This is a genomic window from Enterobacter sp. JBIWA003 (assembly GCF_019968825.1).
Taxonomy (GTDB): domain Bacteria; phylum Pseudomonadota; class Gammaproteobacteria; order Enterobacterales; family Enterobacteriaceae; genus Enterobacter; species Enterobacter quasiroggenkampii.
Genome location: NZ_CP074170.1, coordinates 4,806,708 through 4,922,050, shown reverse-complemented (window position 1 = coordinate 4,922,050; position 115,343 = coordinate 4,806,708). Strand labels below are relative to the sequence as shown.

96 protein-coding genes, 8 tRNA genes, 3 rRNA genes, 1 pseudogene and 1 riboswitch (1 of these 109 only partly in view) are annotated in these 115,343 nt (G+C 56.3%); of the genes and pseudogenes, 70 read left to right on the top strand and 38 right to left on the bottom strand.

Annotated elements, in window-relative coordinates; translation table 11 throughout:
- Window positions 1–25: 25 nt before the first annotated feature.
- The 4 genes from pfkA (at window position 26) to KGP25_RS23850 (ending at window position 4,415) form a co-directional block, all read left to right on the top strand.
- Complete coding sequence (gene pfkA, locus KGP25_RS23865; RefSeq protein WP_008501816.1) at window positions 26–988, top strand: 6-phosphofructokinase; 963 nt, start codon at window positions 26–28, stop codon at window positions 986–988.
- A 208-nt stretch (window positions 989–1,196) separates the two neighbouring features.
- Window positions 1,197–2,186, top strand: a complete 990-nt coding sequence (locus KGP25_RS23860; RefSeq protein WP_024909198.1) for a sulfate ABC transporter substrate-binding protein — start codon at window positions 1,197–1,199, stop codon at window positions 2,184–2,186.
- A 107-nt stretch (window positions 2,187–2,293) separates the two neighbouring features.
- Window positions 2,294–3,037: a CDP-diacylglycerol diphosphatase gene (locus KGP25_RS23855; protein ID WP_223539701.1), complete on the top strand. Its 744-nt coding sequence runs from the start codon at window positions 2,294–2,296 to the stop codon at window positions 3,035–3,037.
- Window positions 3,038–3,110: 73 nt separating this feature from the next.
- Window positions 3,111–4,415, top strand: a complete 1,305-nt coding sequence (locus tag KGP25_RS23850; protein WP_126535055.1) for an SLC13 family permease — start codon at window positions 3,111–3,113, stop codon at window positions 4,413–4,415.
- Between the two features lie 82 nt (window positions 4,416–4,497).
- On the opposite strand, the gene tpiA is transcribed toward KGP25_RS23850, so the two are convergent.
- Both tpiA and KGP25_RS23840 read right to left on the bottom strand, forming a co-directional pair.
- Complete coding sequence (gene tpiA / locus KGP25_RS23845; RefSeq protein WP_003862019.1) at window positions 4,498–5,265, bottom strand: triose-phosphate isomerase; 768 nt, start codon at window positions 5,263–5,265, stop codon at window positions 4,498–4,500.
- A gap of 111 nt (window positions 5,266–5,376) precedes the next feature.
- Window positions 5,377–5,973 (bottom strand): DUF1454 family protein, encoded by a 597-nt coding sequence (locus tag KGP25_RS23840; protein WP_223539700.1) that lies wholly within the window; start codon window positions 5,971–5,973, stop codon window positions 5,377–5,379.
- Between the two features lie 112 nt (window positions 5,974–6,085).
- Here KGP25_RS23840 and KGP25_RS23835 point away from each other — a divergent pair, with 112 nt between their 5' ends.
- The gene (locus tag KGP25_RS23835; protein ID WP_223539699.1) at window positions 6,086–6,505 is read left to right on the top strand and encodes a DUF805 domain-containing protein; all 420 of its coding nucleotides are present in this window, start codon (window positions 6,086–6,088) and stop codon (window positions 6,503–6,505) included.
- Here KGP25_RS23835 and fpr read toward each other — a convergent pair whose 3' ends face one another.
- From fpr to KGP25_RS23815, 4 genes are all read right to left on the bottom strand, one after another.
- Entirely contained in the window at window positions 6,506–7,252 is a 747-nt protein-coding gene (gene fpr / locus KGP25_RS23830) for a ferredoxin--NADP(+) reductase (protein WP_045909118.1), read from the bottom strand.
- 96 nt (window positions 7,253–7,348) lie between these two features.
- Complete coding sequence (gene glpX / locus KGP25_RS23825; RefSeq protein ID WP_023293599.1) at window positions 7,349–8,359, bottom strand: class II fructose-bisphosphatase; 1,011 nt, start codon at window positions 8,357–8,359, stop codon at window positions 7,349–7,351.
- 102 nt (window positions 8,360–8,461) lie between these two features.
- The gene (glpK, locus tag KGP25_RS23820; protein ID WP_014885706.1) at window positions 8,462–9,970 is read right to left on the bottom strand and encodes a glycerol kinase GlpK; all 1,509 of its coding nucleotides are present in this window, start codon (window positions 9,968–9,970) and stop codon (window positions 8,462–8,464) included.
- A gap of 21 nt (window positions 9,971–9,991) precedes the next feature.
- Window positions 9,992–10,837 (bottom strand): MIP/aquaporin family protein, encoded by an 846-nt coding sequence (locus KGP25_RS23815; protein WP_014885705.1) that lies wholly within the window; start codon window positions 10,835–10,837, stop codon window positions 9,992–9,994.
- A 410-nt stretch (window positions 10,838–11,247) separates the two neighbouring features.
- On the opposite strand from KGP25_RS23815, the gene zapB reads away from it, so the two are divergent.
- Window positions 11,248–11,487 (top strand): septal ring assembly protein ZapB, encoded by a 240-nt coding sequence (zapB, locus tag KGP25_RS23810; RefSeq protein WP_010436935.1) that lies wholly within the window; start codon window positions 11,248–11,250, stop codon window positions 11,485–11,487.
- A gap of 555 nt (window positions 11,488–12,042) precedes the next feature.
- Here zapB and rraA read toward each other — a convergent pair.
- The 7 genes from rraA to priA all read right to left on the bottom strand — a co-directional run bounded on the left by rraA (window position 12,043) and on the right by priA (window position 20,002).
- A complete protein-coding gene (gene rraA, locus KGP25_RS23805; RefSeq protein ID WP_023309687.1) occupies window positions 12,043–12,528 on the bottom strand; it encodes a ribonuclease E activity regulator RraA in 486 nt (161 codons plus the stop codon).
- 92 nt (window positions 12,529–12,620) lie between these two features.
- Window positions 12,621–13,541: a 1,4-dihydroxy-2-naphthoate polyprenyltransferase gene (gene menA, locus KGP25_RS23800; RefSeq protein WP_048226854.1), complete on the bottom strand. Its 921-nt coding sequence runs from the start codon at window positions 13,539–13,541 to the stop codon at window positions 12,621–12,623.
- Between the two features lie 68 nt (window positions 13,542–13,609).
- Window positions 13,610–14,944, bottom strand: coding sequence for an HslU--HslV peptidase ATPase subunit (gene hslU / locus KGP25_RS23795; protein WP_023309685.1), 1,335 nt, complete (start codon window positions 14,942–14,944; stop codon window positions 13,610–13,612).
- Between the two features lie 9 nt (window positions 14,945–14,953).
- On the bottom strand, window positions 14,954–15,484 hold the full coding sequence (hslV, locus tag KGP25_RS23790) for an ATP-dependent protease subunit HslV (RefSeq protein ID WP_008501802.1): 531 nt from the start codon (window positions 15,482–15,484) through the stop codon (window positions 14,954–14,956).
- A gap of 94 nt (window positions 15,485–15,578) precedes the next feature.
- The gene (gene ftsN / locus KGP25_RS23785) at window positions 15,579–16,568 is read right to left on the bottom strand and encodes a cell division protein FtsN (protein WP_167215579.1); all 990 of its coding nucleotides are present in this window, start codon (window positions 16,566–16,568) and stop codon (window positions 15,579–15,581) included.
- 93 nt (window positions 16,569–16,661) lie between these two features.
- Window positions 16,662–17,687 carry a DNA-binding transcriptional regulator CytR gene (cytR, locus tag KGP25_RS23780; RefSeq protein ID WP_223539698.1) on the bottom strand — a complete coding sequence of 342 codons (1,026 nt, stop codon included), beginning with the start codon at window positions 17,685–17,687 and terminating at the stop codon, window positions 16,662–16,664.
- A gap of 119 nt (window positions 17,688–17,806) precedes the next feature.
- Entirely contained in the window at window positions 17,807–20,002 is a 2,196-nt protein-coding gene (gene priA / locus KGP25_RS23775; RefSeq protein ID WP_223539697.1) for a primosomal protein N', read from the bottom strand.
- A 200-nt stretch (window positions 20,003–20,202) separates the two neighbouring features.
- Between priA and rpmE the strand changes: the two genes are divergently transcribed.
- Both rpmE and KGP25_RS23765 read left to right on the top strand, forming a co-directional pair.
- The gene (gene rpmE / locus KGP25_RS23770) at window positions 20,203–20,415 is read left to right on the top strand and encodes a 50S ribosomal protein L31 (RefSeq protein WP_003862040.1); all 213 of its coding nucleotides are present in this window, start codon (window positions 20,203–20,205) and stop codon (window positions 20,413–20,415) included.
- Between the two features lie 312 nt (window positions 20,416–20,727).
- Window positions 20,728–21,408 (top strand): oligogalacturonate-specific porin KdgM family protein, encoded by a 681-nt coding sequence (locus KGP25_RS23765; protein WP_223539696.1) that lies wholly within the window; start codon window positions 20,728–20,730, stop codon window positions 21,406–21,408.
- Between the two features lie 41 nt (window positions 21,409–21,449).
- Here the strand turns inward: KGP25_RS23765 and metJ are convergent, their stop codons facing one another.
- Complete coding sequence (gene metJ, locus KGP25_RS23760) at window positions 21,450–21,767, bottom strand: met regulon transcriptional regulator MetJ (RefSeq protein WP_003862042.1); 318 nt, start codon at window positions 21,765–21,767, stop codon at window positions 21,450–21,452.
- 276 nt (window positions 21,768–22,043) lie between these two features.
- Here metJ and metB point away from each other — a divergent pair, with 276 nt between their 5' ends.
- The 4 genes from metB to katG all read left to right on the top strand — a co-directional run bounded on the left by metB (window position 22,044) and on the right by katG (window position 29,146).
- Window positions 22,044–23,204 carry a cystathionine gamma-synthase gene (metB, locus tag KGP25_RS23755; RefSeq protein ID WP_045909121.1) on the top strand — a complete coding sequence of 387 codons (1,161 nt, stop codon included), beginning with the start codon at window positions 22,044–22,046 and terminating at the stop codon, window positions 23,202–23,204.
- A gap of 2 nt (window positions 23,205–23,206) precedes the next feature.
- Window positions 23,207–25,639, top strand: coding sequence for a bifunctional aspartate kinase/homoserine dehydrogenase II (locus tag KGP25_RS23750; RefSeq protein WP_008501797.1), 2,433 nt, complete (start codon window positions 23,207–23,209; stop codon window positions 25,637–25,639).
- 226 nt (window positions 25,640–25,865) lie between these two features.
- Window positions 25,866–26,756, top strand: a complete 891-nt coding sequence (gene metF / locus KGP25_RS23745; protein ID WP_024909186.1) for a methylenetetrahydrofolate reductase — start codon at window positions 25,866–25,868, stop codon at window positions 26,754–26,756.
- A gap of 209 nt (window positions 26,757–26,965) precedes the next feature.
- Window positions 26,966–29,146 carry a catalase/peroxidase HPI gene (gene katG, locus KGP25_RS23740; protein WP_167215585.1) on the top strand — a complete coding sequence of 727 codons (2,181 nt, stop codon included), beginning with the start codon at window positions 26,966–26,968 and terminating at the stop codon, window positions 29,144–29,146.
- Between the two features lie 91 nt (window positions 29,147–29,237).
- Here the strand turns inward: katG and KGP25_RS23735 are convergent, their stop codons facing one another.
- The 5 genes from KGP25_RS23735 to argE form a co-directional block, all read right to left on the bottom strand.
- Window positions 29,238–30,341: a glycerol dehydrogenase gene (locus tag KGP25_RS23735; RefSeq protein WP_045909123.1), complete on the bottom strand. Its 1,104-nt coding sequence runs from the start codon at window positions 30,339–30,341 to the stop codon at window positions 29,238–29,240.
- 12 nt (window positions 30,342–30,353) lie between these two features.
- Window positions 30,354–31,016 carry a fructose-6-phosphate aldolase gene (gene fsa, locus KGP25_RS23730; RefSeq protein ID WP_223539695.1) on the bottom strand — a complete coding sequence of 221 codons (663 nt, stop codon included), beginning with the start codon at window positions 31,014–31,016 and terminating at the stop codon, window positions 30,354–30,356.
- Between the two features lie 128 nt (window positions 31,017–31,144).
- Complete coding sequence (locus KGP25_RS23725; protein WP_223539694.1) at window positions 31,145–31,909, bottom strand: AraC family transcriptional regulator; 765 nt, start codon at window positions 31,907–31,909, stop codon at window positions 31,145–31,147.
- Between the two features lie 94 nt (window positions 31,910–32,003).
- A complete protein-coding gene (gene ppc, locus KGP25_RS23720) occupies window positions 32,004–34,655 on the bottom strand; it encodes a phosphoenolpyruvate carboxylase (protein WP_045909126.1) in 2,652 nt (883 codons plus the stop codon).
- Between the two features lie 307 nt (window positions 34,656–34,962).
- Complete coding sequence (argE, locus tag KGP25_RS23715; protein WP_223539693.1) at window positions 34,963–36,114, bottom strand: acetylornithine deacetylase; 1,152 nt, start codon at window positions 36,112–36,114, stop codon at window positions 34,963–34,965.
- A gap of 88 nt (window positions 36,115–36,202) precedes the next feature.
- Here argE and argC point away from each other — a divergent pair, with 88 nt between their 5' ends.
- From argC to oxyR, 4 genes are all read left to right on the top strand, one after another.
- Complete coding sequence (argC, locus tag KGP25_RS23710) at window positions 36,203–37,207, top strand: N-acetyl-gamma-glutamyl-phosphate reductase (protein WP_223539692.1); 1,005 nt, start codon at window positions 36,203–36,205, stop codon at window positions 37,205–37,207.
- Window positions 37,208–37,213: 6 nt separating this feature from the next.
- Window positions 37,214–37,990, top strand: coding sequence for an acetylglutamate kinase (argB, locus tag KGP25_RS23705; protein WP_086374972.1), 777 nt, complete (start codon window positions 37,214–37,216; stop codon window positions 37,988–37,990).
- A 77-nt stretch (window positions 37,991–38,067) separates the two neighbouring features.
- On the top strand, window positions 38,068–39,441 hold the full coding sequence (gene argH / locus KGP25_RS23700; protein ID WP_223539691.1) for an argininosuccinate lyase: 1,374 nt from the start codon (window positions 38,068–38,070) through the stop codon (window positions 39,439–39,441).
- Between the two features lie 304 nt (window positions 39,442–39,745).
- Window positions 39,746–40,672: a DNA-binding transcriptional regulator OxyR gene (gene oxyR / locus KGP25_RS23695; RefSeq protein WP_044597477.1), complete on the top strand. Its 927-nt coding sequence runs from the start codon at window positions 39,746–39,748 to the stop codon at window positions 40,670–40,672.
- Here the strand turns inward: oxyR and sthA are convergent.
- Window positions 40,646–42,046: a Si-specific NAD(P)(+) transhydrogenase gene (gene sthA / locus KGP25_RS23690; RefSeq protein ID WP_008501785.1), complete on the bottom strand. Its 1,401-nt coding sequence runs from the start codon at window positions 42,044–42,046 to the stop codon at window positions 40,646–40,648. The genes oxyR and sthA overlap by 27 nt on opposite strands.
- A gap of 196 nt (window positions 42,047–42,242) precedes the next feature.
- Between sthA and fabR the strand changes: the two genes are divergently transcribed.
- Window positions 42,243–42,881 carry an HTH-type transcriptional repressor FabR gene (gene fabR, locus KGP25_RS23685; RefSeq protein WP_008501784.1) on the top strand — a complete coding sequence of 213 codons (639 nt, stop codon included), beginning with the start codon at window positions 42,243–42,245 and terminating at the stop codon, window positions 42,879–42,881.
- A gap of 9 nt (window positions 42,882–42,890) precedes the next feature.
- Window positions 42,891–43,250: a YijD family membrane protein gene (locus tag KGP25_RS23680; protein ID WP_008501783.1), complete on the top strand. Its 360-nt coding sequence runs from the start codon at window positions 42,891–42,893 to the stop codon at window positions 43,248–43,250.
- An 89-nt stretch (window positions 43,251–43,339) separates the two neighbouring features.
- Here KGP25_RS23680 and trmA read toward each other — a convergent pair whose 3' ends face one another.
- Window positions 43,340–44,440: a tRNA (uridine(54)-C5)-methyltransferase TrmA gene (gene trmA, locus KGP25_RS23675; protein WP_023333837.1), complete on the bottom strand. Its 1,101-nt coding sequence runs from the start codon at window positions 44,438–44,440 to the stop codon at window positions 43,340–43,342.
- 104 nt (window positions 44,441–44,544) lie between these two features.
- A riboswitch (cobalamin riboswitch) is annotated at window positions 44,545–44,721 on the top strand.
- 65 nt (window positions 44,722–44,786) lie between these two features.
- On the opposite strand from trmA, the gene btuB reads away from it, so the two are divergent.
- The 9 genes from btuB to KGP25_RS23630 all read left to right on the top strand — a co-directional run bounded on the left by btuB (window position 44,787) and on the right by KGP25_RS23630 (window position 53,142).
- Window positions 44,787–46,634 (top strand): TonB-dependent vitamin B12 receptor BtuB, encoded by a 1,848-nt coding sequence (gene btuB / locus KGP25_RS23670; protein WP_223539690.1) that lies wholly within the window; start codon window positions 44,787–44,789, stop codon window positions 46,632–46,634.
- Window positions 46,579–47,430 (top strand): glutamate racemase, encoded by an 852-nt coding sequence (gene murI / locus KGP25_RS23665; protein ID WP_048028420.1) that lies wholly within the window; start codon window positions 46,579–46,581, stop codon window positions 47,428–47,430. The genes btuB and murI overlap by 56 nt, the downstream gene beginning before the upstream one ends.
- Before the next feature lie 381 nt (window positions 47,431–47,811).
- Window positions 47,812–49,353: ribosomal RNA gene (locus KGP25_RS23660) — 16S ribosomal RNA — on the top strand.
- 69 nt (window positions 49,354–49,422) lie between these two features.
- Window positions 49,423–49,499: transfer RNA gene (locus KGP25_RS23655), tRNA-Ile, on the top strand.
- 43 nt (window positions 49,500–49,542) lie between these two features.
- Window positions 49,543–49,618, top strand: a tRNA-Ala gene (locus tag KGP25_RS23650).
- Between the two features lie 171 nt (window positions 49,619–49,789).
- Window positions 49,790–52,693: ribosomal RNA gene (locus KGP25_RS23645) — 23S ribosomal RNA — on the top strand.
- Window positions 52,694–52,764: 71 nt separating this feature from the next.
- Window positions 52,765–52,880 (top strand): 5S ribosomal RNA (gene rrf / locus KGP25_RS23640).
- Together the 16S, 23S and 5S rRNA genes with 4 tRNA genes alongside form the textbook arrangement of a ribosomal RNA operon.
- Window positions 52,881–52,936: 56 nt before the next feature.
- Window positions 52,937–53,013: transfer RNA gene (locus tag KGP25_RS23635), tRNA-Asp, on the top strand.
- A gap of 53 nt (window positions 53,014–53,066) precedes the next feature.
- Window positions 53,067–53,142, top strand: a tRNA-Trp gene (locus tag KGP25_RS23630).
- A gap of 99 nt (window positions 53,143–53,241) precedes the next feature.
- On the opposite strand, the gene hdfR is transcribed toward KGP25_RS23630, so the two are convergent.
- The gene (hdfR, locus tag KGP25_RS23625) at window positions 53,242–54,063 is read right to left on the bottom strand and encodes an HTH-type transcriptional regulator HdfR (RefSeq protein WP_032675646.1); all 822 of its coding nucleotides are present in this window, start codon (window positions 54,061–54,063) and stop codon (window positions 53,242–53,244) included.
- 118 nt (window positions 54,064–54,181) lie between these two features.
- Between hdfR and KGP25_RS23620 the strand changes: the two genes are divergently transcribed.
- On the top strand, window positions 54,182–54,520 hold the full coding sequence (locus KGP25_RS23620) for a DUF413 domain-containing protein (protein ID WP_008501577.1): 339 nt from the start codon (window positions 54,182–54,184) through the stop codon (window positions 54,518–54,520).
- 30 nt (window positions 54,521–54,550) lie between these two features.
- On the opposite strand, the gene KGP25_RS23615 is transcribed toward KGP25_RS23620, so the two are convergent.
- Window positions 54,551–56,071, bottom strand: coding sequence for a YifB family Mg chelatase-like AAA ATPase (locus tag KGP25_RS23615; protein ID WP_223539689.1), 1,521 nt, complete (start codon window positions 56,069–56,071; stop codon window positions 54,551–54,553).
- Window positions 56,072–56,412: 341 nt separating this feature from the next.
- Here KGP25_RS23615 and ilvL point away from each other — a divergent pair, with 341 nt between their 5' ends.
- The 7 genes from ilvL (at window position 56,413) to ilvA (ending at window position 62,963) form a co-directional block, all read left to right on the top strand.
- Window positions 56,413–56,511, top strand: coding sequence for an ilv operon leader peptide (gene ilvL / locus KGP25_RS23610; RefSeq protein ID WP_001311244.1), 99 nt, complete (start codon window positions 56,413–56,415; stop codon window positions 56,509–56,511).
- 86 nt (window positions 56,512–56,597) lie between these two features.
- Window positions 56,598–56,648, top strand: coding sequence for a peptide IlvX (gene ilvX, locus KGP25_RS23605; protein WP_166792073.1), 51 nt, complete (start codon window positions 56,598–56,600; stop codon window positions 56,646–56,648).
- A 2-nt stretch (window positions 56,649–56,650) separates the two neighbouring features.
- Window positions 56,651–58,297 (top strand): acetolactate synthase 2 catalytic subunit, encoded by a 1,647-nt coding sequence (ilvG, locus tag KGP25_RS23600; protein WP_223539688.1) that lies wholly within the window; start codon window positions 56,651–56,653, stop codon window positions 58,295–58,297.
- Window positions 58,294–58,557, top strand: a complete 264-nt coding sequence (gene ilvM / locus KGP25_RS23595) for an acetolactate synthase 2 small subunit (RefSeq protein ID WP_006179206.1) — start codon at window positions 58,294–58,296, stop codon at window positions 58,555–58,557. The genes ilvG and ilvM overlap by 4 nt, the downstream gene beginning before the upstream one ends.
- Window positions 58,558–58,575: 18 nt before the next feature.
- Entirely contained in the window at window positions 58,576–59,505 is a 930-nt protein-coding gene (gene ilvE, locus KGP25_RS23590; RefSeq protein ID WP_023309654.1) for a branched-chain-amino-acid transaminase, read from the top strand.
- A gap of 60 nt (window positions 59,506–59,565) precedes the next feature.
- Window positions 59,566–61,416, top strand: a complete 1,851-nt coding sequence (gene ilvD, locus KGP25_RS23585; protein ID WP_045909248.1) for a dihydroxy-acid dehydratase — start codon at window positions 59,566–59,568, stop codon at window positions 61,414–61,416.
- Between the two features lie 2 nt (window positions 61,417–61,418).
- Entirely contained in the window at window positions 61,419–62,963 is a 1,545-nt protein-coding gene (gene ilvA / locus KGP25_RS23580) for a threonine ammonia-lyase, biosynthetic (protein WP_223539687.1), read from the top strand.
- A gap of 45 nt (window positions 62,964–63,008) precedes the next feature.
- Here ilvA and ilvY read toward each other — a convergent pair whose 3' ends face one another.
- Entirely contained in the window at window positions 63,009–63,899 is an 891-nt protein-coding gene (gene ilvY, locus KGP25_RS23575; RefSeq protein ID WP_008501572.1) for an HTH-type transcriptional activator IlvY, read from the bottom strand.
- Window positions 63,900–64,051: 152 nt separating this feature from the next.
- On the opposite strand from ilvY, the gene ilvC reads away from it, so the two are divergent.
- Window positions 64,052–65,527, top strand: a complete 1,476-nt coding sequence (ilvC, locus tag KGP25_RS23570; RefSeq protein ID WP_021242831.1) for a ketol-acid reductoisomerase — start codon at window positions 64,052–64,054, stop codon at window positions 65,525–65,527.
- An 86-nt stretch (window positions 65,528–65,613) separates the two neighbouring features.
- On the opposite strand, the gene ppiC is transcribed toward ilvC, so the two are convergent.
- Window positions 65,614–65,895, bottom strand: a complete 282-nt coding sequence (ppiC, locus tag KGP25_RS23565) for a peptidylprolyl isomerase PpiC (protein WP_008501570.1) — start codon at window positions 65,893–65,895, stop codon at window positions 65,614–65,616.
- An 85-nt stretch (window positions 65,896–65,980) separates the two neighbouring features.
- On the opposite strand from ppiC, the gene rep reads away from it, so the two are divergent.
- Complete coding sequence (gene rep, locus KGP25_RS23560) at window positions 65,981–68,005, top strand: DNA helicase Rep (RefSeq protein WP_008501569.1); 2,025 nt, start codon at window positions 65,981–65,983, stop codon at window positions 68,003–68,005.
- A gap of 51 nt (window positions 68,006–68,056) precedes the next feature.
- On the opposite strand, the gene gppA is transcribed toward rep, so the two are convergent.
- Both gppA and rhlB read right to left on the bottom strand, forming a co-directional pair.
- The gene (gene gppA, locus KGP25_RS23555) at window positions 68,057–69,541 is read right to left on the bottom strand and encodes a guanosine-5'-triphosphate,3'-diphosphate diphosphatase (RefSeq protein ID WP_032654053.1); all 1,485 of its coding nucleotides are present in this window, start codon (window positions 69,539–69,541) and stop codon (window positions 68,057–68,059) included.
- Window positions 69,542–69,547: 6 nt separating this feature from the next.
- Window positions 69,548–70,816 carry an ATP-dependent RNA helicase RhlB gene (rhlB, locus tag KGP25_RS23550; protein ID WP_048030801.1) on the bottom strand — a complete coding sequence of 423 codons (1,269 nt, stop codon included), beginning with the start codon at window positions 70,814–70,816 and terminating at the stop codon, window positions 69,548–69,550.
- 144 nt (window positions 70,817–70,960) lie between these two features.
- Between rhlB and trxA the strand changes: the two genes are divergently transcribed.
- The 17 genes from trxA (at window position 70,961) to KGP25_RS23465 (ending at window position 86,117) form a co-directional block, all read left to right on the top strand.
- Window positions 70,961–71,290: a thioredoxin TrxA gene (trxA, locus tag KGP25_RS23545; protein WP_006179218.1), complete on the top strand. Its 330-nt coding sequence runs from the start codon at window positions 70,961–70,963 to the stop codon at window positions 71,288–71,290.
- Window positions 71,291–71,635: 345 nt separating this feature from the next.
- Window positions 71,636–72,895 (top strand): transcription termination factor Rho, encoded by a 1,260-nt coding sequence (rho, locus tag KGP25_RS23540; protein WP_008501566.1) that lies wholly within the window; start codon window positions 71,636–71,638, stop codon window positions 72,893–72,895.
- Window positions 72,896–73,133: 238 nt separating this feature from the next.
- Entirely contained in the window at window positions 73,134–74,237 is a 1,104-nt protein-coding gene (gene wecA, locus KGP25_RS23535) for a UDP-N-acetylglucosamine--undecaprenyl-phosphate N-acetylglucosaminephosphotransferase (RefSeq protein WP_223539686.1), read from the top strand.
- A 13-nt stretch (window positions 74,238–74,250) separates the two neighbouring features.
- On the top strand, window positions 74,251–75,297 hold the full coding sequence (gene wzzE, locus KGP25_RS23530) for an ECA polysaccharide chain length modulation protein (protein WP_045909242.1): 1,047 nt from the start codon (window positions 74,251–74,253) through the stop codon (window positions 75,295–75,297).
- 56 nt (window positions 75,298–75,353) lie between these two features.
- Window positions 75,354–76,484: a UDP-N-acetylglucosamine 2-epimerase (non-hydrolyzing) gene (gene wecB / locus KGP25_RS23525; RefSeq protein ID WP_223539685.1), complete on the top strand. Its 1,131-nt coding sequence runs from the start codon at window positions 75,354–75,356 to the stop codon at window positions 76,482–76,484.
- Window positions 76,481–77,743, top strand: a complete 1,263-nt coding sequence (gene wecC, locus KGP25_RS23520; protein ID WP_048226917.1) for a UDP-N-acetyl-D-mannosamine dehydrogenase — start codon at window positions 76,481–76,483, stop codon at window positions 77,741–77,743. The genes wecB and wecC overlap by 4 nt, the downstream gene beginning before the upstream one ends.
- Entirely contained in the window at window positions 77,740–78,417 is a 678-nt protein-coding gene (rffC, locus tag KGP25_RS23515; protein ID WP_223539684.1) for a dTDP-4-amino-4,6-dideoxy-D-galactose acyltransferase, read from the top strand. Before wecC ends, rffC begins: the two co-directional genes overlap by 4 nt.
- A gap of 4 nt (window positions 78,418–78,421) precedes the next feature.
- Complete coding sequence (gene rffA / locus KGP25_RS23510) at window positions 78,422–79,552, top strand: dTDP-4-amino-4,6-dideoxygalactose transaminase (protein WP_196347461.1); 1,131 nt, start codon at window positions 78,422–78,424, stop codon at window positions 79,550–79,552.
- 1 nt (window position 79,553) lies between these two features.
- Window positions 79,554–80,804 carry a lipid III flippase WzxE gene (wzxE, locus tag KGP25_RS23505; protein WP_223539683.1) on the top strand — a complete coding sequence of 417 codons (1,251 nt, stop codon included), beginning with the start codon at window positions 79,554–79,556 and terminating at the stop codon, window positions 80,802–80,804.
- Complete coding sequence (locus KGP25_RS23500) at window positions 80,801–81,880, top strand: TDP-N-acetylfucosamine:lipid II N-acetylfucosaminyltransferase (protein WP_223539682.1); 1,080 nt, start codon at window positions 80,801–80,803, stop codon at window positions 81,878–81,880. Before wzxE ends, KGP25_RS23500 begins: the two co-directional genes overlap by 4 nt.
- Window positions 81,877–83,229: an ECA oligosaccharide polymerase gene (wzyE, locus tag KGP25_RS23495; protein WP_048226907.1), complete on the top strand. Its 1,353-nt coding sequence runs from the start codon at window positions 81,877–81,879 to the stop codon at window positions 83,227–83,229. The genes KGP25_RS23500 and wzyE overlap by 4 nt, the downstream gene beginning before the upstream one ends.
- Before the next feature lie 12 nt (window positions 83,230–83,241).
- The gene (gene wecG, locus KGP25_RS23490; protein ID WP_223539681.1) at window positions 83,242–83,982 is read left to right on the top strand and encodes a lipopolysaccharide N-acetylmannosaminouronosyltransferase; all 741 of its coding nucleotides are present in this window, start codon (window positions 83,242–83,244) and stop codon (window positions 83,980–83,982) included.
- 197 nt (window positions 83,983–84,179) lie between these two features.
- Window positions 84,180–85,565, top strand: coding sequence for an amino acid permease (locus KGP25_RS23485; RefSeq protein WP_063622982.1), 1,386 nt, complete (start codon window positions 84,180–84,182; stop codon window positions 85,563–85,565).
- Window positions 85,566–85,667: 102 nt separating this feature from the next.
- Window positions 85,668–85,744, top strand: a tRNA-Arg gene (locus tag KGP25_RS23480).
- Window positions 85,745–85,811: 67 nt separating this feature from the next.
- Window positions 85,812–85,887: transfer RNA gene (locus KGP25_RS23475), tRNA-His, on the top strand.
- 21 nt (window positions 85,888–85,908) lie between these two features.
- A tRNA-Leu gene (locus KGP25_RS23470) sits at window positions 85,909–85,994 on the top strand.
- Window positions 85,995–86,040: 46 nt separating this feature from the next.
- Window positions 86,041–86,117, top strand: a tRNA-Pro gene (locus KGP25_RS23465).
- A 506-nt stretch (window positions 86,118–86,623) separates the two neighbouring features.
- Here the strand turns inward: KGP25_RS23465 and KGP25_RS23460 are convergent.
- From KGP25_RS23460 to hemC, 5 genes are all read right to left on the bottom strand, one after another.
- Window positions 86,624–87,835 (bottom strand): MFS transporter, encoded by a 1,212-nt coding sequence (locus tag KGP25_RS23460; RefSeq protein WP_223539680.1) that lies wholly within the window; start codon window positions 87,833–87,835, stop codon window positions 86,624–86,626.
- 172 nt (window positions 87,836–88,007) lie between these two features.
- Window positions 88,008–89,207, bottom strand: coding sequence for a protoheme IX biogenesis protein HemY (hemY, locus tag KGP25_RS23455; RefSeq protein WP_223540607.1), 1,200 nt, complete (start codon window positions 89,205–89,207; stop codon window positions 88,008–88,010).
- A gap of 2 nt (window positions 89,208–89,209) precedes the next feature.
- Window positions 89,210–90,406 carry a uroporphyrinogen-III C-methyltransferase gene (gene hemX, locus KGP25_RS23450; RefSeq protein ID WP_196353185.1) on the bottom strand — a complete coding sequence of 399 codons (1,197 nt, stop codon included), beginning with the start codon at window positions 90,404–90,406 and terminating at the stop codon, window positions 89,210–89,212.
- Window positions 90,407–90,426: 20 nt separating this feature from the next.
- Window positions 90,427–91,167, bottom strand: coding sequence for a uroporphyrinogen-III synthase (gene hemD / locus KGP25_RS23445; protein ID WP_223539679.1), 741 nt, complete (start codon window positions 91,165–91,167; stop codon window positions 90,427–90,429).
- On the bottom strand, window positions 91,164–92,105 hold the full coding sequence (hemC, locus tag KGP25_RS23440) for a hydroxymethylbilane synthase (protein ID WP_164712111.1): 942 nt from the start codon (window positions 92,103–92,105) through the stop codon (window positions 91,164–91,166). Before hemC ends, hemD begins: the two co-directional genes overlap by 4 nt.
- Window positions 92,106–92,454: 349 nt before the next feature.
- Here hemC and cyaA point away from each other — a divergent pair, with 349 nt between their 5' ends.
- Entirely contained in the window at window positions 92,455–94,998 is a 2,544-nt protein-coding gene (cyaA, locus tag KGP25_RS23435) for a class I adenylate cyclase (protein ID WP_045909229.1), read from the top strand.
- A gap of 91 nt (window positions 94,999–95,089) precedes the next feature.
- Here cyaA and cyaY read toward each other — a convergent pair whose 3' ends face one another.
- Entirely contained in the window at window positions 95,090–95,410 is a 321-nt protein-coding gene (cyaY, locus tag KGP25_RS23430; protein ID WP_045909228.1) for an iron donor protein CyaY, read from the bottom strand.
- A gap of 135 nt (window positions 95,411–95,545) precedes the next feature.
- Here cyaY and KGP25_RS23425 point away from each other — a divergent pair, with 135 nt between their 5' ends.
- From KGP25_RS23425 to corA, 8 genes are all read left to right on the top strand, one after another.
- Complete coding sequence (locus KGP25_RS23425; RefSeq protein ID WP_032646076.1) at window positions 95,546–95,749, top strand: lipoprotein; 204 nt, start codon at window positions 95,546–95,548, stop codon at window positions 95,747–95,749.
- Between the two features lie 35 nt (window positions 95,750–95,784).
- On the top strand, window positions 95,785–96,609 hold the full coding sequence (dapF, locus tag KGP25_RS23420) for a diaminopimelate epimerase (protein WP_008501545.1): 825 nt from the start codon (window positions 95,785–95,787) through the stop codon (window positions 96,607–96,609).
- Window positions 96,606–97,313: a DUF484 domain-containing protein gene (locus KGP25_RS23415; protein WP_032646075.1), complete on the top strand. Its 708-nt coding sequence runs from the start codon at window positions 96,606–96,608 to the stop codon at window positions 97,311–97,313. The genes dapF and KGP25_RS23415 overlap by 4 nt, the downstream gene beginning before the upstream one ends.
- Complete coding sequence (gene xerC / locus KGP25_RS23410; RefSeq protein WP_196365688.1) at window positions 97,310–98,212, top strand: tyrosine recombinase XerC; 903 nt, start codon at window positions 97,310–97,312, stop codon at window positions 98,210–98,212. The genes KGP25_RS23415 and xerC overlap by 4 nt, the downstream gene beginning before the upstream one ends.
- On the top strand, window positions 98,212–98,928 hold the full coding sequence (gene yigB / locus KGP25_RS23405; protein ID WP_045909227.1) for a 5-amino-6-(5-phospho-D-ribitylamino)uracil phosphatase YigB: 717 nt from the start codon (window positions 98,212–98,214) through the stop codon (window positions 98,926–98,928). Before xerC ends, yigB begins: the two co-directional genes overlap by 1 nt.
- Window positions 98,929–99,004: 76 nt before the next feature.
- Window positions 99,005–101,167 (top strand): DNA helicase II, encoded by a 2,163-nt coding sequence (gene uvrD, locus KGP25_RS23400; protein ID WP_008501541.1) that lies wholly within the window; start codon window positions 99,005–99,007, stop codon window positions 101,165–101,167.
- 149 nt (window positions 101,168–101,316) lie between these two features.
- Complete coding sequence (gene ysgD, locus KGP25_RS23395; RefSeq protein WP_212743980.1) at window positions 101,317–101,373, top strand: YsgD/CorL family protein; 57 nt, start codon at window positions 101,317–101,319, stop codon at window positions 101,371–101,373.
- A gap of 150 nt (window positions 101,374–101,523) precedes the next feature.
- The gene (gene corA, locus KGP25_RS23390; protein ID WP_008501540.1) at window positions 101,524–102,474 is read left to right on the top strand and encodes a magnesium/cobalt transporter CorA; all 951 of its coding nucleotides are present in this window, start codon (window positions 101,524–101,526) and stop codon (window positions 102,472–102,474) included.
- 84 nt (window positions 102,475–102,558) lie between these two features.
- On the opposite strand, the gene rarD is transcribed toward corA, so the two are convergent.
- Entirely contained in the window at window positions 102,559–103,455 is an 897-nt protein-coding gene (gene rarD, locus KGP25_RS23385; protein ID WP_223539678.1) for an EamA family transporter RarD, read from the bottom strand.
- 51 nt (window positions 103,456–103,506) lie between these two features.
- Window positions 103,507–103,974 (bottom strand): acyl-CoA thioesterase YigI, encoded by a 468-nt coding sequence (gene yigI, locus KGP25_RS23380; protein WP_008501538.1) that lies wholly within the window; start codon window positions 103,972–103,974, stop codon window positions 103,507–103,509.
- A gap of 163 nt (window positions 103,975–104,137) precedes the next feature.
- On the opposite strand from yigI, the gene pldA reads away from it, so the two are divergent.
- The 3 genes from pldA (at window position 104,138) to rhtC (ending at window position 107,609) form a co-directional block, all read left to right on the top strand.
- Window positions 104,138–105,007, top strand: coding sequence for a phospholipase A (gene pldA / locus KGP25_RS23375; protein WP_023615553.1), 870 nt, complete (start codon window positions 104,138–104,140; stop codon window positions 105,005–105,007).
- 90 nt (window positions 105,008–105,097) lie between these two features.
- Window positions 105,098–106,927, top strand: a complete 1,830-nt coding sequence (gene recQ, locus KGP25_RS23370; protein WP_032644788.1) for an ATP-dependent DNA helicase RecQ — start codon at window positions 105,098–105,100, stop codon at window positions 106,925–106,927.
- Between the two features lie 61 nt (window positions 106,928–106,988).
- Window positions 106,989–107,609, top strand: coding sequence for a threonine export protein RhtC (gene rhtC / locus KGP25_RS23365; RefSeq protein WP_010426287.1), 621 nt, complete (start codon window positions 106,989–106,991; stop codon window positions 107,607–107,609).
- Here the strand turns inward: rhtC and rhtB are convergent.
- Window positions 107,606–108,225 (bottom strand): annotated as a pseudogene (gene rhtB, locus KGP25_RS23360) (homoserine/homoserine lactone efflux protein). The gene rhtC and the pseudogene rhtB overlap by 4 nt on opposite strands.
- 109 nt (window positions 108,226–108,334) lie before the next feature.
- Between rhtB and pldB the strand changes: the two are divergent.
- The 3 genes from pldB to KGP25_RS23345 all read left to right on the top strand — a co-directional run bounded on the left by pldB (window position 108,335) and on the right by KGP25_RS23345 (window position 111,141).
- On the top strand, window positions 108,335–109,327 hold the full coding sequence (gene pldB, locus KGP25_RS23355; protein WP_045417641.1) for a lysophospholipase L2: 993 nt from the start codon (window positions 108,335–108,337) through the stop codon (window positions 109,325–109,327).
- Between the two features lie 31 nt (window positions 109,328–109,358).
- A complete protein-coding gene (gene yigL / locus KGP25_RS23350; protein ID WP_021242854.1) occupies window positions 109,359–110,159 on the top strand; it encodes a sugar/pyridoxal phosphate phosphatase YigL in 801 nt (266 codons plus the stop codon).
- Window positions 110,160–110,241: 82 nt separating this feature from the next.
- Window positions 110,242–111,141, top strand: a complete 900-nt coding sequence (locus tag KGP25_RS23345) for a carboxylate/amino acid/amine transporter (protein WP_045909224.1) — start codon at window positions 110,242–110,244, stop codon at window positions 111,139–111,141.
- On the opposite strand, the gene metR is transcribed toward KGP25_RS23345, so the two are convergent.
- Complete coding sequence (gene metR / locus KGP25_RS23340) at window positions 111,029–111,982, bottom strand: HTH-type transcriptional regulator MetR (protein WP_024907993.1); 954 nt, start codon at window positions 111,980–111,982, stop codon at window positions 111,029–111,031. The two genes, KGP25_RS23345 and metR, sit on opposite strands and share 113 nt — an antisense overlap.
- Window positions 111,983–112,097: 115 nt before the next feature.
- Between metR and metE the strand changes: the two genes are divergently transcribed.
- The gene (metE, locus tag KGP25_RS23335) at window positions 112,098–114,359 is read left to right on the top strand and encodes a 5-methyltetrahydropteroyltriglutamate--homocysteine S-methyltransferase (RefSeq protein ID WP_223539677.1); all 2,262 of its coding nucleotides are present in this window, start codon (window positions 112,098–112,100) and stop codon (window positions 114,357–114,359) included.
- A 48-nt stretch (window positions 114,360–114,407) separates the two neighbouring features.
- Here the strand turns inward: metE and KGP25_RS23330 are convergent, their stop codons facing one another.
- A protein-coding gene (locus KGP25_RS23330) for a family 1 glycosylhydrolase (RefSeq protein WP_223539676.1) crosses the window boundary here: on the bottom strand, window positions 114,408–115,343 show its 3' portion. The gene runs 528 nt beyond the window's last position; the window shows 936 of its 1,464 coding nt (coding positions 529–1,464); its start codon lies beyond the right edge, outside the window; the stop codon is at window positions 114,408–114,410.

Here is a 115,343-nt window from a genome sequence, read left to right as displayed (position 1 = left end):
TGCATTCCTAAGTTCAGAGGTAGTCATGATTAAGAAAATCGGTGTGTTGACAAGCGGCGGTGATGCGCCGGGCATGAACGCGGCAATTCGTGGGGTTGTTCGCGCGGCGCTGACGGAAGGTCTGGAAGTTTTTGGTATCTATGATGGTTACCTGGGTCTGTATGAAGACCGTATGGTTCAGCTCGACCGTTACAGCGTGTCTGACATGATCAACCGTGGCGGTACCTTCCTTGGGTCTGCACGCTTCCCGGAATTCCGTGATGAACACGTTCGTGAAGTGGCTATCGAGAACATGAAAAAACGTGGCCTGGACGCCCTGGTGGTTATCGGTGGTGACGGCTCGTACATGGGTGCAAAACGTCTGACAGAAATGGGCTTCCCGTGCATCGGTCTGCCAGGCACTATCGACAACGATATCAAAGGCACCGACTACACCATCGGCTACTTCACCGCGCTGGGAACCGTTGTTGAAGCGATTGACCGCCTGCGTGACACCTCTTCTTCTCACCAGCGTATCTCTATCGTTGAAGTGATGGGGCGTTACTGCGGTGACTTGACCCTGGCTGCGGCGATTGCGGGTGGCTGTGAGTTTGTCGTGGTTCCGGAAGTGGAATTCAGCCGTGAAGATCTGGTAGCTGAAATCAAAGCGGGCATCGCGAAAGGCAAGAAACACGCGATCGTAGCTATCACCGAGCACATCTGTGACGTTGACGAGCTGGCCAAGTACATCGAAACCGAAACCAAGCGTGAAACCCGTGCCACCGTACTGGGGCACATCCAGCGTGGCGGTTCCCCTGGCCCGTATGACCGTATTCTGGCGTCCCGTATGGGCGCGTACGCAATCGAACTGCTGCTGCAGGGCCACGGCGGACGCTGCGTCGGTATTCAGAACGAAAAACTGGTTCACCATGACATCATCGACGCGATTGAAAACATGAAGCGTCCGTTCAAAGGTGACTGGCTGGACTGCGCGAAAAAACTGTACTGATTGGCTCTGTTGCCCGGTGGCGCTGCGCTTACCGGGCCTACAAAAGCACGACTCGTAGGCCGGGTAAGGCGTAGCCGCCACCCGGCTTTTTTATGCGTGCACGCTTTTTATTCCACTACGTTATAGCCAATCTTTTTTTATTCTTTAATCCTCGATTCGCTTTCTGGCACGCTGCATTCATCAAAACACTACACAAGAGAGCTGGGCGATGAATAAATGGGGCGTGGGTTTAACATTATTGCTGGCATCGACCAGCGTTCTGGCTAAGGACATCCAGTTACTGAACGTGTCATACGACCCGACGCGTGAACTGTACGAGCAATACAACAAAGCGTTTGCGGCACACTGGAAACAGGAAACCGGCGACAATGTCGTGGTTCGCCAGTCTCACGGCGGTTCTGGCAAGCAGGCGACCTCCGTCATCAACGGTATCGAAGCTGACGTGGTGACCCTGGCGCTCGCCTACGATGTTGACGCGATCGCCGAGCGTGGCCGTATCGACAAAAACTGGATCAAACGCCTGCCGGATAACTCCGCGCCATACACCTCGACCATCGTTTTCCTGGTCCGTAAAGGCAACCCGAAACAGATCCATGACTGGAATGACCTGATTAAGCCAGGCGTGTCCGTCATCACCCCTAACCCGAAAAGCTCTGGCGGTGCTCGCTGGAACTACCTGGGCGCGTGGGGCTACGCGCTGCACCACAACAACGGTGACCAGGCTAAAGCCCAGGAATTCGTGAAAGCGCTGTATAAAAACGTTGAGGTGCTGGACTCCGGCGCGCGTGGCGCCACCAACACCTTCGTCGAGCGCGGGATTGGCGACGTGCTGATCGCATGGGAAAACGAAGCCCTGCTGGCCACTAACGAGCTGGGTAAAGACAAGTTCGAAATCGTGACCCCAAGCGAATCGATTCTGGCTGAGCCGACCGTCTCTGTTGTCGATAAAGTGGTTGAGAAGAAAGATACCAAAGCGGTGGCAGAAGCCTACCTGAAGTATCTCTACTCGCCAGAAGGCCAGGAAATTGCGGCGAAAAACTTCTATCGCCCACGCGATCCGGCGGTGGCGAAGAAATACGAAAGCGTCTTCCCTAAACTGAAACTCTTCACCATTGATGACGAGTTCGGCGGCTGGACGAAAGCGCAGAAAGAGCACTTCTCTAACGGCGGCACGTTCGACCAGATCAGCCAGCGCTAACCATTAGCCAATGACACGGTAACCCGGCGTGAGAAATCCGCCGGGTTTTTTATTTGGTCATCATTTTGCGTTACTCTTTTGCCTCTATTGAAAACAGGGAACGCGTTGTGAAAAAAATTATCTTATTGATCCTCATTGTCATCGCCCTTGCCGCTGGCGGCGTGTACTGGATGAAAGCGGGTAATCCGAATGCGTTGCGACATATCGTTCTCGACCAGTGTGTGCCGAATCAGATCCAGAATCGTAACCCGGCACCGTGTGCGCAGGTGAAAACGGATGCAGGCTATGTGGTCTTTAAAGACCGCAACGGGCCGCTGCAATATCTGCTGATGCCGACATATCGCATCAACGGCACCGAGAGCCCGCTATTGACCGAAGCGCACACGCCGAACTTTTTCTGGCTGGCCTGGCAGTCGCGCAGCTTTATGACCCTGAAGCGCGGATCCGAGGTGCCCGACAGCGCCATTTCGCTGACGATTAACTCGCCGACAGGGCGCACGCAGAACCATTTACATATTCATATCTCCTGTCTGCGCCCGGACGTGCGCGAGAAACTCAACGCCGCGCAGGGAGAAATCAGCACCCAGTGGCTGCCGCTTCCCGGCGGGCTGGAAGGGCATGAGTATCTTGCTCGTCGTGTGACGGAGAATGAACTGGTGCAGCGCAGCCCGTTCATAATGCTGGCTGAAGAGCTGCCGGAAGCGCGCGACCATATGGGGCGCTTTGCCCTGGCGATGGCGCAGCAGTCCGATGGTTCGTTTGTGTTGCTGGCAACCGAACGTAACTTGCTGATGCTTAACCGCGCGTCAGCTGAGGAACTGCAGGATCATCAATGCGCTATTCTAAATTGACCCCACCATAAATAGCGTTTACTCGCCCTGCCTGTCGCCGTAGACTTGCTGAAAAATTCTACAGGAGACAGGTATGTCGCTCTGGTCAACGTATCCTCTGCTGGTACCCTCACTGATCGTTGGCGTCACTATCGTGCTATGGGCGACGTCGCTGTTGCCGGAATTTATCACCGCGCTGCTGTTCTTTACGGCGGCAATGACCGCGAAGATCGCCCCGCCGGAGGTGATTTTCGGCGGTTTTGCTTCCTCGGCCTTCTGGCTGGTCTTCAGCGGATTCGTGCTCGGCGTGGCGATCCGTAAAACCGGTCTGGCAGACCGGGCCGCCCGGGCGCTGTCGGCAAAGCTCACCGACTCCTGGGTATTAATGGTAGCGAGCGTGGTGCTGCTGAGCTATGCGCTGGCGTTTGTGATGCCGTCGAATATGGGACGTATTGCGCTGCTGATGCCGATTGTCGCCGCAATGGCGAAACGCGCCGGTATCGCCGACGGCTCCCGCGCCTGGTTTGGTCTGGCGCTGGCGGTAGGGTTTGGGACGTTCCAGCTTTCGGCAACGATTCTGCCCGCTAACGTGCCTAACCTGGTGATGAGCGGTGCGGCGGAAGGCTCGTACGGCATCCATCTGAACTATGTCCCGTATCTGCTGCTGCACACGCCGGTGCTGGGCGTTCTCAAAGGCCTGATTCTGATTGGCCTGATCTGCTGGCTTTTTCCCGGCAGCCCAAAACCGCCGAAGGAACAGGCGCCGTCTGAGCCTATGGGGCGGGACGAAAAGCGTCTTGCCTGGCTGCTGGCGGTGGTGCTGGGGATGTGGGTGACGGAGAGCTGGCACGGTGTTGGGCCCGCCTGGACCGGGCTGGCGGCGTCGGTCATCGTTATGCTGCCGCGTATCGGTTTTATCACCGGGGAGGAGTTTTCTGCGGGGGTGAATATGCGTACCTGCATTTACGTCGCGGGCATTCTTGGGCTGGCGATCGTCGTGACGCAAACCGGTATCGGAACGGCGGTGGGCGAGGCGTTGCTCCGCATTATGCCGCTCGATGCAGACCAACCGTTCACCAGTTTCCTGGCGTTGACCGGGATCACCACCGCACTCAACTTCATTATGACCGCCAACGGCGTTCCTGCGCTGTATACCACCCTGGCGCAAAGCTTCTCGGATGCGACCGGCTTCCCGCTGCTGTCGGTGATCATGATTCAGGTGCTCGGCTATTCCACGCCGCTGCTGCCGTATCAGGCGTCGCCGATCGTGGTGGCGATGGGGCTAGGAAAGGTGCCTGCCAGGGCGGGGATGGTGCTCTGTCTGGCGCTGGCGATAGCGACGTATCTGGTGCTGCTGCCGCTGGATTATCTGTGGTTTAGCCTGCTGGGACGGCTGTAAAAAAGCCCGGTGGCGCTGACGCTTACCGGGCCTACAGAACTGTAGGACGGGTTAGCGCAAGCGCCACCCGCCACAAAGGCAATTACGCCTGTTTAGCCGCTTCTGCTGCTTTAACGATCACCGCGAAAGCGTCCGCTTTCAGGGATGCACCGCCAACCAGCGCGCCATCGATGTCTGGCTGGGTGAACAGCTCAGCAGCGTTAGACGCGTTAACGGAACCGCCGTACTGGATGATCACTTGCTCAGCCACTTTGGCGTCAGCTTTCGCAATGTGGTCACGGATGAATTTGTGAACCGCCTGAGCCTGCGCAGGGGTTGCTGATTTGCCGGTACCGATCGCCCAGACTGGCTCGTAAGCGATTACCGCGCCTTCGAACGCTGCCGCGCCCTGAGTTTTCAGCACTGCGTCGATCTGACGTGCGCACACTTCTTCAGTTTTGCCCGCTTCGTTTTCTGCTTCGGTTTCACCGATGCACAGAACCGGGATCAGACCCTGCTCTTTCAGCACGGCGAATTTCTTCGCGATGAACTCGTCGGATTCTTTGTGATAGGTGCGACGCTCGGAGTGGCCGATGATGATGTATTTCGCGCCGATATCTTTCAGCATTTCAGCGGAGGTTTCACCGGTGAACGCGCCAGACAGGTTAACGTCAACGTTCTGCGCGCCCAGAATGATGTGGCTGCCGTCAGCGGCACGTTTAGCCAGATCCAGATACATATCCGGCGGAGCGATAGCAACCGCGCAGCCGGTCACGCCAGCCAGCTCTTTACGCAGGTTCGCAACCAGTTCGTTTACCATGTGGCGGCTGCCGTTCAGTTTCCAGTTACCCATCACTAAAGGATGTCGCATTTCAATTCTCCACGCTCAATAAGCGAATTAAGGAATATGGCCACCCTGTCGGGCAGCATGGTCTGTGAATCAGTATAGAGATTTTCCCTCGAAAGGCTTTGCTTTTTGTCATTAATTCGCCCCGCCAAGGGTGTCTGATAGTGCCAGCTTAATCGGTTCAACAGCGAAGGTCAGTCCTTTTTCGCCGTTGTCCGCCACAACATAGCGGATCGCGCCTTCGGTATCGGCGTAGTAACGCTTGTTTTTACCGACGGTGAGGAGTTTTTGCAGCTTTTGCTGGCTTTGCTTTTTCGTTAGCGCAGGGGTAAACGCCTGCAGGACCGCGCTCATATACTCCAGCGCTTTTGCCTTCGCGGCTTTCTGCTCTGGCCCCTGTATTGGCAGCCAGGTGATTTGCATGCTTTTGATTTTTAACGTCCCGCGCTCCAGCGCCGTGGAGGCATACAAATTCTCGTTAATCTTGCTTGCCGCACGGGTCAGGGTAGGCGTGTCGCGGGGGCCATCAATGGCACGAAACTCATCCAGCGGCAGCGTGGGGTTGGCCTGATTGAAGGCTTCACGAAACTGACTGATGGACTGATCGAACGACGGTGCGCCCGCCAGCAGATACGGTGCGGTGGTCGGGGCTGTGGTTTCGGCGGCGTGCAGGGTAAAGCCCGCGCTGAGCAGCGCTAAACACAGGAAAAGAGAATGTGTCGAACTTTTCATCAACATTGCCCCTGGCCGTAAGTGCTCATGATTAAAACGATATCTGGTCGGCTTGTCAAAAGGTCACAACTCCAGGATAAAATGCGCGCGATATGATAATAAGGAACCTTACATGACCATACAGCAGTGGCTGTTTTCATTCAAAGGGCGTATTGGACGCCGTGATTTCTGGATCTGGATGGTGACGTGGGTTGTCGCCATGCTGTTTCTGTTTTTCGTTGCCTATAACGCATGGCTAAGCACGCAAACGGCGGCCTTCGCGCTGGTCTGCCTGCTCTGGCCAACGGCGGCTGTCGTCGTGAAACGCCTGCACGATCGCGGTCGTTCCGGCGCGTGGGCATTTCTGATTATTCTGGCGTGGATGCTGGTGGCGGGAAACTGGGCGATGCTGCCGTCCATCCTGCCGTGGGTTGTGGGCAGGCTGCTGCCGTCGGTCATCTTCGTGATGATGATTGTCGATCTGGGCGCGTTTATTGGCACCCAGAGCGAAAACAAATACGGTAAAGACACCGTTGAGGTGAAATACCGCTGATCACCAGTAGTGTTCGGCGGTCATATGGCCTGGCCGGCGGCGAAGATGTTTCGTCATCTGCCGGGTATCCTTCAGAAGCTGCTGCGTGTCCCGTACCATCTGCGGGTTGCCACACAGCATGACGTGGCTGGTTTCAGCGTTCAGCGGCAAACCCACCGCCTCTTCCAGGGCACCACTCTCAATAAGCGCCGGCACGCGGCCGGTCAGCGTTCCTGCTACGGTTTCGCGGCTGACCACCGTCTGAATCTTTAACTTTCCGCCGTACTGCTGCTCCAGCGCCTGCATCTGCGGCAGGTAGCTCAGGTCTGCGGCGTAGCGCGCGGCATGCACCAGCACGATGTTTTTAAAGCGCTCGAGGTCTTTGCCGTACTGCAAAATAGAGAGATAAGGACCGATGGCCGTGCCGGTTGCCAGCATCCAGAGCGTGTCACAATCCGGGATCTCTTCGAGCACAAAGAAGCCTGCTGCTTCACTCACGATCTGCACCTCGTCGCCGGGCTTAAGGGCGGCAAGGCGCGGGCTGAGTTTACCGTCAGGAACGGTGACCAGATAGAACTCGAGATCCGGGTTATCAGGCGCGTTAACGTAAGAGTAGGCGCGCTGCACGCGCTCGCCGTCGACATCCAGCCCCAGCTTCGCAAATTGCCCGGCTTTAAACGGGTGGACGGGAGCATGCACGGTGAGACTAAATAGCGCATCGGTCCAGAACTGTACCTTTGTGACTTTACCTGTTACCCAGTCCGCCATGATCTTCTCCTGTGCTGTTTCTCTGTTCTATCTTCCGTACTTAACGGGGAGATTTCCAGCCCATTTGGGCCGGAAAGCTCTATCGATCAAACGGTTTTACAGAATGTGCGTCTGTACGTCCGGGTCTTTGCGGTCGAGATAGTGGATAGACTGGATGCGGCGAATGGTGCGCGATTTGCCGCGGATCAGCAGCGTTTCGGTGGTCGCCATATTGCCCTTGCGGCTGATGCCGTCCAGCAGATCCCCTTTGGTGATACCGGTCGCCGAGAAGACCACGTTATCGCTACGGGCCATATCATGTAGCGCCAGCACTTTGTTGGCCTCGATACCCATCGCTTCGCAGCGTGCCAGCTCGTTTTCCCCGATACGGCGATTCTCTTCGCTGTCGCCTTTCACCTCGTGGCGGGGCAGCAGACGAGCCTGCATATCGCCGTCCAGCGCGCGGATCACTGCCGCAGAGACTACGCCTTCCGGCGCGCCGCCGATGCCGTACAGTACGTCCACTTCACTGTCCGGCATGCAGGTCAGGATCGAGGCGGCAACGTCACCATCCGGAATGGCAAACACGCGCACGCCGAGCTTTTGCATCTGCGCGATAGTGGCGTCGTGGCGCGGTTTTGCCAGAATGGTGACGGTGAGTTCGCTCAGCGGTTTGTTCAGCGCGCTGGCGACGTTACGCAGGTTCTCTTCCAGCGGCAGGCTGAGGTCGATTGCGCCTTTTGCGCCAGGACCGACAATCAGCTTTTCCATGTACATATCCGGCGCGTTAAGGAAGCAGCCCTTATCGCCTACGGCCAGCACCGCGAGGGCGTTGGCCTGACCCATTGCCGTCATGCGCGTACCTTCGATCGGGTCGACGGCGATATCCACAGCATCACCTTTGCCGGTACCGACTTTTTCACCGATATAGAGCATTGGCGCTTCGTCGATCTCGCCTTCGCCGATCACGATAGTGCCGTCGATGTTGACCTGGTTAAGCACAATGCGCATGGCATGGACGGCTGCGCCGTCGGCGGTATTTTTGTCACCACGACCCAGCCATTTATAGCCTGCAAGGGCGGCCGCTTCGGTGACGCGGGAAAACTCGATAGCAAGTTCACGTTTCATGAGGTACTCGTGCAATCAAAAGGAATTGCACGAAGTTTATCACAGAGTGGGGAGGGGGGTTTTAAGTCCCCTCTCCCCAAAGGGGAGAGGGGTAAGTTTGTCTTACTCGTCGTGCTCTTCCCACGCCAGGGCGCGTTTCACCGCTTTCTTCCAGCCGCTGTAGCGGAAGTTACGCTCGGTGGTTTCGATGCCCGGGCGGAATTCGCGTTCGATCACCGCTTTTTCCTGCAGCTCGTCCAGGTTCTGCCAGAAGCCTACCGCCAGACCGGCAAGGTACGCCGCGCCCAGCGCCGTCACTTCACGCACTTCAGGACGCTCAACGCGGGTGCCCAGAATGTCGGACTGGAACTGCATCAGGAAGTTATTCGCGACCGCACCGCCGTCCACGCGCAGGGCGTGCAGACGAATGCCAGAGTCCGCCTGCATCGCTTCCAGCACGTCGCGCGTCTGGTAGGCGATGGATTCCAGGGTGGCGCGAATAATGTGGTTAGAATTCACGCCACGCGTCAGACCGAAAATCGCGCCGCGTGCATACGGGTCCCAGTACGGTGCGCCCAGACCGGTGAACGCAGGCACCACGTACACGCCGTTGGTGTCTTTCACTTTGGTCGCGAAGTACTCGGAGTCGAACGCATCGCTGATCAGCTTCATCTCGTCACGCAGCCACTGGATAGACGCGCCGGCCATGAACACCGCACCTTCCAGGGCATAGTTCACTTCGCCGCGCGGGCCGCAGGCAATGGTGGTCAGCAGGCCGTTTTCTGATTTCACCGCTTTCTCGCCGGTGTTCATCAGCATAAAGCAGCCGGTGCCGTAGGTGTTCTTCGCCATCCCTTCCTTGACGCACAGCTGGCCGAACAGCGCCGCCTGCTGGTCACCGGCGATACCCGCGATAGGAATACGGGTGCCGCCTTTACCGCCGATGTTGGTCTGGCCATATACCTCAGAAGACTTGCGCACTTCAGGCAGCATCGCGCGTGGGATATCCAGCGCGTCCAGCATCTTGTCATCCCACTCCAGGGTGTTGATGTTGAACAGCATGGTACGCGAGGCGTTGGTGTAGTCGGTGACGTGAACGCGTCCCTGGGTCATCTTCCAGATAAGCCAGGTGTCAACGGTACCGAACAGCAGCTCGCCGCGCTTTGCACGCTCACGTGAACCTTCCACATGGTCGAGGATCCATTTCACTTTGGTGCCGGAGAAATACGGGTCAACCACCAGGCCGGTGGCGCTGCGCACGTACTCTTCCATGCCGTCGCGCTTCAGCTGTTCGCAAATCTCAGAGGTACGGCGGCACTGCCAGACGATGGCGTTGTAAATAGGCTTACCGGTTTCACGTTCCCAGACAATCGTCGTTTCACGCTGGTTAGTGATACCAATCGCGGCAATCTCGTCGGAACTGATATCGGCTTTCGCCAGCACTTCGACCAGCGTGGAGCTTTGTGACGCCCAGATCTCCATTGGGTCGTGTTCGACCCAGCCTGGACGAGGGTAAATTTGCTCAAATTCGCGCTGTGACACGCTGACGATGTTCGCGTCATGATCCATTACGACAGCGCGGGAGCTGGTAGTGCCCTGGTCGAGCGCAACGATATATTTTTTTTCGGTCATGGTATGTGTCCCGTAGTCAGATTACAGCGAAGCTTTTTGTTGTGCGGTAGAAGTCGTTTCCTTCTCCTCTTCCACACAGGTGTCGCACGGTAAATGGCGACCAATTAATTTGCGGTAGCTAAACGCACCCAGCGCAGCCCCGACAACTGGCGCAAACAGCGGTACCAGGAAGTAAGGAATGTCTTTGCCGCCGGTGAAGGCGACGTCGCCCCAGCCTGCGATAAAGGCGAACGCTTTAGGTCCGATATCACGTGCCGGGTTCATCGCGAAGCCGGTCAGCGGGCCCATGGAAGCGCCAATCACCGCGATCAGCAGGCCAATCAGCAGTGGGGCCAGCGGGCCGCGCGGAATGCCGTTTCCGTCGTCGGTCAGCGCCAGGATAACGCCCATCAGAATAGCGGTAATCACCATTTCAACTGCGAACGCCTGCACAAAATTGATATGCGGGTTTGGATAGGTTGAGAAGATGCCTGCCAGATCCAGACTTTCGACGCTGCCGCGCACCATATGATGCGTCTGTTCGAAGTCGATGAAAAGATTGTAATAAAGCCCGTAAACTAACGCCGCTGCGCAAAACGCGCCGGCAAACTGAGAAAGAATGAAAGGAACAACTTTGCGTCCGTCGAAGCACGCGAACAGCCACAGTGCGATAGTCACCGCCGGGTTAAGATGTGCACCAGAAACCCCTGCAGTCAGGTAGATGGCCATCGCCACGCCCAGACCCCAGATGATACTGATTTCCCACTGACCAAAACTGGCACCCGCCACTTTCAGTGCAGCGACACAGCCCACTCCGAAGAATATCAACAACCCGGTACCAAGGAACTCGGCAATGCACTGGCCTTTTAAGGTTGATGTCTGACTCATAATCGGAATCCTGAAGAAATTGATGTTTATTGTTAGCATGGCCGCCCGTGACAGCCACGATGCCCTGTAGACATAGTGTTAATTTATCGTTAACGAGCAAAAACGAGAAATATCGAAATCAAAATGTGTGGTCTGTGTCAATAAAATGAGCGTTTTCGCGCCATAAAGCACATTTTTACAGCAGTACAAGATCGGTACAGGAATGAGAGCTGAATCATTTCATTAACGAATGAGTTAACAATTTAGGGGGATATGACGCGAACGCACCAGGACCAGACCTAAAAGTGTTGCAAACCGCGATCTGCGCGGTGTGTCGCTGGACACAGAGCGCCGCGCTCCATACAATCGACGGTATATGTCGTGCGCGTTTATGTTAAAGCGTCGCCTTGCAATTCAGGAGAGGTAGCATCATGTCTTTAGAAGTGTTTGAGAAACTGGAATCGAAAGTACAGCAGGCGATTGACACCATCACCCTGCTGCAGATGGAAATTGAAGAGCTGAAAGAGAAGAACAACAGCCTGGCGCAGGAAGTACAGAACGCGCAGCACGGCCGCGAAGAACTGGAGCGCGAAAACAACCAGCTGCGCGAACAGCAGAACGGCTGGCAGGATCGCCTGCAGGCGCTGCTGGGACGTATGGAAGAAGTCTGATTCCCATTGGGGTGAACTGAACAGGCCGGGTAAGGCGATGCCGCTACCCGGCTTTTTTTATGCCAGTTATAAAAAAGGCCGCCAGAGGCGGCCTTAACGCTACTTGTCCTGCGCTGTCATAGCAAAAGCAACGAACACATTCGGTTCATCACTCTTTACAACTAGTACGCTGGCGACAATGAACGCGATACATAAATAGCGTTTCATTATGCGGTCCCTGCTGCTAACCGCTCCACCGTTCACCACCGGTGATAAGTCGGTGGACACAAGCCCGGTTAAAGGTTGCTTAACGGTTGTGAATACACCTTTCCCTGGACCGATGCCCATGTGCGAGATGGCGGAAAGGGACGATGCATCATAATGAGCAGCAGCAGCTTTAATAGTTAATTAGGAATTTATAAAGGGTCGATGGGGTTACCTGAGATTTGAACCAGGGTAAGATAAAAATCCTGGTTAAAGGTTGCAAACCTTCCCAACGGACCGCGAATCCCGAGGGACAAAAAAACCGCCACATTGCTGTTGGCGGTTTTTTTATGGTCCACGCTTACGGTTTTATTACTCGATATCCAGCGGATCTTCGGAAAGAATAATGCCGGTATTATCGGCGTAGAGATGGTCGCCGGAGAAGAAGGTCACGCCGCCGAAATTGACGCGCACGTCGCTTTCGCCGATACCGTCACCCGCCGCCCCTACCGGTATGGCCGCGATGGCCTGAATCCCGATATCGAGGTCTTCCAGATCGTCCACCTGACGCACGGAACCGTACACCACAAGGCCTTCCCACTCGTTCTGCACGGCAATACCGGCCAGCTCAGCATCAATCAATGCGCGCCGCACGGAACCGCCGCCATCGACCACCAGTACGCGGCCGCGGCCGTTCTGTTCGAGCAGATCGTACAACAACCCGTTATCCTCGAAACATTTCACCGTGACGATCTGTCCGCCAAACGACGACCGCCCACCAAAGTTGGAGAACAGCGGTTCAACGACGTTGACATCTTCCTGGTAGATGTCACAAAGCTCGGAGGTATCGTATTTCATAGGTTTAACGCTCAGTTGCTGCGAATGTGTTCAGTATATCGTGCGAAATGCGTTGTTGGCAAAATCATCAATTGTTAATTGATATTTGTCAGCTAACTGAGCGTCTGGCTTAAGACAATCCCGATGACGAACAACAGGTTAGTCAGCAGCGCGCCTTTTACCGTGCGCTCCAGCATCGGCGGCATGGCGGCCGGGCTACGTTCACGCATCACAAAACGGGCCTGCTTAATCAGCAGCGGCGCGGCAAGCACAAACAGCCAGCCCCACAGACTGTGCAGGGAAATCAGGTTAAACAACGCCAGGCAGAGCAGGGCCCCCATCAGCAGGCAGGCATGGTAACGACGCGCATTCACTGGCCCCAGACGGACCGCCAGGGTGTTTTTACCGTTCTCGCGATCGCTGTCGATGTCGCGCAGGTTGTTGATGTTGAGCACCGCTGTCGCCAGCAGACCGCAGGCGGTCGCAGGCAGGAACAGGGCAGGGATTACCGTATGCGCCTGTAAGTACCAGCTTCCCATGACGCTCAGCCAGCCGAAGAACACCAGTACGGAGATATCACCGAGCCCAATATAACCGTAAGGTCGCGTGCCGACGGTGTAGGTGATGGCCGCGATAATGGCCAATAAGCCTAGCACCAGAAAACCAATGAAATCGCTGGGAGTCTTAGATGCCACCGTCACCAGCGCCAGACCCGATAAACAGATCAGCACCACGGTGATAATCAACGCGCGCTTCATCTGCGCCTGGGTAATCACCCCTTTTTGCATTCCACGCAGCGGCCCGATACGGTCAGGTTTGTCGCTGCCTTTCACCGCGTCGCCGTAGTCGTTGGCGAGGTTGGAGAGGATTTGCAGCAGGCCGGCGGTAATCAATGCCAGCGCGGCGACCAGCGGATCGAAATAACCCTGCCACCAGGCAAGCGCCGTGCCGACGATAATCGCGGCGAAGGCCAGAGGGAGTGTTTTAGGGCGCAGACTTTCGAGCCACGCCTGCGTACGGCTGATGTCAGTCATAAGTATTTAGCCAATAAAAATGGGGGCATTAGCCCCCATTAAACGTGATGAGAATCCAGTAACCGCGATTATAGGATAAAACGGCTCAGATCTTCATCTGCCACTAACGCATCCAGATGTTTACTCACATATTCTGCGTCAATGGTAACGGTTTGACCGTTCAGGTCGCTCGCGTCGTAAGAGATATCTTCCACCAGGCGTTCCAGTACGGTATGCAGACGACGCGCACCGATGTTTTCGGTGGTTTCGTTCACCTGCCATGCAGCCTGGGCAATACGTTTGATACCGTCTTCGGTGAACTCGAGGTTCACGCCTTCGGTCGCCATCAGCGCTTTGTACTGTACGGTGGCAGAGGCGTTTGGCTCGGTCAGGATACGTTCGAAATCTTCGGTGGTCAGCGCCTGCAGCTCAACGCGGATAGGCAGACGGCCCTGCAGTTCCGGGATCAGATCCGACGGGCTGGCAACCTGGAAGGCACCTGATGCGATAAACAGGATGTGGTCCGTTTTCACCATGCCGTGCTTGGTGGAGACGGTGCAGCCTTCAACCAGCGGCAGCAGGTCGCGCTGAACGCCTTCGCGGGACACGTCCGGGCCGGAGCTGTTGCCGCCGCGCTTACAAATTTTGTCGATTTCGTCGATAAACACGATACCGTGCTGCTCAACCGCGTCGATAGCGTCCTGCTTCAGCTCTTCCGGGTTCACCAGCTTCGCCGCTTCTTCTTCAATCAGCAGCTTCATCGCGTCTTTGATTTTCAGCTTACGCGCTTTTTGCTTCTGACCGCCCAGGTTCTGGAACATGGACTGCAGCTGGCTGGTCATCTCTTCCATGCCCGGAGGCGCCATGATTTCCACACCCATTGGCGCGGCAGCGAGATCGATCTCAATCTCTTTGTCATCCAGCTGGCCTTCACGCAGTTTTTTGCGGAACGCCTGACGTGCAGCAGACGGTTCCGCCTGCTGTTCAGCCTGACCCCAGTTGTTTTTTGCCGGCGGGATCAGCACGTCGAGAATGCGCTCTTCGGCCATCTCTTCCGCGCGATAGCGGTTTTTCTCAATCGCCTGGACGCGCACCATTTTGATCGCCGAGTCGGTCAGATCGCGGATGATGGAGTCCACTTCTTTACCCACATAGCCCACTTCGGTGAACTTGGTGGCTTCAACTTTGATGAACGGCGCGTTAGCCAGCTTCGCCAGACGACGGGCGATTTCGGTTTTACCGACGCCGGTCGGGCCGATCATCAGAATGTTTTTCGGCGTAACTTCGTGGCGCAGCTCTTCGTCAAGCTGCATACGACGCCAGCGGTTACGCAGGGCGATAGCCACGGAGCGCTTGGCGTTATCCTGGCCGATAATGTGTTTGTTCAGTTCGCTGACAATTTCGCGTGGGGTCATTTCAGACATGGGAGATCCTTACGCTTTGGAGGTCAATTCTTCGATGGTGTGGTTGTGGTTGGTATAGATGCAGATATCACCTGCAATATCCAACGCCTTCACCGCGATATCACGCGCGTTCATGTCGGTATTTTCCAACAGCGCGCGGGCAGCAGCCTGGGCATAAGGGCCGCCAGAGCCGATGGCAATCAGGTCATTTTCCGGCTGAATCACGTCACCGTTACCGGTGATGATAAGCGATGCGGTCTCATCGGCGACCGCCAGCAGCGCTTCGAGCTTGCGCAGCATGCGGTCGGTACGCCAGTCTTTCGCCAGCTCAACGGCGGCTTTCACCAGATGACCCTGGTGCATTTCCAGTTTACGTTCAAACAGTTCAAACAGCGTGAAAGCATCCGCCGTGCCGCCTGCAAAGCCGGCGATCACTTTGTCGTTGTAGAGACGACGCACTTTCTTCACGTTGCCTTTCATGACGGTATTACCCAGCGTGGCCTGGCCATCACCGGCGATTACCACATGGCCGTTACGGCGTACACTTACTATTGTTGTCACGAGCAGACCCCCTGGTTACAGAATCGGGAAACAGAAGCCCTGAGCCTGTGCTCAGGGCTGAATTAAATGATAGATGGGGGGGAATTTGGGGGTTTCAACCCCCGGAGGCGAGTCGAATGCAGTTTGTGTGACCGGCGATTTTCAAACGAGAAAGTGTGCCATCGGCATTTTCTTTGCCTTTGACCGGACCAATCACCACGCGATTCCAGCCGTTATTGGTGGTAATACGCGAATCAAACCCTTCAAAGGCCAGCTGCGCGCGCACCGTTTCCGCCTGCTCCGCACCTTTGAACGAACCGCACTGTACCATCCAGCGACGTTCGTCTTTTTTCTCCGCCGTCTGCTTCGGCGCTTCGGTCTCTTTCGTTACCGGCGCGGCCTGCTGCGTTTTCGGCTGCTGGGCGGTGGTATGCGCTGGCGTCTGGAGCAGATCCTGATACGGCTGAGCCGCCTGCTTCTGCGGCTGCGTTTTAGGCTGCTGCTGGGCAGGCTGAGACTGCACCGTACGCGTCGGCTGCTGATACGGCTGTTCCGTGACCCGCGGCTGTGCCTTAGGCTGCTGTACCGGCTGAGTTTGCGCCCACTGCTGTTGCTGCTGAATCTGCTGTTGTGCCTGGCGACGCTGCAGCGTTTGCTGACGCTGTTCCGGCGTCTGCTCATTCCACGGCACTTCGTTCAGCTGCGTAGGCTGCTGGCGCATATCGGCCTGCATTTGTGCCAGCAGCTGACGCTGTTCATCCGTCAGCTGATTCGCATTCTGCACTTCACCACCCGCAGAAGGTTCGGTTGGCGCACGCACCCCAGGCTGACGGCTCTCCAGCTCTTTGATATAGCGCCAGCGCTCTTCAGGCTTCGGAGGGAGGCCATTTCCGGCGACTTTACTGGCCTGAAGCGCCTCGGACTCTTCTTTTTTATGGTGCGTGATAAAGTACAGGCCACCAATAAAGGCGACGACTACAGCCGCAGCAATAGCGACCATTGCTGGCGAGACAGCAGGCAGGTTACGTTGCTTTTTTCTTGAGCTACTCTTTTTGCGTCGCGAAGGTGCCGGCTGGCCGCGACGTACATAATCTCGTTGTGCCACTATCGTTTCGCTGTATTTATTCGTTCGTCAGTCCGCCATGTTACTTAAGCGGCGGGGCTTTGACCAGATAAGGGTATCCGAAAGACGTTTACTTTAAGTCAATGCCTGGGTCGTGCCGCGGACGATCAGTTCGCAGTCCAGTAACCGTGATCCGCTGCTAACTGTTTGACCGTGAAGCTGATCCAGCAGAAGCAGCATCGCTTCGCGGCCGATTTGGTAGCGCGGCTGAGCGACCGTTGAGAGCGGCGGATCGCAAAATTCCGAAAGCGAAATATTATCGAATCCGATGATGGATAAATCTTTCGGTATGCGAAGACCGCGGCGTTTGGCATACGATAATGCGCCCAGCGCCATCACGTCGCTGTGACAAAATACGGCGGTTGGCGGCTCAGGCAGGTCCAGAAGTTTCTCCAGCGCCTGTCCACCGGCTGCGAAGGTAAAATCACCGCGTGCAATGTAGTGCGGATCGACGGTGACGCCGGTCCGGCGCAGCGCCTGAACGTAGCCCTGCAAACGGTAGTGACACAGCGGCATCTCTTCCGGCCCGGCGATGCAGCCAATACGCTTATGCCCCAGCTCCTGGAGATAGTTTACGGCGTTGAACGCGGCGGTAAGGTTATCGATATGGACCGTCGGCAGCTCCAGCTCTGGCGCAAACTCGTTGGCCATGACCATCGGCGGTAAATTACGCTGCTCTTCGATGCTGGCATCAAACGGCAGGCGAGAGCCAAGCAGCAGCATGCCGTCGATCTGCTTGGTGATGATGAGGTCGATGAAGGTTTTTTCCTGCTGGTTCTGGTGGGCGCAGTCGCCAATCAGCACCAGATACCCCTGTTTCGCCGCGGTGACTTCAATGCCGCGGATAATCTCGCTAAAGAAAGGGTCACAGATGTCCGGCACAATCACCAGGATGGTGCGCGACTCGTTGCGTTTGACGTTACGCCCCATTGCCTGCGGAAAATAGCCCACTTCAAGCGCAGCCTGCTCCACCCGGTTACGGGTCGCCTGGGAGACTTTATCCGGGTTCATTAATGCGCGGGATACTGTTGCCGTAGAGACCTGTGCTTTCTGGGCAACGTCTTTCATGGTCGCAGTCGCAACCTCTTTCCTGGACTTCAACGTCTTCTCCTCGCCTGAACACCGAACTTCTGACATCACCATTTTTACAGATAGTTAATGGAATCGGTTACAGAATTTTCATAAAAAGTGTGAGGAGCGTTAAATTTTTCGATCCAGCTTCAGCCTTCGATAGGGTCGACGTCCAGGACCCACTTCACTTTTCGCGCTTCGGGCAAGGTGTTTATCAGTACCAGCGCGCCGCTGACGATATGCTGAAGACGAATACGCGAGGGGTGCTGGAGCAAGATCTGCCAGCGGAAACGGCCGCCGCGTTTTGGCGCGAGGGCAGGCACCGGGCCCAAAATCCACAGCTGGTTATCCACCAGCGGGCTGGCCTGCAGGAGGTTTCTCAGCTGCTGCAGGAAAAGTGGCGCCTGCTGGTTGTTATGATCTTCCGCGCGGATGATGACGTGGCTGGTCCACGGCGACAGTTGCATGGTCTGGCGTTCGGCCAGCGCCTGCTCGGCAAAGGCGTCATAGCCTTTGTGCAGCAGGGTTTGCAGCAGCGGGTGCTCCGGGTGGTGCGTTTGCAGCACCACTTCGCCCTGTTTACCGGCGCGTCCTGCTCGTCCGGCAACCTGGGTGTAAAGCTGGGCGAAGCGCTCGGCGGAGCGGAAATCTGCCGAGAACAGCGCGCCGTCCACGTCCAGCAGAGCGACCAGCGTCACGTCCGGGAAGTGGTGGCCCTTGGCCAGCATCTGGGTGCCAATCAGGATGCGCGCGCCACCGCGATGCACTTCCGCCAGCTGTTGTTCCAGCGCGCCTTTGCGGCTGGTGGTGTCCCGGTCGATACGCGAAATCGGCACGTCCGGGAAGAAGGGCCCAAGCGCCTGTTCCAGCTGTTCCGTCCCCAGACCGACCGGCACAATATGCGTTGAACCACATGACGGGCACTGGCGCGGCACCGGACGCTGGCTGTCGCAGTGGTGGCAGCGCAAATGCCGCTGGGCCTGATGGAAGGTGTAGTAGTGATCGCAGCGCGGGCACTCGGCAATCCAGCCGCAGTCGTGGCACAGCAGGGCGGGGGCAAACCCGCGACGGTTGAGGAACAGAATGACCTGATTCCCCGCCTGCAAATGCTGGCGCATGCGGGTAATCAGTGCAGGCGCTAGCCCCGCCTGAACCTGCTGACCTTTCAGATCCAGCACGTGCTGAATGGCCGGACGGGCATTCCCCGCCCGGCGCGTCAGGCGCAGCATGTGGTATTTACGCTGGCGCACGTTGTGCAGCGTTTCCAGCGCAGGTGTGGCGGATCCCAAAACAATAGGAATTTGCTCGCTGTGCGCGCGGTAGACGGCCAGATCGCGGGCGTGATAGCGCCAGCCTTCCTGCTGTTTATAGGAGCTGTCGTGCTCTTCGTCGATCACGATTACGCCAAGATTTTTAAACGGCGTGAACAGCGACGAACGGGTGCCAATCACAATCGCCGCTTCGCCGTTTTTCGCTTTCAGCCAGGCGCTGAGGCGCTCGCTGTCGTTCAGGCCGGAGTGCAGAACCTCAACCGGCGCGTTAAAGCGCTCGCGGAATCGGGCGATGGTTTGCGGCGTCAGGCCAATTTCCGGCACCATCACCAGCGCCTGTTTACCCTGCGCGAGCACGTTTTCCAGCACGCTCAGGTAAACTTCGGTCTTGCCGGAACCGGTGACCCCCGCCAGCAGCCAGGCAGAGAAATGATCGGAGGCGCTATGAATCGCGCCTACCGCGGTGGCCTGCTCGGTATTCAGACGCAGGCGATCCCCTGACACGGAGAAATTTTCCCGCCAGTAGTAAAGGGCAGGCGCTTCGCTTGCCAGGTCGCTCAGCCCTTTCTTTCTCAATGCCTGTAGCGCCGTTTCGCTGACCTCAAGCTCGTCGACCTGATGCCGCCAGATTTTCCCCTGACGCAGCGCCGCCAGCGCCTGCTGCTGTTTTTGCGAACGCTTCAGGCTGTTGATGTCGACGGCCTGGCCTTCCTCCGTGGCAAACCAGTACCACATCGGCGCGTGGCTGGCGCTTTTGCCCTGACGCAGCATCATTGGCAGGGCGTGGAACAGGACGTCGCCAATCGGGTGATGATAATAATCTGCCGCCCACAGCAGCAGTCGCCAGGTGCTGGTGGAGTAAACAGGCTCGCTGTCCAGCACCTCAACGACCGATTTCAGTTCGTTAAGCGGCAGTTCGCTTTTATCGCTGACGGAGACAACGATCCCCACGCGCTGCTGTTTGCCAAACGGCACGGTCACGCGGCAGCCCGCTTTGGCGTTCATGCTGTCGGGCAGCAGATAGTCAAAGGTACGGGGAAGCGGAACGGGCAGGGCAACGTGAGCGACGGGCATCGAATCTTCCTGACTTGAAAAGTGGCGCGTTAGTATACACATTAGTAAAAGCGGCGTGCGGATCAGTTTGCATACGTTGGTCAAATTCTGTATGATTCGCCGCCTTTGGTGTACTTTACGCCAAAGAACTTACAATCAACATCGCGTGGTGTCTGGCGTTAGGGCTGGAAGAGCGACGCGGCCTTAACTGAGGTTCTCCCATGAAAAAAGATATTCACCCGAAATACGAAATGATTACTGCAAACTGTTCTTGCGGTAACTCTATCCAGATCCGCTCTACCGTGGGTCACGATCTGAACCTGGACGTGTGCGGCAAATGCCACCCGTTCTACACTGGTAAGCAGCGTGATGTTGCAACCGGTGGCCGTGTTGACCGCTTCAACAAGCGTTTCAGCATCCCGGGCGCTAAATAAGCATCCAGAAAAAACCGCCTACGGGCGGTTTTTTTGTGCCTGTTATATCCCTTCTGAATAAATCACACCTGGATATTTCTATCTAAAATAATTAATTACGCATCATTGTATTAAAATATTTGTCTGATGTATTCTTTAACGGATAGTGAACTGCATCTCTCATTTCTTTAATTCTTTGCCACCTTTTAATGAGTGTGTCAAAAATTAAAAGGTTTCTCTCGTTTCGTAAAATTACACTTCGCCCGTCATACATTCTTATTCGCCATTACGACAAGGTGGCTTTCAGGGCGCATTTACTTCGAGGGAACTGTTATGAAATTGAAGCAAGTCTTATTTGTGCTTCCGTTAATATCGTGCGCGGCGCAGGCGGGATATGTGGATTACCGACACGAGTATTACGACGATGGGCGTAACTATGACCGTGTATACATGTCACACCGCTTTAGCACCGGCTTTGGCGTAGCGGTTGAGGCGGTATCGCGCTCCGATAATAAGCAGTCTAACGACGCGCTTAATAATATGGAAAGTAACAGCAACGAATATACCGCAAGCTATCAATTTACCTGGCAAGGTTTTATATGGCAGCCGGGCGTCGCCGTTGAAATGGGTGATGACATGGCCATCTATAAGCCTTATCTGCGCGTACAGTATAATATTAATGACAGCTGGTGGACGGCGTTTCGTTATCGTACGGAGTACACTCGCCGTAATGCTGACGGTAAAGATGATCGTATGGTTTATCGTCCGGAAGTGTGGCTGGGTTATAATATTGATAGCTGGATGTTCGAGTTAAACGGCATTTATAAATTCGCCGACAACGAAGACCTGTATAACAATAAAAAAGAAGATTACGAATATAACTTCCGCGTGGCGTATAACATCGACTCGTGGATCCCGTTTATCGAAGTGGGCAATGTCTCTTCCGGCTATAACACCGCCACCAGCGACGATCGCCAGACGCGTCTGCGCGTGGGTTTAGGCTACAACTTCTAAAAACTATCCCGCTGAGTCACCTCAGCGGGATCACACCGCAGTTAGTATTCCCACGTCTCCGGGTCAATACCCAGTTCACGCATGATTACTTTCGCCTCTTCCGGGATTTCGTCACTACGCTCTTTGCGCAGATCGTCATCGTTCGGCAACGGTTGACCGGTAAACGCATGCAGAAACGCTTCGCACAGCAGTTCGCTGTTGGTTGCGTGGCGCAGGTTATTCACCTGACGACGCGTACGTTCATCGGTGAGGATCTTCAACACCTTCAGAGGAATGGAAACCGTAATTTTCTTTACTTGCTCACTCTTCTTACCGTGCTCAGCGTATGGGCTGATATATTCGCCGCTCCATTCAGCCATGAGATACCTTTAATCCTCTCAGTCATTTATTTAAAGGTGCAAAACCGGTAACCACCCGTTTTGAACCGCAATCTTGCCTAGTTTACCGTAGAGACGATACCGTGGCACGGATATTGCCGCTGCAGCGTGCACTAAAGCATATAATTTTAACGGCTATTTGCGCATTGCTCAATCTATACGCAAAGAAGTTTAGATGTCCAGATGTATTGACGTCCATACTTTCAGTGTTTACTCTGGTGCCTGACTTTTCACCTCATTCGCCAGGAAGCCCTCACCATGACGCGTAAACAGGCCACTATCGCAGTGCGTAGCGGATTAAATGATGACGAGCAGTACGGCTGCGTTGTCCCGCCCATTCATCTTTCCAGTACTTACAACTTCACCGGATTTAATGAACCCCGCGCGCATGATTACTCGCGTCGTGGCAACCCTACGCGTGACGTGACCCAGCGTGCGCTGGCCGAACTGGAAGGTGGCGCAGGTGCTGTGTTAACCAACACGGGGATGTCCGCCATTCACCTGGTGACCACCGTGTTCCTGAAACCAGGCGACCTGCTGGTTGCGCCGCACGATTGCTACGGCGGCAGCTATCGCCTGTTTGATAGCCTGGCGAAACGCGGCTGCTATCGCGTATTGTTTGTCGATCAAAACGACGAACAGGCGTTGAAACAGGCGCTGGCAGAGAAACCGAAGCTGGTTCTGGTAGAAAGTCCAAGCAATCCATTGTTGCGCGTTGTCGATATTGCGAAAATTTGTCAGCTTGCAAGGGATGCGGGAGCGATAAGTGTAGTGGATAATACGTTCCTCAGTCCGGCCCTTCAGAACCCACTCGCACTGGGTGCCGATCTGGTATTGCATTCATGCACTAAATATCTGAACGGCCATTCTGACGTGGTAGCAGGCGTGGTGATTGCCAAAGATCCGGATGTTGTCACCGAACTGGCATGGTGGGCCAATAATATTGGCGTCACCGCAGGCGCCTTCGACAGCTACCTGCTGTTGCGCGGTATCCGCACGCTGTCGCCGCGCATGGACGTGGCGCAGCGCAATGCTCAGGCGATTGTCGACTTCCTGAAAACCCAGCCGCTGGTGAAGAAGCTGTATCACCCGTCGCTGCCGGAAAATCAGGGGCACGAGATTGCCGCGCGCCAGCAGAAAGGGTTTGGCGCGATGTTAAGTTTTGAACTGGACGGTGACGAGCAAACGCTGCGTCGCTTCCTGAGCGGGCTGTCATTGTTTACGCTGGCGGAATCCTTAGGTGGGGTTGAAAGCTTGATCTCCCACGCCGCGACCATGACGCACGCAGGAATGGCACCCGAAGCACGTGCCGCCGCCGGTATTTCTGAGACGCTGCTGCGGATCTCAACCGGTATTGAAGATTCTGAAGATTTAATTGCCGATCTGGAAAATGGCTTCCGGATCGCAGCCAAGGGGTAATCATGAGTGTGATAGCGCAGGCAGGGGCGAAGGGTCGTCAACTGCACAAGTTTGGTGGTAGTAGTCTTGCTGATGTGAAATGTTACCTGCGTGTCGCAGGGATCATGACGGAATATTCACAGCCGGGTGACATGATGGTTGTCTCGGCGGCGGGCAGCACCACCAACCAGTTGATTAGCTGGCTGAAACTGAGCCAGACCGATCGCCTTTCTGCGCATCAGGTGCAACAGTCCTTACGTCGTTACCAGAGCGAGCTGATTGCTGGCTTGCTGCCTGCGGACGTAGCGGACGGGCTGATCAGCGCCTTCACGCATGACCTTGAGCGTCTGGCCGCCCTGCTGGATAGCGGCATTACCGATGCGGTGTATGCCGAAGTGGTGGGGCACGGTGAAGTGTGGTCCGCGCGCCTGATGGCTGCGGTTCTGCAACACCTGGGTGTGGACGCCGCCTGGCTCGACGCGCGTGATTTCCTGCGCGCCGAACGTGCCGCGCAGCCACAGGTGGATGAAGGCCTGTCCTACCCGCTGCTGCAACAGCTGCTGGTGCAGCATCCGGGCAAACGTATTGTGGTTACCGGCTTTATCAGCCGCAGCAACGCGGGTGAAACCGTGCTGCTGGGCCGTAACGGCTCCGACTACTCGGCAACGCAAATCGGTGCGCTGGCGGGCGTGTCCCGCGTCACCATCTGGAGCGACGTGGCCGGTGTTTACAGCGCGGATCCGCGCAAAGTAAAAGATGCCTGCCTGCTGCCGCTGCTGCGCCTGGATGAAGCCAGCGAACTGGCGCGTCTGGCCGCACCGGTGCTGCACGCGCGCACCCTGCAGCCGGTTTCCGGCAGTGATATCGACCTCCAGTTGCGCTGCAGCTACACCCCGGATCAAGGCTCCACGCGCATTGAGCGCGTGCTGGCGTCCGGTACCGGGGCGCGTATTGTCACCAGCCACGACGACATCTGCCTGATTGAGTTCCAGGTGCCTGCGGGCCAGGACTTCAGGCTGGCGCATAAAGAGATCGACACGATCCTGAAACGCGCCCAGGTGCGTCCGCTGGCCGTGGGTGTTCACAATGACCGCCAGCTGCTGCAGTTCTGCTATACCGCAGAAGTGGCGGACAGCGCCCTGAAAATTCTGGATGAAGCCGGTCTGCCGGGCGAGCTTCGCCTGCGTCAGGGGCTGGCGCTGGTGGCGATGGTGGGCGCGGGCGTCACCCGTAACCCGCTGCACTGCCACCGCTTCTGGCAGCAGCTGAAAGGCCAGCCGGTGGAGTTCACCTGGCAGTCGGAAGAGGGTATTAGCCTGGTTGCCGTTCTGCGCAAAGGGCCAACCGAAAGCCTGATTCAGGGTCTGCATACCTCCCTGTTCCGCGCGGAAAAACGCATCGGCCTGGTGCTGTTTGGTAAAGGCAACATCGGTTCCCGCTGGCTGGAGCTGTTTGCCCGCGAACAGGTCACGCTTTCGGCGCGTACCGGGTTCGAATTCATTCTCGCAGGCGTGGTGGACAGCCGCCGCAGCCTGCTGAACTACGAAGGGCTGGATGCCAGCCGCGCGCTTGCCTTCTTTAATGATGAAGCAGTCGAGCAGGATGAAGAGTCGCTGTTCCTGTGGATGCGTGCGCACCCGTATGACGATCTGGTGGTGCTGGACGTTACCGCCAGCGAACAGCTTGCCGATCAGTATCTTGATTTCGCCAGCCACGGTTTCCACGTCATCAGCGCCAACAAGCTGGCGGGGGCAAGCAGCACCGACAAATACCGCCAGATCCACGACGCGTTTGAAAAAACCGGTCGTCACTGGCTGTATAACGCCACCGTGGGTGCGGGCCTGCCGGTAAACCACACCGTGCGCGACCTGATTGAAAGCGGCGACAGCATTCTGGCGCTGAGCGGTATCTTCTCCGGCACGCTCTCCTGGCTGTTCCTGCAGTTTGACGGCACCGTACCGTTCACCGACCTGGTGGATCAGGCGTGGCAGCAGGGCTTAACGGAACCCGATCCGCGCGTTGACCTCTCCGGTAAAGACGTGATGCGCAAGCTGGTGATCCTGGCGCGTGAAGCGGGTTATGACATCGAACCGGATTCCGTCCGCGTCGAGTCGCTGGTGCCTGCCGGCTGTGAAGAAGGTTCTGTGGACCATTTCTTTGAAAATGGCGAAGAACTTAACGAGCAGATGGTGCAGCGTCTGGAAGCCGCGAACGAGATGGGGCTGGTGCTGCGCTACGTGGCGCGTTTCGAGGCCAACGGAAAAGCGCGAGTCGGTGTCGAGGCGGTGCGTCCTGAACATCCGCTGGCGGCGCTGCTGCCGTGCGATAACGTCTTCGCCATCGAAAGCCGCTGGTACCGCGATAACCCGCTGGTGATCCGCGGCCCGGGCGCCGGGCGCGACGTTACTGCCGGCGCCATCCAGTCCGACATCAACCGTCTGGCTAAGCTGCTGTAAAAACTCAATTTCCCTCTCCCTGTGGGAGAGGGTTAGGGTGAGTGCAGTCTAATGCACTCACCCCCATCATGAATTTCCCTCATCTTCCCTGAGCAAACCTCACCGTTATTGTTGATTATTTCTATTGACGTCCCTCCGCTTTTCCGTCATTTTTACATCTGGACGTCTAAACGTATAGAAGTTCACAACACAACAGACAATGACACGCGATTGATAGGGGTAGGGTATGAGCTTTTTTCACGCCAACCAGCGGGAAGCACTGAACCAGAGCCTGGCCGAAGTAAACGGCCAGATTAACGTCTCTTTTGAATTTTTCCCGCCGCGCACCAGTGAAATGGAGCAAACCCTGTGGAGCTCTATCGATCGTCTCAGCAGCCTGAAACCGAAGTTTGTCTCCGTGACCTACGGTGCGAACTCCGGCGAGCGTGACCGTACCCACAGCATCATTAAAGGCATCAAAGATCGTACCGGTCTGGAAGCGGCGCCGCATCTCACCTGTATCGACGCCACCCGCGACGAGCTGCGTGCCATCGCCCAGGATTACTGGAATAACGGCATTCGGCATATTGTTGCGCTGCGCGGCGATCTGCCGCCGGGCAGCGGTAAGCCGGACATGTATGCCGCCGATCTGGTCGGGCTGTTGAAGGGCGTGGCTGACTTTGATATCTCCGTTGCCGCCTATCCTGAGGTTCATCCGGAAGCGAAAAGCGCCCAGGCGGATCTGCTTAACCTCAAGCGTAAGGTGGATGCCGGCGCGAACCGCGCCATTACCCAGTTCTTCTTTGATGTCGAAAGCTATCTGCGCTTCCGTGACCGCTGCGTTTCCGCGGGCATCGACGTTGAAATTATCCCGGGTATTTTGCCGGTCTCTAACTTCAAACAGGCGAAGAAATTTGCTGATATGACCAATGTGCGTATTCCGCTTTGGATGTCTAAAATGTACGAGGGGCTGGACGATGACCCGGAAACACGCAAGCTGGTGGGCGCAAACATCGCGATGGACATGGTAAAGATCTTAAGTCGTGAAGGGGTGAAGGATTTCCACTTCTACACGCTGAACCGTGCTGAGATGAGTTACGCCATATGCCACACGCTCGGCGTTAGACCAGGCGTGTAACAAAAAAGAGCCCTCTTCGGAGGGTTTTTTGATTTATAAGGGTTTTATTTTCCTGCCATATCAGCAATGCTGCCTTTGACGTACAAAACTCATGTATTTTCCATGGGAAATTAAACGGATTTAACTATCGAATCTGTGGGTTATCTCAACTATACCTTATCAACAAGGGCGTATATCGTAACGGTAACACTGTAAAAGGGAGCATAGCGATGAGCACGTCAGACGAGACCAATAAAGCGGCATCAGTCGGCAAATGCCCGTTCCATCAGGGCGGCGTCGATCACAGCGCGGGCGCAGGTACAGGCAGCCGCGACTGGTGGCCAAAACAACTCCGCATCGATCTTCTTAACCAACATTCCAATCGTTCGAACCCGCTGGGTGAAGACTTCGACTACCGCAAAGAATTCAGCAAACTTGATTACTCTGCCCTTAAAGGCGACCTTAAAGCACTCCTAACCGACTCTCAGCCGTGGTGGCCAGCCGACTGGGGCAGCTACGCGGGCCTGTTTATCCGCATGGCGTGGCACGGCGCGGGTACCTATCGCTCCGTTGACGGGCGCGGCGGGGCAGGACGCGGTCAACAGCGCTTTGCGCCGCTGAACTCCTGGCCGGATAACGTGAGCCTGGATAAAGCGCGCCGTCTGCTGTGGCCCATCAAGAAAAAATACGGACAAAAAATTTCCTGGGCTGACCTGTTTATCCTCGCGGGTAACGTGGCGCTGGAGAATTCGGGCTTCCGCACCTTTGGTTTCGGTGCCGGGCGTGAAGACGTCTGGGAACCGGATCTGGACGTGAACTGGGGTGATGAAAAAGCCTGGCTGACCCACCGCGATCCGGAAGCGCTGGCGAAGCGTCCTCTGGCCGCCACCGAAATGGGCCTGATCTACGTGAACCCGGAAGGGCCAAACGCCAGCGGTGAACCACTGTCAGCGGCGGCAGCGATTCGCGCGACCTTCGGCAACATGGGCATGAACGATGAAGAGACCGTGGCGCTGATTGCTGGTGGTCACACCCTCGGCAAGACTCACGGCGCGGGTGAAGCCACCCACGTGGGTACCGACCCGGAAGCCTCACCAATTGAAGCCCAGGGCTTGGGCTGGGCCAGCACGCACGGCACGGGCGTGGGCGCTGATGCTATTACCTCCGGTCTGGAAGTCATCTGGTCACAAACCCCGACGCAGTGGAGCAACTACTTCTTCGAGAACCTGTTCAAATACGAATGGGTGCAGACCCGCAGCCCGGCAGGGGCGATTCAGTTTGAAGCCGTTGATGCACCGGAAATCATGCCCGATCCGTTCGACCCGTCGAAAAAACGCAAGCCGACCATGCTGGTCACCGACCTGACGCTGCGTTTTGACCCGGAATTCGAAAAGATTTCCCGCCGTTTCCTGAACGATCCGCAGGCCTTCAACGAAGCCTTCGCGCGCGCGTGGTTCAAACTGACCCACCGTGATATGGGGCCAAAATCGCGTTACCTTGGCCCGGAAGTGCCGAAAGAAGATCTGATTTGGCAGGACCCGCTGCCGCAGGCGGTATTCAATCCGACCAAAGAGGACATTGAAAGCCTGAAAGCGGAAATTGCGGCCTCGGGTCTCTCCGTGAGCGAACTGGTTTCTGTGGCCTGGGCGTCGGCATCGACTTTCCGCGGTGGCGATAAACGTGGCGGTGCCAACGGCGCGCGTCTGGCGCTGGCGCCTCAGCGTGACTGGGATGTGAACGCCGCGGCGGTTCGCGCGTTACCGGCGCTCGAAGCTATCCAGCGCACCACCAACAAAGCCTCTCTGGCCGATATCATCGTGCTGGCAGGTGTGGTAGGCGTTGAGCAGGCCGCAAAAGCGGCAGGTGTGTATGTCACCGTACCGTTCACGCCGGGCCGTGTGGATGCGCGTCAGGATCAGACGGATATCGAGATGTTTAACCTGCTCGAACCGATTGCCGATGGCTTCCGCAACTACCGTGCACAGGTGGATGTGTCCACCACGGAGTCACTGCTGATTGATAAAGCCCAACAGCTGACGCTGACCGCGCCGGAGCTGACGGTGCTGATTGGTGGTCTGCGCGTGCTGGGTGCCAACTTTGATGGCAGCAAGAACGGCGTGTTCACCAACCGTGAGGGCGTGCTGAGCACTGATTTCTTCGTGAATCTGCTGGATATGAACACCCAGTGGAAGGCGACCGACGAATCCAATGAGCTGTTTGCCGGAAGCGATCGCGCCAGCGGTGAAGTAAAATATACCGCCACCCGCGCCGATCTGGTCTTCGGTTCTAACGCCGTCCTGCGCGCGCTGGCAGAGGTTTATGCCAGCGATGATGCGCATGAGAAGTTCGTTCGCGACTTCGTTGCCGCATGGGCGAAGGTAATGGATTTGGATCGGTTTGACGTGAAGTAACCCTTGTGCCGGGTGGCGGCTACGCCTTACCCGGCCTGCAAATTAAAATGCCATGTAGGCCGGGTAAGCGCAGCGCCACCCGGCTTTTTTATTACTCCCACTCCTGCAGGAATCGCTGTCCATACTGGTCTGCCACCAGCAGTGCCGCATAGACCTGATCCGGCGTGACGCCGCCGGGCATGTTGTGGATGGTTTCTCCTTCCGCACAGGACGCTTCGGCGATCAGACGCATTTTGGCCGGAATATCCTCTTTGATGTTCAGCTGTGCCAGCGTGATTGGCAGCCCAACGCTGTGGCAAAGCGCCGCGACGGTTTCAATTTCTTCTACCGGCGCATTTTCCAGCACCAGCTGCGTCAGGGTACCAAACGCCACTTTCTCCCCATGATAGAAGTGATGCGCGTCCGGCACTGCCGTCATACCGTTATGAATAGCGTGTGCCGCCGCCAGCCCGCCGCTTTCAAAGCCGACGCCGCTGAGATAGGTGTTGGCTTCGATAATGCGTTCCAGCGCAGGCGTCACCACATGCTGCTCCGCCGCCAGCATCGCTTTTTCACCCTCTTCAACCAGCGTGTTGTAGCACAGCTCCGCGAGCGCCAGTGCCGCCTGGGTGCATTTACCCCCGGCCATGGTGGTCGCACCGCTGCGCGAGCAGGCGCGGGCTTCAAACCAGGTCGCCAGCGCGTCGCCAATCCCGGCGGCTAGCAGACGTGCAGGCGCACCTGCTACCACTTTCGTATCCACAATGACCATGTTCGGGTTGTGTGGCAGCATCAGGTAGCGATCGAACTCGCCGCTGTCGGTGTAAATAACGGAAAGGGCGCTGCACGGCGCGTCGGTGGAGGCAATAGTCGGCGCAATGGCGACCGGCACGTTCATAAAGTGGGCCAGCGCTTTGGCGGTATCCAGCGTTTTCCCGCCCCCAATACCCAGCACCGCCAGGCAGTCGGCGCTATCGGCCAGTCTTTTCAGCCGATCGATTTCATTTTGTGAACACTCGCCGCCAAACGGCGCGATTTCGGCATGCAGTTCAGCTTTTTTAAAACTTTGTCGTAGGGTTTCTTCGGCAAAACCCAGCACAAATTTATCGCCGACGACCAGCCAGCGGTTGGCCAGCGGTTTCAGATAGTCGCCGAGACGGGTCAGTACGTCAGCGCCCTGGATATATTTCCCCGGCGATTGAATGATACGGTCCATAACAGTTCTCCCTTAGAGGTTGAGGTTACCAAACGCGTTTTTCCAGTCCTGCTCGAACTTCTCTATGGCTGACTCTACCGCCGGTGTGCCGAGCATGTGTTGCGCTACGTCTAAGGGAAGCGTGATTGCTTCACATCCTGCCAACAGGCAGTCCAGCGCCTGACGCGGCGTTTTGAAGCTGGCGGCCAGCACCTTGCTTTCCGGCGCGTGTAGTTCCAGCAGGGACTGCAGTTCCTGAACCATGCGAATGCTGTCACCGCCCTGCGCGTCGACGCGGTTTACATACGGCGCGACATATTTCGCCCCTGCGAGTGCGGCGAGCAGGCCCTGCGCCGCGCTGTAAACGGCGGTGCCCAGCGTGGTTATCCCTTCTTTTTTCAATGCTTTAATTGCGATAAGCCCCTGAGCCGTCACCGGGATTTTCACCACAATGCCCGGAATGGCGTTACTCAGACGTTTGGCTTCTGCCACCATGCCTTCGGCATCGCGGCTCATGGTTTGAGCAAACAGCGTGCCTTCCGGCCCGATGGCTTGTTGCAGGCGCGGCAGCACGTCCCAGATGGATTCACGGCTGGCGGCAATGATGCTCGGGTTGGTGGTGACGCCCACGATGGGAAAGATGCGCGCCAGGCGTTCTACTTCCGCCACGTTGGCGGTATCCAGGTACAGTTCCATTATTTTTCCTTAAGTCAGAAAGGTTGAATAAAGGATACGGCGCACCCAGGCGCGGCGAATACAGGTCAATTTTGCCAAATACTGGACAAATGTAATGTCCTTAGAGAAGTGAGAGAGCGATCACAATGCTACTTTTTGGCGATCAGCTGGCTGTGGTACTGGCGTCGATATTCGGAAGGGGAACGTTCGGTGTGCTTGCGAAAGAGACGGCAAAAGTAGTTGCTGTCCGTAAATCCGCAGCGTGTGGCGATATCTTTAATTTTGAGATCGTAGCCTTTCAGCAACTGACGCGCATGTTCCAGGCGCGTTTTTGTTAAATATTCATTGAATCCGACGCTGCCGACTTTCTGGAATAGATGGGAAAGGTAGTTTGGGGAGATGTAGAACGCCTGTGCCACGGATTCGCGAGTTAACAAAGAGGCATAATTTTCTTCGATATAGCTCCGAACGGCTTCGAACAGCGCCCGGCTGCGGCTGTCGGTGTGAATTACACTGCCAAGCAGATCCCGGCAGTGGCTGAGCAGGCTTAAAACTACCAGCCTTGCTGTGTCTTGCTCCTCAGGCTGCATCTGTAATTCGGTGAGCGTTTGCAGAAGAAACGCCCCCGTTCGCGGACCACGTCGGGCAACCTGGAGTTGTTGTAAGAGCACATTGTCACGCTGTAGCTCGATTGTAAGCTGCTGCTTACCGAAATGTATGCTCAGGACGTGAGGCGCAGGATGCGTGATTTGTCCAAAAAAAGAAAAAAACGCCTCGCAGGGAGTGCCAAGGGTAATGCCGAGGCAGGGAGAGGTTCGGGGATGCTGTTCAGCCAGCGCTGAGAAACGAATCTGACCCAGCGGTAACGTGCGGTTCACCAGGTCAGTCAAAATCTGGGTGATATCGGAATGCATAAGGAGACTACCGAAATTTGCCGGGTGGCGCTAACGCTTACCCGGCCTACTTATCGTAGGCCCGTGCAAGCGCAGCGCCGCCGGGCGTAAAGCATTAGCCGGTGTTACGCATACCTGCCGCAACGCCCGCAATCGTCACCATCAGCGCCTGTTCAACGCGTGGATCCGGCTCTTTCCCTTCTTCTTCCGCCAGACGCGAACGGTGCAGCAGCTCTGCCTGCAGGACGTTCAGCGGGTCGGTGTAGATATTACGCAGCTGGATAGACTCGGCAATCCACGGCAGGTCCGCCATCAGGTGTGAGTCGTTGGCGATATCCAGCACTACTTTGATGTCGCCTTCCAGCAGTTCGCGCAGTTCTTTACCCAGCGCCCACAGCTCTGGCTTCACCAGGCGCTGATCGTAGTATTCCGCCAGCCAGAGGTCAGCTTTCGAGAAGACCATCTCCAGCATTCCCAGACGGGTAGAGAAGAACGGCCAGTCGCGACACATGGTCTCCAGTTCGCTCTGTTTACCGTCTTCCACCACTTTTTGCAGTGCGGCACCGGCACCCAGCCAGGCGGGCAGCATCAGACGGTTCTGCGTCCAGGCAAAGATCCACGGGATTGCACGCAGAGACTCTACACCGCCGGTCGGGCGACGTTTTGCAGGACGTGAGCCCAGCGGCAGTTTACCCAGCTCCTGTTCAGGCGTGGCTGAACGGAAGTAAGGCACGAAATCTTTGTTTTCACGCACGTAGCCGCGGTACAGATCGCAGGAGATAGCCGACAGCTCGTCCATGATGTGGCACCAGGAGGCTTTCGGCTCCGGCGGTGGCAGCAGGTTCGCTTCCAGGATCGCGCTGGTATAAAGCGACAGGCTGCTGATGGTCACTTCCGGCAGGCCGTACTTGAAGCGGATCATCTCACCCTGCTCGGTCACGCGCAGGCCGCCTTTCAGGCTTCCCGGCGGCTGTGACAGCAGTGCTGCGTGTGCTGGCGCGCCGCCACGGCCAATTGAGCCACCGCGTCCGTGGAACAGGGTCAGCTCGATACCGGCTTTTTCGCAGGTTTTGATCAGTGCATCCTGCGCCTGATACTGCGCCCAGGATGCCGCCATCACGCCCGCATCTTTCGCGGAGTCGGAATAGCCGATCATGACCATCTGTTTGCCCTGAATAAAGCCGCGATACCAGTCGATGTTCAGCAGCTGGCTCATCACGTCGTTGGCGTTGTTCAGGTCGTCGAGAGTTTCAAACAGCGGGGCGACCGGCAGGGCGTAGTCGATTCCCGCTTCTTTCAGCAGGAGGTGAACGCCCAGCACGTCGGATGGGGTTTTCGCCATGGAGATCACATAGGCGGCGACCGATCCTTTCGGTGCGTCCACGATCGCTTTACAGGTGTTGAGCACTTCGCGGGTATCGTTGCTTGGCTCCCAGTTGCGCGGCAGCAGAGGGCGCTTGGAGTTCAGCTCGCGGATCAGGAACGCCTGCTTGTCGGCTTCGGACCAGCTTTCATAGTCACCGATGCCGAGATAGCGGGTCAGCTCGCCCAGCGCTTCGGTATGACGGGTACTTTCCTGACGCACGTCGATACGCACCAGCGGCACGCCGAAACACTTCACGCGACGCAGGGTGTCGAGCAGTTCGCCGTTGGCGATGATGCCCATCCCGCAGGCCTGCAGCGATTTATAACAGGCGTAAAGCGGCTCCCAGAGCTGTTCGTTCTGGCTGAGCAGGCCTTCTGGTTTTGGCAGGCGCTGGCCTTTCAGGCGCGCTTCCAGCCAGGCCTGAGTGGCCATCAGCTGACCACGCAGCTTTTTCATCAGGAAACGGTACGGCTCGCTGGCGCCTTCTTCACCAGCCAGCGCGCGCAGTTCCGGCGTCGCTTCAACCATCGACAGCTCGGAGATCAGCACCTGAATGTCTTTCAGGAACAGGTCAGTCGCTTTCCAGCGGCTCAGCAGCAGGACGTGGCGGGTGATTTCCGCGGTAACGTTCGGGTTGCCGTCGCGGTCGCCGCCCATCCAGGAGGTGAAGCGGACCGGCACGAAATCAACCGGCAGACGGTAGCCCAGGTTCGCTTCCAGCTGTTCGTTCAGCTCGCGCAGGTAGTTTGGTACCCCTTCCCACAGGCTGTTTTCCACCACCGCAAAGCCCCATTTGGCTTCGTCGACCGGGCTTGGGCGATGCTTACGAATTTCATCGGTGTGCCAGGACTGGGCAATCAGCTGGCGCAGACGGCGCATCAGCTGGTTGCGTTCATAGTCGGCAATGTCTTTGTTATCCAGCTGCTTCAGGCAGTTGTTCACTTCCACCATTTTGTGGATCAGGGTGCGACGGGTGATCTCGGTTGGGTGAGCGGTCAGTACCAGCTCCAGCGAAAGCGACTCCACCGCTTTTTTGATGGTGGCTTCGTTGAGGTCGGGCTGGTCTTTCAGTTTACGAAGGGTGCGGGCAATGACTTCCGGGTTGCTGGCCGCTTCGCCGTTTGGCGAAATGCTGTGGTATTGCTCAGCGGTGTTGGCCAGGTTCAGGAACTGGCTGAAGGCGCGCGCAACGGGCAGCAGCTCATCGTTAGAGAGGTTCTGCAAGGTGGTGAGCAGCTCCTGACGACTGGCCTCGTTACCGGAACGGGAAGATTTAGACAGCTTGCGGATGGTTTCAACGCGGTCGAGGATGTTTTCCCCCAACGCATCTTTGATGGTATCTCCAAGCACTTTGCCGAGCATACTGACATTACTACGCAACGCGGAATATTGTTCGTTCATAAAAACCCAGTCACCCCATCATTTTTGTTTATGCCCATGTGAAAATCTTCTGGACATTATTTTGTCATCTCCCTTTATAAAGCCACGTAAAACCCCCGTCGTCAATTGCTGCGAAAACGGTTCAGCAAACGAATAAATGTGGGCAATTTACGAAATTTAATTCGCATTGCGTCAGATAAGAGATGCTTATGGAAATGTGACGAAGATCGCGGGATTTACTCCCCTCACCCTGCCCTCTCCCCAAAGGGGAGAGGGTGTTCAAATTCACTCTCCCCTTTGGGGAGAGGGTTAGGGTGAGGGGCAGTTTTTAATGCCAGCAGAAGTGATGCACAACTTGGGTAATCAGTTCGCGGGTGGGTTTGATAAAGCGGGTTTCCAGATATTCATCCGGCTGGTGCGCCTGGTTGATGGAGCCAGGGCCAAGAACCAGCGTCGGGCACAGCGTCTGAATAAACGGCGCTTCGGTGCAGTAATTCACCACGTCAGTTTTTTCACCGAGCAGCTTTTCCACCACTTCGACCAGCTGATGGTCCGGCGGGCATTCATAACCCGGAATCGGCGGGTGCAGTTCCGAGACCGTCAGACGGCCCGGCCAGCGCTCACTCACCGGGGCCAGCGCTTCGTTCAGTAAACCATCCAGATCGCTCAGGGTCATGCCCGGCAGCGGTCGGATGTCCATGTGCAGCTCGCAGCAGGCGCAGATACGGTTCGAGGCATCACCGCCGTGCAGGCTGCCGAGATTGAGCGTTGGATACGGCACGGTGAACGCCTCATAGTGGTAACGCTCTTTCAGATCGTCACGCAGGGCCATGATGCGGCCGATGGCATCATGCATCAGCTCAATGGCGTTCACGCCGCGCGCCGGATCGCTGGAGTGGCCGGACTGGCCGAGCACGCGCACGGCGGTAGAGATATGGCCTTTATGTGCGCGAATCGGCTGCAGAGACGTCGGCTCGCCGATGATCGCGCAATCCGGGCGAATCGCCGTGTTTTCAGAGAAGTAGCGCGCGCCCGCCATGCTGGTCTCTTCATCAGCGGTCGCCAGAATGTAGAGCGGTTTTTTCAGCTTTGTCACGTCCACGTCACGCAGCGCGTCGAGGATAAAGGCGAAGAAGCCTTTCATGTCGGCGGTGCCCAGACCGTAGAGCTTGTTGTCGTGCTCGGTCAGGGTGAACGGATCGCGCGTCCAGCGGCCATCGTCGAACGGCACGGTGTCGGTATGACCGGCCAGCAGCAGACCGCCCGCACCGGTTCCGGTACTGGCGAGTAGGTTAAATTTGTGGCGAGTGCCGGGGACGGGCTGAACCTCAACGTTAAACCCAAGATCGCTAAACCAACCCGCCAGCAGATTGATTAAAGACTCATTGCTCTGATCCAGCGCTTCTTCCGTTGCGCTGATGGACGGTGTGGCAATCAGGGCGCGGTAGATCTCGATAAATGGCGGTAAGTTCATTTTCATTGTTGACACACCTTAGGTCGTGATAGTATCAATATTCATGCAATAAATGTGAATAAAAATACATTAACGTTGAGCATAAAGGAACCCGATGTTGAATACGCTGATTGTAGGCGCTAGCGGTTATGCGGGCGCAGAGCTTGTAAGCTACGTGAATCGCCATCCACATATGACCATAACCGCTTTGACCGTGTCAGCGCAAAGCAATGATGCAGGAAAGTTAATTTCCGATTTGCATCCGCAGCTTAAGGGCATGGTCGATCTGCCGCTGCAGCCCATGTCTGACATCAGCGAGTTTACCGACGGCGTCGACGTGGTGTTTTTAGCCACCGCGCACGAGGTCAGCCACGACCTGGCGCCGCAGTTCCTGGCGGCTGGCTGCGTGGTCTTCGACCTCTCCGGCGCGTTCCGCGTTAACGACGGCGCGTTCTACGAAAAATATTACGGTTTCACCCATCAGCATCCGGATCTGCTTGAAAAAGCGGTGTACGGCCTGGCGGAGTGGAGCGCAGATAAACTGAAAGAAGCGGATCTGATTGCCGTTCCGGGCTGCTACCCGACGGCGGCGCAGCTTGCCCTGAAGCCGCTGATCGACGCGGGTCTGCTGGATCTGAACCAGTGGCCGGTGATCAACGCCACCAGCGGCGTGAGCGGTGCAGGGCGCAAGGCGGCGATCTCTAACAGCTTCTGCGAAGTGAGCCTTCAGCCGTATGGCGTGTTTAATCACCGTCATCACCCTGAGATCACGACGCATCTGGGCGCGGACGTCATTTTCACCCCGCACCTGGGCAGCTTCCCGCGTGGGATCCTCGAAACCATTACCTGTCGCCTGAAACCGGGCGTGACCAAAGAGCAGGTGAACGAGGTCTTCACGCAGGCGTATGCGGACAAACCGCTGGTGCGCCTGTACGACAAAGGCGTGCCGGCGCTGAAAAACGTGGTCGGTCTGCCGTTCTGCGATATCGGCTTTGCCGTTCAGGGTGAGCATCTCATCGTGGTGGCCGCAGAAGATAACTTACTGAAAGGCGCTGCCGCACAGGCAATGCAGTGTGCAAATATTCGTTTCGGTTTCCCTGAAACGCAGGCTCTTATTTAAGGTGTGATGATGAACCCATTAATTATCAAACTCGGTGGTGTACTGCTGGACAGCGAAGAAGCGCTGGAGCGTCTGTTTACCGCGCTGGTGAACTATCGCGAATCACACCAACGTCCACTGGTGATTGTGCACGGCGGCGGCTGCGTGGTGGATGAGCTGATGAAAGGGCTCAACCTGCCGGTGATCAAGAAGAACGGCCTGCGCGTGACGCCTGCGGATCAGATTGACATTATCACCGGTGCGCTGGCGGGTACGGCGAATAAAACCCTGCTGTCCTGGGCGAAGAAACACCACATTGCCTCCGTTGGCCTCTATCTGGGCGATGGCGACAGCGTAAAAGTGACCCAGCTCGACGAAGCGCTCGGTCATGTTGGACTGGCGCAGCCGGGTTCGCCTAAGCTGATTAACACGCTGCTGGAAGGCGGTTTCCTGCCGGTGGTGAGCTCTATCGGCGTGACCGAAGAGGGTGAGCTGATGAACGTTAACGCTGACCAGGCGGCAACCGCACTGGCGGCAACGCTGGGCGCGGACCTGATCCTGCTCTCCGACGTGAGCGGCATTCTGGACGGAAAAGGCCAGCGCATCGCAGAAATGACGGCAGAGAAAGCCGAGCAGCTGATTGCGCAGGGCATCATCACCGACGGCATGATCGTCAAAGTGAACGCCGCGCTGGATGCGGCGCGCACGCTGGGTCGCCCGGTAGATATCGCCTCCTGGCGTCACGCGGAGCAGCTCCCGGCGCTGTTTAACGGCACGCCGATTGGCACGCGTATTTTAGCGTAATCGATTTAATGTTTTGTAGGCCCGGTAAGCGCAGCGCCACCGGGCAATGAAATTCAAAGATATTAAGGAAGCATGTTATGGCACTTTGGGGTGGGCGTTTTACACAGGCAGCGGATCAGCGGTTCAAACAGTTCAACGACTCTTTGCGCTTCGACTACCGCCTGGCCGAACAGGATATTGTCGGCTCTGTGGCCTGGTCCAAAGCGCTGGTGACGGTGGGCGTGCTGATCCCAGAGGAACAGCTGCAACTGGAAGAGGCGCTGAACAATCTGCTGGAAGAAGTGCGTCTGGATCCGCAGCAAATTCTGCAGAGCGATGCCGAAGATATTCACAGCTGGGTGGAAGGTAAACTGATCGACAAGGTCGGCCAGCTGGGTAAAAAGCTGCATACCGGCCGGAGCCGTAACGACCAGGTCGCCACCGATCTGAAGCTGTGGTGTAAGGATACCGTTGGCGAACTGCTGGCGGCTAACCGTCAGCTGCAGACCGCGCTGGTGGAGACCGCACAGAATAATCAGGACGCGGTGATGCCGGGTTATACCCACCTGCAGCGCGCGCAGCCGGTGACCTTTGCGCACTGGTGTCTGGCCTATGTAGAGATGCTGGCGCGTGACGAAAGCCGTCTGCAGGATACCCTGAAGCGTCTGGACGTCAGCCCGCTGGGCAGCGGCGCGCTGGCGGGTACCGCTTACGAAATCGACCGTGAACAGCTGGCAGGCTGGCTGGGCTTTGCCTCCGCTACCCGTAACAGCCTGGATAGCGTCTCCGATCGTGACCACGTGCTGGAACTGCTCTCTAACGCGTCTATCGGTATGGTGCACCTGTCGCGCTTTGCCGAAGACTTGATCTTCTTTAACTCCGGCGAAGCGGGCTTTGTTGAGCTGTCCGACCGCGTGACCTCAGGTTCATCCCTGATGCCGCAGAAGAAAAACCCGGACGCGCTGGAGCTGATCCGCGGGAAATGTGGCCGCGTGCAAGGCGCGCTGACCGGCATGATGATGACCCTGAAAGGGCTGCCGCTGGCGTACAACAAAGATATGCAGGAAGACAAAGAAGGTCTGTTCGACGCGCTCGACACCTGGCTGGACTGTCTGCATATGGGCGCGCTGGTGCTGGATGGCATTCAGGTGAAGCGTCCGCGCTGTCAGGAAGCGGCGCAGCAGGGCTATGCGAACTCGACCGAGCTGGCGGATTACCTGGTGGCGAAGGGCGTACCGTTCCGTGAAGCGCACCATATTGTCGGTGAAGCGGTGGTGGAAGCCATTCGTCAGGGTAAACCGCTGGAAGATCTGGCGCTGGCCGATCTACAGAAATTCAGCGCCGTTATCGGGGATGATGTGTATCCGATTCTGGCGCTGCAGTCCTGCCTGGATAAGCGTGCGGCGAAAGGCGGCGTGTCGCCTAAGCAGGTGGCGCAGGCGATTGCGGATGCGAAAAACCGACTGATTTGAACCGTGCGGGCTGGTGCCCTCACCCCGGCCCTCTCCCACCGGGAGAGGGAGAAAAACGGAGCCTGGCTTAGCGCCAGGCTTTTTTACGCAAAAAAAAAGCGGACCACGGGGTCCGCAAAAGTTCACGTTGGCTTTAGTTGTTCGAGTTTTGAGAGAAACTCGCTGACGGTGCGGGGACGTCAAGGGTCAAACACGTGCCGCCTCGTCTATGTGGTGTATTATTCAACAGAATGCTTGATAGGGATAATCGTTCGTTGCTATGCTATCTATCGCCATGAACTATCGTGGCGACGGAGGATGAATAATGAATATTCGTGATCTTGAATACCTGGTAGCGTTAGCCGAGCATCGTCACTTTCGCCGCGCGGCAGATTCCTGCCACGTCAGCCAGCCCACGCTGAGCGGCCAGATCCGCAAGCTGGAAGACGAGTTGGGCGTGATGCTGCTGGAGCGCACCAGTCGTAAGGTTCTGTTCACACAGGCAGGTCTTCTGCTGGTGGATCAGGCGCGCACCGTGCTGCGCGAGGTCAAAGTGCTCAAGGAAATGGCAAGCCAGCAGGGGGAGGCCATGTCCGGCCCGCTGCATATTGGCCTGATCCCAACCGTTGGCCCGTACCTGTTACCGCACATCATTCCGATGCTGCACCAGACGTTCCCGAAACTCGAAATGTACCTGCACGAAGCGCAAACCCATCAGTTGCTGGCACAGCTGGACAGCGGCAAGCTCGACTGCGCCATTCTGGCACTGGTAAAAGAGAGTGAAGCCTTTATTGAAGTGCCGCTGTTCGATGAGCCGATGATGCTGGCGATCTATGAAGATCACCCGTGGGCGAACCGCGATCGCGTGCCGATGGCCGATCTGGCGGGTGAAAAGCTACTGATGCTGGAAGATGGCCATTGCCTGCGCGATCAGGCGATGGGCTTCTGCTTCGAAGCGGGTGCGGATGAGGATACCCATTTCCGCGCAACCAGCCTGGAAACGCTGCGTAATATGGTCGCGGCGGGAAGCGGTATTACGCTGCTGCCTGCGCTGGCGGTACCGCACGAGCGTAAACGTGATGGCGTGGTCTACTTGCCGTGCATTAAACCAGAGCCGCGTCGTACGATTGGCCTGGTCTATCGCCCTGGGTCACCGCTGCGCAGCCGCTATGAGCAGCTGGCAGAGGCCATCCGTGGTGCGATGGATGGCCATTTTGACAGCGCGTTAAAACAGGCGGTTCAGGCCGTTTAGTGCCGCGACCCGATAGGCTTCCGCCATGGTCGGGTAGTTAAAGGTGGTGTTGACGAAGTACTCAATGGTGTTACCACCACCTTTCTGCTCCATGATCGCCTGACCGATATGAATGATTTCCGCGGCGCGTTCACCAAAGCAGTGAATCCCGAGGATCTCTTTCGTCTCGCGATGGAACAGAATTTTCAGTGTACCCACGCTCATCCCCACGATTTGCGCCCGCGCCAGATGTTTAAACTGCGCACGACCCACCTCGTAAGGCACCTTCATTGACGTCAGCTGCTGCTCGGTTTTCCCTACGGAACTGATTTCCGGGATGGTGTAGATGCCCGTCGGGATATCTTCAATCAGATGCGCCGTCGCTTCGCCTTTCACCAGCGCCTGAGCCGCAATGCGTCCCTGGTCGTAAGCGGCTGAGGCCAGGCTTGGATAGCCAATGACGTCGCCGACCGCGTAAACGTGCGGCAGGGCGGTCTGATACATGCTGTTGACCTTCAGCTGACCGCGGCTGTCGGTTTCAAGCCCGATATTTTCCAGCTGCAGGGAATCGGTGTTGCCGGTACGGCCGTTGGCGTACAGGAGGCAATCCGCTTTCAGCTTCTTGCCGGACTTGAGGTGCATGATCACCCCGTCGTCGCAGCCTTCGATCTTCTCGTACTCTTCGTTGTGGCGAATGACCACGCCGCTGTTCCAGAAGTGGTAGGAGAGGGAGTCCGACATCTCCTGATCGAGGAAGGCCAGCAGGCGGTCGCGAGTGTTGATCAGGTCAACTTTGACGTCCATTCCGCGGAAGATCGACGCATATTCGCAACCAATGACCCCTGCGCCATAGATAATGACGTGGCGGGGTTCATGATGCAGGCTCAGAATCGAGTCGCTGTCGTAGACGCGCGGGTGCGAGAAGTCCACGTCGGCCGGATGGTATGGGCGTGAACCGCAGGCAATCACAAATTTTTCAGCGGTGATGGTTTCAACCGACCCGTCGTGGCATTCGAGTGCCAGGGTGTGTTCATCCACAAAATGCGCGTTGCCCTGCAAAATTTCACAGTGGTTACGCTCATAAAACCCCTGACGCATGCGCGTCTGCTGGTTAATGACGGTATCCGCGTGGTTCAGGATGTCGGCAAAGGAGGAACGAAGAAGTCGGGAGTGGTCGCTGTAAAGAGGGTTCTGGTTGAATTCGATAATGCGGCTAACGGCGTGGCGGAGGGCTTTCGAAGGGATAGTGCCCCAGTGGGTGCAACCGCCGCCGACATTATGGTAGCGCTCAATGACCGCTACTCTGGCTCCCTGTTTCACCAGACCCATAGCAGCGCCTTCGCCGCCGGGGCCGGAACCAATAACTATTGCGTCGTAATCGTAGGAATGTGGCATGGCAAGGCTTACCTGTTCTTATACATAAAAGCAACAGAATCATAACATCATTGCCAGAGTAACCCAATTATCGTTGTGCTTTTTTCCGGCAGTGGAGCACAAACCGCACGTAAACAATCATTCACAAAGCCAGGCAAACAGATTAATTTTATTCTCTGGTATAGTGCCATCAGGCCTTTGGAAGGATTCAACTATCGTGATGGGCGTAAGAGCACAACAAAAAGAGAAAACCCGGCGTTCGCTGGTGGAAGCCGCATTCAGTCAACTGAGTGCTGAGCGAAGTTTTGCCAGTTTGAGCCTGCGCGAAGTCGCACGCGAGGCCGGGATTGCGCCAACGTCCTTCTATCGTCACTTCCGTGATGTGGATGAACTGGGCCTGACCATGGTCGACGAGAGCGGTTTGATGCTGCGTCAGCTGATGCGCCAGGCGCGTCAGCGTATCGCCAAAGGGGGCAGCGTGATCCGTACCTCCGTATCGACCTTTATGGAATTTATCGGCAATAACCCCAACGCGTTTCGTCTGCTTCTGCGTGAGCGTTCGGGCACGTCGGCGGCGTTTCGTGCCGCCGTCGCACGCGAAATTCAGCACTTCATCGCGGAACTTGCCGACTATCTTGAACTCGAAAACCATATGCCGCGTGCGTTTACCGAAGCACAGGCCGAGGCGATGGTGACGATTGTTTTCAGCGCAGGTGCCGAAGCGCTGGATGTCAGCATTGAACAACGCAAGCAGCTTGAAGAGCGACTGGTATTGCAGCTCAGGATGATCTCCAAAGGCGCGTACTACTGGTATCGCCGTGAACAAGAGAAACTGGCACATCAAACCGAAGAGTGAAGGTGAGTAATGAAACAGTCAGGTCAGGATAAAGGGACGCTGTTGCTGGCATTGATCGCTGGCTTATCCATTAATGGTACGTTCGCCGCTATTTTTAGCTCCATCGTGCCGTTTTCGATTTTCCCGCTGATTGCGCTGGTGCTGACGGTGTACTGCCTGCATCAACGCTACCTGAACCGCACCATGCCGGTGGGGTTACCGGGGCTGGCCGCCGCCTGCTTTATTCTGGGCGTATTGCTGTACAGCACGGTGGTGCGCGCGGAGTATCCGGATATCGGCTCTAACTTCTTCCCTGCGGTACTGTCTGTGGCGCTGGTGTTCTGGATTGGCTCGCGCATGCGTAGCCGTAAAAGCCAGTTACCGGAGTAAAGGTTTTTGTCATTGTAGGCCGGATAAGCGAAGCGCCATCCGGCTTTTTTGGCAGGTGGCGCTTCGCTTACCTGCCCTACAAGGCCACATTACTTCGCCGTGAGCAGTACACCGCACTCCATATGGTGCGTATACGGGAACTGATCGAACAGCGCCAGACGTTCAACCTTATGCGTCTGGCCTAACGTTTCCAGGTTCTTGCACAGCGTCTCCGGATTACAGGAGATGTACAAAATACGCGGGTACGCCTGCACCATCTTCTCGGTTTCGCTGTCCAGGCCACTGCGCGGCGGGTCGACAAAAATTGTCTCACACTGGTAGCTCTTCAGATCGATGCCTTCCAGACGGTTAAACTGGCGAACGCCGTTCATCGCCTGCGTGAACTCTTCTGCGGCCATACGAATGATCTGCACGTTGTCGATATGGTTGGCGGCAATGTTGTACTGCGCGGCGGCAACCGACGGTTTGGCGATTTCCGTTGCCAGGACGCGATCGAAGTTACGCGCCAGCGCCAGCGAGAAGTTGCCGTTACCGCAGTAGAGCTCAAGCAGATCGCCCGTTGATCCTTCCGTCGCCTTCAGCGCCCACTCCAGCATCTGCACGTTCATTGCAGCGTTCGGCTGGGTGAAGCTGTTCTCGACCTGACGATACACCATCTCTTTACCCGCCACCGGCAGACGCTCGTCGATGTAGTCCTGATCCAGCATGATTTTGGTTTTTGTCGCGCGGCCAATCAGGTGAACGTTGATGTTCTGCGCACGCAGCGCATCGCGCAGCGCTTCCGCCTGCTCGCGCCACTCGTCGTTCAGGGCTTTGTGGTACAGCAGGGAGACAATCGCCTGATTGCTTTGCGTGGTCAGGTAGTCAATCTGGAAAAGCTTGTTACGCAGTACCGGGTTGTTACGCACGCCGTCCATTATCAGCGTCATTAATTGGTTAATGAGCTCACTCGCTGCCGGGAAGCTGTCCACGCGGATACGGGACTTCGTCTGCTGATCGAAAATGATGTGGTACAGGTCGTCACCGTCATGCCAGATGCGAAACTCGGCACGCATGCGGTAGTGGCTGACAGGAGAGCGGAACACCTCGGGAACGGGCGCGTTGAAAGGCGTCATCATACTTTGCAGGCGGACAACTTTCTCTGCCAGCTGCGCGTCGTACTGTTCTGTCGGGAGGTGTTCTGGGGTCATGATGCGTCCTGAGTGATAAAGAATTACGCGGCGATTGTAGGGATTGTTCAGGGGATGTCCAGATTTAATGGCCAATAGCTGTCTGGACATCCATACGTGTCTAATTGTAGCATTCTGTTTCCGGTCTCCTGAGAGTGAAAAGGGAATCCAGTGTAAATCTGGAGCTGACGCGCAGCGGTAAAGACTGGCGGGATGAGCGTTGTAGACACTGTGAAAATGGGAAGTCTTCATCCTTATATAGCCACCTAGCCCGAAGACCTGCCGGGATCACGTCGCATTTGGTTTCATCATCGCGTGCTATCGATGAGGCCTGCGGCATCCTTCTTATATTGTGGATGCTTTAACAATGATTAAAAAAGTATCGCTGTTGACGGCGTTGTCCGTCACGGCATTTTCGGGCTGGGCGCAGGATAGCGCAGACTCGTTGGTGGTGACGGCAAATCGTTTTGAACAACCTGAAAAAACTATTCTGGCTGCAAACACGGTTGTTACGCGTGCCGATATTGACCGTTGGCAGTCAACCTCGCTCCTGGATGTTATGCGCCGCCTGCCCGGCGTGGATACGGCGCAAAATGGCGGGATGGGGCAACTCTCTTCTCTCTTTATCCGTGGCACCAACTCCAGCCACGTCCTGATCCTTGTTGATGGGATCCGCCTTAACCAGGCGGGCGTCACGGGGTCGTCCGATCTCAGCCAGTTCCCAATCTCCCTGGTGCAGCGTATCGAATATGTTCGTGGACCGCGTTCGGCGGTATACGGCTCAGACGCGATCGGTGGCGTCGTAAACATTATTACTACTCGTGCGAAGGACGGTACCACGCTGAATGCTGGCGTCGGCTCGCACGGCTACCAGAATTATGGTGGCAGTACTCAGCAAACACTGGGCGACAGCACGCGCGTCACGCTTGCGGGTGATTACACCTATACTAAAGGGTTTGATGTGGTTGCGGACGGCAACAATGGTGGCCTTGCCCAGACCGATCGCGACGGCTTTATGAATAAAACGCTCTACGGCGCACTGGATCACGCATTCTCAGACCAGTGGAGCGGTTTTGTTCGCGGCTTTGGCTACAGCAACCGTACTGCCTACGACGGTTACTACAGCTCATTTACCCCTGACGTACTGGTCGATACCCGCCAGCTTTATAGTCAGACCTGGGATGCAGGATTGCGCTTCAATGATGACATCTTCCATTCACAGCTGCTCACCAGCTATAGCCACAGCAAGGACTATAACTACGACCCGAATTTAGGCCGCTACGATTCGACAGCCACGCTGGATGAAATCAAGCAGTACAATGTCCAGTGGCTCAACTCCGTTGATGTTGGCCATGGGAACATTGGCGCGGGCGTTGACTGGCAGAAGCAGAGCACCGAGCCAGGTACAAACTACGTGACCAACGGCTACGACCTGCGTAACACCGGCGTCTACCTGACCGGGCTGCAGCAGTTTGGTGACTTCACCCTGGAAGGAGCGGTTCGCAGCGATGACAACTCTCAGTTCGGTCGTCATGGCACCTGGCAAAGCAGTGCGGCCTGGGAGTTCGTGGAGGGTTACCGCTTCGTTGCTTCTTATGGTACGGCCTATAAAGCACCGAATCTGGGGCAACTCTATGGTTTCTATGGCAATGACCATCTTGATCCAGAAGAGAGCAAACAGTGGGAAGGTGCGTTTGAAGGCCTGACGGCAGGCGTGAGCTGGCGCGTATCCGGCTACCGTAATGACGTTGATAATCTCATCGACTTCGATAATAACCTCCAGCAATATTACAACGTCGGTAAAGCACGCATTAAAGGTGTGGAAGCGACAGCATCGTTTGACACGGGGCCGTTGACGCATACTTTAGGCTACGACTACGTGGATGCCCGCAATGCCGCAACCAACGAACTTCTGGACCGTCGTGCTAAGCAGCAGGTGAAATATCAGCTCGACACGCAGATCTATGATTTCGACTGGAGCCTGACTTATCACTATCTCGGTACGCGTTACGACACTGACTTTGGTACTTACCCGTCTGAGAAAGTAAAAATGGGCGGTGTAAGCCTGTGGGATGTCGCAGTTTCGTATCCTGTCACCTCACACCTTACAGTTCGTGGTAAAATAGCCAACCTGTTCGATAAAGATTACGAGACAGTTTATGGCTACCAAACTGCAGGACGGGAATACACCTTGTCTGGCAGCTACACCTTCTAATCCGCGTCCCACCGTGCTTGTGTTTGATTCCGGCGTCGGTGGGCTTTCGGTCTATGATGAGATTCGGCATCTCCTGCCGGATCTCCATTACATCTACGCCTTCGATAACGTCGCTTTCCCGTACGGGGAAAAGAGCGAAGATTTTATTGTCGAGCGCGTGGTGGAAATCGTCACTGCGGTACAAAAGCGCTATCCCCTTGCGCTGGCTGTCATCGCGTGTAACACGGCGAGCACCGTTTCTCTTCCCGCCCTGCGTGAAAAATTCCAGTTCCCGGTTGTGGGCGTCGTCCCTGCAATAAAGCCTGCCGCGCGTCTGACAGCGAACGGCATTGTGGGCTTGCTGGCCACGCGAGGTACGGTAAAGCGTCCTTATACCCGCGAGCTGATCGACCGTTTCGCTAATGAATGCCAGATTGCGATGCTCGGTTCGGCTGAGCTGGTGGAGATGGCGGAAGCGAAGCTGCATGGCAAGTCGGTATCACTCGACGAGCTGCGTCGTATTCTTCGTCCGTGGCTGAGGATGCCCGAACCCCCGGATACTGTTGTGCTGGGCTGTACCCACTTCCCGCTACTCCAGGAAGAGCTATTAGAGGTACTGCCGGAGGGGACGCGTCTGGTGGATTCCGGAGCGGCTATTGCCCGTCGTACGGCATGGTTGCTGGAGCATGAAGCCCCGGATGCGAAATCTACCGATGCGAATATCGCGTTTTGTATGGCGTTAACAAAAGAAACTGAACAACTTTTACCCGTTTTACGCCGTTATGGCTTTGAAACGCTCGAAAAACTGGCGCTATAGCACGGTTTTGAGCAAAAAAGAGACGGTTGAAAGTTTTTTTTAAAAGAGGGGTTGTCAACGTCTGAGAACTCCCTATAATGCGCCTCCACTGACACGGAACAACGGCTTACAGGCCGCCGGGTTAGCGGGGTTCAGAGATGAACGCCAACAGAGAAAAGCGAAAATAATCACTTGACTCTGAATGAGGAAAACGTAATATACGGGACCTCGCAACGGTGAGCGAAAGCCGCGTTGCACTGCTCTTTAACAATTTATCAGACAATCTGTGTGGGCACTCAAAGTGACATGGATTCTTAATGTCTTCGGACAATAAATGAATACCAAGTCTCTGAGTGAACATGCGTAATTCATTACGAAGTTTAATTCACGAGCATCAAACTTAAATTGAAGAGTTTGATCATGGCTCAGATTGAACGCTGGCGGCAGGCCTAACACATGCAAGTCGAGCGGCAGCGGAAAGTAGCTTGCTACTTTGCCGGCGAGCGGCGGACGGGTGAGTAATGTCTGGGAAACTGCCTGATGGAGGGGGATAACTACTGGAAACGGTAGCTAATACCGCATAACGTCGCAAGACCAAAGAGGGGGACCTTCGGGCCTCTTGCCATCAGATGTGCCCAGATGGGATTAGCTAGTAGGTGGGGTAACGGCTCACCTAGGCGACGATCCCTAGCTGGTCTGAGAGGATGACCAGCCACACTGGAACTGAGACACGGTCCAGACTCCTACGGGAGGCAGCAGTGGGGAATATTGCACAATGGGCGCAAGCCTGATGCAGCCATGCCGCGTGTATGAAGAAGGCCTTCGGGTTGTAAAGTACTTTCAGCGGGGAGGAAGGCGGTGAGGTTAATAACCTCATCGATTGACGTTACCCGCAGAAGAAGCACCGGCTAACTCCGTGCCAGCAGCCGCGGTAATACGGAGGGTGCAAGCGTTAATCGGAATTACTGGGCGTAAAGCGCACGCAGGCGGTCTGTCAAGTCGGATGTGAAATCCCCGGGCTCAACCTGGGAACTGCATTCGAAACTGGCAGGCTAGAGTCTTGTAGAGGGGGGTAGAATTCCAGGTGTAGCGGTGAAATGCGTAGAGATCTGGAGGAATACCGGTGGCGAAGGCGGCCCCCTGGACAAAGACTGACGCTCAGGTGCGAAAGCGTGGGGAGCAAACAGGATTAGATACCCTGGTAGTCCACGCCGTAAACGATGTCGACTTGGAGGTTGTGCCCTTGAGGCGTGGCTTCCGGAGCTAACGCGTTAAGTCGACCGCCTGGGGAGTACGGCCGCAAGGTTAAAACTCAAATGAATTGACGGGGGCCCGCACAAGCGGTGGAGCATGTGGTTTAATTCGATGCAACGCGAAGAACCTTACCTACTCTTGACATCCAGAGAACTTTCCAGAGATGGATTGGTGCCTTCGGGAACTCTGAGACAGGTGCTGCATGGCTGTCGTCAGCTCGTGTTGTGAAATGTTGGGTTAAGTCCCGCAACGAGCGCAACCCTTATCCTTTGTTGCCAGCGGTTCGGCCGGGAACTCAAAGGAGACTGCCAGTGATAAACTGGAGGAAGGTGGGGATGACGTCAAGTCATCATGGCCCTTACGAGTAGGGCTACACACGTGCTACAATGGCGCATACAAAGAGAAGCGACCTCGCGAGAGCAAGCGGACCTCATAAAGTGCGTCGTAGTCCGGATTGGAGTCTGCAACTCGACTCCATGAAGTCGGAATCGCTAGTAATCGTAGATCAGAATGCTACGGTGAATACGTTCCCGGGCCTTGTACACACCGCCCGTCACACCATGGGAGTGGGTTGCAAAAGAAGTAGGTAGCTTAACCTTCGGGAGGGCGCTTACCACTTTGTGATTCATGACTGGGGTGAAGTCGTAACAAGGTAACCGTAGGGGAACCTGCGGTTGGATCACCTCCTTACCTTAAAGAACCTGCCTTTGTAGTGCTCACACAGATTGTCTGATGAAAAACAGCAGTAAAAATCTCTGCAGGCTTGTAGCTCAGGTGGTTAGAGCGCACCCCTGATAAGGGTGAGGTCGGTGGTTCAAGTCCACTCAGGCCTACCAAACTCCTTTTAAAGGATGAGCGGTACAGAGATTGCAAAACGATGGGGCTATAGCTCAGCTGGGAGAGCGCCTGCTTTGCACGCAGGAGGTCTGCGGTTCGATCCCGCATAGCTCCACCATCTTTTACTGCGAACCCAAGAAAACTTCAGAGTGAACCTGAAAAGGTGCACTGCGAAGTTTTGCTCTTTAAAAATCTGGATCAAGCTGAAAATTGAAACGACACATCTTTAAGGTGTGTTCGAGTCTCTCAAATTTTCGCAATCAGAAGATGAAACATCTTCGGGTTGTGAGGTTAAGCGACTAAGCGTACACGGTGGATGCCCTGGCAGTCAGAGGCGATGAAGGACGTGCTAATCTGCGAAAAGCGCCGGCGAGGTGATATGAACCTTTGACCCGGCGATGTCCGAATGGGGAAACCCAGTGCAATTCGTTGCACTATCGTTAACTGAATACATAGGTTAACGAGGCGAACCGGGGGAACTGAAACATCTAAGTACCCCGAGGAAAAGAAATCAACCGAGATTCCCCCAGTAGCGGCGAGCGAACGGGGAGCAGCCCAGAGTCTGAATCAGCTTGTGTGTTAGTGGAAGCGTCTGGAAAGTCGCACGGTACAGGGTGACAGTCCCGTACACGAAAACACACAGGTTGTGAACTCGAAGAGTAGGGCGGGACACGTGGTATCCTGTCTGAATATGGGGGGACCATCCTCCAAGGCTAAATACTCCTGACTGACCGATAGTGAACCAGTACCGTGAGGGAAAGGCGAAAAGAACCCCGGCGAGGGGAGTGAAAAAGAACCTGAAACCGTGTACGTACAAGCAGTGGGAGCACCCTTGTGGTGTGACTGCGTACCTTTTGTATAATGGGTCAGCGACTTATATTCTGTAGCAAGGTTAACCGTATAGGGGAGCCGAAGGGAAACCGAGTCTTAACTGGGCGTTAAGTTGCAGGGTATAGACCCGAAACCCGGTGATCTAGCCATGGGCAGGTTGAAGGTTGGGTAACACTAACTGGAGGACCGAACCGACTAATGTTGAAAAATTAGCGGATGACTTGTGGCTGGGGGTGAAAGGCCAATCAAACCGGGAGATAGCTGGTTCTCCCCGAAAGCTATTTAGGTAGCGCCTCGTGAACTCATCTTCGGGGGTAGAGCACTGTTTCGGCTAGGGGGCCATCCCGGCTTACCAACCCGATGCAAACTACGAATACCGAAGAATGTTATCACGGGAGACACACGGCGGGTGCTAACGTCCGTCGTGAAGAGGGAAACAACCCAGACCGCCAGCTAAGGTCCCAAAGTCATGGTTAAGTGGGAAACGATGTGGGAAGGCACAGACAGCCAGGATGTTGGCTTAGAAGCAGCCATCATTTAAAGAAAGCGTAATAGCTCACTGGTCGAGTCGGCCTGCGCGGAAGATGTAACGGGGCTAAACCATGCACCGAAGCTGCGGCAGCGACACTATGTGTTGTTGGGTAGGGGAGCGTTCTGTAAGCCGTTGAAGGTGTGCTGTGAGGCATGCTGGAGGTATCAGAAGTGCGAATGCTGACATAAGTAACGATAAAGCGGGTGAAAAGCCCGCTCGCCGGAAGACCAAGGGTTCCTGTCCAACGTTAATCGGGGCAGGGTGAGTCGACCCCTAAGGCGAGGCCGAAAGGCGTAGTCGATGGGAAACAGGTTAATATTCCTGTACTTGGTGTTACTGCGAAGGGGGGACGGAGAAGGCTATGTTAGCCGGGCGACGGTTGTCCCGGTTTAAGCATGTAGGCGGAGGTTCCAGGTAAATCCGGTACCTTTTAACGCTGAGGTGTGATGACGAGGCACTACGGTGCTGAAGTAACAAATGCCCTGCTTCCAGGAAAAGCCTCTAAGCATCAGGTAACATCAAATCGTACCCCAAACCGACACAGGTGGTCAGGTAGAGAATACCAAGGCGCTTGAGAGAACTCGGGTGAAGGAACTAGGCAAAATGGTGCCGTAACTTCGGGAGAAGGCACGCTGATATGTAGGTGAAGCCCCTGCGGGTGGAGCTGAAATCAGTCGAAGATACCAGCTGGCTGCAACTGTTTATTAAAAACACAGCACTGTGCAAACACGAAAGTGGACGTATACGGTGTGACGCCTGCCCGGTGCCGGAAGGTTAATTGATGGGGTTAGCGGCAACGCGAAGCTCTTGATCGAAGCCCCGGTAAACGGCGGCCGTAACTATAACGGTCCTAAGGTAGCGAAATTCCTTGTCGGGTAAGTTCCGACCTGCACGAATGGCGTAATGATGGCCAGGCTGTCTCCACCCGAGACTCAGTGAAATTGAACTCGCTGTGAAGATGCAGTGTACCCGCGGCAAGACGGAAAGACCCCGTGAACCTTTACTATAGCTTGACACTGAACACTGGTCCTTGATGTGTAGGATAGGTGGGAGGCTTTGAAGTGTGGACGCCAGTCTGCATGGAGCCGTCCTTGAAATACCACCCTTTAATGGCTGGTGTTCTAACGTAGACCCGTAATCCGGGTTGCGGACAGTGTCTGGTGGGTAGTTTGACTGGGGCGGTCTCCTCCCAAAGAGTAACGGAGGAGCACGAAGGTTAGCTAATCCTGGTCGGACATCAGGAGGTTAGTGCAATGGCATAAGCTAGCTTGACTGCGAGAGTGACGGCTCGAGCAGGTGCGAAAGCAGGTCATAGTGATCCGGTGGTTCTGAATGGAAGGGCCATCGCTCAACGGATAAAAGGTACTCCGGGGATAACAGGCTGATACCGCCCAAGAGTTCATATCGACGGCGGTGTTTGGCACCTCGATGTCGGCTCATCACATCCTGGGGCTGAAGTAGGTCCCAAGGGTATGGCTGTTCGCCATTTAAAGTGGTACGCGAGCTGGGTTTAGAACGTCGTGAGACAGTTCGGTCCCTATCTGCCGTGGGCGCTGGAGAATTGAGGGGGGCTGCTCCTAGTACGAGAGGACCGGAGTGGACGCATCACTGGTGTTCGGGTTGTCATGCCAATGGCACTGCCCGGTAGCTAAATGCGGAAAAGATAAGTGCTGAAAGCATCTAAGCACGAAACTTGCCCCGAGATGAGTTCTCCCTGAGACTTTAAGTCTCCTGAAGGAACGTTGAAGACGACGACGTTGATAGGTCGGGTGTGTAAGCGCAGCGATGCGTTGAGCTAACCGATACTAATGAACCGTGAGGCTTAACCTTACAACGCCGAAGATGTTTTGGCGAAGAGACAGACACGATTTTCAGCCTTGATACAGATTAAACAGAATTTGCCTGGCGGCTTTAGCGCGGTGGTCCCACCTGACCCCATGCCGAACTCAGAAGTGAAACGCCGTAGCGCCGATGGTAGTGTGGGGTCTCCCCATGTGAGAGTAGGGAACTGCCAGGCATCAAATTAAGTAGTAAGCCGGTGCATTAATCCGGTGGTTACAAGCAGTCTTCGGTGGAGCGGTAGTTCAGTCGGTTAGAATACCTGCCTGTCACGCAGGGGGTCGCGGGTTCGAGTCCCGTCCGTTCCGCCACTTATTAAGACATTAAGCCTGCCTTACTGGCAGGCTTAATGGCAAAAAACTTTAGGGGCGTAGCTCAGTTGGTAGAGCACCGGTCTCCAAAACCGGGTGTCGCGAGTTCGAGTCTCTCCGCCCCTGCCATATATAATCCTTTGCTTCGGCAAAGGATTTTTTTTTGCCCGTAATCCTGTAAAAACGCCTCTTCTTACTATTCAGCCAGCATTCCTGCTGGCTGATGTATCAATCCATTACATTGATTTTTAACAGATCTTTTATCTGTGACTGCTTATCACTGTTTTGCAGCCAAATCGCATACAGCGGTCTGGTAAGCGTGGTGGAATCCAACACCGTATGCAGCCCCGCTTTAGTGTCTGCCCAGCGAACAGGTAACCAGGTACAACCTCTCAGCAAGGGCAGTTGCTGACAGGCGATCTCCGCAGAGCTGGTCGTTAACTGTGGAACATCATCAGGTGCAATCAATCCCGTCTCATGCTGCTGAAAATCTGGCCCCCATTCGAGGCGCAAATAGGTCAGGTCTGCCTTCATCATCGACGGTTCAGAGGCATAAAGCGCCAGGCCAAACTGACCGACGATCTGGCTGCTAAATTCGTCCATCTTGGGGGCTTCGGTTGTGATCAGAAGATCAAGCTGGCGCTCATGAAGTTGCTTAACCAGCGACTGCCGTTGCGCAATCCTGGCTTCAAATTGCAGGTGGCTATGAGATTGATAAAGCCGGGTAAGCCACTGACTTAGCATACATTCCCACAGGGAAGCGCTGGCCCCTATCGAGAACTCATTATGCCTCGAAGTATGTGCAACCTCTTTGCGTGCCGCCTGCCAGGTATTCATCAGCGTTTCTGCGTACGGCAGCAGTTTTTCACCAGCGGGCGTGAGGCGAATATTGTTGCGATGGCGGGTAAAAAGATTCACACCCAGTTGATTTTCCAGCTGTCGAATACGAAAACTGACCGCTGACTGCGTCAGGTAAAGGGCTTCCGCTGCTCGCCCAAAGTGGCGTGTTCTGCTCACTTCAAGGAAAGTTTTAAGCAATTCCGTATCCACATCTTTCTCCGCAAAATTATTTGTCGTTATGATTTAAATGTTTTGTTTTACACTCTGTCAAGCGTAACTAATACTCCGCGCCATAAATAGCTCGGCCAAAGAATTAGGAGCGTGTAGGATGGCGGAAAGCTTTACGACGACTAATCGTTTTTTCGACAATAAACATTATCCGCGCGGGTTCTCTCGTCACGGCGATTTCACCATCAAAGAAGCTCAACTGCTTGAGCGCCATGGTTATGCCTTTAACGAGCTGGATCTGGGTAAGCGTGAACCTGCAACCGAAGACGAAAAACAGTTTGTTTCTGTTTGCCGTGGTGAGCGTGAGCCGCAGTCTGAAGCGGAACGTGTGTGGATCAAGTATATGGCACGCATTAAGCGTCCAAAGCGCTTCCATACGCTGTCTGGCGGTAAGCCGCAGATGGAAGGTGCAGAAGACTACACCGAGTCTGATGACTAAGATGATAAGAAGGGGCTACGGCCCCTTTTTTTATGCCAGCAACTTCTGCAGATGCAGCAGCAAACGATCGATAGCGCGATAGCTCAGCGCCTCCTGCAAGTGTTTCCTCTCAATGTCAGTACATCCCTCCACGTCAGCAATGGTTCTGGCCACTTTTAGCAAACGCTGCCACGCACGTATAGATAGCCCAAAGCGCGTCAACGCCTCCTCCAGCCATACCGCATCCTCACTGTTAAGGGCACAAAACTGCCGGATGCCGGCATTATCCAGCCGCGCATTTAGCCTGTTCTGGCGAGTGTACTGTCGTGCCTGGGCGGCGATCACCCGCTCGCGTACCTTCGCAGAGCTTTCACCCGTGATGCCCGTCTGCCTGAGCAGGCCCGGAGGAGGAAGCGGGATTTCGAGAGATAAATCGAAACGGTCGAGGAACGGACCGGATAACTTTCCCAGATAGCGCAGCGTCTGCTCTGGCGTACAGCGGTTATGGTTGCCCTGGTAGTGGCCCGTCGGGCTGGGATTCATCGCAGCGACCAGTTGAAACTGCGCGGGATAGCTTATTTTGGCCCGCGTGCGCGAGATATGTATTTCGCCAGATTCAATAGGTTCTCTCAGCGCATCCAGCACGCGGCGCTCAAACTCGGGCAGCTCATCGAGAAACAGAATGCCATTGTGCGCCAGTGAGATCTCACCCGGGCCGGGGATAGACCCGCCGCCGACCATCGCCGTCAGTGAAGCGCTATGATGTGGGGAACGAAAAGGACGACGGCGCCACTGTTTTTGCAACGATGCAGAACTGATGAGGCTATAGATGGCAGCGCTTTCCAGCGCTTCATGATTATTAAGCGGCGGAAGCAGCCCGCTCAGCCTGCTCGCCAGCATCGTTTTCCCCGTACCTGGCGGGCCAATCAACAGAAGATTGTGTCCACCTGCGGCCGTAATCTCCAGTGCCCGCTTCCCTTGCTCCTGTCCCATAATCTCGCTGAGATCCTCCGGGACGTCGGTTATAACCTCGTCACACTCCTCCGGTTCGGACAGTTCATGTCGTCCTTCCAGCCAGGCACAAACTTCCTGTAAATGTCCCGCGATGAGGCATCCTTTTTCCGCGATAAGACTCACTTCTGATGCGTTTTCATTGGCCACAATGATTTGCCGGCCTGCTCGTATGGCCTCTAGCGCTCCCGATATCGCGCCGGGAACGCCTCTCAGCGCGCCTGTGAGCGCGAGTTCACCCACGAACTCATACGAGCCTAGCCTTGTCGTATTAAGCTGCTCAGAAGCCGCGAGAAGGGCAATTGCGATAGGTAAATCGTATCGTCCCCCTTCTTTAGGCAGGTCGGCGGGAGCAAGGTTGATGGTGATCTTCTTCGCAGGGAAGGTATAACCGCTATTTATTATTGCGCTACGGACGCGATCCCTGGCTTCTTTAACCGTCGTTTCAGGTAACCCGACAAGCGTGAGTCCGGGCAGCCCATTACTCAAATGCACCTCTACGGAAACAAGCGGTGCCTTTACCCCGAGGGCCGCACGCGTATAAACAACTGACAGTGACATTTGCACTACCTCCTGGTGTGACTATGTCAGTGCTCGTTATGTTTGTTTATTGCCATTTCGTGAATTTACGCCGCTTTTTCAGGGATTTTAATGGCGCATTGCAACAATTTCATAATCGTGGAAAGCTCCTCGCAGAACGAAAAAAATCCTGTTTTGACGGTTAGCACCACAGTAAAAAAATGAAAAATATTCATTTTCTAATTTCCGTATATAAAACAACGCTTTTAAGAAATATGATTCGCGGGCTAACCAAATCCGTCATAAATAAATCTTGTGTTTAATTTGAAAACTGTGATACCTCTTTAGGTATTCCTTCGAACAAGATGCAAAAAGAACTGAAAATGACAGCCCTTCTACGAGTGATTAGCCTGGTCGTGATTAGCGTGGTGGTGATTATTATCCCACCGTGCGGGGCTGCACTTGGACGAGGAAAGGCTTAGAAATCAAGCCTTAACGAACTAAGACCCCCGCACCGAAAGGTCCGGGGGTTTTTTTATGACTAAAAAACGCAAATGAGGAGCAGAGAATGACGACTAGCACAAAATTCTGTTTCTCCCGATTTATGACGGGGAACTAACTATGAATGGGGCACAGTGGGTAGTACATGCGTTGCGCGCACAGGGAGTCGAGACAGTATTCGGTTATCCGGGTGGCGCAATTATGCCGATTTACGATGCACTGTATGACGGCGGCGTGGAACATCTCTTGTGCCGACACGAGCAGGGCGCAGTGATGGCGGCCATTGGTTACGCCCGCGCGACCGGTAAAACCGGCGTGTGTATGGCGACGTCAGGCCCTGGCGCAACTAACCTGATCACCGGCCTGGCTGACGCGCTGCTGGATTCTGTTCCCGTTGTTGCCATCACCGGGCAGGTGGCGTCTCCGTTCATCGGTACCGACGCTTTTCAGGAGGTCGATGTTCTGGGTTTATCGCTGGCCTGCACCAAACACAGTTTCCTTGTTCAGTCTCTGGAAGAGCTGCCGCGCGTCATGGCTGAAGCATTCGAGGTTGCCAGCTCCGGCCGCCCTGGCCCGGTTCTGGTGGATATCCCGAAAGATATCCAGGTCGCACTCGGCGAACTGGAGCCGCACTTCTCCACCGTTCGAAGCGACGACGCGTTTCCGCATGCGGCAGTTGAAGAGGCGCGTCAGATGCTGGCGCAGGCAAAACAGCCGATGCTGTACGTTGGCGGTGGCGTAGGCATGGCGCAAGCCGTTCCCGCCCTGCGTGAATTTATTGCGATAACGCAAATGCCTGCCACCTGCACGCTGAAAGGGTTGGGTGCGGTAGATGCAGACTACCCGTACTATCTGGGCATGCTCGGGATGCACGGCACTAAAGCGGCAAACCTGGCGGTGCAGGCGTGCGATCTGCTCATCGCCGTCGGTGCCCGTTTTGACGACCGCGTTACCGGCAAGCTGAATACCTTTGCGCCGAACGCCAAAGTCATCCATATGGATATCGACCCGGCGGAAATGAACAAGCTGCGTCAGGCGCACGTCGCGCTGCAGGGCGATCTCAACGCGCTTTTACCGGCATTGCAGCAGCCGCTGGATATCAACGCATGGCGTCAGCACACCGCCGATATGCGCGCTGAACATGCCTGGCGTTACGATCATCCGGGCGAGGCCATCTACGCGCCGCTGCTGTTGAAGCAGTTGTCCGACCGTAAACCGGCAAACAGCGTGGTGACGACCGATGTCGGCCAGCATCAGATGTGGTCAGCCCAGCACATGACCTACACCCGTCCGGAGAATTTCATCACGTCCAGCGGGTTAGGGACGATGGGCTTCGGTCTGCCAGCCGCCGTTGGCGCACAGGTTGCCCGCCCGAACGATACCGTAATCTGTATCTCCGGTGACGGCTCCTTCATGATGAACGTTCAGGAGCTCGGCACCGTTAAGCGCAAGCAGTTGCCGCTGAAAATCGTCTTGCTCGACAACCAGCGTTTAGGGATGGTTCGCCAGTGGCAACAGCTGTTCTTCCAGGAGCGTTACAGCGAAACGACCCTTACCGATAACCCCGATTTCCTCACGCTGGCCAGCGCCTTTGGCATCCCTGGTCAGCACATCACCCGTAAAGATCAGGTTGAAGCGGCGCTCGACACCATGCTGAACAGCGAGGGGCCTTACCTGCTTCATGTCTCAATCGACGAACTCGAGAACGTCTGGCCGCTGGTACCGCCTGGTGCCAGTAACTCACAAATGATGGAGAAATTATCATGATGCAGCATCAGGTCGCCGTACAGGCTCGCTTCAACCCGGAAACCTTAGAGCGCGTTTTGCGTGTGGTGCGTCATCGTGGTTTTCAGATTTGCTCTATGAATATGGAGACGGCCACTGACGCCCAAAACATCAGTATCGAATTAACCGTTGCCAGCCCGCGGTCGGTCGACTTACTGTTTAGTCAGTTATCAAAGCTGGTAGACGTTGCCCATGTTGCCATCTGCCAGAGCACAACCACATCACAACAAATCCGCGCTTAAGCGTGACAGGACGAAAAAATGACGACAAAAAAAGCTGATTACATTTGGTTCAACGGTGAGATGGTTCGCTGGGAGGACGCGAAGGTCCACGTGATGTCCCACGCGCTGCATTACGGTACCTCCGTGTTTGAAGGCATCCGCTGCTACGATTCTCACAAAGGGCCAGTGGTGTTCCGCCATCGCGAACACATGCAGCGTCTGCATGACTCAGCCAAAATTTATCGTTTCCCGGTATCTCAGAGCGTGGATGAGCTGATGGAAGCCTGCCGCGACGTGATCCGTAAGAACAACCTGACCAGCGCCTATATTCGTCCGCTGGTCTTCGTGGGCGACGTCGGTATGGGCGTGAACCCGCCGGCGGGCTATACCACGGATGTGATCATTGCCGCGTTCCCGTGGGGGGCTTATCTGGGTGCAGAAGCCCTGGAACAGGGGATCGACGCAATGGTCTCTTCCTGGAACCGCGTTGCACCAAACACCATCCCGACCGCGGCTAAAGCGGGCGGTAACTACCTTTCTTCCCTGCTGGTCGGCAGCGAAGCGCGCCGTCACGGCTACCAGGAAGGTATCGCGCTCGATGTAAATGGCTACATCTCCGAAGGCGCAGGTGAAAACCTGTTTGAAGTGAAAGACGGCATTCTGTTTACGCCGCCATTCACCTCGTCCGCGCTGCCGGGCATCACCCGTGACGCCATCATCAAGCTGGCGAAAGACCTCGGTATCGAAGTGCGCGAGCAGGTGCTGTCCCGCGAATCCCTCTATCTGGCCGATGAAGTGTTTATGTCCGGTACCGCGGCTGAAATCACGCCGGTACGCAGCGTAGACGGTATCCAGGTGGGCGAAGGCCGCTGTGGCCCGGTCACCAAACGCATTCAGCAAGCGTTCTTTGGTCTCTTCACCGGCGAAACAGAAGATAAATACGGCTGGTTGGATCAGGTTAATCACTAAATATAAATTTGGGACGGCACGCACCGTCCCATTACATAGTCAGACGGGAGTAAATAAAGCATGCCTAAGTATCGTTCAGCCACCACCACCCACGGCCGTAACATGGCGGGTGCTCGCGCACTGTGGCGCGCCACCGGAATGACCGACGCCGATTTCGGCAAGCCAATTATCGCCGTGGTGAACTCCTTCACCCAGTTCGTCCCGGGCCATGTGCACCTGCGCGATCTGGGTAAGCTGGTTGCCGAGCAAATCGAGGCCTCCGGCGGCGTGGCGAAAGAGTTCAACACCATTGCGGTGGATGACGGTATCGCGATGGGCCACGGGGGCATGCTCTATTCACTGCCGTCGCGCGAGCTGATCGCCGACTCGGTGGAGTACATGGTTAACGCCCACTGCGCCGATGCAATGGTCTGTATCTCCAACTGCGACAAAATCACCCCGGGGATGCTGATGGCCTCCCTTCGCCTGAACATTCCGGTGATCTTCGTCTCCGGTGGCCCAATGGAAGCGGGGAAAACCAAGCTCTCCGACAAAATCATCAAGCTCGACCTGGTCGATGCGATGATTCAGGGTGCGGATCCGAAGGTTTCTGACGAGCAGAGCGATCAGGTGGAACGCTCCGCGTGTCCGACCTGCGGCTCCTGTTCCGGTATGTTCACGGCTAACTCCATGAACTGTCTGACCGAAGCGCTGGGTCTGTCTCAGCCGGGCAACGGCTCGCTGCTGGCGACCCATGCCGACCGTAAGCAGCTGTTCCTCAATGCCGGTAAACGTATCGTTGAACTGACTAAGCGCTACTACGAGCAGGACGACGCCAGCGCGCTGCCGCGCAGCATCGCCAGTAAAGCGGCATTCGAGAACGCCATGACCCTGGATATCGCCATGGGCGGTTCCACCAACACCGTTCTGCACCTGCTGGCCGCCGCGCAGGAAGCCGAAATCGACTTCACCATGAGCGACATCGACAAGCTCTCCCGTAAAGTGCCGCAGCTGTGTAAGGTCGCGCCAAGTACGCAGAAGTACCACATGGAAGACGTGCACCGTGCCGGTGGCGTCATCGGTATCCTCGGCGAGCTGGATCGCGCCGGGCTGCTGAACCGTGACGTGAAAAACGTGCTCGGCCTGACGCTGCCGGAATCGCTGGACCAGTACGACGTGATGCTGACCAAAGACGACGCGGTGAAAAAAATGTTCCGCGCCGGTCCTGCCGGTATTCGTACCACGCAGGCATTCTCGCAGGATTGCCGCTGGGACACCCTGGACGATGACCGCGCCGAAGGCTGCATCCGCTCGCTGGAACATGCCTACAGCAAAGACGGTGGCCTGGCCGTGCTGTACGGTAACTTTGCGGAAAATGGCTGCATCGTGAAGACCGCTGGCGTGGACGACAGCATCCTGAAATTCACCGGTCCGGCGAAAGTGTACGAAAGCCAGGATGAAGCGGTAGACGCCATCCTGGGCGGTAAAGTGGTGGAAGGCGATGTGGTTGTCATCCGTTATGAAGGGCCAAAAGGCGGCCCGGGTATGCAGGAGATGCTCTACCCAACCACTTTCCTGAAATCGATGGGCCTCGGTAAAGCCTGCGCGCTGATCACCGACGGGCGTTTCTCCGGCGGGACCTCTGGTCTCTCCATCGGTCACGTTTCGCCGGAAGCGGCAAGCGGCGGCAACATCGCCATCATCGAAGATGGTGACCTGATCGAAATCGACATTCCGAATCGCGGCATTCAGCTCAAGCTGAGCGATCAGGAGATCGCGGCCCGTCGTGAAGCGCAGGAAGCGCGCGGCGACAAAGCCTGGACGCCGAAAGACCGTCAGCGTGAAGTCTCCTTCGCCCTGCGCGCCTACGCGAGCCTTGCCACCAGTGCAGATAAAGGCGCGGTGCGCGATAAATCGAAACTTGGGGGCTAACGATGGCCGAGTCGCAACCCCTATCCGCCGCCCCTGAGGGGGCGGAGTACCTGAGAGCGGTGCTGCGCGCGCCGGTCTATGAAGCCGTGCAGGTCACCCCCCTGCAGAAAATGGAAAAACTCTCTTCGCGCCTCGACAACGTCATTCTGGTGAAGCGCGAAGACCGCCAGCCGGTGCACAGCTTTAAGCTGCGCGGCGCCTACGCGATGATGGCCGGGCTGACCGACGAGCAAAAAGCGCGCGGCGTGATTACCGCCTCGGCAGGTAACCATGCGCAAGGCGTGGCGTTCTCGTCTGCTCGCCTGGGTCTGAAAGCACTGATCGTGATGCCGGTTGCTACCGCAGACATCAAGGTCGACGCGGTGCGCGGTTTCGGCGGCGAAGTCTTACTCCACGGGGCCAACTTTGACGAAGCCAAAGCCAAAGCGATTGAGCTGGCGCAGCAGCAGGGGTGCACCTGGGTGCCGCCGTTCGACCACCCGATGGTGATTGCCGGGCAGGGGACGCTGGCGCTTGAACTGCTGCAGCAGGATGCCCATCTCGACCGCGTCTTTGTCCCGGTTGGCGGCGGCGGTTTAGCCGCAGGCGTGGCGGTGCTGATCAAACAGCTAATGCCGCAGATCAAAGTCATTGCCGTGGAAGCGGAAGACTCCGCCTGCCTGAAAGCGGCGCTGGAGGCCGGGCATCCGGTCGACCTGCCGCGCGTCGGGCTGTTTGCCGAGGGCGTGGCGGTGAAGCGTATTGGCGATGAAACGTTCCGCCTGTGCCGGGAATATCTTGACGATATCGTCACGGTGGATAGCGATGCCATCTGCGCGGCGATGAAAGATCTGTTCGAAGACGTGCGTGCGGTGGCGGAACCGTCCGGCGCGCTGGCGCTGGCGGGCATGAAAAAATACATCGCACAGCACAACATCCGCGGCGAGCGTCTGGCGCACGTGCTTTCCGGTGCCAACGTGAACTTCCACGGTCTTCGCTACGTGTCCGAACGCTGCGAGCTGGGCGAACAGCGTGAAGCGCTGCTGGCGGTGACCATTCCGGAAGAGAAGGGCAGCTTCCTGAAGTTCTGTCAGCTGCTGGGCGGTCGTTCGGTGACGGAATTTAACTACCGTTTTGCCGATGCCAAAGATGCCTGCATTTTTGTCGGCGTGCGTCTGAGCCGTGGCGTGGAGGAGCGCAAAGAGATCCTCAACCTACTGCATGAGGGCGGCTATAGCGTGGTCGATCTCTCTGACGATGAGATGGCGAAGCTGCACGTGCGTTACATGGTCGGTGGCCGTCCTTCGAAGCCGCTCAAAGAACGCCTGTTCAGCTTTGAATTCCCGGAATCGCCGGGCGCGCTGCTCAAGTTCCTGCACACGCTGGGCACGCACTGGAACATCTCTCTGTTCCACTACCGCAGCCACGGCACCGACTACGGGCGTGTGCTGGCGGCGTTTGAACTGGGCGAGCACGAGCCGGATTTCGAAACGCGGCTGAACGAGCTGGGCTATGAGTGTCACGACGAAACCCATAACCCGGCGTTCCGCTTCTTCCTGGCAGGCTAGTGGTAGAGCTGCGCGTAGGCCGGGTAAGCGTAGCGCCACCCGGCTTCAGTGGTTCGGCAATATCGTCCAGAACGCATCAATAAGCGGCTCATGCAGCCGCTTTTTTTGTGCGCATACGCCAAGCTCAAACGGCGTCTTCTCATCGCTGCGCTCCAGTATCATCACGCGATTGCGCACCGGTTCCGGGCTATTTTCCAGCACCACTTCCGGCAGCAGCGCCACGCCGCAGCCGAGCGCCACCATCGACACCATCGCCTCATGACCGCTGACGGTAGCGTAAATCGACGGGTTGCTGATTTTCTGGCGGCGGAACCACAGCTCAATGCGACGTCGCACCGGCCCCTGATCGGCCATGATAAACGGCACCGTCGACCAGTCCGGTTTTTCCACCGACACCTGGTTACGCACCGGGCAGGGCAGCGCTGGGGCAATCAGCACCACCGCCAGATTCTCCAGCATCGAGAACGCTACCGCGCCCGGCAGGGTTTCCGGCTTCCCGGCAATGGCGAGATCCGCTTCGCCCGTCACCACTTTTTCCATTGCGTCGGCGGCATCGCCGGTGGTGAGCTTAATTTCAACCGACGGATGCGCCGCGCGGAAGCGGTCAAGGATGGGCGGCAGATGGCTGTAGGCGGCGGTCACGGAGCAAAAAATATGCAGTTCACCGGAGAGTGACGGCCCCTGCTGATCGATAGAGTGCCGCAGCTGCTGGTACTGCAACAGCGTCTGCTGGGCAAAAATGCGCAGCTCTTCACCCGCCTCCGTGAGGGTGACGGTGCGGTTATCGCGCACGAACAGCGGCTGGCCAAGGTCTTCCTCAAGGCGTTGGATCTGGCGTGAAAGCGTGGAGGGGCTAACGTGCATCGCCCGCGCGCTGCGGCCAAAATGACGGCTTTCCGCCAGGTGAAGAAACATTTTCAGATCGCGTAAATCCACCGATTCCACTCCCTCTTTTTACATTGCAAAAATTGCAATGTGACGTTGTGAATATATCAATTTCCGCAATAAATTTCCTGTTGTAATGTGGGTACATTCTCGCTGAAACGCGAACCGAACAATAAGACACACAACATCACGAGGTATCACCCATGGCTAACTACTTTAATACACTGAACTTGCGCCAGCAGCTGGCGCAGCTGGGCAAATGCCGCTTCATGGCGCGCGACGAATTTGCCGATGGCGCAAGCTACCTTCAGGGTAAAAAAGTGGTCATCGTCGGCTGCGGCGCACAGGGTCTGAACCAGGGCCTGAACATGCGTGACTCCGGTCTGGATATCTCCTACGCCCTGCGCAAAGAAGCGATTGCCGAGAAGCGCGCTTCATGGCGTAAAGCGACCGAAAACGGCTTCAAAGTGGGTACCTACGAAGAGCTGATCCCGCAGGCGGATCTGGTGGTTAACCTGACGCCGGACAAGCAGCACTCTGACGTAGTGCGTTCCGTACAGCCGCTGATGAAAGACGGTGCCGCGCTGGGTTACTCCCACGGCTTTAACATCGTTGAAGTGGGCGAGCAGATCCGTAAAGACATCACCGTGGTGATGGTGGCACCGAAGTGCCCGGGTACCGAAGTACGTGAAGAGTACAAGCGTGGTTTCGGCGTGCCGACCCTGATCGCGGTACACCCGGAAAACGATCCGAAAGGCGAAGGTATGGCGATTGCCAAAGCATGGGCAGCGGCGACCGGCGGCCACCGTGCGGGCGTGCTGGAATCTTCCTTCGTTGCCGAAGTGAAATCTGACCTGATGGGCGAGCAGACCATTCTGTGCGGCATGCTGCAGGCCGGTTCTCTGCTGTGCTTCGATAAGCTGGTGGAAGAGGGTACCGACCCGGCATACGCGGAAAAACTGATTCAGTTCGGCTGGGAAACTATCACCGAAGCGCTGAAGCAGGGCGGTATTACGCTGATGATGGACCGTCTGTCCAACCCGGCAAAACTGCGTGCTTACGCGCTGTCTGAACAGCTGAAAACCATTATGGCGCCGCTGTTCCAGAAACATATGGACGACATCATCTCCGGCGAGTTCTCTTCCGGCATGATGGCGGACTGGGCGAACGACGATAAGAAACTGCTGACCTGGCGTGAAGAGACCGGTAAAACCGCGTTCGAAACCGCGCCACAGTATGAAGGTAAAATCGGCGAGCAGGAGTACTTCGATAAAGGCGTGCTGATGATCGCGATGGTGAAAGCGGGCGTTGAGCTGGCGTTCGAAACCATGGTGGATTCCGGCATCATCGAAGAGTCTGCGTACTACGAATCACTGCACGAGCTGCCGCTGATTGCGAACACCATCGCTCGTAAGCGTCTGTACGAAATGAACGTGGTGATCTCTGATACCGCAGAATACGGTAACTACCTGTTCTCTTACGCCTGCGTACCGCTGCTGAAAGAGTTTATGACCACTCTGCAGACGGGCGATCTGGGTAAAGCGATTGCAGAAGGTGCCGTGGACAACGCGCAGCTGCGCGATGTGAATGAAGCGATTCGCAGCCACCAGATCGAGAAAGTGGGCCACAAACTGCGTGGCTACATGACCGATATGAAGCGTATCGCGGTAGCGGGTTAACAACTTTGTCGGGTGGCGCTTCGCTTACCCGACCTACAAAACCGTAAGATGTAGGCCGGGTAAGGCGTAGCCGCCACCCGGCTTTTTTATTTGCGATACAGCACTTTAATCACGTGGTAGCCGAACTGCGTGTGCAGCGGGCCGGTTGGCTCCAGCACCGGGCAGGAGAAGACCACTTTATCGAACGCCGGTACCATCTGACCCTGGCGGAATTCACCCAGATCGCCGCCGCGTTTGCCTGACGGACAGATAGAGTGCTTCTTCGCCAGTTTGCCGAAGTCGGCGCCGTTTTTGATCTGCTCCAGAAGATCCAGAGCCAGTTTTTCTTCTTTAACAAGAATATGCAGTGCTGCTGCTGTTTTTGCCATGATCGTGCCTTGAGTGGTATGGATTAGGCTCGCTATACTACCACGCTGTTATTCTCCCCTCCTGACTTTCATTGAGTGATCATTTATGCGTTTAAACCCCGGACAACAACAAGCCGTCGAATTTGTCACCGGACCGTGTCTGGTGCTGGCGGGGGCTGGATCCGGTAAAACCCGCGTGATCACCAACAAGATTGCGCACCTGATCCGCGGCTGTGGCTATCAGGCCCGGCACATTGCGGCGGTGACGTTTACCAATAAAGCGGCGCGTGAGATGAAAGAGCGTGTCGGCCAGACGCTGGGGCGCAAAGAGGCCCGGGGCCTGATGATCTCCACCTTCCACACGCTGGGGCTGGATATCATCAAGCGCGAGTATGCGGCGCTGGGCATGAAGTCCAACTTCTCCCTCTTCGATGACACCGACCAGGTGGCGTTGCTCAAAGAGCTCACCGAGGGGCTGATCGAAGATGACAAGGTGCTGTTGCAGCAGCTGATCTCGACGATCTCAAACTGGAAAAACGATCTGATGACCCCGGCCCAGGCCGCGGCGATCGCCAAAGGCGAACGGGATCGCATCTTCGCCCACTGCTACGGTCTGTACGATGCACACATGAAAGCGTGCAACGTGCTGGACTTCGACGACCTGATCCTGCTGCCGACGCTGCTGCTGCAGCGTAATGAAGAGGTTCGCGAGCGCTGGCAGAACAAAATCCGTTACCTGCTGGTGGATGAGTATCAGGACACCAACACCAGCCAGTACGAGCTGGTGAAGCTGCTAGTGGGGCAGCGCGCGCGTTTCACCGTGGTCGGCGATGATGACCAGTCAATTTACTCCTGGCGCGGCGCGCGTCCGCAAAACCTGGTGCTGCTGAGCAAAGATTTCCCGGCGCTGCAGGTGATTAAGCTGGAGCAGAACTACCGCTCCTCCGGGCGTATCCTGAAGGCCGCAAACATCCTGATCGCCAATAACCCGCACGTGTTTGAGAAGCGTCTCTTCTCCGAGCTGGGCTACGGGACGGAGCTGAAAGTGCTCAGCGCCAATAACGAAGAGCATGAAGCGGAGCGCGTCACCGGTGAACTGATCGCCCATCACTTCGTCAATAAAACCGAATATAAGGATTACGCGATCCTCTATCGCGGGAATCACCAGTCGCGCGTCTTTGAAAAGATGCTGATGCAGAACCGCATTCCGTACAAAATCTCGGGCGGGACCTCGTTCTTCTCACGGCCAGAGATCAAAGACCTGCTGGCTTATCTGCGCGTGCTCACTAACCCGGATGACGACAGCGCGTTTCTGCGTATTGTGAATACGCCAAAACGCGAGATTGGCCCGGCGACGCTGCAAAAACTCGGCGAGTGGGCGATGACGCGTAACAAAAGCCTGTTTACCGCCAGCTTCGACATGGGGCTAAGCCAGACGTTAACCGGTCGCGGCTATGATTCGTTAACGCGATTCACCCACTGGCTCGGCGAAGTGCAGCGTCTCGCGGAGCGCGAGCCGGTGGCGGCGGTGCGCGATCTCATTCACGGCATCGACTATGAGTCCTGGCTGTACGAAACCTCGGCCAGCCCGAAAGCCGCTGAGATGCGCATGAAGAACGTTAACCAGCTCTTCAGCTGGATGACCGAAATGCTGGAGGGTTCTGAAATCGACGAGCCGATGACCCTGACGCAGGTCGTCACCCGCTTTACCCTGCGCGACATGATGGAGCGTGGCGAGAGCGAAGAAGAGGCCGATCAGGTACAGCTGATGACGCTGCACGCGTCAAAAGGTCTGGAGTTCCCGTATGTCTATCTGGTCGGTATGGAAGAGGGGTTGTTACCGCATCAGAGCAGCATTGATGAAGACAACGTCGACGAGGAGCGCCGCCTGGCCTACGTGGGGATCACCCGCGCGCAGAAAGAGCTGACGTTCACACTGTGTAAAGAGCGCCGTCAGTATGGCGAACTTGTCCGCCCGGAGCCGAGCCGTTTCCTGCTGGAACTGCCGCAGGATGACCTGATCTGGGAGCAGGAACGCAAAGTGATTACTGCGGAAGAGCGGATGCACAAGGGGCAGGCTAACGTGGCGAACATTCGCGCCATGCTGGCAAAAGCCAAAGAGAAAGGATAAGGATGAGTAGGCCGGGTAAGGCGAAGCCGCCACCCGGCAATGTTCAGCGTATTACTTCACTTCCAGCACCCAGTGCACATAGCTCTGCCACTGGCACTCCTGATCGATCATCTCTGCCCCAAGCGGGTGACGTTCAATCCAGTTTTCCGGCAGCGTCAGCGACAGTTTTTCGTCATCGGCCACCAGGCCGATCGCAGGCAGCAAATCATCGCGACGGCGGCTGGCAAACAGAATCGCCAGACGCAGCAGGCGGCACAGATGTTCGGCCACGCGCGGCGGTACGGCGTTTTGCTGATGCAAAGACGAGAGATCGACGGCATTGGTCTGGTTCAGCAGCAGCGTTGCCAGTAATTTTTTCTGTGCGGGTGTATAGCCCGGTAAATCCAGGTTGCGCACCAGATACGCTGCATGAGCAGGAGCCTGCTTAAAATCAATACTCAGCCCCACTTCATGGAGCGCACAGGCGCTCAGCAGTAAATCGCGGCTCAGTGGTTCAAGATCCCAGACGTTAGCGACCTGATCGGCGAAGCGTGACGCCAGCTGCGATACGCGTCCTGCCTGATCGATATCAACCAGAAAACGACGCTGCACGTTGCGCAGGGTACGGCTGCGGATGTCCTGATCGACTGACAGATGCAGCATCCCGTAGACCAGACCTTCACGCAGCGCGCCGCCGGCCAGGGTCATACACTGGATGTTCAGTTCGGTGAAAATAGCGATCAGAATAGCCAGCCCGCTCGGGAAAACCAGCGCGCGTTCGAGCGTCAGGCCTTCAATTTCCAGCTCTTCAAGGCGTCCACACTGAATGGCGCGCTGTTTTAGCTGCTGAAGCTTGGCAAGCGTAATCCGCTCGTCCATTCCCTGCGCCATCATGATTTCCTGCAGGGCCTGAACGGTGCCCGACGCACCCACGCAGACTTTCCAGCCGTGATAGCGCAGCTCGTCCATCACCGGACGTAACACCTCGCGCGCCGCATTTTCTGCCTCGTCGAAGTTCTCTTTACCCAGATTACGATCGGTAAAGTAGCGCTCAAGCCAGGTCACGCAGCCCATCGACAGGCTGAACAGCGAGGTTGCCTGCGCGCCGGTGCCTGTCACCAGCTCGGTACTGGCACCGCCGATATCCACCACCAGGCGGCGATCGTCACCCCCCGTGGTATGTGCAACCCCCTGATAAATCAGGCGAGCTTCTTCTTCACCGCTGATAACCTGAACCGGGCAACCGAGAATTTCCTGCGCTCTGGCAATAAAATCTACGGCGTTAACCGCAAGGCGGAGTGTCGCGGTGGCGACGACGGTGATTTGGGCATGCGGGATATCCTGCAGACGCTCGGCAAAGAGTCGCAGACACTGCCAGCCACGTTCCATGGCTTCAGGTGAGAGGTGATTGTCGCTGCTCAGGCCCGCCGCGAGGCGGACCTTGCGCTTAATGCGCGTCAGCGTTTGTATGCTTCCTGCCACCTCGCGCACAACCAGCATATGAAAACTATTCGAACCGAGATCGATTGCTGCATAAAGCGAGGTGGAGCTGAGCATATTTTCTTAACCTGAACGACGACGATTACGCGGTGCGCCGCCTGAACGACGCGGTCCATTGCCGGAGCGTGGGCGGGTTAGACGCTTAGGCGGCGGCAGTTCGCTTAACAGCGCTTCCGGATTGTATTTGCTCTGCGGAATAGAGTGACCGATGTAGGTCTCAATGGCCGGAAGATTCAGCGCATACTCTTCACACGCAAGGCTAATCGAATGACCGCTTGCGCCCGCACGACCGGTACGACCGATACGGTGTACGTAGTCTTCACAGTCGTCTGGCAGATCGTAGTTAAAGACGTGCGTTACGGCTGGAATGTGTAAACCACGTGCAGCCACGTCGGTGGCGACCAGAATATCGAGATCGCCACGGGTGAACTCTTCAAGAATTCGCAGGCGTTTTTTCTGCGCGACGTCACCGGTCAACAGGCCAACACGGTGGCCGTCTGCAGCCAGATGGCCCCAGATGTCTTCACAGCGGTGTTTGGTGTTCGCGAAGATAATGGCGCGATCTGGCCACTCTTCTTCAATCAGCGTTTGCAGCAGGCGCATCTTCTCTTCATTCGAAGGATAGAAGAGCTCTTCTTTAATGCGGTGACCCGTTTTCTGCTCCGGTTCCACTTCCACGTACTCGGCGTTGTTCATCTGTTCGAACGCCAGTTCGCGCACACGGTAGGAGAGGGTTGCAGAGAACAGCATATTCAGGCGCTGGGTAGCCGGAGGCATACGACGGAACAGCCATCGGATGTCTTTAATGAAGCCCAGATCGTACATGCGGTCAGCTTCATCGAGCACCACAACCTGGATGGCACCGAGGTTAATGTGGTTCTGTTTGGCGTAATCGATAAGACGGCCGGTGGTACCGATCAGGATATCCACACCGCTTTCCAGTACTTTCAGCTGTTTATCGTAGCCGTCGCCGCCATAGGCCAGGCCCAGCTTCAGGCCGGTAGCCTGCGCCAGGGGTTCAGCGTCTGCGTGGATCTGTACCGCCAGTTCTCGCGTCGGGGCCATAATTAGCGCGCGCGGCTGGTTAACTTTGCGGTCTGCAATCGCTGGGTGAGAAAGTAAATAATGAAACGTTGACGTTAAAAACGCCATCGTTTTGCCGGTACCGGTTTGCGCCTGCCCGGCAACATCGCGACCGGCCAGCGTCAGCGGCAGCGCGAGGGCCTGAATGGGCGTGCAGTTATGAAACCCTTTATTTTCAAGGGCTTCAATCACCTTCGGGTGCAGCGCGAAGTCGGAAAACTTCTGTTCTGTTAAATGTGTTTTGCTCATAGTGTGGTAGAATATCAGCTTACTATTGCTTTACGAAAGCGTATCCGGTGAAATAAAGTCAACCTTTAGTTGGTTAATGCGACATCAACACGTCGTTGGTGGAGACAAAACCAACGTACCAGGCTTATTCCTGTGGAGTTATATATGAGCGATAAAATTATTCACCTGACTGACGACAGTTTTGACACGGACGTACTTAAGGCTGACGGGCTGATCCTCGTCGATTTCTGGGCTGAATGGTGTGGTCCTTGCAAAATGATCGCCCCGATTCTGGATGAGATCGCCGACGAATATCAGGGCAAACTGACCGTTGCCAAGCTGAACATCGACCAGAACCCGGGCACCGCGCCAAAATACGGTATCCGTGGCATTCCGACCCTGCTGCTGTTCAAAAACGGCGAAGTGGCGGCGACCAAAGTGGGCGCGCTGTCCAAAGGTCAACTGAAAGAGTTCCTGGACGCTAACCTGGCGTAAGGTTTCTCCGCTGCGCGTTCAGAGCTCCCGGCTAAATGATCTGGAACTCTGGACGCCCGGCTGAAGTCGTGCTAAGTTAGCTATGACTTCGTTTTAAACATATCTTGTTGTTTGAATCTTGTTTTACCCGATACTTCCCGCTGTTGACATATCCAGTGCGTGAAGTGGCTAAATTCCGGGCTTGTCACTCAATCCGTCTTGTCGTTTCAGTTCTGCGTTCTTTCCCTGTGACCAGACAGCGAACAGACATGAGTTGATGGCCGCTAAACAGGCATGGATGACCCTGCCATACCATTCACAACATTAAGTTCGAGAATCACCCCGAGTTTAAGAACCCACACCATTATGAATCTTACCGAATTAAAGAATACGCCGGTTTCTGAGCTGATCACTCTCGGCGAAAATATGGGGCTGGAAAACCAGGCTCGTATGCGCAAGCAGGACATCATTTTCGCCATCCTGAAGCAGCACGCTAAGAGTGGCGAAGATATCTTTGGCGACGGTGTGCTGGAGATATTGCAAGACGGTTTTGGTTTCCTCCGCTCTGCAGACAGCTCCTACCTCGCCGGCCCTGACGACATCTACGTATCCCCCAGCCAAATCCGCCGTTTCAACCTCCGCACTGGTGACACCATTTCAGGTAAGATTCGTCCTCCTAAAGAGGGTGAACGCTACTTTGCGCTGTTGAAAGTCAATGAAGTTAACTTCGACAAACCTGAAAACTCGCGTAATAAGATCCTCTTTGAGAACTTAACGCCGCTGCACGCGAACTCTCGCCTGCGCATGGAACGTGGTAACGGTTCGACCGAAGACTTAACCGCGCGTGTTCTGGATCTGGCATCACCTATTGGTCGCGGCCAGCGTGGTCTGATTGTGGCGCCGCCAAAAGCGGGTAAAACCATGCTGCTGCAGAACATCGCGCAGAGCATCGCCTATAACCACCCAGACTGTGTGCTGATGGTGCTGCTGATTGACGAACGTCCGGAAGAAGTGACCGAGATGCAGCGTCTGGTTAAAGGTGAAGTGGTTGCTTCTACCTTCGACGAGCCAGCATCTCGCCACGTTCAGGTTGCGGAAATGGTTATCGAGAAGGCAAAACGCCTGGTTGAGCACAAGAAAGACGTGATCATCCTGCTCGACTCCATCACCCGTCTGGCGCGTGCCTACAACACCGTGGTGCCAGCGTCTGGTAAAGTGCTGACCGGTGGTGTGGATGCTAACGCCCTGCATCGTCCGAAACGCTTCTTCGGTGCTGCACGTAACGTGGAAGAGGGCGGCAGCCTGACCATCATCGCGACGGCGCTGATCGATACCGGTTCCAAAATGGACGAAGTGATTTACGAAGAGTTTAAAGGTACAGGCAACATGGAACTGCACCTCTCTCGTAAGATCGCTGAAAAACGCGTCTTCCCGGCTATCGACTACAACCGTTCCGGTACCCGTAAAGAAGAGTTGCTCACCACTCAGGAAGAGCTGCAGAAAATGTGGATCCTGCGCAAAATCATCCATCCAATGGGTGAAATCGACGCGATGGAGTTCCTCATCAACAAACTGGCGATGACCAAAACCAACGACGATTTCTTCGACATGATGAAACGCTCGTAACGCAAATAAAGCCAGCGAACGCCACGTTTTTACGTGGCGTTTTTCTTTTATGGACTATACGCTAGTACCACCTACTCCCAATTTTGACGTGTAGGTGTAACAATAAGACGATTCGTAGAGTAAAAACATTAATAGCTTGAATAATATACAAATGAGGTCACAAGAGGTTTACTTTTACCTTCGGGCTATGAGCCTTCATGGTTATACTTCCGAGACTAACATTTGTTGAGAATCCATTGTGAACCTATTCGATACGTTTACTGATCTAACCAGTATTTTTTTATTCACCACCTGTTTTCTGTTTATTGCGCGTAAGGTGGCGAAATACGTGGGGTTAGTGGATAAACCCAACTTCCGGAAACGTCATCAGGGTATGATCCCCCTGGTGGGTGGTATCTCAGTATTTGCTGGTATTTGCTATGCCTTCGCAATTGCTAACTACTATGTCCCACATGTCAAATTATACCTGATGTGTTCAACGGTACTGGTTATCGTCGGCGCGCTTGACGATCGTTATGACATCAGCGTTAAAATTCGCGCCTTTGTGCAGGCGGCAGTTGGCATTGCCATGATGATCTCAGCAAAACTCTACTTGAGTAGCCTGGGCTATATTTTTGGCTCGTGGGAGATGGTGCTCGGCCCGTTCGGCTATTTTCTGACGCTTTTCGCCGTATGGGTGGCTATAAACGCATTCAACATGGTCGATGGTATTGATGGCTTGCTGGGGGGACTCTCCTGCGTCTCATTTGCCGCGATCGGTTTTATTTTGTGGTTTGACGGACAATATAGTCTTGCTATGTGGTGCTTCGCCATGATTGCCGCCATCCTGCCTTATATCCTGTTAAACCTCGGTGCGCTGGGGCGTCGCTATAAAGTCTTTATGGGTGATGCGGGCAGTACACTTATTGGGTTTACCGTCATCTGGATCTTGCTGGAAACGACTCAGGGACAAGTCCATCCTATCAGCCCTGTTACCGCGTTGTGGATTATCGCTATCCCGTTAATGGATATGGTTGCGATAATGTATCGCCGCTTGCGCAAAGGGATGAGTCCCTTCTCAGCCGACCGACAGCATATTCATCATTTGATCATGCGAGCTGGATTCACCTCCAGACAGGCATTTGTTTTGATAACCGTAGCGGCTGCTATCCTTGCGGGAGTGGGTGTTGCCGCGGAGTATGCTCATTTTGTGCCAGAATGGGTCATGTTGGTATTATTCTTGCTAGCATTTTTCCTGTACGGCTACTGCATTAAGCGCGCATGGAAAGTGGCGCGGTTCATTAAACGTATTAAACGCAGGATGCGTCGTAACAGTGGCAAAAACACAACATTAACTAAGTAAAACCGGGACTATGATGACTCAACCGTTGGCGGGAGCGAAATCAGTGGTAACAGAGAATGAACTGGATATTCGGGGTTTGTTTCGCGTGTTATGGGCAGGCAAACTTTGGATTGCGGGGATCGCGCTGGGATTTGCACTGTTAGCGCTGGCCTATACGTTCTTTGCAAAACAGGAATGGAGCGCCACGGCAATCACGGACAAACCAACGGTTAACATGCTTGGGGGATACTATTCCCAGCAGCAATTCCTGCGAAACCTGGATATCAAAGCCAACCTTGCCACGCCAGATCAGGTTTCTGTTATGGATGAGGCCTACAAAGAGTTTGTGATGCAACTGGCTTCGTGGGATACGCGTCGCGACTTCTGGTCCCAGACGGATTACTACAAGCAGCGTCGGGTTGATAACACTAAAGCCGATGCCGCCCTGCTGGACGATCTGATTAACAATATTCAGTTTATGCCGGGCGACGCGCTGCGTAACGTGAATGACAGCGTCAAGCTGATTGCAGAAACCGCGCCGGATGCCAACAACCTGCTGCGTCAATACGTCGCGTTTGCCAGCCAGCGTGCCGCAAGCCATCTTAACGAAGAGCTTAAAGGCGCCTGGGCGGCCCGTACCATCCAGATGAAAGCCCAGGTGAAACGTCAGGAAGAGGTGGCTAAAGCGATTTTCACTCGCCGTGTACACAATATTGAGCAGGCGCTGAAAATTGCGGAACAGCACAATATTTCCCGTAGTGAGACGGACGTGCCGGCTGATGAACTGCCTGACTCTGAAATGTTCCTTCTTGGTCGCCCTATGCTGCAGGCACGCCTGGAAAATCTCCAGGCCGTCGGTCCTGATGTTGACCTCGATTACGATCAAAATCGCGCGATGCTCAATACGCTTAATGTCGGTCCCTCTCTGGACCCGCGTTTTCAGACCTATCGTTATTTGCGAACGCCTGAAGAACCTGTAAAACGCGACAGTCCGCGTCGTGCATTCCTGATGATCATGTGGGGGATTGTCGGTGCACTGGCGGGCGCTGGCGTGGCGTTAACGCGTCGTCGCACAAACTAAGAATGCCGTCTACGATGAAGGCTGCGGCCTTCATCGCCTAATCGAAGAGAATCGATGTGAAAGTACTAACCGTATTTGGCACCAGGCCGGAGGCCATTAAGATGGCACCTCTGGTTCATGCCCTGGCCAGCGATCCTGATATTGAAGCGAAAGTCTGCGTCACGGCCCAGCACCGTGAGATGCTTGACCAGGTCTTAACGCTCTTTTCCATCGTCCCGGATTACGACCTTAATATTATGAAACCGGGGCAAGGGTTGACGGAGATAACCTGTCGCATACTGCAAGATCTCAAGCCGATCCTGGAGACATTCAAGCCTGACGTGGTGCTGGTACACGGAGATACCACCACGACCGTGGCGACCAGCCTGGCCGCGTTTTATCAACGTATTCCCGTGGGGCATGTCGAGGCGGGTCTGCGTACCGGCAATCTGTATTCGCCGTGGCCGGAGGAAGCCAACCGCACGCTAACGGGCCACCTGGCGATGTACCACTTTGCGCCAACGGAAAACTCGCGTCAGAACCTGCTGCGTGAAAATATCGCCGATAACAAAATCTTTGTGACCGGCAATACGGTCATCGATGCGTTAATTTGGGTACGTGACCGCGTCCTCGCAAACGACGATCTTAAGAAAGAACTCGCTGCCCGCTATCCCTTCCTGCACAACGGTAAAAAAACCATACTGGTGACGGGCCACCGACGCGAAAGCTTTGGCCGGGGATTTGAGCAAATCTGTCACGCGCTGGCTGAAATCGCCGCGCAGAACGACGATGTGCAGATTGTCTATCCGGTCCATCTCAATCCTAACGTCAGCGAACCGGTTAACCGCATCCTGGGTCATGTGGAAAATGTCCTTTTGATTGAACCGCAGGACTACCTGCCGTTTGTCTGGCTGATGAACCATGCCTGGCTGATCCTTACCGATTCCGGCGGCATTCAGGAAGAAGCGCCTTCTCTTGGCAAGCCGGTGCTGGTGATGCGTGAAACCACCGAACGTCCGGAAGCGGTGAAAGCCGGGACGGTGCGTCTGGTTGGCACCAACGCGCAGCTCATCGTCGAAGAGGTCTCGCGCCTTCTGCATGACGATGAAACGTATCAGGCGATGAGCCGGGCCCATAATCCGTATGGAGACGGGCAGGCTTGTGGCCGTATTTTGCATGCACTTAAAAACAATCGGGTATCGCTATGAGTTTTACTACCATCTCTGTCATTGGTCTTGGCTACATTGGCTTGCCCACCGCGGCGGCGTTTGCCTCTCGTCAGAAACAGGTTGTCGGTGTGGATATCAACGCCCGCGCGGTGGAAACCATTAACCGTGGCGAAATTCATATTGTCGAGCCCGATCTGGATCGTGTAGTGAAAGAGGCGGTGGAGGGCGGCTTCCTGCGTGCCAGCACGACGCCCGTTGAAGCGGATGCCTATCTGATTGCCGTTCCAACGCCCTTTAAAGGCGACCATGAACCCGACATGGTCTACGTCGAGGCGGCGGCGAAGTCCATTGCCCCTGTGCTGAAGAAAGGGGCGCTGGTGATTCTGGAATCGACCTCTCCCGTCGGCGCTACCGAGCAGATGGCGCAGTGGCTGGCCGACGCGCGCCCTGATTTAAGCTTCCCACAGCAGGCGGGGGAGCAGGCAGATATCAATATCGCCTACTGCCCGGAGCGCGTACTCCCGGGCCAGGTTATGGTCGAACTGATTAAAAACGACCGCGTCATTGGCGGTATGACGCCCGTCTGTTCCGAACGCGCCAGCGCGCTGTACAAGATTTTCCTGGAAGGCGAATGCGTGGTGACCAACTCCCGTACCGCCGAGATGTGTAAGCTGACGGAAAACAGCTTCCGCGACGTCAATATCGCCTTTGCGAACGAACTGTCGCTGATCTGCGCCGATCAGGGGATTAACGTCTGGGAGTTGATTAGCCTGGCGAACCGCCATCCGCGCGTCAACATTCTCCAGCCAGGCCCGGGCGTGGGTGGACACTGTATCGCCGTCGATCCGTGGTTTATTGTGGCGCAGAACCCAGCGCAGGCGCGCCTGATTCGCACCGCGCGTGAAGTCAATGACAGCAAACCTCACTGGGTGCTCAATCAGGTCAAAACCACGGTAGCGGATTGTCTGGCAGAGAGCGGCAAGCGCGCCAGCGAGCTGAAAATTGCCTGCTTTGGTCTGGCCTTCAAACCGAATATTGACGACCTGCGTGAAAGCCCGGCGATGGAAATTGCTCAGATGATTGCCGAATGGCACAAGGGTGAAACGCTGGTGGTTGAGCCGAATATTCATGAACTGCCGGCAAAACTGGCGGGGCATTGCACGCTGACAGCGCTGGATGAGGCGCTGGCGACGGCGGACGTACTGGTGCTGCTGGTGGATCATAAAGCGTTTAAAGCGACGCCTGGTGATGCGGTGCGTCAGCAGTATGTGGTTGATACCAAAGGCGTCTGGCGTTGAACAGCCTGAACGGGGTACTTGAGCCCCTGCAGTGGGAGAGTGCCTTTTTCGGCCTGCCGTCGGCCATTGTGCGCCTGCGCGATGATGCGCCGGTACTGGCTGAATCAGATTTGAACGCCTGGCAACGGATTCAGGCGAAGATCCCGGCGGACCGTACCGACCTGCTTGACGCGCTCCAGCAACGCGGCTTTCAGCTGGTTGAAGGTGAGGCAGACCTTTCCATAACCCTCACCCGGCACGATGCACCCGGTGCGGAAATGGCAACCGAGCAGTATATTCCCGTGCTGCGTCAGATGGCGGCTCAGGCGTTTGCGCAGAGTCGCTTTCGTACGCCCTGGTATGCACCTGACGATAGCGGACGTTTCTATGCCCAGTGGATAGAGAATGCGGTTAAAGGCACCTTTGATCACGTCTGCCTGGTTTTCCGCGCAGGGGACGGTCAACTCCAGGGGTTCGTCTCGCTTCGCAAGCTCAACGCGCGCGAGGCGCGTATTGGCTTATTAGCCGGGCGTGGCATGGGTGAGAAGCTCATGCAGGCGGCGCTGCACTGGGCGCAGCAGCAGCAGGTTGAGACGCTGCGGGTGGCGACCCAGGTGGGCAATACCGCCGCGCTTAAACGTTATATTGCGAGTGGTGCCAACATCGACGCCACCGCCTACTGGTTATACAGGTGACAAGATGATTCCATTTAACGCACCACCCGTCGTCGGAACGGAACTCGACTATATGCAGTCTGCCATGGGCAGCGGCAAACTCTGCGGTGACGGCGGTTTTACCCGTCGCTGTCAGCAGTGGATGGAGCAGCGTTTTCGCAGCGCCAAAGTGCTGCTGACCCCGTCCTGTACGGCATCGCTGGAAATGGCCGCGCTGCTGCTGGATATCCAGCCCGGCGATGAAGTGATCATGCCGAGCTACACCTTCGTTTCCACGGCGAACGCGTTTGTCCTGCGCGGGGCGAAAATCGTCTTTGTGGATATCCGCCCGGATACCATGAATATTGATGAGACGCTGATTGAAGCGGCGATCACCGACAAAACGCGCGCGATCGTGCCGGTTCACTACGCGGGCGTGGCCTGTGAAATGGACACCATCATGGCCATCGCCAAAAAACATAACCTGTTTGTGGTGGAAGATGCCGCCCAGGGCGTGATGTCGACCTACAAGGGACGCGCGCTGGGTACCATCGGCCATATCGGCTGCTTTAGCTTCCACGAAACCAAAAACTACACGGCTGGCGGAGAAGGTGGCGCGACGCTGATTAACGACCGGGCGCTCGTGGAGCGTGCGGAGGTGATCCGCGAAAAAGGCACCAACCGCAGTCAGTTCTTCCGCGGCCAGGTAGACAAATACACCTGGCGCGATATTGGCTCCAGCTATCTGATGGCGGATCTGCAGGCCGCGTACCTGTGGGCGCAGCTGGAAGCCGCGGATCGCATCAACCTGCAGCGCCTCTCCCTGTGGCAAACCTATTACGATGCGCTTGAGCCTCTGGCCAAAGCCGGGCGTATTGAGCTGCCGACTATCCCGGCAGATTGCGGCCACAACGCGCACATGTTCTACATCAAGCTGCGCGATAACGACGACCGGAGCGAGCTTATCGCCTGGCTGAAAGAAGCCGAAATTATGGCGGTGTTCCACTATATTCCGCTGCACTCCAGCCCGGCGGGCGAAGCGTTTGGAACCTTCGCGGGTGAAGACCGTTACACCACCAAAGAAAGTGAGCGGTTGCTTCGTCTGCCACTGTTCTACAACCTCGCGCCAGTTAACCAGCGTACGGTGATTAATACCCTTCTGAGCTATTTCGGCTGATATGTCTCTGGCAAAAGCATCGGTGTGGACCGCCGCGTCCACGCTTGTAAAAATTGGCGCCGGGCTGCTGGTCGTCAAGCTGCTGGCTGTCTCATTTGGCCCCTCTGGCGTGGGGCTGGCGGGTAATTTCCGCCAGCTTGTCACCGTCCTTGGGGTGCTGGCCGGTGCCGGTATCTTCAACGGCGTGACCAAATACGTTGCGCAGTATCATGATGATGCGGCCCAGCTTCGCAGGGTCGTGGGCACCTCCTCGGCGATGGTCACGGGTTTTTCGACCCTGATGGCGATTATCTTTCTGCTGGCGGCGGCGCCCATCAGCCAGGGATTATTCGGTCACACCCACTATCAGGGGCTGGTGCGTCTGGTCGCATTGGTGCAGATGGGGATTGCCTGGGCTAACCTGCTGCTGGCGCTGATGAAAGGGTTTCGTGATGCGGCCGGGAACGCGATTGCGTTAATCCTGGGCAGCGTTATCGGCGTGATTGCCTATTATTTCTGCTATCGCCTGGGGGGCTACGAAGGCGCACTGCTGGGGCTGGCGCTGGTTCCGGCGCTGGTGGTTGTGCCTGCGGCATTTATGCTGATGCGTCGGGGCGTCATCCCCCTGAGCTTCCTCAAGCCGCAATGGGACACGCTGCTTGCCAGCCAGCTGGGTAAATTTACCCTGATGGCGCTCATCACCTCCGTCACGCTGCCGGTGGCCTACGTGATGATGCGTAACCTGCTTGCGGCGCATTATAGCTGGGATGAAGTGGGGATCTGGCAGGGCGTAAGCAGTATTTCCGACGCCTATCTCCAGTTTATTACGGCTTCCTTTAGCGTTTATTTGCTGCCAACCTTATCGCGTTTGACCTCCAGACAGGATATTACGCGTGAGATTTTCCGGTCGCTGCGCTTTGTATTGCCGGCGGTTGCGGCTGCCAGCTTTACCGTCTGGCTATTGCGCGATGTCGCCATCTGGCTGCTGTTTTCGGCGAAATTCATCGCCATGCGCGATCTCTTTGCCTGGCAGCTGGTGGGTGATGTACTGAAAGTGGGGGCTTACGTTTTCGGCTATCTGGTGATAGCAAAAGCCTCCCTGCGGCTGTATATCCTGGCGGAAATTAGCCAGTTTGCATTACTGACCTCGTTCTCGCACTGGCTGATACCCGCGCACGGCGCGCTGGGGGCGGCTCAGGCCTACATGGCAACCTATATCGTTTATTTCGCCGCCTGTTGCGGTGTATTTTTATTGTGGCGTAAACGCGCATGACTGCACTGATTCACATCCTGGGATCGGATATCCCACACCATAACCAGACCGTTTTGCGGTTCTTCAACGACGAGCTGGCATCGGGGGATCCTGATGCGCGTGAGTTTATGGTTGCAGGTCAGGATAAGGGCCTGAGCGAGGCGTTTCCGGCGCTGACGATTCGCTTCTGGCCAGATAAGGCCACGCTGGCAAAGGCGGTCGTTGCCAGGGCGAAAGCCGACCGCGAGCAACGATTCTTCTTCCACGGGCAGTTTAACACCGGCCTGTGGCTGGCGCTTCTCAGCGGAGGGATTAAACCCTCCCAGTGCAGCTGGCATATCTGGGGAGCCGATCTTTATGAAGTCTCCCGCGGCTGGAAATTCCGTCTTTTCTATCCATTGCGCCGCATGGCGCAGGGGCGCGTGGGCTGCGTTTTTGCTACCCGCGGCGATCTCAACTATTTTGCTAAACAGCACCCCAACGTGCGCGGCGAGTTGCTTTATTTCCCCACCCGCATGGATCCGGCGCTGAACGCCATGGCCAATGACGCGGTGCGTGAAGGCAAGCTGACGATCCTGGTGGGGAATTCCGGCGATCGCAGTAACGAACATGTCGCGGCGCTCAGGGCGGTGTATCAGCAGTTTGGCGACACGGTGAACGTGGTGGTGCCGATGGGCTATCCCGCCAACAACGATGCCTACATTGACGAGGTTCGCCAGCAGGGACTGGCGCTGTTTAGCGCAGAAAATCTGCACATCCTCAGCGAGAAGCTGGAATTTGAGGAATATCTCGCACTGCTGAGAAAATGCGATCTCGGCTATTTCATCTTTGCCCGGCAGCAGGGAATTGGCACACTGTGTCTGCTGATTCAGGCGGGGGTACCGTGCGTGCTCAACCGCGATAACCCGTTCTGGCAGGACATGGCCGAGCAGCATATTTCGGTGCTGTTTACCTCAGACACGCTGAACGTCGAGGTGGTACGTGAAGCTCAACGTCAGCTCACGCTGGTGGATAAAAACAGCATCGATTTTTTCAGCCCGAATTACCTCACGCCGTGGCACCGCGCGCTGCGTATCGCTTCAGGAGACAAAGCATGAGTCAGTTGCAATTCAGCGGCTTACTGGTTGTCTGGCTTCTGAGCGCCCTGTTTATCGCCACGCTCACCTGGTTTGAATTCCGCCGGGTGCGCTTCAACTTTAACGTCTTCTTCTCGTTACTGTTCCTGCTGACGTTCTTTTTCGGCTTCCCGCTCACCAGCATTCTGGTCTTCCGTTTTGACGTGAGCGTCGCGCCGCCGGACATTCTGCTCCAGGCGCTTCTGGCGGCGACCTGCTTCTATGCGGTCTACTACGTCACCTATAAAACGCGTCTGCGTTCAGCGCAGACAGCTGCCCCGCGTCGGGCGCTCTTTAACATGAATAGGGTGGAAACACATCTGACATGGGTGATGCTGATGACCATCGCCCTGGTCAGCGTCGGCATCTTCTTCATGCATAACGGCTTCCTGCTGTTTAAGCTTCACTCCTACAGCCAGATTTTTTCGGCCGAGGTTTCGGGCGTGGCGCTTAAGCGTTTCTTCTACTTCTTCATCCCGGCGATGCTGGTGATCTTCTTCCTGCGCCAGGACAGCAAAGCGTGGCTGTTCTTCCTGGTGAGTACCGTCGCGTTTGGCATCCTGACCTACATGATTGTGGGCGGCACGCGCGCGAACATTATCATCGCCTTCGCCATCTTCCTGTTTATCGGCATCATCCGCGGCTGGATCTCACTGTGGATGCTGGTTGCGGCAGGCGTGTTTGGCATCGTGGGGATGTTCTGGCTGGCGCTGAAGCGGTACGGAATGAACGTGGCGGGTGATGAGGCGTTTTATACGTTCCTCTACCTCACGCGCGATACGTTCTCGCCGTGGGAAAACCTGGCATTGCTGCTGCAAAACTACGACAAGATTGATTTCCAGGGGCTGGCGCCGATTGTTCGCGACTTCTACGTCTTTATCCCTTCCTGGCTATGGCCGGACCGCCCTGGTGTGGTGCTCAATACCGCGAACTATTTTACCTGGGAAGTGCTGAACAACCATTCCGGTCTGGCAATTTCACCCACGCTGATCGGTTCCCTGGTGGTGATGGGCGGGGCGTGGTTCATTCTGCCCGGGGCGGTTGCCGTGGGGCTGATCATCAAGTGGTTCGACTGGCTTTACGTGCGTGGCAACGAAGAGACCAACCGCTATAAAGCGGCCATTTTGCACAGTTTCTGCTTTGGTGCCATTTTCAATATGATCGTTCTGGCGCGCGAAGGGCTGGACTCGTTCGTTTCGCGCGTAGTGTTCTTCATGGTTGTTTTCGGCGTCTGCCTGTTACTGGCCAAACTGTTGTACTGGCTGTTTGACAGCGCCGGGCTTGTGCACAAGCGCGAGCGGCAGGGCAGCACAACGCTGTCGCAAGTCTGAGTAAGGATAGTAATGACTGATAGAATTTCTGCACCGCGCTATGCGCTACGTGGCCTGCAGCTTATTGGCTGGCGCGACATGCAGCACGCGCTGGACTTTCTGTTCGCCGACGGCCAGATGAAATCCGGTACGCTGGTGGCCATCAACGCGGAAAAAATGCTGGCGGTTGAGGATAACGCGGAAGTCAAAAGCCTGATTGAAGCGGCCGAATTTAAATACGCGGACGGGATCAGCGTGGTTCGCTCTATCCGTAAAAAGTATCCTGACGCTAATGTTTCCCGCGTCGCGGGGGCCGATCTCTGGGAGCAGTTTATGGCCCGCGCAGGCGCGCAGGGTACGCCCGTGTTCCTGATTGGCGGGAAGCAGGAGATACTGGCCCAGACGGAGGAGAAACTGCGTCGTCAATGGAATGTTAATATTGTCGGCAGCCAGGATGGTTACTTCAAACCGGAAGATCGGCAGACGCTGTTTGAGCGCGTTCGTGACAGTGGGGCAAAGATTGTCACCGTGGCGATGGGGTCCCCGCGCCAGGAGATCCTGATGCGTGACTGCCGCCTGGTCTGCCCGGATGCCCTCTACATGGGCGTAGGGGGTACGTACGACGTCTTTACAGGCCACGTTAAGCGTGCGCCAACGGTCTGGCAATATCTTGGGCTGGAGTGGTTGTATCGTCTGCTATCGCAACCGACACGCATTAAACGACAGATCCGTCTGCTTCGCTACCTCGTCTGGCATTACACCGGAAAAATGTAATGAAAATGTAGCGCGATATGCTATTCGCGCTGCAACTCGCCTGCAAAACTGCTGATAATCTGTGCAATGCATTCATTTTTTTAATGCATCGTTTGCCATTTGGCAGATTTTAAGAAACCATTCGCTCCGTATTTTAGTCCCCCTAAAAAACAATACCCGGTCTTAAGCCGGGAAACAGCAAACACAATCGAGGATCTATGGCAGAGAAAAAACCGGAGCTGCAGCGTGGGCTGGAAGCTCGTCATATTGAACTGATAGCGCTGGGCGGCACTATCGGCGTGGGCCTGTTTATGGGCTCCGCAAGCACGCTCAAGTGGGCAGGCCCTTCCGTATTACTGGCGTACATTATCGCCGGGCTGTTTGTTTTCTTCATCATGCGTTCCATGGGCGAAATGCTCTTCCTGGAGCCGGTAACCGGCTCTTTCGCCGTTTACGCGCATCGTTATATGAGCCCGTTCTTCGGCTACCTGACGGCCTGGTCATACTGGTTTATGTGGATGGCGGTGGGCATCTCAGAAATCACCGCGATAGGGGTCTACGTCCAGTTCTGGTTCCCGGATATGGCTCAGTGGATACCCGCGCTCATTGCCGTGGGGCTGGTGGCGCTGGCAAACCTGGCCGCCGTGCGTCTTTACGGTGAGATCGAGTTCTGGTTTGCGATGATCAAAGTCACCACCATCATCGTGATGATTGTCGTCGGCCTGGGCGTGATTTTCTTCGGCTTTGGCAACGGTGGACATGCTATCGGCTTTGGTAACCTGACCGAAAACGGCGGCTTCTTTGCCGGCGGCTGGAAGGGCTTCCTGACGGCGCTGTGTATCGTTGTAGCGTCGTACCAGGGCGTAGAGCTGATCGGTATTACCGCCGGTGAAGCGAAAAATCCACAGGTCACGCTGCGTAGCGCGGTGGGCAAAGTGCTTTGGCGCATCCTGATTTTCTATGTGGGCGCCATCTTCGTTATCGTGACCATCTTCCCGTGGAACGAAATAGGCTCGACGGGCAGCCCGTTTGTTTTAACCTTCGCCAAAATTGGTATCACGGCGGCGGCGGGCATCATCAACTTTGTGGTCCTGACGGCCGCGTTGTCAGGCTGTAACAGTGGGATGTACAGCTGTGGGCGTATGCTCTATGCGCTCTCGAAGAATAACCAGCTGCCTGCGACAATGAGTAAAGTTTCACGTGCCGGGGTGCCGGTGGCGGGCGTGGCGGTCTCCATTGCAATCCTGCTGATTGGATCTTGCCTGAATTACATCATTCCTAATCCGCAGCGGGTGTTCGTTTACGTCTACAGCGCCAGCGTCCTTCCGGGCATGGTGCCGTGGTTTGTTATCCTCATCAGCCAGCTGCGTTTCCGTCATGCGCATAAAAAGGCGATTGAAAGCCATCCGTTCCGTTCAATTCTGTTCCCCTATGCGAACTATTTGACGATGGCGTTCCTGATTTGCGTATTAATCGGAATGTACTTTAATGAAGATACCCGCATGTCGCTGTTTGTCGGGGTGATCTTCCTGGCCGCCGTGACGGCTGCCTATAAGCTTTTTGGCCTGGGTCGCCGTGCCACCACGCAGAAAGTGGAGGAATAAGCGGCAAAATGTGCAAACCATAACCAAACGCGCATTTTTTTCAAAAAAGCACTAGACAGCGGGGACGGAGGTACGTAATATCTAGCCCCGCAACGGCGCTAAGCGCCCGTAGCTCAGCTGGATAGAGCGCTGCCCTCCGGAGGCAGAGGTCTCAGGTTCGAATCCTGTCGGGCGCGCCATTTTAGTCCCGGCGCTAGAGCTGCGGTGGTCTGAGAAGTAGTCAGTACCGCGTGAAAGAATACAGTGGTGGCTATAGCTCAGTTGGTAGAGCCCTGGATTGTGATTCCAGTTGTCGTGGGTTCGAATCCCATTAGCCACCCCATTATTGAAAGAGTTGTGAATTGCGAAGGTGGCGGAATTGGTAGACGCGCTAGCTTCAGGTGTTAGTGTCCTTAGGATGTGGGGGTTCGAGTCCCCCCCCTCGCACCACGACTTTTTAAATGAATTGAACTAAAAATTCAAAAAAGCAGTACATCGGCGAGTAGCGCAGCTTGGTAGCGCAACTGGTTTGGGACCAGTGGGTCGGAGGTTCGAATCCTCTCTCGCCGACCAATTTTGAACCCCGCTTCGGCGGGGTTTTTTGTTTTCTGCCATTCTTCATCCCTGTAGTGATTCCCCGACAGCGTCCGGTTTCATTGTCGCGATTCAGCGACATACAATCCATTGAAAATAAAAGAATTACTCATACTTCCATTTTGCTGTCTCCTCCTGGCGACAGATTTCAATTCTTACCAATACGTTGTAGGGCCTAAGACGGCGCTTAACGGCATAATTTCCTGTTATCTTAAAATGTTGCGTCATGTAAAATTTCTGGGTGTCATGTTGGCACGTTACGTGCAATAATATGCGTGTAGATGCTCATTCCATCTCTTATGTTCGCCTTCGTGCCTCATAAACTCAGGAATGACGCAGAGCCATTTACGGTGCTTATCGTCCACTGACAGATGTCGCTTCGGCCTCATCAGACACCATGGACATAACGTTGAGTGAAGCACCAAATATGTTGTCTTACAGACCTGTTTTAACGCCTGCTTTTATAGCAGGCGTTTTTTTATGCCTTATTCCTGATACCGACGTACGATCAGGGCAACCATCACCAGGGCCGTTGACGAGACGGCATAGAGTGCCGTTACTGAGCCAAACCCGGCAGCCACTGCCGCAGCGATGCCGGTGAAAAGAGAGGCGCTGAGCGTTTGCCAGCGCCAGGCTTTCCCACTGGCTGAAGCGGTTTGCGTGAGATGAAAACTACTGAGTACCCCAAACGTCCCGGCTGCGAAGAGAATATTCGAGGCCAGATGTGCGATAAAGATCGCCCCCAGTGCACATGCCATCCATCCGGACAACAACGGTAGCGTTCCGTAAGCGGCCAGAAAGATGCCGAGACAAACAATGATGCGCGGCGTGTGAGCGACAAAACGCGTTAGGCTCTCTTTCTTTAGCAGCATGGGACCGCAAAGCTGACCCATGCTTCTTGCGAAAAGCAGCGGCAGAGCAAGGCCCGCTGCATCCTGAGGATGGATTTGCTGTGCCAGCGCCGGAAGCAGCGCCATAGCCGGTGAGCCGACGGCCGCCAGCGACGGCAGAAGGAGCAGACTGCGTTTCTGCCGAACGGTCAACGTCCGCCAGCGTAATGCCGCAGGGGCTTCCTCTTCCCCGGAGGACGGGAGTGATGGCGCAGAAAACCGGCGTCCAGCCAGCCATAGCATGAGCAGTGACCCGAGAAAGCTGGCGGCATCAATGGCCAGCAGGGTAAACACGGACGTCTTCTGGAACAGCACCACGCCCAGACCAGTCCCTAACAATACCTGCGAAGCAAAAATCACATTTTCCAGACAGGTCGCAGCAGGCAGCTCTGCTTCGCTAAGTCCGCGCTTAAAGAGCAACGTCAGCGCGGGCCAGCTCATCCCGCTGAGCAGCGCTTCTGTGGATTGTACGGCGAGTAATGCGGCAACGCTGTGATAACCCACACCAAGCAGGGGAAAGAGCAGGGCGAGCAGGCCCAGCCCTTCGGTCAGTATCAGCAGGGATATCGGAGACCAGCGTGAGCATAGCTTTTCGCCGATCGTACTGCCGATAAATCCCGGTACCGTCGCGAAAAGAAAAGCAAGGGTGAGCAGAGCGGGCGGAGCTGACCATGCTAACAGCAAGCCGAAGACCACAACCTGGGTTAAGCCATTCCCCAGCGAAGAAAAGATAAAAGCACAGGCAAGCAGGCGCAGCCAGCGGTGGCAACGCAGCGCTTCAATAAGCGTATATAAAAGCGAGTTCATGACGATTTCCTTTCAAAAACGATTTAGTCCACGCTGCAGCAAGTGCGCGTGTATGAAAAAAAGTTAATGAAAAGACATCGTTACATTGGCGGGTTCGTTTGCAGATGCGGGTGTAAAGAATGTAGCAGGAGAAAGGCGATAAAAAAAGGAGGCCATCTGGCCTCCTGATGAATTACTGCTGCGTACCGTTATTTTGCAGCGTCAGCAACAGCCCATCACGGCGCATGGCGGCCGCCTCTTCCGGCTTATGCTGCTTGTCCAGCGTATCGGCAAGCCATGCGTAGTCGAAGGCATCCGGACGCTGCTTGAGCGCGGCGCGGAAGGCGAGGCTCGCCTCCTGCCATTCGCCGTGCTTCATCAACGACTGGCCGAGCGTGCTCCATAGCAGCGGGCGATCGCCAACGGTTTTAATCTGCTGACGCAGCACTTTTTCGATTTGCTCAGGATTGTTGGTTTTCAGGCGCGGGATCACCATCACCAGGCGATCGTCGTACTGGCGCTTCAGACCGTCGAGGAGGATCTCCTGAGCCGTGTCGTGATCGTCACACTCGATGAGATGTTCCGCCATCGCCACCTGCAGAGGAACCTGCTGGCGCGTTTTACGGCTCTGATTCTTCCACCATGTTTTCAGACCGTCGCTGCCCAGGTCAGCGCGCGCCTGATCCATCAGGCCTATCCACGCCAGACGCTGAAGCTCGTCACGATGTTCATCGTCGCCCACCTCGGCCTTCGCCATCGATGGAATGATGTCCAGCAGCGAACCCCAGGCGCCGGTACGAATATAGGCCTGCTCGGCAAGACGCAGCACTTCCGGATGACGCGGCGCGACTTCCAGCAGACGGTCGATACCGTGGCGAGCCGCGTGATTCTCATTGCGTGCCAGCTGCAGACGAACGCGCGTGATTTCCACCGGAACCGGGTCGCCGTGAGCCAGCTCAGCCGCTCGCTCCAGGTGCTGATTAGCGCGGGCTTCGTCACCGCGCTGCTGCGCTGCTTCGGCCGCCAGCAGATAGTTCACCACCGGCTGTTCGGCGTGGTCGGCGTTTTTCGACATCAGCTTTTCAACCTGCTGATAATCACCCTCTGCGAGCTTAAGCAGCGCCTGCTCGGTCTGTTTACGGGCGCGGCGGCGCTTACGGCCAACGAACCAACCGCGGGTATGGGCACCGGTACGGAAAATACGGCGCAGGATCCACTCGATCGCAAACAGCACCACCACGCCGAGGATCAGAATGATCGTCAGACCCGTTACGCTGGTTTCAATGTTGTAGTTATCGGTCTGGATCAGGACGTAACCCTGATGACCCGCAAGCATAGGCCCCAGGACGATCCCGGCGATCAGCAGGATGAAGAGTAAGAGGACTTTTAGCATCATTACTCTCCCTGCGGTGCGCTTTCAGGCGCAGGAGCCGTAGCTGGAGCCGCTCCGCTCGTCTGCTCTGCCGGTACGCCCGGCTGTGCCAGCAGGTTACGTACGCGCGTCTGCATCAATTTCTCCAGAATCGGCTGGCTGGCCAGCTTATCCGGCACGTTCATGGTGATGTTCTGCTGGCTGAGCTTATCAATGTCTTCGAGGAAGGCGGTGGTCGTCGCATCATCGGTGTTGTAGTAGGCGCGTACCCACGTTGAGACGTTATCCAGCGCCTGTTTGTAGGTCTCTTCCTGATGACGCGGCACGGCCTGGGCAGCGACCAGCAGGCGGGAACGAATGTTCTCGCGCAGATAGATGTCCTGGTTCGGTGCGAGCAGCGGTACGGCAGTTTCGTCACGACGGCGGACAGTGATAAAGCTGTCCATAAAGTTCTGCCAGCTTTTTTGCAGGTTAATGCGCCATTCGCTCAGGGAGCTTGAAAGCTCGGTACCGTCGGAATCCATCGGGGAGTCGTCGTCGTTATTATCCGCCAGCTGCAGGTTATCAATCTGATTCGACAGCTGATTCACTTTAAGGATAATGCCGTCGTAATCCACCTGCGAGACGGCGGAGAGGCTGGCGATGTCTTCGGTAATCGCGCGACGGGCGGTAATAAGGCTTGGGTCGTTCATGTCCGCCAGGCTTGCATCGGCGCTTTTCAGCAGCGCGGCAGCGGTGGTGACGTCCTGATCGCTCCAGAGCTTACGTCCGGCGAGCTTCACCAGGAAGTCAGCCTGCGAGAGCAGCCAGGTTTTGGCATCGGTGCCGGAAATGGTGGCGACTTTCTGCTGTACTTCACCCAGCTGTTTGGTCAGCTCTTCCTGTTTGCTGTTCGCTTCGGCGAGCGCCGCGGCCTGCTGCTTAATCACGGCTTCCAGCTCGGTTTTCTGCGTCTCCTGCTCTTTTTGCAGGGCAGTGAGCTGATTCACCAGCGCGTCGCTGGTAGATGTCTGGTTAGCGCTCTGTTGCTTCACCAGCCCGTACAGGCCAACCCCCGCTGCCAGCGCAATGGCGATGGCAATCGCGCTCAGCGTGAGGCTTGTTTTGTTGCTGCCGTTTTTCTTCTCAGCGGTTTTCTCAGTCGTCTCTGGCTGTGGCGTCGTCTCCACAGTCTCCCTGGTCTCTTCAACCACGGCGGAGGATTTGTCGTGTTCCGTCATTATGGCTTCCCATTTGAGAGTTATTGTAATGCGCGCAGCAGCGCATCGTTGTCGGCGTTATCAGCGATCCGAATATCCTGCCAGCCCAGTTCCCGGGCCTGGTTCGCCAGACGCTCACTGACGACCAGAAGCCGACAGCGGAGTAACCAGTTTTCGCGATACCAAAGCGGTATCAGCGCCCAAAGCTGTTGTAACATTTCACCGCTGGTCACCACCAGCGTATTGATGCCTCGCGCGTGCCAGCGCATCGCCTCTTCCGCACCATCGTAGTGTTTTGCACAGCGCTGATAGCACTCAACGAACGTCACGTTCGCACCACGTTCACGCAGCGTTTCGCCCAGCAGCTCGCGGCCCCCATTGCCACGCAAAATGAGCGCACGCTTGCCGGCAACAGTTTGTAATTCAGGTAATTGTAGCAAGACTTCACTGATTTCCCGATCTAACGGGTAACGAACGTCCGCGCTGCTTACGGTATGAAGTGCCAGTGCCGTTCTACGGCCAATCGCGAAATAGCGGGGGGCGGTTGGCCACGCCAGTCCCTGCTGCTGCAGCTGTGCGTGGGCAAATTCCACGGCATGCTGCGACAGCGCAAACAGCAGGTCACCGTCCTGAAGGGTATTCATCTGGTCGGCGAGCGCAGAGAGCTCGCGACCGGGGGAGAATTCAATGAGCGGAAAACTCCAGGCCACCTGCCCCAGTGTGCGCAGACGGCTCACTAACTGCTCTCCTGCGGGAGAAGGGCGGGTGACGAGAATACTCATGCAGGGGGTTCTCCATTGTAAACGTCAGCCAGAATCTCGCGGGCGCCGTTATCCAGCAATTCTTCCGCCAGCGACACGCCAAGCTGCTCGGCATCTTGCGCTTTTCCGCGACGTTCGCCGCGTACCATCTGCGAACCGTCCGGGGCGCCTACCAGCGCGCGCAGCCACAGTTCGCCATTCGTCAATTCAGCATAGCTGCCAATCGGAACCTGGCACCCGCCTTCGAGGCGGGTATTCATCGCCCGCTCCGCTTTTACGCGGGTAGCGGTTTCGTCATGATTCAGTGGAGCAAGCAGCGCGCGGGTACGTGCATCGTCCAGGCGGCACTCGATGCCGACAGCACCCTGACCAACAGCCGGCAGCGACAGCTCTGGCGGCAGCGCCACGCGAATACGTTCCTCCAGCCCCAGACGCTTCAGGCCGGCAACGGCGAGAATAATGGCATCGTAATCGCCGTTATCCAGCTTGCCCAGACGCGTGCCGACGTTACCGCGCAGCGAGCGAATGATCAGATCGGGACGACGCTCCGCCAGCTGACACTGACGGCGTAAACTGGACGTGCCAACCACGCTACCCGCTGGCAGCGCGTCGAGCGAGTCATAGCGGTTAGAGACAAACGCATCGCGCGGATCTTCGCGCTCGCAGATGGTCACCAGCCCCAGCCCCTCCGGGAACTCGACGGGCACGTCTTTCATCGAATGTACGGCGATATCGGCGCGGTTCTCAAGCAATGCCAGTTCCAGTTCTTTGACGAACAGGCCTTTGCCGCCCACTTTCGCCAGCGGCGTATCGAGGATCACGTCACCGCGCGTGACCATCGGCACCAGCTCGACGCGCAATCCGCTGTGGCAGGCTTCCAGGCGCTGCTTCACATAATGTGCCTGCCAGAGCGCGAGAGGGCTTTGGCGTGTGGCAATTCTCAAAACATTGTCTAACATGCTTGTTACCGTCATTATCAATCGCTAACCATCCTAACATTGTTGACTCTGGGATGGCAGTTTTACGGTTGATGAAGCGCGAGAGGGACAAGGCGGCGTATTCGTCAGCCATAGCCGTATTCAGGAATTTACACGTACAGAACGGTGCTACACTTGTATGTAGCGCATCTTTCTTTACGGTCAATCGGCAAGGTGTTAAATTGATCACGTTTTAGACCATTTTTTCGTCGGTACCACCAAAAATGATAAGGGCGAAAAAGGGTAACGGTTATCTTTTTGAAATACTGCGGGTCCGCTGTTACTCGTGTTTTGAATAGCTGCGACACCCGGAAACATCAGGCGATACGTCTTGTACCTCTATATTGAGACTCTGAAACAGAGACTGGATGCCATAAATCAACTGCGTGTGGATCGCGCGCTTGCTGCTATGGGTCCTGCTTTCCAGCAGGTATACAGTCTGCTGCCGACATTATTGCACTATCACCACCCGCTGATGCCTGGCTACCTTGATGGTAACGTTCCCCAGGGCATTTGCCTTTTCACGCCTGATGAAACCCAACAGCATTATTTGAACGAGCTGGAACTCTACCGTGGCATGCCGCCGCAGGAGTCCCCAAAAGGTGAGCTGCCGATTACCGGTGTTTACTCAATGGGGAGCACCTCATCGGTAGGGCAAAGCTGTTCTTCGGACCTGGACATCTGGGTCTGCCATCAGTCCTGGCTCGATAACGAAGAGCGTCAGCTGCTGCAGCGTAAATGCAGCTTGCTGGAGAGCTGGGCGGCATCACTCGGTGTGGAAGTGAGCTTCTTCCTGATTGATGAAAACCGTTTCCGCCATAACGAAAGCGGCAGTCTGGGTGGTGAGGACTGCGGCTCGACCCAGCACATCCTGTTGCTGGATGAATTCTACCGTACTGCTGTGCGTCTGGCCGGGAAGCGTATTCTGTGGAATATGGTCCCGTGTGAAGAGGAAGAGCATTACGACGATTACGTCATGTCGCTTTATGCGCAGGGCGTACTGACGCCAAACGAATGGCTGGACCTCGGCGGTCTCAGCTCTCTGTCTGCGGAAGAGTACTTCGGCGCAAGCCTCTGGCAGCTCTATAAGAGTATCGACTCGCCGTACAAAGCGGTGCTCAAAACGCTGCTGCTTGAAGCCTATTCCTGGGAATACCCGACGCCGCGCCTGCTGGCGAAAGACATCAAGCAGCGACTGCACGACGGGGAAATCGTCTCCTTCGGGCTCGACGCCTACTGCATGATGCTGGAGCGCGTGACCGAATACCTGAAAGCCATTGATGACACTACGCGTCTTGACCTGGTGCGTCGATGTTTCTATCTCAAAGTCTGTGAGAAGTTGAGCCGCGAGCGCGCCTGCGTGGGCTGGCGTCGTGAAGTGGTCAGTCAGTTAGTCAAAGAGTGGGGATGGGACGAAGCGCGTCTGTCCATGCTCGACAACCGGGCCAACTGGAAAATCGATCAGGTGCGTGAAGCGCACAACGAACTGCTCGATGCGATGATGCAAAGCTACCGTAACCTGATCCGCTTTGCGCGCCGTAACAACCTCAGCGTTTCCGCCAGTCCGCAGGACATCGGAGTGTTGACCCGTAAGCTGTACGCCGCGTTTGAAGCGCTGCCGGGTAAAGTCACGCTGGTTAACCCGCAGATTTCGCCTGACCTGTCAGAACCGAACCTGACCTTTATCTACGTGCCGCCGGGCCGCGCGAACCGCACCGGGTGGTATCTGTACAACCGTGCGCCAAGCATGGATTCCATCATCAGCCATCAGCCGCTGGAATATAACCGCTATCTGAACAAGCTGGTGGCCTGGGCCTGGTTCAACGGCCTGCTGACCTCGCGCACGCGCCTGTTTATCAAAGGCAACGAGGTGGTCGATCTCGCTAAGCTGCAGGAGATGGTCGCGGATGTGTCGCACCACTTCCCGCTGCGTCTGCCTGCGCCGACGCCAAAAGCGCTCTACAGCCCGTGCGAGATTCGCCATCTGGCGATTATCGTCAACCTGGAATATGACCCGACCGCGGCCTTCCGCAATCAGGTGGTCCATTTTGACTTCCGCAAGCTGGACGTCTTTAGCTTTGGCGAGCAGCAAAACTGCCTGGTCGGCAGCGTGGACCTGCTCTACCGCAACTCGTGGAACGAAGTGCGTACCCTGCACTTCAACGGCGAGCAGGCGATGATCGAGGCGCTGAAAACCATTCTCGGCAAGATGCACCAGGATGCCGCGCCGCCGGACAGCGTGGAAGTGTTCTGCTACAGCCAGCACCTGCGTGGATTGATTCGTACCCGCGTGCAGCAGCTGGTCTCGGAATGTATCGAACTGCGTCTCTCCAGTACCCGTCAGGAAACCGGGCGCTTTAAGGCGCTGCGCGTCTCCGGTCAGACCTGGGGCCTGTTCTTTGAACGTCTCAACGTGTCGGTACAGAAGCTGGAAAACGCCATCGAATTCTACGGCGCGATTTCGCATAACAAGTTGCATGGCCTGTCGGTGCAGGTGGAAACCAACCACGTCAAGCTCCCGCAGGTGGTGGACGGCTTTGCCAGTGAAGGGATTATTCAGTTCTTCTTTGAAGAGTCGGGTGATAACGCCGGGTTTAACATCTACATTCTGGATGAGACCAACCGCGCCGAGGTGTATCACCACTGTGAAGGCAGTAAAGAGGAGCTGGTGCGCGACGTCAGCCGCTTCTACTCCTCTTCGCATGACCGCTTTACCTACGGCTCAAGCTTTATCAACTTTAACCTGCCGCAGTTCTACCAGATTGTGAACGTCGACGGTCGTACGCAGGTGATTCCGTTCCGCACCCAGGCCGTCACGCCTGCCGCACCTGCCAATCAGGACACCGCGCCGCTGTTGCAGCAGTACTTCTCCTGAGCCTTTTCGCCGGGTGGCGCTTACGCTTACCCGGCCTACGGTTCGAGCCGTTGCAGGCCCGGTAAGGCGTAGCCGCCACCGGGCGACAAAACTACCTGAAACTCACCGCCTCACCCGCTTGTGCAGTCGCGGCCTGTTCCAGCAGATCCCAGAACGGCACGCCGCTGCGGTCGCAAACCCATTCCCCGTCTTTCAGATCGAAATGATAGCCGCCCTGTTTAGCGGCCAGCCAGACCTGGTGAAGCGGCTCCTGGCGGTTAATAATAATTTTGCTGCCATTTTCGAAGCTCAGGGTCAGAATACCGCCGTTGATTTCACAATCGATATCGCTGTCGCCGTCCCAGTCGTCAATACGCTCTTCGATGGTCATCCACAGGTTGTCGGCAAGGCGATGGAATTCACTGTCGTTCATGGTTTTGTTCCTGTTTTTCGTGATGCCGGCAGTATAACCCTAAATAATTCCCGTTGCAGGAAAGCGGCAAACTCTTGCTTTTGTGTCTTCTCCTGCGATGATAGAAACAGATTTGAACTTACGGGCAACTTTATAATGAAAAACGCTTTCCGAACGCTTGCCGTTCTCATCACGCTGTTTAGCCTGACTGGCTGCGGACTGAAGGGACCACTGTACTTTCCGCCTGCGGATAAAACCGCACCGCCGCCGACGAAACCGGTTAACAGCGGCATTGAGTCTTCCACGCCAAACACTAACGACCGTGGCGACAACGGCGGCCCGACTCAGGTTAATCTCTGACGACAACGTTCTGTACCCGCGCAATGGAGCAAATGATGCAGTTCTCTAAAATGCATGGCCTTGGCAACGATTTTATGGTCGTCGACGCGGTAACGCAGAATGTGTTTTTCTCCCCGGAACTGATCCGTCGTCTGGCGGATCGGCATCTGGGCGTGGGGTTCGATCAGTTGCTGGTGGTTGAGCCGCCGTACGATCCCGACCTCGATTTCCACTACCGTATTTTTAATGCGGACGGCAGCGAAGTGAACCAGTGCGGCAACGGCGCGCGCTGTTTCGCCCGCTTTGTGCGCCTGAAAGGGCTGACCAACAAGCGTGATATTCGCGTCAGCACGGCCAATGGTCGCATGGTGCTCAGCGTCACCGATGATGAGCTGGTGCGTGTGAACATGGGCGAGCCTAACTTCGAGCCCTCCGTCGTACCGTTTCGCGCAAACAAAGCGGAAAAGACCTATATTATGCGGGCGGCCGAGCAGACAGTATTGTGCGGCGTCGTCTCAATGGGTAACCCACACTGCGTGATTCAGGTTGATGATGTGGAAACCGCGGCGGTCGAAACGCTCGGCCCGGTGCTGGAAAGCCACGAACGTTTCCCGGAGCGCGCGAACATCGGTTTTATGCAGGTGGTGAAGCGCGAGCACATTCGTCTGCGGGTTTATGAGCGCGGCGCGGGCGAGACTCAGGCCTGCGGAAGCGGAGCCTGTGCGGCAGTGGCCGTGGGCATCTCCCAGGGGCTACTGGCAGAAGAGGTTCGCGTGGAATTACCGGGCGGTCGGCTTGATATCGCCTGGAAAGGACCGGGTCATCCACTGTATATGACTGGCCCGGCGGCACATGTCTATGACGGGTTTATCCATCTATGAAACAACCAGGGGAAGAACTGCAGGAAACAGTGACGGAACTGGACGACAGGGCTGTTGTTGATTATCTGCTGCGCAATCCTGAGTTTTTTATTCGCAATGCACGCGTCGTCGAAGAGATGCGCGTGCCGCATCCGGTTCGCGGGACCGTGTCGCTGGTGGAATGGCACATGGCGCGCGCGCGCAACCACATCAACCAGCTCGAAGAGAACATGACGCTGCTGATGGAGCAGGCCAGCACCAACGAAAGCCTGTTCTATCGTCTGCTGCATCTGCAGGCGCGTCTGGCGTCGGCGCACAGCCTTGACGAGTTCCTCAGCCGCTTCCACCGCTGGGCGCGCGAGCTGGGGCTGGCGGGCGCAACGATTCGTCTTTTCCCTGACCGCTGGCGCATCGGCGCGCCGTCGGGATTTACCCATCTGGCACTGAGCCGTCAGGCGTTTGAACCGCTGCGCATACAGCGTCTGGGCCATGAACACCACTATCTGGGGCCGCTTAATGGACCTGAGCTGCTGGTGGTGTTGCCGGAGGCCAAAGCGATTGGCTCGGTGGCGATGTCGCTGATGGGGCGCGATGGCGATCTGGGCGTCATCTTATTTACCAGCCGCGACGCGCATCACTATGAGCAGGGGCAAGCCACGCACCTGCTGCAGGAGATCGCCCTGATGCTGCCTGAGCTGCTGGAGCGCTGGATTGAGCGCGTATGACGGACGGACTGCTCGGCACTGACGTCTCGCGCTTTCTGCGCTATCTCGGCGTGGAACGTCAACTTAGCCCCATTACGCTGCTTAACTATCAGCGTCAGCTTGATGCCATCATGCAGATCGCCGACGAAATCGGCCTGAAAAGCTGGCAACAATGTGATGCTGCGACGGTACGCGGGTTTGTTGTGCGTAGCCGTAAAAAAAATCTCAGCCCGGCGAGCCTGGCGCTCAGGCTCTCAGCGCTGCGCAGCTTCTTCGACTGGCTGGTCAGCCAGGGGGGCTTAAAAGCCAACCCGGCAAAAGGGATCGCCACGCCGAAGGCGCCGCGCCATCTGCCTAAAAATATTGACGTTGACGACGTAAACCGTCTGCTGGATATCGATCTGAACGATCCGCTGGCCGTGCGCGACCGCGCGATGCTGGAGGTGATGTACGGTGCCGGGCTGCGTCTGTCTGAACTCGTCAACCTTGATCTCAAGCATCTCGATCTGGAGTCGGGCGAAGTGTGGGTAATGGGTAAGGGCAGCAAAGAGCGCCGCCTGCCGATTGGCCGCAATGCGGTCTCCTGGATTGAGCACTGGCTTGACCTGCGCGGGCTGTTTGGCTCCGACGAAGACGCGCTGTTCCTGTCGAAACTCGGCAAGCGGATCTCGGCGCGTAACGTGCAGAAGCGCTTTGCGGAGTGGGGCATTAAGCAGGGTCTAAACAGCCACGTGCATCCGCACAAGCTGCGCCACTCCTTTGCAACACATATGCTTGAGTCGAGCGGCGATCTGCGCGGCGTGCAGGAATTGCTCGGCCATGCGAACCTGTCGACCACACAAATTTATACCCACTTAGACTTCCAACACCTTGCCTCGGTGTATGACGCGGCGCATCCACGCGCCAAACGGGGGAAATAATGCGTTTTTACCGCCCACTCGGTCAGATCTCAGCCCTGACGTTTGACCTTGATGACACTCTTTATGACAACCGCGAGGTGATCCTGCGTACCGAGCAGGAGTCCCTGGCGTTTGTGCAGAACTACCATCCCGCGCTGAAGGCGATACAGAACAAGGATTTCCAGAAGCTGCGCCAGTCCCTGCGGGAGACCGAGCCGGACATTTACCACGACGTGACCGAATGGCGTCGTCGCGCGGTTGAGCAGGCGATGCTGAATGTGGGCCTGAGCGCGCAGGATGCCGCCATTGGGGCGGAAGCGGCCATGGAAAACTTCGCCAAATGGCGCAGCCGTATCGACGTGCCGCAGGAAACCCACGACACGCTGGCGAAGCTTGCCGAAAAGTGGCCGCTGGTGGCCATCACCAACGGCAATGCCCAGCCGGAGCTGTTTGGCCTGAGCGATTACTTTGAATTCGTGCTGCGTGCGGGTCCTCACGGGCGCGCGAAGCCATTCAGTGACATGTACCATCTGGCGGCAGATAAGCTTAACCTGCCGCTGGGTGAGATCCTGCACGTGGGGGATGACCTGACCACAGACGTGGCGGGCGCTATCCGCTGCGGCATGCAGGCCTGCTGGATCAAGCCGGAAAACGCTGACTTGATGATCGCCTCCGATAGCCGTCTTCTGCCGCACGTGGAAATTTCGCGGTTGGCATCCCTCACGACGCTGATATAATCATCAATTGTTCTGTATAAATTAACAGGGTTTTGGCGAATGCGCTTCGCCTGCCCGACATGACGTGACGGTGCCAATGGACGTTTCTTACCTGCTCGACAGCCTTAATGACAAACAGCGTGACGCGGTTGCCGCCTCGCGCACCAACCTGCTGGTGCTGGCTGGAGCGGGCAGTGGTAAGACGCGCGTGCTGGTTCACCGTATCGCCTGGCTGCAGAGCGTGGAAAACTGCTCGCCGTACTCCATCATGGCGGTCACGTTCACCAACAAGGCGGCGGCGGAGATGCGCCACCGCATCGCGCAGCTGATGGGCACCAGCCAGGGCGGCATGTGGGTCGGTACCTTCCACGGTCTGGCGCACCGCCTGCTGCGTGCGCACCACATGGACGCCAACCTGCCGCAGGATTTCCAGATCCTCGACAGCGAAGACCAGCTCCGTCTGCTGAAGCGCCTGATCAAGGCGATGAACCTTGATGAGAAGCAGTGGCCGCCGCGTCAGGCGATGTGGTACATCAACGGCCAGAAAGACGAAGGGCTGCGCCCGCATCACATTCAGAGCTTCGGCAACCCGGTCGAGCAGACCTGGCAGAACGTCTACAAGGCCTATCAGGAAGCGTGCGATCGCGCCGGCCTGGTGGATTTTGCCGAGCTGCTGCTGCGCGCCCACGAGCTGTGGCTCAACAAGCCGCACATCCTGCAGCACTACCGTGAACGCTTCACCAATATCCTGGTGGACGAATTCCAGGATACCAACAACATCCAGTACGCGTGGATCCGCCTGCTGGCCGGTGATACCGGCAAGGTAATGATCGTGGGCGATGATGACCAGTCGATCTACGGCTGGCGCGGGGCGCAGGTGGAGAACATCCAGCGCTTCCTCAACGATTTCCCGGGTGCACAGACCATCCGTCTGGAGCAGAACTACCGCTCAACCAGCAATATTCTGAGCGCGGCCAACGCCCTGATTGAGAACAACAACGGGCGTCTGGGTAAAAAGCTGTGGACCGACGGCGTAGACGGCGAACCGATTTCGATTTACTGCGCGTTTAACGAACTCGACGAAGCGCGCTTCGTGGTCAACCGCATCAAAACCTGGCAGGACAACGGCGGCGCGCTGGAGCAGTGCGCCATTCTCTATCGCAGCAACGCCCAGTCGCGCGTGCTGGAAGAGGCGCTGCTGCAGGTGGGCATGCCGTACCGCATTTACGGCGGCATGCGCTTCTTCGAACGCCAGGAAATCAAAGATGCGCTCTCGTATCTGCGTCTGATTGCCAACCGTAACGACGACGCGGCGTTTGAACGCGTGGTGAACACCCCAACCCGCGGGATTGGCGACCGTACGCTGGACGTGGTGCGTCAGGCCTCGCGCGACCGCCAGCTGACGCTGTGGCAGGCGTGCCGCGAGTTGCTGCAGGAAAAGGCCCTTGCCGGACGCGCAGCCAGCGCCCTGCAGCGCTTCCTTGAACTGATTGACGCCCTGGCGCAGGAAACCGCCGACATGCCGCTGCACGTGCAGACCGACCGGGTGATTAAAGACTCGGGCCTGCGCACCATGTACGAGCAGGAAAAAGGCGAGAAGGGCCAGACCCGTATTGAGAACTTAGAGGAACTGGTCACGGCAACGCGCCAGTTCAGCTACAACGAAGAAGACGAAGACCTGATGCCGCTGCAGGCGTTCCTTTCCCACGCCGCGCTGGAAGCGGGCGAAGGGCAGGCGGACACCTGGCAGGATGCGGTTCAGCTCATGACCCTGCACTCTGCCAAAGGCCTCGAATTCCCGCAGGTGTTTATCGTCGGCATGGAAGAGGGGATGTTCCCGAGCCAGATGTCGCTGGATGAAGGCGGACGTCTGGAAGAGGAACGCCGTCTGGCCTACGTGGGCGTGACGCGAGCGATGCAGAAGCTGACGCTGACCTACGCTGAAACCCGACGTCTGTACGGTAAAGAGGTCTATCACCGTCCGTCGCGCTTTATCGGTGAACTGCCGGAAGAGTGTGTCGAAGAGGTACGTCTGCGGGCGAGCATCAGCCGCCCGGTCAGCCATCAGCGCATGGGCTCGCCGATTGCGGAAACCGACACCGGCTACAAGCTGGGCCAGCGCGTGCGCCATTCGAAGTTTGGCGAAGGTACCATTGTGAATCTGGAAGGCAGCGGCGAGCACAGCCGCCTGCAGGTGGCGTTCCAGGGGCAGGGGATCAAATGGCTGGTGGCGGCCTACGCGAAGCTGGAAACAGTCTAACATTCAGAAAAATATCATTATTTTGCAATAATCTGCTAGCCTTATACAGTGAAGGTCAATTAATGCCCTTCAGCGTTCCGTTGCGTGTTGACGCCACAGTTATAGCTGGCGTAACATGCGCGCACGATTACGCTAAGAGGACATTCGCCTTGGACACACCCAGTAGATACTGGCTCAATTCCCTGTCATCCAGGAACAACTCCTAAGGCTATCTCCTCTTGCTGATGGCCTTAGTGGTTGTCAGCGACTGCTCTATTCCCGTCGCGCTGAGTCAGGCTGTTTAATGGTCTGAAACCCAATTTGTTTCTGTGTGCCCACCGAACTGTCCGATATTTTTTGCATTGGGAGTCCCGGTCATGTTGAGCGCATTTCAACTCGAAAATAACCGACTGACTCGGCTTGAAGCCGAAGAGTCACAGCCCCTCATTGATGCCGTATGGGTGGATCTGGTCGAGCCGGACGACGATGAGCGCCTTCGCGTACAATCTGAGCTGGGGCAAAGCCTGGCAACGCGCCCGGAACTGGAAGACATCGAAGCATCCGCGCGTTTTTTTGAAGACGAAGACGGTCTGCATATTCACTCCTTCTTCTTCTTTGAAGATGCCGAAGACCACGCGGGCAACTCCACCGTGGCGTTTACCATTCGCGACGGTCGTCTGTTTACCCTGCGCGAGCGTGAGCTACCGGCATTCCGCCTCTACCGCATGCGCGCCCGTAGCCAGGCGATGGTAGACGGCAACGCGTACGAACTGCTGCTCGATCTGTTCGAGACCAAAATTGAACAGCTGGCGGATGAAATTGAAAACATCTACAGCGATCTGGAAAAGCTGAGCCGCGTGATCATGGAAGGCCATCAGGGCGATGAGTACGACGAAGCGCTTTCGACGCTGGCGGAGCTGGAAGATATCGGCTGGAAGGTGCGTTTGTGTCTGATGGATACCCAGCGCGCGCTGAACTTCCTGGTGCGCAAGGCGCGTCTGCCGGGCGGTCAGCTGGAGCAGGCGCGTGAGATCTTACGAGATATCGAATCCCTGCTGCCGCACAACGAATCTCTGTTCCAGAAGGTCAACTTCCTGATGCAGGCGGCGATGGGCTTTATCAACATCGAGCAGAACCGCATCATCAAGATCTTCTCGGTGGTGTCTGTGGTGTTCCTGCCGCCGACGCTGGTGGCCTCCAGCTACGGGATGAACTTCGAGTTTATGCCGGAGCTGAAATGGAGCTTTGGTTACCCGGGGGCGATTATCTTTATGATCCTCGCGGGCCTGGCGCCGTATCTGTACTTTAAGCGTCGTAACTGGCTTTGAGAATCCGCCCGGTGGCGCTACGCTTACCGGGCCTACAGATCCTGTAGGCCGGATAAGGCGCAGCCGCCATCCGGCAAAAAGGCACTACAGCCCTTTACGTACTCTGCGTTGGGTATAAATCGCATCCGCAACGAAAATCGCCAGCGCCACCCAGATAAAGGCGAACGTCACCATCTTATCTGCCCCCGGCACTTCGCCGTAGAACACCACTGCCAGCAGGAACATCAGCGTCGGGCCAATGTACTGGAAGAAGCCCAGCGTGGAGAGACGCAGGCGCGTCGCTGCACCGGTGAAGCACAGCAGTGGAATGGTAGTTACCACGCCCGCCGCCATCAGCATCAGGTTCAGCGACCACGGGTTGCTGCCCATGTGGCTGGTTGGGCTGTCGGCGATGCCGAAGAGGTAAATCGCCGCCACCGGCAGCAGCCAGAGGGTTTCAAACAGCATCCCCGTCTGCGCTTCCACCGCAATCTTCTTGCGTACCAGGCCGTAGAAGGCAAAGCTGAACGCCAGGCCGAGGGCGATAATTGGCAGCGAGCCGAATGTCCACAGCTGCACCAGTACGCCGCAGAAGGCCAGAATCACCGCTAACCACTGCAACCGGCGGAAGCGTTCGCCGAGGAAAATCATCCCCAGCACAATATTCACCAGCGGGTTAATAAAGTACCCCAGGCTCGCCTCGAGCATGTGATGGTTATTCACTGCCCAGATAAACAGCAGCCAGTTACCACCAATCAGCACGGCAGAGAGTGCCAGCAGGAAGATCTTCTTCGGGGTCTGCAGCAGCGTTTTGACGCCCGACCACTGACGGCTGAGGCTCATCAGCGCAATCATAAAGAAGAACGACCAGATGACGCGGTGAGTGAGGATCTCGTCAGCCGGAACGTAGGCGATAAGCTTGAAGTACGCCGGGGCGATACCCCAAATAAAATAAGCGGCAAGGGCGAGTAAAACGCCCTGCCGCGTCTGTTTAGCATCCATCGGGAAAATCCGTTACAAAAAAGTGAATCAATTTTACCCGATTTTGCCGCCTCAACCCACCATATAAGTGGCGGTTGCGCTGGCGATATAAACCTGTTCTTCGTTGTGTAACTCAACGCGCGCCACGGCAACTTTATTCCCCGCGCGCAGCAGGCTGCTGGTACAGGTAAAGCGATTTCCGCGCCCCGGACGAAGATAGTCGACGCGTAAATCAATGGTGCCCATGCGCGCCAGACGCTGGCGAAGTTCGTCTTCGTTGATGGTGTCATGGCGCGTCAGCGTACTGCCCACGCAGACCAATCCTGCCGCCACATCAAGCGCGGAGGCAATCACGCCGCCGTGCAAAATACTTTGCGCCCAGTTCCCTACCATCATCGGCTGGTTGTTGAAGCTCAGTTGGGCAAAGTCCTTCTCGTAACGCTCCAGCTCCAGTCCCAGCGCGCGGTTAAACGGCATATGGTAAACAAAAATCTCGCCCACGAGTTTTAACACTTCTTCGGCGGTAAGCATGGCTGACATGAGGCATCACATCCTTATTGTTAACGAAATGTTGATTTTATGCCTCAGCAACGAGGAATGCCACTTTCAGAAACGAGGATGCAGCAGTTGTCGCAGAAGTCTGTAGAATGTTCGCCACATAACTATTCAATCAATTTTACTCTTTTGCAGGAGAACACCACCGATGCGGACGTATCTGGCCTGGTTACTGGCGGCGGTTTCGCTGCCCCTCACAGCCTATGCGCAGGAAGCGACAATCAAAGAGGTGCACGATAAGCCTGCCGTTCACGGTAGCATTATCGCGAACCTTCTTCAGGAGCATGACAATCCGTTCACGCTCTATCCGTATGACACCAACTACGTGATTTATACCCAGACCAGCGATCTCAACAAAGAGGCGATAAGCTCCTATAACTGGTCTGATAATGCGCGTAAAGATGAGGTGAAGTTCCAGCTCAGCCTCGCCTTCCCGTTCTGGCGCGGCATTCTGGGGCCGAACTCGGTGTTTGGTGCCTCTTATACGCAGAAGTCCTGGTGGCAGCTCTCAAACAGCGGGGAATCCTCGCCGTTCCGCGAAACCAACTATGAGCCGCAGCTGTTCCTCGGCTTCGCAACGGATTATGAATTTGCTGGCTGGACGCTGCGCGACGTCGAAGTGGGCTTTAACCATGATTCTAACGGGCGTTCCGATCCGACATCCCGTAGCTGGAACCGCGCCTATACGCGCCTGATGGCGCAGAACGGTAACTGGATGGTGGAAGTGAAGCCGTGGTATGTGGTCGGCAGCACGGATGACAACCCGGACATCACCAAATACATGGGCTACTACCAGCTCAAAGTCGGCTACCAGCTAGGTGATGCTGTGCTGAGTGCGAAAGGCCAGTACAACTGGAACACCGGCTACGGCGGTGCGGAAGTGGGCTTAAGCTATCCGGTAAGTAAGCATGTTCGCCTTTATACGCAAGTCTACAGCGGCTACGGCGAGTCGCTTATCGATTATAACTTCAACCAGACCCGCGTCGGCGTGGGCGTGATGCTGAACGATATTCTCTAGGTTGCTCGAATGTTTTTGCGTTAAACGTTGAAGTTTCTCTCTCAGGCGCTGAAAATAGCGCCTGTTTCATTTCAGGCATATGGGGTTAATGTGGCGCAGGCGGAAGTATTGAATCAGGAGTCGCTGGCAAAACAGGTTTTGCATGAAACCTTTGGCTACCAGCAGTTCCGCCCTGGCCAGGAAACCATCATTGAAACGGTGCTGGAAGGCCGTGACTGCCTGGTGGTGATGCCGACCGGCGGCGGTAAATCCCTCTGTTATCAGGTGCCCGCGCTGGTGCTTAACGGCCTGACGGTCGTGGTATCCCCGCTTATTTCGCTAATGAAAGACCAGGTTGACCAACTGCTCGCCAACGGCGTGGCGGCGGCCTGCCTTAACTCGACCCAAACCCGGGAGCAGCAGCAAGAGGTGATGGCCGGGTGTCGCACCGGGCAGATCCGTTTGCTGTATATCGCGCCGGAACGCCTGATGCTGGATAACTTCCTCGACCATCTCGCGCACTGGAATCCGGTCCTGCTGGCGGTGGATGAAGCGCACTGTATTTCCCAGTGGGGACACGATTTCCGCCCGGAATACGCCGCCCTCGGCCAGCTGCGTCAGCGCTTCCCCGAGCTGCCGTTTATGGCGCTTACCGCCACGGCAGATGACACCACCCGTCTGGATATCGTTCGTCTGCTGGGGCTGAACGACCCTTATATTCAGGTCAGCAGCTTCGACCGCCCCAACATCCGCTACATGCTGATGGAAAAATTCAAGCCGCTGGATCAGCTCCTGCGCTACGTCCAGGAGCAGCGCGGCAAGTCCGGCATCATCTACTGCAACAGTCGTGCGAAGGTGGAAGACACCGCCGCGCGGCTGCAAAACCGCGGCTTTAGCGCCGCCGCCTATCACGCCGGGTTAGAGAACCACATCCGCGCCGACGTGCAGGAGAAATTCCAGCGCGATGATCTGCAGATCGTGGTTGCGACGGTGGCGTTCGGGATGGGCATCAACAAGCCGAACGTGCGCTTTGTGGTGCACTTCGACATTCCGCGCAATATCGAATCCTACTATCAGGAAACTGGCCGCGCCGGGCGTGACGGCCTGCCTGCGGAAGCGATGCTGTTTTACGATCCGGCCGATATGGCGTGGCTGCGCCGCTGTCTGGAGGAAAAACCGCAGGGGCAGTTGCAGGATATCGAACGCCACAAGCTCAACGCGATGGGCGCGTTTGCCGAAGCGCAAACCTGCCGTCGTCTGGTGCTGCTCAACTACTTTGGCGAAGGGCGACAGGAGCCGTGCGGTAACTGCGATATCTGCCTGGATCCGCCGAAACAGTACGATGGTCTGATGGACGCACGTAAGGCACTCTCGACCATTTACCGCGTGAACCAGCGCTTCGGGATGGGCTACGTGGTGGAGGTGCTTCGCGGTGCCAACAACCAGCGTATCCGCGACATGGGCCACGACAAGCTGCCTGTCTACGGTATTGGCAAGGACCAGAGCCACGAGCACTGGGTCAGCATTATTCGTCAGCTGATCCACCTCGGCTTTGCCACACAGAACATTGCTCAGCACTCCGCGCTACAGCTGACCGAAGCGGCGCGTCCGGTCCTGCGCGGTGACGTTGAACTGAAGCTCGCCGTGCCGCGCGTGGTCGCCCTCAAGCCGCGGGTGATGCAAAAATCGTACGGCGGCAACTACGACCGCAAGCTGTTCGCCAAACTGCGCAAGCTGCGTAAAGCCATCGCCGATGAAGAGAATATCCCGCCTTACGTGGTGTTCAACGATGCGACCCTGATTGAGATGGCCGAGCAGATGCCGCTCAGCGCCAGCGAAATGCTCAGCGTCAACGGCGTCGGCACGCGCAAGCTGGAGCGCTTCGGTAAAGAGTTTATGGCGCTCATCCGTTCTCACGCCGACGGTGATGATGAGGAGTAGTCAGCCGGGCGAAAAAGTGCCAGGATGATGACTCACTGAATTATTTCCCCGCGAGTTAATTATGTTGATGCTATTTCTCACCGTGGCGTTAGTGCACATTGTTGCGTTGATGAGCCCGGGACCTGACTTTTTCTTCGTGTCACAAACGGCCGTCAGCCGCTCCCGCAAAGAGGCGATGATGGGCGTGCTCGGTATCACCATGGGCGTTATGGTCTGGGCGGCCGTTGCGCTGCTCGGTCTGAACCTGATCCTGGCGAAGATGGCCTGGCTGCATAACATCATTATGGTCGGCGGCGGGCTGTACCTGTGCTGGATGGGCTACCAGATGCTGCGCGGGGCGCTGAAGAAAGAAGAGAAAAAACCGGAAGAGCCAAAGGTAGAGCTGGCAACGGGCGGCCGCAGCTTTGTAAAAGGGCTGCTGACCAACCTGGCGAACCCGAAAGCGATTATCTATTTCGGCTCCGTGTTCTCGCTGTTTGTGGGGGATAGCGTCGGTGCGGGCGCACGCTGGGGCATCTTCCTGCTGATCGTTGTGGAAACCTTTGCCTGGTTTACCATCGTGGCCAGCCTGTTTGCCTTACCGGCGATGCGCCGTGGCTACCAGCGTATCGCGAAGTGGATTGACGGCTTCGCCGGCGCGCTGTTCGCCGGCTTCGGCATTCATCTTATTATTTCTCGCTAAGCATGACGCGCTGACGCAAGCAGCGCGCCAACCAGCATAAACAGCGAACCAAAGACTTTATTCAGGGCCTTCATCTGCTTAGGCCCTTTAATCCACGCCGCAATCCGCTGCGCCAGCGTCGCGTAACCAATCATCACGATGATATCGACAATAATGGTGGTCGCGCCCAGCACCACGTACTGCATTACCTGAGGCTGATGCGGCACGATAAACTGCGGGAACAGCGCGGGAGGAACACAATGCTCTTCGGGTTGGTCAGGTTGACGAACACCGCGCGCTTAAACAGATGACCGCGATTTTGCGTCTGCGCGAGCGTGTTGAGATTGATGGAGCCTGCCGCGCGCCACTGCTGGATGCCGAGCCAAATCAGATACGCCGCCCCGGCCCATTTCAGCACTTCAAAGGCCAGCACGGAGCGGGAGAACAGGGTCCCCAGACCAATCCCGACCAGCACGATATGAATGCCCAGCCCGGTCTGCAAACCGGCAATGGATGCCGCCGCACCGCGATAGCCGTGGTTGATGGAGGTGGTCATGGTGTTAATGGCGCCCGAGCCCGGTGAAAGGCTAAGGATGATGGATGTCAGCAGGTAAGCGAACCACCACTCGAAGGTCATTTGAAACTCCCGAAACGTCTGTTTTTATGCCACAATACGCTATTGTTGAGTCATTTTGTGACCGGTTACGAAAAAACGATATTCCTTGGCTTAGGTGAGTAGAAACCCGATGTTTCAGCAGAAAAAGGACTGGGAAACACGAGAAAACGCATTTGCTGCTTTCTCCATGGGGCCGCTGACCGATTTCTGGCGCCAGCGTGAGGAAGATGCGTTTACGGGCGTCGGGGGCATCCCGGTACGCTTCGTTCGTTTCCGTAATGAAAAAAATGATCGGGTCATCGTGGTCTGCCCGGGGCGTATTGAAAGCTACGTTAAATACGCCGAACTGGCCTACGACCTGGTCCATATGGGGTTCGATGTGCTGATCATCGACCATCGAGGACAGGGGCTGTCCGGGCGCATGCTTCCGGACACGCACCGTGGGCACGTCGATCGCTTCAGCGATTACGTCGACGATTTTGCCGCGTTCTGGCAGCAGGAAGTTCAGCCCGGTCCCTGGCGTAAGCGATACATCCTTGCGCACTCCATGGGGGGCGCGATATCGACGCTGTTTTTGCAGCGTTATGAACACCAGTGCGATGCCATTGCGCTGACCGCGCCGATGTACGGTATCGTCATACGATTCCCCGACTGGATGGTGCGCCATCTTCTCGACTGGGCTGAGGGCCATCAGCGCATTCGTGAAGGCTATGCCATCGGAACCGGACGCTGGCGCGCGCTGCCGTTCGCCATCAACGTCTTAACCCACAGTCGGCAGCGTTATCGCCGTAACCTGCGCTTTTATGCCGATGAACCACGCTTACGCGTCGGCGGCCCGACCTGGCACTGGGTGCGGGAAGGTATTCTGGCCGGTGAGCAGGTGCTGGCAGGCGTGGGCGATGATGACACGCCGACGCTTCTGATCCAGGCGGAAGAAGAGCGTGTGGTGGATAACCGCATGCATGACCGCTATTGTGAACTGCGCGCCGCCGCCGGTCACCCCTGCGAAGGGGGAAAACCGCTGGTCATCAACGGCGCGTACCATGAGATCCTTTTCGAAAAGGACGCTATGCGCTCAGTCGCGCTCAACGCCATTGTTGAATTTTTCAACAGGCATAATTGATTATCGTTTTCCACCAGAGGTTGAAATCCCTATGTACCAGGTTGTTGCATCTGATTTAGATGGCACGCTGCTTTCCCCTGACCACACCCTGTCGCCTTACGCGAAAGAGACCCTAAAGCTGCTGACGGCACGGGGCGTGAACTTTGTGTTTGCCACTGGCCGCCACCACGTCGACGTGGGGCAGATCCGCGATAATCTTGAGATCAAATCGTACATGATCACCTCCAACGGTGCGCGCGTGCATGATACCGACGGCAACCTGATCTTCACCCACAACCTGGATCGCGATATTGCCGCCGATCTGTTCGGCGTGGTGCACAACAATCCGGCTATCGTCACGAACGTTTACCGTGACGACGACTGGTTCATGAACCGCCACCGTCCGGATGAAATGCGTTTCTTCAAAGAAGCGGTATTTAACTACTCCCTGTACGAGCCGGGCCTTCTTGAGCCAGAGGGGATCAGTAAGGTGTTCTTCACCTGCGACAGCCACGAAGAACTGCTCCCGCTGGAACAGGCGATCAACGCCCGCTGGGGCGATCGCGTTAACGTCAGCTTCTCAACGCTCACCTGTCTGGAAGTAATGGCGGGAGGTGTCTCCAAAGGCCATGCCCTGGAAGCGGTCGCGAAACGTCTGGGCTTCGAGCTGAAAGACTGTATCGCCTTTGGTGACGGCATGAACGATGCCGAAATGCTGTCGATGGCGGGCAAGGGCTGCATCATGCAGAACGCGCATCAGCGTCTGAAAGATCTGCACCCGGAGCTGGAGGTGATTGGTTCTAACGCTGACAACGCGGTACCGAAATACCTGCGCAAGCTGTTCCTTGAATAATCTTCATTTGATTATTTATTGCTCAGATGTCAACTAAAGAGTTCGCTACAATGCCTGTCCTTCTTTCTGAGAGACAAGCATTGTGGCGCTACTCATTATCACCACTATCCTGTGGGCCTTCTCCTTTAGCCTGATTGGCGAATACCTTGCCGGTTCAGTCGACAGCTACTTCTCGGTGCTGATGCGCGTAGGGCTGGCGGCGCTGGTATTCCTGCCGTTTCTGCGCACGCGCGGACAGTCGCTGAAAACGATTGTGCTGTATATGCTGGTGGGGGCGATGCAGCTCGGCATCATGTACCTGTTCAGCTTCCGGGCTTACGTCTATCTGTCTGTCTCGGAATTCCTGCTCTTTACCGTGCTGACGCCGCTCTACATCACGCTGATTTACGATCTGCTGAGTAAACGCCGTCTGCGCTGGGGATACCTGCTGAGCGCGGCGCTGGCGGTGATCGGCGCGGCGATTATTCGCTACGACAAAGTGAGCGATCACTTCTGGACCGGGCTGATGTTCGTCCAGCTCGCCAATATCAGTTTCGCCATCGGCATGGTGGGCTACAAACGACTGATGGAAACCCGTCCGATGCCGCAACATAACGCGTTCGCGTGGTTTTACATGGGGGCCGCGATGGTCGCGGTGGCGGCGTGGTTTATGCTCGGTAACCCACAAAAGCTGCCGACTACCCCCGTACAGTGGGGCGTGCTGATCTGGCTGGGCGTCGTGGCTTCCGGGTTGGGGTACTTCATGTGGAATTACGGAGCGACGCAAGTCGACGCCGGTACGCTGGGGATCATGAACAACGTGCATGTCCCGGCTGGGTTGTTGGTCAACCTTGCCATCTGGCAGCAACAGCCGCACTGGCCGAGCTTCCTTATTGGGGGAGCGGTGATCCTGGCTTCGCTGTGGGTCCATCGCCGCTGGGTCGCTCCGCGCTCCGCACAAACGGAAGATGGTCGCACGCGTGGTTCCGCGCTGAGCGAATAAACGCCTCCGTAATCGGCTGACGCTGCTCGCCATCGCGCACGGCGGCGTACAGCCGGCTCCACAGTCCTTCACCCAGGGTTTTGGTCACCACCAGACCCTGGCGCTCAAAGCTCTCTACCACCCAGTGCGGCAGCGCCGCGATACCCATTCTGGCCGCCACCATCTGAATCAACAGCAGGGTGTTATCCACGCTTTTCAGCTGCGGACTGATGCCCGCGGGCTGCAGGAAGTGTCGCCAGATATCCAGACGACTGCGCTGAACCGGGTAAATCAGCAGCGTTTCCGTCGCCAGGTCTTCCGGCGTGATGCGCGTTTTGGCCGCCAGCGGATGGTCAGGTGCCAGCACCAGACGCACCTCATAATCAAACATCGGCGAATAGTGCAGGCCGCTGCGCGGCAGAATATCGGACGTCATCACCAGATCCAGCTCGCCCTGCTGCAGCGAGGGCTGCGGGTCGAACGTCACGCCGGATTTAAAGTCCATCTCCACCTGCGGCCATTTCTGGCGGAAGTTCTCAAGCGCGGGGGTCAGCCACTGAATACAGCTATGGCACTCAATGGCGATACGCAGCGTGGTCTGCTGCGGTTCGTTGCACGCCTGGAGCGCGCTGGCGATCTGCGGCAGGACCTGATTCGCCAGCTGCAACAGGATCTCGCCCTGGGGCGTAAAGCGCAGCGGCTGGCTCTTGCGCACAAAAAGACGGAAGCCGAGGCGTTGTTCCAGATCGCTGAACTGGTGAGAAAGGGCGGACTGGGTCTGGTGCAGCGTGGCCGCCGCCGCCGCGAGCGAGCCGCAGTTCCGCAACGCTTGTAGCGTTTTCAGGTGTTTTATCTCGATCATGAAAGTCCTTCACTTCGCCATGAACATTTTGCGCTTGAGGAATATACAGTACCTGCCAATTATAGATGTGTAAACATCTGGACGTCTAAATAACGAATTTCACAAGGGGCACACCATGACAATCCGCAATCACACACTCGGTTTCCCTCGCATTGGCCTGCGTCGCGAGCTGAAAAAAGCGCAAGAAAGCTACTGGGCGGGTAACGCCACCCGTGAAGAACTGCTGGCGGTGGGACGCGAGCTGCGTGCCCGTCACTGGGATCAGCAAAAACAGGCGGGGATTGACCTGCTGCCGGTGGGCGATTTCGCCTGGTACGACCATGTTCTGACGACCAGCCTGCTGCTTGGCAACGTGCCGGCTCGTCATCAGAACAAAGATGGATCGGTAGATATCGATACTCTGTTCCGCATCGGCCGTGGCCGTGCGCCAACGGGTGAGCCAGCGGCAGCGGCGGAAATGACTAAATGGTTTAACACTAACTATCACTATATGGTGCCGGAGTTCGTAAAAGGTCAGCAGTTCAGGCTGACCTGGACGCAGCTTCTGGATGAAGTGGACGAAGCGCTGGCGCTGGGCCACCAGGTGAAACCCGTGCTGCTTGGGCCGGTCACGTACCTGTGGCTGGGCAAAGTAAAAGGCGAGCCGTTTGACCGGCTCAGCCTGCTGAAGGATATTCTGCCGGTCTATAAACAGGTGCTGATTGAGCTGGGCAAGCGCGGCATTCAGTGGGTACAAATCGACGAGCCGGCGCTGGTGCTCGAACTGCCCAAGGTTTGGCTCGATGCCTTCAAACCGGCGTATGACGCGCTGGCGGGGCAGGTGAAGCTGCTGCTGACCACCTATTTTGAGGGCGTCACGCCGAACCTGAACACCATTACCGCGCTGCCGGTTCAGGGCCTGCACGTTGACCTGGTTCACGGCAAAGACGATGTCGCGGAACTGCACAAGCGACTGCCCGCAGACTGGCTGCTCTCCGCGGGTCTGGTTAACGGTCGTAACGTCTGGCGCGCCGATCTGACCGAGAAATACGCGCAGATTAAGGACATCGTCGGCAAACGTGAGCTGTGGGTGGCCTCGTCCTGCTCCCTGCTGCACAGCCCGATCGATTTGAGCGTGGAAACCCGTCTTGATGCTGAGGTGAAAAGCTGGTTTGCCTTCGCCCTGCAAAAATGTGAAGAGCTGACGTTGCTGCGCGATGCGCTGAACAGCGGCGACACGGCGGCGATCAGCGCATGGAGCGCGCCGATCCAGGCACGTCGTCACTCGGCGCGCGTGCATAACCCGGCGGTGGAAAAACGCCTGGCGGCCATCACCGTCCAGGACAGCCAGCGTCAGAGCCCATATGAGGTACGCGCCGAAGCGCAGCGTGCCCGCTTCAACCTGCCTGTGTGGCCGACCACCACCATCGGTTCCTTCCCACAAACCACCGAAATCCGTGGCCTGCGTCTGGACTTCAAAAAGGGCAACCTGGATGCGAATCACTACCGCACCGGTATCGCCGAACACATCAAGCAGGCGATTATCGAGCAGGAGCGGCTGGGGCTGGACGTGCTGGTGCACGGTGAGGCCGAGCGTAACGACATGGTGGAGTACTTCGGTGAGCATCTCGACGGCTTTGTGTTTACCCAGAATGGCTGGGTGCAGAGCTACGGCTCCCGCTGCGTGAAGCCGCCGGTGGTGATCGGCGACGTCAGCCGTCCGGAAGCGATCACCGTGGAGTGGGCGAAATATGCGCAGTCCCTGACCGACAAGCCGGTGAAAGGCATGCTCACCGGTCCGGTGACCATTCTTTGCTGGTCCTTCCCGCGCGAAGACGTCACCCGTGAAACCATCGCGAAGCAAATCGCGCTGGCGCTGCGTGATGAAGTGGCAGATCTGGAAGCTGCAGGCATAGGCATCATCCAGATTGACGAACCTGCCCTGCGCGAAGGTCTGCCGCTGCGCCGCAGCGACTGGGATGCCTACCTGAAGTGGGGCGTGGAGGCGTTCCGCATTAACGCCGCGGTGGCGAAGGACGACACGCAGATCCACACCCACATGTGTTACTGCGAATTTAACGACATCATGGATTCGATTGCTGCGCTGGACGCTGACGTGATCACCATTGAGACGTCGCGCTCAGACATGGAGCTGCTGGAGTCGTTCGAAGAGTTCGAGTACCCGAACGAAATCGGCCCGGGCGTGTATGACATTCACTCCCCGAACGTGCCGAGCGTGGAGTGGATTGAAGCCCTGCTGAAAAAAGCGGCCCAGCGCATTCCCGCTGAGCGCCTGTGGGTGAATCCGGACTGCGGCCTGAAAACCCGCGGCTGGCCGGAAACCCGCGCCGCGCTGGCGAACATGGTGAAGGCAGCACAGAATTTGCGTCAGGCATAATTGTGACGCGCGATGGCCGGGCGTCTGCCCGGCCTGGAATGCGCATGCTTAGCGCAGATCTGCGCCGTTGCTGGCAATCACCTTTTGGTACCACCAGAAGGAGTCTTTTTTCAGCCGTTTCAACGTACCGTTGCCTTCATCGTCCTGATCGACATAGATAAAACCGTAGCGTTTGGACATCTGCGAGGTGCCCGCACTAATGATGTCGATACAGCCCCACGTGGTGAACCCCATCACCTCCACGCCTTCATTAATCGCGGCCCGCGTTTGTGCGAAGTGCGCGCGGAAATAGTCGATTCGATAGCTATCGTGGATCTTGCCGTTTTCGACCACATCCTTCGCGCCCAGACCGTTTTCAACGATAAACAGCGGCTTCCGGTAACGGTCATACAGCTCCAGCAGCGAGATTTTCAACCCAAGCGGATCAATCTGCCATCCCCATTCGGACGCAGGCAGATACGGGTTTTTCACACCGAGAACGGTATTCCCGGGAATGCGTTCGGCGTCAGGCTGAGTGGATTCGGTCATCGACATGTAATAGCTGAAGGAGACGAAATCGACAGTATGCGCCTTTAAAATACGCCGATCGTCAGGGTGCATTTCAATATGGATATTTCGTCGTTCCAGATCGCGCAGGATCAGCGGCGGATAGTCGCCAAATACCTGCACGTCGGCATAAAAATAGTTTTCCAGGTTTTTCTTCAGCGTGGCTTCAACGTCTTCCGGACGGCAGCTGTGCGGATAGGTCGTCAGTTTGGTCAGCATGCACCCGACCTGGCTGCCCGGAATTTTGGCGTGGCAGTCGCGCGTAACCAGTGCAGACGCGACAAACTGATGGTGCAGACCCTGATAGATATCCTGTTTCGCGTTGCCCGGTGCGCTTCTCTCTTCGCGAATGCCCGCGGTCGTAAAGGGATGGCGGTGAATACTGTCTATTTCATTGAAGGTTAGCCAGTAACGCACCAGCTCTTTGTAGCGGTCGAA

What these genes read in the sequence shown, in the direction of transcription:
- argH (WP_223539691.1), top strand. Translation starts at nt 38,068, where the DNA reads ATGGCACTTTGGGGTGGGCGTTTTACACAGGCAGCGGATCAGCGGTTC.
- wzyE (WP_048226907.1), top strand. Translation starts at nt 81,877, where the DNA reads ATGAGTCAGTTGCAATTCAGCGGCTTACTGGTTGTCTGGCTTCTGAGC.
- rep (WP_008501569.1), top strand. Translation starts at nt 65,981, where the DNA reads ATGCGTTTAAACCCCGGACAACAACAAGCCGTCGAATTTGTCACCGGA.
- metJ (WP_003862042.1), bottom strand. Translation starts at nt 21,767, where the DNA reads ATGGCTGAATGGAGCGGCGAATATATCAGCCCATACGCTGAGCACGGT.
- wecC (WP_048226917.1), top strand. Translation starts at nt 76,481, where the DNA reads ATGAGTTTTACTACCATCTCTGTCATTGGTCTTGGCTACATTGGCTTG.
- hemY (WP_223540607.1), bottom strand. Translation starts at nt 89,207, where the DNA reads ATGCTAAAAGTCCTCTTACTCTTCATCCTGCTGATCGCCGGGATCGTC.
- uvrD (WP_008501541.1), top strand. Translation starts at nt 99,005, where the DNA reads ATGGACGTTTCTTACCTGCTCGACAGCCTTAATGACAAACAGCGTGAC.
- yigL (WP_021242854.1), top strand. Translation starts at nt 109,359, where the DNA reads ATGTACCAGGTTGTTGCATCTGATTTAGATGGCACGCTGCTTTCCCCT.
- gppA (WP_032654053.1), bottom strand. Translation starts at nt 69,541, where the DNA reads ATGCTCAGCTCCACCTCGCTTTATGCAGCAATCGATCTCGGTTCGAAT.
- KGP25_RS23835 (WP_223539699.1), top strand. Translation starts at nt 6,086, where the DNA reads ATGACCATACAGCAGTGGCTGTTTTCATTCAAAGGGCGTATTGGACGC.
- metE (WP_223539677.1), top strand. Translation starts at nt 112,098, where the DNA reads ATGACAATCCGCAATCACACACTCGGTTTCCCTCGCATTGGCCTGCGT.
- murI (WP_048028420.1), top strand. Translation starts at nt 46,579, where the DNA reads ATGGCTACCAAACTGCAGGACGGGAATACACCTTGTCTGGCAGCTACA.
- wzzE (WP_045909242.1), top strand. Translation starts at nt 74,251, where the DNA reads ATGACTCAACCGTTGGCGGGAGCGAAATCAGTGGTAACAGAGAATGAA.
- fpr (WP_045909118.1), bottom strand. Translation starts at nt 7,252, where the DNA reads ATGGCGGACTGGGTAACAGGTAAAGTCACAAAGGTACAGTTCTGGACC.
- priA (WP_223539697.1), bottom strand. Translation starts at nt 20,002, where the DNA reads ATGCCCGTCGCTCACGTTGCCCTGCCCGTTCCGCTTCCCCGTACCTTT.
- KGP25_RS23840 (WP_223539700.1), bottom strand. Translation starts at nt 5,973, where the DNA reads ATGAAAAGTTCGACACATTCTCTTTTCCTGTGTTTAGCGCTGCTCAGC.
- KGP25_RS23500 (WP_223539682.1), top strand. Translation starts at nt 80,801, where the DNA reads ATGACTGCACTGATTCACATCCTGGGATCGGATATCCCACACCATAAC.
- rpmE (WP_003862040.1), top strand. Translation starts at nt 20,203, where the DNA reads ATGAAAAAAGATATTCACCCGAAATACGAAATGATTACTGCAAACTGT.
- KGP25_RS23460 (WP_223539680.1), bottom strand. Translation starts at nt 87,835, where the DNA reads ATGAACTCGCTTTTATATACGCTTATTGAAGCGCTGCGTTGCCACCGC.
- corA (WP_008501540.1), top strand. Translation starts at nt 101,524, where the DNA reads ATGTTGAGCGCATTTCAACTCGAAAATAACCGACTGACTCGGCTTGAA.
- xerC (WP_196365688.1), top strand. Translation starts at nt 97,310, where the DNA reads ATGACGGACGGACTGCTCGGCACTGACGTCTCGCGCTTTCTGCGCTAT.
- hemD (WP_223539679.1), bottom strand. Translation starts at nt 91,167, where the DNA reads ATGAGTATTCTCGTCACCCGCCCTTCTCCCGCAGGAGAGCAGTTAGTG.
- KGP25_RS23765 (WP_223539696.1), top strand. Translation starts at nt 20,728, where the DNA reads ATGAAATTGAAGCAAGTCTTATTTGTGCTTCCGTTAATATCGTGCGCG.
- ilvG (WP_223539688.1), top strand. Translation starts at nt 56,651, where the DNA reads ATGAATGGGGCACAGTGGGTAGTACATGCGTTGCGCGCACAGGGAGTC.
- KGP25_RS23680 (WP_008501783.1), top strand. Translation starts at nt 42,891, where the DNA reads ATGAAACAGTCAGGTCAGGATAAAGGGACGCTGTTGCTGGCATTGATC.
- ilvC (WP_021242831.1), top strand. Translation starts at nt 64,052, where the DNA reads ATGGCTAACTACTTTAATACACTGAACTTGCGCCAGCAGCTGGCGCAG.
- rffA (WP_196347461.1), top strand. Translation starts at nt 78,422, where the DNA reads ATGATTCCATTTAACGCACCACCCGTCGTCGGAACGGAACTCGACTAT.
- wecG (WP_223539681.1), top strand. Translation starts at nt 83,242, where the DNA reads ATGACTGATAGAATTTCTGCACCGCGCTATGCGCTACGTGGCCTGCAG.
- zapB (WP_010436935.1), top strand. Translation starts at nt 11,248, where the DNA reads ATGTCTTTAGAAGTGTTTGAGAAACTGGAATCGAAAGTACAGCAGGCG.
- rhtC (WP_010426287.1), top strand. Translation starts at nt 106,989, where the DNA reads ATGTTGATGCTATTTCTCACCGTGGCGTTAGTGCACATTGTTGCGTTG.
- oxyR (WP_044597477.1), top strand. Translation starts at nt 39,746, where the DNA reads ATGAATATTCGTGATCTTGAATACCTGGTAGCGTTAGCCGAGCATCGT.
- argB (WP_086374972.1), top strand. Translation starts at nt 37,214, where the DNA reads ATGATGAACCCATTAATTATCAAACTCGGTGGTGTACTGCTGGACAGC.
- hemC (WP_164712111.1), bottom strand. Translation starts at nt 92,105, where the DNA reads ATGTTAGACAATGTTTTGAGAATTGCCACACGCCAAAGCCCTCTCGCG.
- KGP25_RS23860 (WP_024909198.1), top strand. Translation starts at nt 1,197, where the DNA reads ATGAATAAATGGGGCGTGGGTTTAACATTATTGCTGGCATCGACCAGC.
- glpK (WP_014885706.1), bottom strand. Translation starts at nt 9,970, where the DNA reads ATGACCGAAAAAAAATATATCGTTGCGCTCGACCAGGGCACTACCAGC.
- btuB (WP_223539690.1), top strand. Translation starts at nt 44,787, where the DNA reads ATGATTAAAAAAGTATCGCTGTTGACGGCGTTGTCCGTCACGGCATTT.
- metF (WP_024909186.1), top strand. Translation starts at nt 25,866, where the DNA reads ATGAGCTTTTTTCACGCCAACCAGCGGGAAGCACTGAACCAGAGCCTG.
- yigB (WP_045909227.1), top strand. Translation starts at nt 98,212, where the DNA reads ATGCGTTTTTACCGCCCACTCGGTCAGATCTCAGCCCTGACGTTTGAC.
- KGP25_RS23425 (WP_032646076.1), top strand. Translation starts at nt 95,546, where the DNA reads ATGAAAAACGCTTTCCGAACGCTTGCCGTTCTCATCACGCTGTTTAGC.
- ilvE (WP_023309654.1), top strand. Translation starts at nt 58,576, where the DNA reads ATGACGACAAAAAAAGCTGATTACATTTGGTTCAACGGTGAGATGGTT.
- rarD (WP_223539678.1), bottom strand. Translation starts at nt 103,455, where the DNA reads ATGGATGCTAAACAGACGCGGCAGGGCGTTTTACTCGCCCTTGCCGCT.
- ilvL (WP_001311244.1), top strand. Translation starts at nt 56,413, where the DNA reads ATGACAGCCCTTCTACGAGTGATTAGCCTGGTCGTGATTAGCGTGGTG.
- KGP25_RS23735 (WP_045909123.1), bottom strand. Translation starts at nt 30,341, where the DNA reads ATGGACCGTATCATTCAATCGCCGGGGAAATATATCCAGGGCGCTGAC.
- metR (WP_024907993.1), bottom strand. Translation starts at nt 111,982, where the DNA reads ATGATCGAGATAAAACACCTGAAAACGCTACAAGCGTTGCGGAACTGC.
- metB (WP_045909121.1), top strand. Translation starts at nt 22,044, where the DNA reads ATGACGCGTAAACAGGCCACTATCGCAGTGCGTAGCGGATTAAATGAT.
- wzxE (WP_223539683.1), top strand. Translation starts at nt 79,554, where the DNA reads ATGTCTCTGGCAAAAGCATCGGTGTGGACCGCCGCGTCCACGCTTGTA.
- hslU (WP_023309685.1), bottom strand. Translation starts at nt 14,944, where the DNA reads ATGTCTGAAATGACCCCACGCGAAATTGTCAGCGAACTGAACAAACAC.
- hemX (WP_196353185.1), bottom strand. Translation starts at nt 90,406, where the DNA reads ATGACGGAACACGACAAATCCTCCGCCGTGGTTGAAGAGACCAGGGAG.
- tpiA (WP_003862019.1), bottom strand. Translation starts at nt 5,265, where the DNA reads ATGCGACATCCTTTAGTGATGGGTAACTGGAAACTGAACGGCAGCCGC.
- rraA (WP_023309687.1), bottom strand. Translation starts at nt 12,528, where the DNA reads ATGAAATACGATACCTCCGAGCTTTGTGACATCTACCAGGAAGATGTC.
- ilvM (WP_006179206.1), top strand. Translation starts at nt 58,294, where the DNA reads ATGATGCAGCATCAGGTCGCCGTACAGGCTCGCTTCAACCCGGAAACC.
- ilvD (WP_045909248.1), top strand. Translation starts at nt 59,566, where the DNA reads ATGCCTAAGTATCGTTCAGCCACCACCACCCACGGCCGTAACATGGCG.
- dapF (WP_008501545.1), top strand. Translation starts at nt 95,785, where the DNA reads ATGCAGTTCTCTAAAATGCATGGCCTTGGCAACGATTTTATGGTCGTC.
- trxA (WP_006179218.1), top strand. Translation starts at nt 70,961, where the DNA reads ATGAGCGATAAAATTATTCACCTGACTGACGACAGTTTTGACACGGAC.
- fsa (WP_223539695.1), bottom strand. Translation starts at nt 31,016, where the DNA reads ATGGAACTGTACCTGGATACCGCCAACGTGGCGGAAGTAGAACGCCTG.
- argE (WP_223539693.1), bottom strand. Translation starts at nt 36,114, where the DNA reads ATGAAAATGAACTTACCGCCATTTATCGAGATCTACCGCGCCCTGATT.
- KGP25_RS23620 (WP_008501577.1), top strand. Translation starts at nt 54,182, where the DNA reads ATGGCGGAAAGCTTTACGACGACTAATCGTTTTTTCGACAATAAACAT.
- KGP25_RS23815 (WP_014885705.1), bottom strand. Translation starts at nt 10,837, where the DNA reads ATGAGTCAGACATCAACCTTAAAAGGCCAGTGCATTGCCGAGTTCCTT.
- cyaY (WP_045909228.1), bottom strand. Translation starts at nt 95,410, where the DNA reads ATGAACGACAGTGAATTCCATCGCCTTGCCGACAACCTGTGGATGACC.
- ppc (WP_045909126.1), bottom strand. Translation starts at nt 34,655, where the DNA reads ATGAACGAACAATATTCCGCGTTGCGTAGTAATGTCAGTATGCTCGGC.
- yigI (WP_008501538.1), bottom strand. Translation starts at nt 103,974, where the DNA reads ATGTCAGCCATGCTTACCGCCGAAGAAGTGTTAAAACTCGTGGGCGAG.
- KGP25_RS23415 (WP_032646075.1), top strand. Translation starts at nt 96,606, where the DNA reads ATGAAACAACCAGGGGAAGAACTGCAGGAAACAGTGACGGAACTGGAC.
- sthA (WP_008501785.1), bottom strand. Translation starts at nt 42,046, where the DNA reads ATGCCACATTCCTACGATTACGACGCAATAGTTATTGGTTCCGGCCCC.
- pfkA (WP_008501816.1), top strand. Translation starts at nt 26, where the DNA reads ATGATTAAGAAAATCGGTGTGTTGACAAGCGGCGGTGATGCGCCGGGC.
- menA (WP_048226854.1), bottom strand. Translation starts at nt 13,541, where the DNA reads ATGACTGACATCAGCCGTACGCAGGCGTGGCTCGAAAGTCTGCGCCCT.
- KGP25_RS23750 (WP_008501797.1), top strand. Translation starts at nt 23,207, where the DNA reads ATGAGTGTGATAGCGCAGGCAGGGGCGAAGGGTCGTCAACTGCACAAG.
- ilvA (WP_223539687.1), top strand. Translation starts at nt 61,419, where the DNA reads ATGGCCGAGTCGCAACCCCTATCCGCCGCCCCTGAGGGGGCGGAGTAC.
- katG (WP_167215585.1), top strand. Translation starts at nt 26,966, where the DNA reads ATGAGCACGTCAGACGAGACCAATAAAGCGGCATCAGTCGGCAAATGC.
- KGP25_RS23485 (WP_063622982.1), top strand. Translation starts at nt 84,180, where the DNA reads ATGGCAGAGAAAAAACCGGAGCTGCAGCGTGGGCTGGAAGCTCGTCAT.
- KGP25_RS23850 (WP_126535055.1), top strand. Translation starts at nt 3,111, where the DNA reads ATGTCGCTCTGGTCAACGTATCCTCTGCTGGTACCCTCACTGATCGTT.
- KGP25_RS23615 (WP_223539689.1), bottom strand. Translation starts at nt 56,071, where the DNA reads ATGTCACTGTCAGTTGTTTATACGCGTGCGGCCCTCGGGGTAAAGGCA.
- ppiC (WP_008501570.1), bottom strand. Translation starts at nt 65,895, where the DNA reads ATGGCAAAAACAGCAGCAGCACTGCATATTCTTGTTAAAGAAGAAAAA.
- pldB (WP_045417641.1), top strand. Translation starts at nt 108,335, where the DNA reads ATGTTTCAGCAGAAAAAGGACTGGGAAACACGAGAAAACGCATTTGCT.
- pldA (WP_023615553.1), top strand. Translation starts at nt 104,138, where the DNA reads ATGCGGACGTATCTGGCCTGGTTACTGGCGGCGGTTTCGCTGCCCCTC.
- rhlB (WP_048030801.1), bottom strand. Translation starts at nt 70,816, where the DNA reads ATGAGCAAAACACATTTAACAGAACAGAAGTTTTCCGACTTCGCGCTG.
- trmA (WP_023333837.1), bottom strand. Translation starts at nt 44,440, where the DNA reads ATGACCCCAGAACACCTCCCGACAGAACAGTACGACGCGCAGCTGGCA.
- glpX (WP_023293599.1), bottom strand. Translation starts at nt 8,359, where the DNA reads ATGAAACGTGAACTTGCTATCGAGTTTTCCCGCGTCACCGAAGCGGCC.
- rho (WP_008501566.1), top strand. Translation starts at nt 71,636, where the DNA reads ATGAATCTTACCGAATTAAAGAATACGCCGGTTTCTGAGCTGATCACT.
- KGP25_RS23725 (WP_223539694.1), bottom strand. Translation starts at nt 31,909, where the DNA reads ATGCATTCCGATATCACCCAGATTTTGACTGACCTGGTGAACCGCACG.
- argC (WP_223539692.1), top strand. Translation starts at nt 36,203, where the DNA reads ATGTTGAATACGCTGATTGTAGGCGCTAGCGGTTATGCGGGCGCAGAG.